Here is a 114,282-nt window from a genome sequence, read left to right as displayed (position 1 = left end):
TGGCAAGAAGGTCGGTGTCTTCGCGCTTCTTTTCCTGGTGATCGCAATTCTGGGCGTCGGTGCTTACGGCGCCACCTGGTACATGGACCGCAACAAGGCGGCCGAAGATTTTGCCGGGCCCGGTGGGGCTCCCGTGGTGATCCAGATCAATTCAGGTGAGACGGCTTCCGAGATCGGTGCGACGCTGGCCGCAAAGAACGTGGTTGCCAGTTCTGCAGCGTTCTACAACGCCGCCGTGAAGAACTCGGCCGAAATCCAGCAAGTTCAGCCGGGCTTCTATCAGGTGCCCGTGCAGAGCAAGGCTTCCGATGCGCTCAACTCGTTGGTTGCCCCGACCTCCCGCGTGGGCCTGGTTGTGGTTGCGGCCGGTCGTCAGCTTCACGACACCGCTGACGCGCAGACCGGTGCCCTCAAGAAGGGCATCTACAACCTCATTTCAGAGGCCAGTTGCGTTGGCAGTGCCACTGCCCAAAAATGTGTCTCTGCTGACGAATTGAACACTGCCGGAGCATCTTCGGACCTCGCTTCATTGGGTGTTCCGAGTTGGGCCATCACGTCGGTGAAGGGTGTTCCGGACAAGGATCGCCAACTCGAAGGTTTGATTGCTGCCAGCAGTTGGGATTTTGATCCGACAGCAACGCCGACGGAAATCCTGCGAACTCTCGTTCAAGGCAGTGCCGAAATGTACGAGGGGACAGGCATTCTGAAGGCCGGTGCCGGTGTCGGACTCTCTCCGTACGAATTGCTTGTCGCGGCGTCGCTGGTCGAGCGCGAAGCATTGACCGACGACATGTCGAAGGTTGCGCGAGTGATCGTCAACCGGTTGGCCGTCGATCAGCCACTGCAGTTCGACTCCACCGTCAACTACTCGCTCGATACCACCGAGGTTGCCACCACGGATGCCGATCGTGCTCGGGTCACACCGTGGAACACCTACGCCATGCCAGGCTTGCCGGCCACACCAATCGCATCGCCGAGTATTGACGCGCTCAAGGCAGTCGAATCTCCGGCACCCGGCGACTGGCTGTACTTCGTGACCATCAACAAGCAGGGCGAAACTCTCTTCACGAAGAGCTACGACGAGCACCTCGCCAATATCGTTCTAGCGCAGGAAAGCGGGATTCTCGACAGTGGTCGGTAGTGCGCGAAAGGCCGCAGTTCTCGGTAGCCCCATTGAGCATTCGAAGTCGCCGTTGCTGCACCGTGCGGCGTACGAAGCATTGGGGCTAGGGGACTGGAGCTACGAGCGGATCGAGTGCACCGGTGAGCAATTGCCGGCGCTTGTCGACGGATTGGGCCCCGAGTGGGTCGGTCTTTCGGTGACCATGCCTGGCAAGATCGCGGCACTCGAATACGCGTCGGAACGCACTGCCCGTGCTGTAGTCATCGGATCGGCAAACACGTTGGTCCGCATCGACGGTGGTTGGCGAGCTGACTGCACCGACGTCGACGGCGTCAGCGGTGCCTTGATCGCCGGTGGCGTCGGGGATCTCACCGGAGCATCCGCGATTGTTGTCGGCGCCGGCGGTACCGCGCGGCCCGCTTTGGTTGCTTTGGCGGACATGGGTGTTCGATCCGTGACTCTGGTCGCCCGCGATCGCGTCCGTGCGTCCGGTGCCATCGACTGTGGCATTGCTGTCGGATTGGATGTTGAATTTCTTTCCTTCGACGATGCCCGTCTTGGTTCGGTCTGCGCCGCGTCGGCGGTTCTTGTCAGCACAATTCCAGCGGATGCGGCGGCACCATTTGCCGCGGAACTCGGCAAGGCGCGTTTTGTTCTCGACGCGATTTACAACCCTTGGCCGACGCCCCTTGCCTCGGCCGTCGAGGCGGCGGGTGGCACCGTGATCGGTGGCCTTGCGATGTTGCTCAATCAAGCCTTCGGCCAGGTGGAGCAGTTCACCGGCAAGCCCGCACCGCGAGAAGCGATGGCTGCGGCGATCGCTTAGCTTTATCCACAGTGTTGGGGTAGTCCACAACACGATTTCCAGTTCTGCTGCGCCAGGCGTTGCGCTGCATGCTCGTTCCCATGTGGATGTTGGTTGTAGCCGGACTTGGCGCTGGCGTCGGTGCGCGCCTTTTTGCCGACGGTTGGTTGCGCCGAAACCTCTATGCAGGCTTTTCAGTTCGACGAGGCGTGCCGGAGTTGTGCGTCGCGGCTGGTTGGATCTTTGTCGGTGTAGCGAATTCTTCTGCGGTGCAGCTTGTTTCCGGCCTTGTGCTGGTGTGGTGGTGCGTCGCTGTCTCGTCCGTTGATGTCGCGGTTCGGCGGCTGCCCAACAGTTTCACTCTGCCCGCGTATCTCGTCGTTCTGGTTGGCGCCGCGTTTACAGGAACGCTGTGGGCGGCGGTGGTTGGTTCTTTCATGCTCGCGGGGATGCACCTCGTCACGCATGTCGTTTCATCGACTTCCCTGGGTGCGGGGGATGTGAAGCTAGCACTTCCACTGGGCGCAATCACCGGGTCGGCCGGCGCGCAGGTGTGGTTGTCTGCGGCGCTGTTGGCTCCGCTGTTCACGTTGGTGGTGGCCGGTGTGTTGGCGCGGCGATCGCGCCTCCCGCATGGGCCGTCGATGTGTGGTGCTGCGCTGCTGGCCTTGGCCTTCGGAGTGATGGCAGAGGGATGACGATTGGCCTGCACGCCGGGCCTGTTCCGTTTTTGGGGAGGTTGTCGATCTGCGCTCGGTTTTCGAGTCCGAGTCTGGGGGTACGTGTGGAGTACTCGGATTCGGAGCTGTCGACGTGAGAAGAGATGCGCATGATCAATCTGAATGTGACGGTCGAACACCTTCGTGACCTCTTGAACAGTACTGCTCATGCGGAACTCGTGGCGGTAGGCGGTGGAATCGAAATCTTGGATCCCAATGAGGAAGGTTTCCAGGTCGACGGTATCTCGGTGGTGACGCGGGAGCAGCTCTTCGACAAGCTGCCATCCGGCGGCGACCCTCCGAATGAGAGCGAATTGGCTTTGGCTGCTGCGTCATTGAGTCAGATGATCGCCGAACTGGGTGCATGACTGATTCCGATTGGATATACACATGGCCGCAGCCCGACATCAGTAAAGATGTCGGGCTGCGGTTCAGTGCGGGGAAAATCGCTACGCGAAGCCGTAGACCAAGGATCCGGCCAGGGTCATTCCCAGACTCCCCATAGCGAGAAATCCGAAGCCTTCCACCGACCCCAACGGCGAAGACGTAGATATTCTGACGAACTCGGCGCCGATTTGGGCATATGCACTTGCCACCGCGTTCAATCCGTCCACGGTCAATCCCGTGATCGCCGATAAAGCTTCGATTGAACCCATGAGCACACTCATTTCGCGTTGAAGTAGACAGACCGTCTGGTTTATCGCCTTTGGGGCATGAGTGTTACCAGCCCAGCCGCCTTTTCGGCTCTCGATCCCTAGGCTGTCGCCACCAGTGGCGCGACCTCGGTGCCGAGTAGCTCGATCCCGCGGAGCAGGTCACTATGGGCCAGCCGCGGGTTCGTCATCTGCAGCGACAGTCGGTCGACGCCGCCCAGCTGTTCGCCGACGCGCAGGATTTTGTCGGCTACCGTCTGCGGGTCACCCATGAAGAAGGCGCCGTCCGGCCCAGCGGTGGCGTCGAACTGCTGGCGAGTCGGCCGGGGGAACCCGCGCTCCCGGGAGACGTTGGTAAACATCTCGTTCCAGCCGGGATAGATGGTGTCCGCCGCCGCCTGGGTGGTCTCGGCGATGAAGCCGAACACGTGCAGTCCCACCTGCAGCACCTCCGGTGCGTGGCCGGCCTGGGCTCCCATTCGCCGATAGAGGTCGACGAGCGGCGCAAACTGGCGCGGCTCACCACCGATGATCGCGATCATCAGGGGCAGACCAAGGTGCCCGGCGCGGGCGAAGGACTCCGGGGTCCCACCGACGCCGACCCAGATCGGCAACGGGTCCTGCACCGGCCGCGGGTAGACGCTTTGGCGGACCAGAGGTGGCCGGTGTTGACCGGACCAGGTGACTTCGAGGTTGTCGCGGATCTGCAGAAGCAGTTCGAGCTTTTCGTTGAAAAGTGAGTCGTAGTCGGCGAGGTCCAGGCCGAACAGTGGGAACGCCTCGGTGAAGGAACCGCGGCCCACGACCAGGTCGATCCGTCCCTTCGAGATCAGGTCCAGGGTGGCGAATTGCTGGAAGACCCGCACCGGGTCGTCCGCGCTGAGCACCTTGACCGCACTGCCGAGCCGAATTCGTTCCGTCCGAGCGGCCGCCGCGGCCAGGATGATCTGCGGTGCCGAGTCGTAGTACTCGCTTCGGTGGTGCTCGCCGATACCGAACGAGTAGAGCCCGACTTGGTCGGCGAGGCTGATCTCTTCGAGCAGGTGCGCCATCCGCTCAGCCGGACCGATCACACGGTTGTCAGTCGGGTCGGTCACGGACGAGACGAAGCTGTCGATGCCCAGATGCATGAGTTGGCCTCTCGATTCGGGCGGGACGGGTGCACCCAGCCCCGGGGTGTCGATTCAACCACCTCGAAGTGGAGGTCCGGCAGAAGCAGGGCGGCAGAGACTGCGAGTTCTACGACCATCGCTTACTCGGCGACGGTCGGTTGGGCGGAGTGGCCCTCCTCGAACAAGTCCAGGCACAGAACCTGGTGGTCGTCGAGCATCCGGCGAAGCGTCGCATCGAGCGGCCAGGGAAAGGTGAGTTCGTGGCCGAATCGGTCGTCCACCGCTACCGCCGTCGACTCCGGCGGCAGGAGCGTCGTATCGGTAAGTTCGACGATCGACTCGAACAATGCTGGCGGCGCCGCGAGGTAGTACAGAGTGTGGCGAGTGCTCGACCCCGTCAATCCGGCGGTATATAGCAACCCGTGCGGTGTGATGATCAAGCGATCCGATGTGATCACAGCATTGCCACTGATTTTCTCGGTGTTGGCCCATTCCACCGCCGCGATCCGGGCCTCTGCCACGCGTCGTCGGGTGTCGTCGGAAAGCAATCTGTCGACATCTGCCCGACGCACCTGCGGATAGGACTCGGTCCCGAGATCGAAATGACGTTGCAGGACTTCGTCGAAGAAGTTGAACAACCGCTCGCTCATCGCTGCGCCTCCCACTGATAACCTACGCGCTCCGTGTCCCTTGATCACCGTCGAGCGGGTACCGATTCAGGTATTCCGCGCCGGGTTCCGGCTCGCTGGTTACGAGCGCGAGCCTGGGTCAATCAGTGCTCGTCGTAATGCTCACCGTGTGCGGCGTGTCTATGACCATCGTGGACGTAATCCGTGTGATCGCCGTGCGGAATGGCGACGTGGCCGCACCCTTCACCATGGGTGTGGTCGTGACCCTCATGCACGTGGTGCTCACCCGTTTCACATTCGTCGACATGATCGCCGTGGGCGCGGTGCAGGTGCCCGTCATGCACGTAGTCGACGTGGTCACCATGAGGAACGGAAACGTGGCCGCAACCTTCTCCATGAATGTGCTCGTGTTCGGTGTGTCGTTGATGTTCTATCGTCATCGGACGCTCCTACGTTCGTTGTCGGATTGCTGTTGTCGCCCAATGGGATCGGGGTCGTTTCAGGGGGAGGCGTCGGGTCCGACCGGCAGGTTCACTGCCAGCAGTTGAACCTGCCGCGATCCCTGCGGCGTCATGTAGGTGACGGTGTCGCCCGGTTGATGGCCGGCGAGGGCAATACCCAAGGGGCTGTCGGCGGTGAGTGTGACATCGTCGCCATCGCGCGGCGTCTCTTCGGTGATTGCCACGACGCGCAACTTTCTGATCCCGTCGTCGGGAAACTGCACGGTCACCTCCGCGCCGTCGGGAAGGGCGCCGGGTGTGCTGGGTGTAGCCCAGCCTCCGAGCAGAGCCTCGAGTTGGTCGATCCGATCATCGATCAGCGCCACGTCGTCCGCTCGTTCCAGATCGTCGGCTGCGTCGCCTCGATCCCCGACGGTGTCATGATCGCTGGTGAGTTCTGCGGCCATCTGATCCCGCTGTGTCCTCAGATCAGCCAATTCTGTGGCCAGGCGCGCCCGCGTCTGCTCCGACAGTGCTCCGGAATCGGAATTCTCAGTCATCGTCAGGCTCCCGTGCAGTTGGCGCGGATCGGACTCTCTCGGGGACGGTACCGAGGAGGCAGGCATTTGCCGCACCATCTCATGCAACGCTTCGTGGGCCAGGTTCGCAATCACCGATTCGAATTTACCGCTGTGAACGGTTGATCGTGGCAGTGCGGCGCGCATCGGGATAGGTTCGGGCCCGCGCACCCTACCCGTATTGATCGACGGGCTTGGCGCCCTTGCTCTCCTGCTGTGGGAACCTCACCTCGAGGGCAGAAACGCGCAAGCAACGCTCTTCGAGATCTACTTCAACGATCCCTTCTTGATTTGTGCGTACGCTGCGGCCATCCCCATCTTTGTGGCGCTTTATCAAGCAATAAAGGTCATCGGATATGCGGGAAAGAACATGATCTTCTCACCATCGACGGTGAAGGCTGTGCGAACCATCAAGCGCTGCGCGATCGCCGTTGTCGCGTTCGCCGTGGGATTCGAAATCTATATATTCGTGGCCAACAACTCTGACGATAGAGCCGGCGGAGTCGTCATCGGCGTGCTCATCGCCTTCGTTGCCATTGTGATTGCTACCGGAGCGGCCATGTTCGAACGGATTTTGCAAAACGCGGTGGACCTAAAATCCGAGAACGATTTGACGGTGTAACGAGACCATATGACAATCATTATCAATATTGACGTCATGCTGGCGAAGCGGAAGATGAGCGTTACCGGACTGGCTGACAAAGTCGGAATCACGATGGCCAACGTTTCCGTTTTGAAAAACGGCAAGGCAAGAGCGATCCGGTTTTCGACGTTGGAAGCGATCTGCGAAGCACTGGAGTGTCAGCCGGGAGACATCTTGGAATATAAGAAGGACTGAACTCCGATACCGACATCGAGACCGACCGACTCAGGCACCCGAACCACGCCGACGCCGGACGTCCCTGCATATCATGGAGAGATTCAAGCGAGTTTGAGGCCACCCTCGGCGGCGAAGACCAAGCGGCCGTCGTCGAGGGCGATCGCCCACCGCTGCACCGGCGCCCAATCACGGCCCAGGTCAGAGTTGTCGATGACGGACTCGGCGAAGTCCGCGACAACGACACCAATCCGAGGTTTGGTATCGCCGGACCGTGATCCGGAGGTCGGGATGACAGTGACCCGAGAACCGACCGCAATGACATCAGCAGGTTGAGCACCAGAATTGGGCATGAACCTGATTCTGGCAGAGATCTGCACAGTCCGGGAGGTGAGATCGACGGAGAACCCTCGTGGCAGCAGGAGTTACCGTTCACGAACCCAGACGGGGTCGGGGAAAGTGGTCCGAAGGGGCCGACACTGATATGGGTAGCTGCGCCGGTAACGGACGGCGGACTGCCGGGCGATATCCAGGTATGACACGAGTGCGGGTACTGACTGTAGTCGCCATGGTGGGTCTGGCACTGTTCCTCGGCGGTGGGTTCGCGGCCGCCTCACCGGGTGGGCCGGACCCGTACTGGTGGATGGGCCCACAGATTCGGCCATGGCTCGAGCCGATCTTCGTCGGCTTTGCCAATTGGTTCTTCAACCTGCCGCTGGTGCCGTACCTGTCGTAGTTGCGGTACCGGGGCGCAACACAATTGGCATCACCCGCGCGTCCATGCGTCCATGCGTCCATGCGTCCATGCGTTCACGGGTGTGAGGGTCCGAGGTAACGACAATTGCGGACGAGGCCGGGTCTATCGAAATTCGATGGACCCGGCCTCGTCAATATCGATCTGTCAGTTGGGGCGGAAACCGAAGTCTGTGCCCGCGACGCTGTCCCAGCGGGAGGTGACGTACTTCGGCCGTGTGTAGAAGCTCCACGACGCGTTGTTCAATCCGGTGTCGCCGTAGGCGGAGTCCTTCCAACCCTGCACTGCATACGCCGCGACAGGGACGGGAATTGCGACGTTGACGCCGATCATGCCGGCCGAGGCGCGGCGCTCGAATTCGTTGGCAGCGGCGCCGTCTCGGGTGAAGATCGACGCTCCGTTTCCGTAGCGGTGGTTCTTGATCAGTTCGAGGCCGTCGTTCAGGGAATCGACGCGCATCACCACGAGGATGGGGCCAAACAGTTCTTCCTGGTAGGCGGCGGAGGAAACTTCGACGTCGGTGAGCACGGTGGGTCCGATGAAGTAGCCGCTCTCGTAACCGGACACCACCTCAGAACTGCGATCGACCACAGCGCGGGCACCGCCGGCAATGGCTTCCTTCACTGCGGCCTGGATGCGTTCCTGGGACTGTCGGTTGATGACCGGGCCGACCTCGGTGCCGCCGTCGCCGCCAGCGCCCAATCGAACTTGCTCGGCCCGCGGCGTCAGCTTCGCCAGTAAGGGTTCGGTGGTTTCGCCGACGACAACTGCAACGGAGATTGCCATGCAGCGCTGGCCGGCAGCGCCGAAGCATGCGGAGGTCAGCTGGTCCGCGACCACGTCGAGGTCTGCGTCGGGCATGACGATCATGTGGTTCTTGGCGCCGCCGAAGGCCTGCACCCGCTTGCCTGCAGCTGCTGCGCGGGCGTAGACGATGTGTGCGACCTTGCTCGAGCCGACAAACGCAACGGCCTCGGTTTGGGGGTCGTCGATGAGATGCTCGACGGTGTCCTGGCGGCCGTGGACAACGTTGAGGACGCCGTCGGGCAGACCGGCTTCCTTGAAGAGTTCGGCAATGCGGATGCAGACGCCCGGATCCTGCTCGCTCGGCTTCCAGATGAAGGTGTTGCCCGAGGCCAGGGCGACGGAGACCATCATCATGCCCATCATGGCGGGGAAGTTGAACGGAGTGATGCCCACGCAGACACCGAGCGGGTGCAGTACCGACTTCGTGTCGATGTTGGGTCCGGTCTGCAGAGACGTTCCACCGCGGACGAGTGCCGGTCCTCCACATGCGAGTTCGATCGAGTCTGCAGCGCGGGAGATTTCGCCGGCGGCGTCGTCGAGGGTCTTGCCGTGTTCTTCGGTGATCAGTGCCGCCAGCTCGGACCGGTTCTCCTGCAACAGATCACGGAAGCGAAAGAGAACCTGGGCGCGGCGCGAAAGCGCAGTCTCGGACCAGCCGTCGAAGGCGTTTGCAGCGGCGGTAATTGCTGCTGCGACGGTTTCAGTGTCGGCCATCGGGACGGTGGCAATGGGCTGATCGGTGGCCGGGTTGGTCACGTCGATGAAGTCGCTGCCCAAAACCGGGGCGCCGTTGATCCAGTGGGGGATGGTACGCATGACTGAAATGCCTTTCGGTTCAAATGAATTCAAGATGTGACAGGAAGTCAGAGGGAGGTGCCGAAGCGTTCGCGGTGTTCGTCGTCCAGCGTGGAGAGCGAGGAGCCCTTGGTTTCCCGCATGAACAGAACCGCAACGATCGAGATCAGACCCGCTACGCCGACGTAGATGGCGATCGGGACCCAACTGCCATAAGTGCGCAGGAGCAGGGTGGCGATAACAGGGGCAAGTGAGCCGGCGAAGATCGCGGTGACCTGCGCACCCATCGAAACACCGATGTAGCGCATGTGGGTGGGAAACATCTCGGCCATCATCGCGGGCTGCGGGGCATACATGATTGCGTGGATGATCAAGCCGATCGTGATGGCGCACAAGATAAGTGCGTCGGACTTGGTATCCATCAGCGGGAAGGCAATGAAGCAGTAGCCCGAGGCGAGAATGGCGCCGACCAGGTACACCGGGCGTCGGCCGACCTTGTCCGACATCCAGCCGAAGAACAGGATCATGCCGGCGTGCACGATATGGGAGATCAACATCAAGCTGAGGATCGTGGAGGTATCGACCTTCAGATGCACACTCAGGTACGTCAGTGAGAACGTGACCACCATGTAGTACAAGATGTTCTCGATCACCCGAGCGCCCATCGCAGTCAGCACCTCACGTGGCCGAGCTCGGAACACGCGGCGGACTGCCTGCCAGGTGTTTTCGGCCTTCGGCTGTTCCTGGGCAGATTCCTGGAAGATCGGGGAGTCCTCGACCTTGGTGCGGATGAACCAGCCGATCAACACGATGAATGCAGAGAAGAAGAATGCAAGTCGCCAACCCCAGGACAAGAAGTCGTCCTCAGGTAGCACGAAGGAGAGGAACAGCAGCACCAGCGTCGCAACGATGTTGCCCAGCGGTGCACCGGCCTGCGGGAAGCTGGACCAGAAGCCGCGACGGTTGGCCGGACTCTGCTCCGCGACCAGCAGAACTGCGCCGCCCCATTCGCCGCCGATGGCGATACCCTGCGCGAAACGCAACAGGACCAAAATGACCGGAGCCAGGTAGCCGATCTGGTCGAAGCTCGGGATCGCGCCGATCAGGAATGTCGAGACGCCGATCATCAACAGCGAAACTTGCAGAAGCTTCTTGCGGCCGAACTTGTCGCCGTAGTGTCCGAAGATGATCCCGCCGATGGGGCGGGCAACGAATCCGATTGCGTAGGTGAGCATCGCTGCGATGACACCGTCGAGTGGGTTGCCGGTGGCTTTGAAGAAGACGTGGCCGAAGACAAGCGCGGCAGCCATGCCATAAAGGAAGAATTCGTACCATTCGGCGACGGTTCCGGCCATGGACGCTGCGACGATCCGGTGGAACCCGCGAGGTGTCCCGGAGTCGTTTTTTGTTGCGTCCGGCTCGGTCGGCCGTACCTGTGAGGCCGTCACCGGGTACTTCCCGCGGAAGAGGCTGTGCCGTCGATCAAATGGATCAGTGATGAGAAGTCGAGTGACCCACGGCCGTCGGCCACCAGGTTGTCGAGTCGCCGCGCGACCTCGGCAGTAGCAACCGTATCGACACCGTGGGCGGCGGCAGCATCCAAGGCGAGGTCGAGGTCTTTGCGCATCAACGCGACGGAGAATCCGCCGGTGAAGTTGCGGTTGGACGGTGCTGCGTCGACGGGCCCCGCGACAGGATAGTAGTTGCGCAGAGCCCAACTATCGCCGGTGGACACCCCGGCGATATCGATGACCGTCTGCGGAGTGATCCCCAGGCGCTGCGCGAGAACTGCTGCCTCACAGGTACTTTGCATGTTCATGGCAAGCATCATGTTGTTGACCATCTTGGCGCTCTGACCGGCTCCGACAGCGCCGGCGTGAAAGATCCTGGCGCCCATCGTCTCGAGTAGGGGTCGGGCCGCATCGAGGTCTGCAGACTCGCCGCCGACCATGAAAGTGAGCGTTCCGTTCTGAGCGCCGGCAGTGCCGCCGGAAACCGGAGCATCGAGGAAGCGTCGGCCGGTTGCGGTGACAGCATCTGCGATCTCGCGGGCCTGCTCAGCGCTGATCGTCGAGCAATCCAGAACCAAGGCGTCGACGGCGGAGGCGCGCAAGGCTTCGGCCTCGAAGAGTGCGGCCTTCACATGTTCGCCCTTGGGCAACATGGTCACAACCACGTCGGCGTTCTCGGCGGCTTCCGCTGCAGAGTGCGCGGTGCGGAGTCCTGCTGCGGTGGCAGCATCCCGTGCGTCGGCCGAGAGATCGAAGCCGACGACGTCGTGCCCTGCGGTGTGCAGGTGTGTAGCCATCGGCAGTCCCATGTTGCCGAGGCCGATCCAACAGATCTTCACGGTGTTGCCCTTCTGTCGAGTGCCGCAGAGGTGTAACCACCACGGCTTCTACCTAGAAGTGTGAGCTACGTTATATCTTCGGAAAAGGCCCGATTTGGTACACGTGCTGTGCAAAATTGCATAGCTGGGGGATACGTGAGGAGAAATGTGATGCGCGCGGATGACCTAGTGGTCCTGTTGGAGATCGCTCGCTGCGGTTCACTCGTCGGAGCGGCGTCGGCGCTGGGACTCAATCACGCAACGGTGTCGCGTCGAATGTCTGTGTTGGAAGCCGAAATACGGGCACCGCTGCTGGTTCGGGGAGTCAGCGGTTGCACACTCACCGACTTGGGGCACAGCCTGCTCAAGTCGTGTGAGCAGATCGAATCCGCACTGACCGAGGTGCGCGATCTGGCCAGTACTACGCCGCGGGAGCGTGAACTGTCCGGGCTGGTGCGGATATCCACCACCGATGCCTTCGGTACTGCGTTTGTGGCGCCGCTGATGGCAGAACTGCATCGGACCAACCCGGATCTGATGGTGGAGATCATTACGCAGACAAGGTTGGGCGCCTATGGAATTGGTGCTGATATCGAAATCGGGGTCGGTGAACCCGTCGTGGGAAGGCCCGGCGCAGAAAAGCTGACTGACTACCGGTTAGGTCTCTATGCCTCCGATGACTATCTGGCCGAACGGGGAGTACCTCAGACGCTGGCCGAACTCGCCGGCCATTCGCTGGTCTACTACATCGAAGGACTGCTTCGGGTGGAGGATCTCGACGTGCTGACGAGACTCACGGGGCATCGCCAAGTCACCTTCGGGTCGACCAACGTGCAGGTACAGACTGTGGCCACGGTCGCGGGTGCCGGGATCGGTTTGTTGCCCTCGTTCGTCGCCGAGCGCGAGCCCTCCCTGCGCCGGGTACTTCCGTCCGAAGTGGTGATCACGCTGGAATTCACGGCGTGCCTGGGCCCACGCCGGTTACGTAGGCCTGCCGCCGCGACTGTCATGCAGGCTATCCGGGAGATGGTGGCCGAGCGTCAGGATGAGCTCATGCCGCACTAGAAATGGTCCTCGTCGGTGGCGTTCACAGATGAAGGTCCGGCGGCGGCCTCTGGCGCGAGGCCGCCGCCAGCCAGCAGTCAGAACGGCTTGGTCGGCAGGTACTTGCCGTCGAGGGTGATCACTGCGCGCTCGCCGCCGTCCGGGTCGGCAACCTTCTTGATGTCGAGCTTGAAGTTGATCGCGCTGATGATGCCGTCGCCGAACTGCTCATGCACCAAGGCCTTGAGGGTGGTGCCGTAAACCTGCAGCATCTCGTAGAAGCGATAGATGGTCGGGTCGGTCGGCACGCCGCCGGGGATGGAACCGCGCAGCGGGATGCTCTGCAGCAGCCGTACAGCGTCCTCATCCAGGTCAAGCTTGGCTGCGACGGTCTTTGCAGCGTCTGCGGGCAGCGCATGCTGGCCGAGGAGGGCTGCGGTCACGAAGGCCACACTCAGCCCGGTGCCATCGGTCAGGTCTTGCCAGGACAGGTCTTTTCGGGCCTTGGCGTCGACAACGGTTGCGGCCAGTTCCTCGCGGGGTTCCGGGGTGAACTGCGACTGAATCATGATGATTTCCTTCTACTTTCGGGGTGGGGGATCAGGCGGGGACGCTGGGCATGGTTGCCGCGGCGCAGGTCTGGGGCTGTTCGACGAGTGACACGAACCGGCGTGTGCCGCCGTCGAGGGCTTCGATCGAGCCGGTTTCGATGTCGTATACCCAGCCGTGCAGGTTCAGTCGGCCCTGTTCGAGCGCAAGGGCGACCGAGGGATGTGTTGCGAGGTTGGTCAACTGGGCGATGACGTTCTCGTGGACCAGCGCGTTCAGCTTCGCGGCCGCCGAGCGGTGCGTACGGGCTGCATTGACGACCTTCGCGGAATTCGCGTGCTGGAGCCAGTTCGCAACGGCGGGCAGTTCGTCGAGGGACCTACCGTCGGAGATTGCGGTCATTGCGCCGCAGTCGGAGTGGCCGAGGATCACGATGTCGGTGACGCCGAGCACCGCGACTGCGTACTCGACGGTGGCCGAGACGCCACCTGGTTCGGGGCCGTACGACGGGACGATGTTTCCGGCGTTCCGGATGACGAACAGATCGCCAGGTTCGCGTTGGGTCACCAGTTCCGGGACCACCCGACTGTCCGAGCAGCTGACGAACAGGGCTTGTGGATTCTGAGCTGTCGCGAGCTCCTTGAAGAGCCGGGAGCGCTGCGGGAATGCCTCCTTCTGGAATGTCAGAAAGCCGTCGATGATGTTGTGCACGGTGCCTCCTTGCATCGGGTGATGACTCAAGGATGTCCTTGCCCGGCGATAGTGTCCAAGACTTGTTATTCATCAACTTGATAGACAGTGCCTATAGTTGTACTTATGGAGCTACGCCACATCCGATATCTGCTCGCGGTAGCCGAACACCAGAACTTCACCCGGGCGGCCGAGGCGCTGCACGTGTCGCAGCCGACGCTGTCCCAGCAGATCAAGCAGCTCGAAACTGCCCTGTGTGTGCAGTTGCTGGACCGGTCGGGGCGCGTAGTGCGGACCACCGACGCCGGCGAGGCCTTCCTTCACTACGCGCGCCGAGCCCTGCAGGATCTCGATGCCGCCGAGCGCGCGATCCATGACGTCCAAGACCTCAGCCGCGGCTCGCTGCGACTGGCGACGACGCCCACCTTCGCCGCCTACCTGGTGGGTCCATTAGTGGACCGCTTCACGACGCGACACCCCGGCATTACCGTGACCGTTCAGGAGATGACCCAGGACCGAATCGAGGCCGAGTTGGCGCGCGACGGGCTCGAGATCGGCATCGCGTTTGCGGATGTACGCTCGGACGAGATCGAAAGTGAGTCGCTGTTTGTCGAAACATTGAGTCTCGTTGTCGGTGAGGAGCATTCGCGTGCCGGGCGGAGGAAGCCCCTGCCCGCGAAGGAACTCGACGATCAGGCGCTGGTGTTGCTCAGCAGCGATTTCGCGACGAGGCTTCACATCGATCGGTACTTCAAGGATCAGGGGATCACACCCCGGACGGCCGTCGAGGTCAGCTCGATCGGTGCGATCGTGGAGATCGTGCGCCGCGGCAGGCTCGCGACTGTGTTACCCGACGCGATCGCGCTCGAACAGCAGGGACTGTTCTCGATTCCGTTGTCTCCGGCGCTGCCGCCACGCACCGTGGCCCTCCTCCGCCGGAAGGGTGCCTATCGCACTGCGGTCGGTCGGGCCTTCGCCGAGATGGCCTCGACCTGGGACCATCGGGACGGGTGGCCCGGGTGAGGATCACTTCCGAAGGTCATTTCAATGATGTCGACACGGTGCCCGCCTAATTTCCGAGTCCCGAAGAGCTGCAGCTTGATTCGGTGATGTCACTGGGAAGCGTTCGGCAGGATCGCTTTGCTCGTACCGAGGCTCGTCCATGGGGGAGGAAGCGCCGCGCCCTGTTGTAGAAGCCGGCGCGCTGCATGGCGTTGACGTGAGTGCGAATGGACGCTCGGGACCAACGTCCTTCGCCCCGGACCCATTTGGAATGTCGGCGAGCCTACTCAAGGGTAGTACCGGCCAGCCGGTACTGTCGCCCAACGTCGGAAATGTCCCATTTCTTGATTGAAAACAGGAGGTTGTTTTGTCTCGATATTCCGTGCGACGAATCGTGGTATCTCTGGCCGTCGCGGTGGCGGCGTCCGCTGGTGTATTGGCGGGAACGTCTACCGCGGGTGCGCAGCCCACCTTCTTCGAAATACTTGCGGATGCCTCCACCGGCAGCGCAGGTAGTACAGGCGATGCACCGGACGATACGAAAACGTACAGCGGCGATGCAACGTACTTTAATGCCGGACTCGGTAGTTGCGGTGGTATGTCCGCAAATACCGACTACGTGGTTGCGATATCCGCAAGTATCTGGACCCGAGCGTTGTGCGGAAAACGAATTATGGCTACGAGCGGGATGAGATCCGTAACTGTCACCATCGTTGATACCTGTCCAGGCTGCGCTGCTGGTGATCTTGATTTTTCACCAGCCGCTTTTAAGAAGTTGGGCAATCTGTCGGACGGAAGAATTCCTATCACATGGCACTTTATCGACTGATCTTGTCGGTGAGTCGGGCACCAACTGAGGAGCGGCATGTTTTGAACTCGACCTCGTTGCCGTCGGCATCGGTGTAGACGGCGGGCTGTATGCCCAGGTGAGTCTGCGTGAACGTGATGGGATCAGCTTCCTCCCGGCCTTTCAGCGGCCAGGATTCCGCTGATCGCTCAGCTGAAACTATGTGGCATCCTGCCGTTCCAACCAGTTCACGATCGCTTGGTTAGTTTCAATGGGCCTTTCTTGCTGAATCCAATGACCGCAGTCAAGGTTGATCACTTCCGCATTGGGAACGAACTGTGTCAGGTTGTCAGCCCTCGGGATTGCGTCGCGGTCGCCGCAGATCATGAGTGTGGGCTGGTGAATGATTGGGTTCACGTCGGCCAGCAGGCGCCAGTTGCGGTCAAGGTTTCTGTACCAGTTGATGCTGCCCGTGAACCCTGATGTTTCGAAAGCAGAGACAAAAACGGCCAGTTCGCGCTCGCTCATCAGAGGCTCACCGAGTGGGGTTTCCGTTCTCGCGAGATTCATGAACGCCATTCCTGGCTCAGGTTCTCGGAGGGGCTCGTTCGTGCGAAACATGTTGCGCAGGAACTGGACTGTGTTCTCTTCGAGTACAGCGTCTGCGACGCCTGGCTGTCGATTGAAATGGACAAAATAGTAGTCGCCGCCAAGCAACTCTTCCATGAATTCGATCCAGGGTTTCTCGCCGCGCTCCTGGTAGGGCAGGCTCAGGGCAATCACTTTGTTTACTCGGTCTGGATGCAACAGGGTCAGTCCCCACACGACAAAGGCACCCCAGTCATGGCCTGCAAAGGTGGCATCTTCGTAGCCGTAGTGATCGAGAAGTGCGATGAGATCACCCGACAAGTGCTCAATATCGTAGGAAGCTACGTCGGTCGGTCGGGATGAGTTTCCGTAGCCCCGCTGGTTCGGGACGATGACGTGGTAGCCCGCAGCGACAAGGGCGGGCACCTGATAGCGCCAAGAATAGGCATGCTCTGGCCATCCGTGACACAGCACGATGGGGTTTCCGGCATTGTGTCGACCTGCTTCAAAGACTTCGAGTTCCACGCCGTTGACGGGGATTCGGACCGGCTGGGGAAAATCGGATGGATTCACAAATACTCCTTGGGGTTGATTACCCGATCTTGTGTACGGATTGATCGGTTGCGCCGACGATAGGGAGCATTGCGGACACATGATGTCCTAGATCGTTGGCAGACTGAAGAAATGCGGAACGATCCCACAGGTAGAGCACTGGAGCTGCTGTCGCTCCTTCAGACACATCGTTTCTGGAACTGTGCCGAACTAGCCGCACGACTCGAGGTCACAGAGCGAACGGTGCGCCGTGACGTCGATCGACTACGCGACCTGGGCTATCCGGTCGATTCCACGTCGGGAAAGTATGGGGGTTACCGACTTGTGACGGGGGCACACGTGCCGCCCCTGATCCTCGGCGATGACGAGGCCGTCGCGGTAGCCGTCGGATTGCGCTACGCCGCTGAGGCGGCCATCGACGGCATCGAAGAGACGTCGCTGCGCGCGCTGACAAAAATCGAAACACTCCTACCGCATCGGCTACGCCGACGTGTGTCGGTGCTGCACTCGAGCGTGACTTCGATGCGGCGTGCGGCCGTCGACGACGACATCGTGGACCCCGAAGCGCTCAGTGTGCTCGCTGCGGCATGTCGCGACCATGAGCACGTGCGTTTCGACTACCGCCGAGGTGATGGCGAGAGCAGCCGACGGCTCGTCGAGCCGCACCAACTTGTCACTGCAGGACGTCGTTGGTATCTCGTAGCCTGGGACCAACATCGTTGTGACTGGCGAACGTTTCGACTGGACCGTCTCCGGGAGCCTTGGCTGGCGGGCAGTCATTTCACTCCCCGCGAGATTCCGGGCGGTGATGCGGCGAGCTTCGTCGCGAGCTCACTCGGCCCGACACCCCGTCACCTCGATGCGAAACTCACCATCCACGCTGCGTTCGCTGAACTCGAAGGTGTGCTCCGATGGATTGACCACACACCAATCGAGGTGGAAGCAGACCGCTGTCTGGTCCAGATCCGCAGTGAAGATCTTGGCCGGCTCGCCATGACGGTTGCTCGCATTGCGCTCACCGCTCCAGTGGTGGTGATCGAACCAGCCGAGCTCGCCGACACCGTCAGGAAGCTCGCCAGTCACCTCAGTGTCGCGCCATCATGACGAATAGTTGGCGATCGATCTGTCGAGAATCGTGTCCGTTTCGTTCTGAGCTTGGAGAATAAATGACCGCTTCAGAGTTATCACCACCGGTTTCCGCCCACCCACCAACGTGGAAGTTCGACTACCCGATCATCCACGCCGAGACACGGACCAAGTGGCGTACTTGGCTGATGGACAACACCACATCAGCCCGAGGGGTGTGGTTGTGCTCCTGGCGCAACACCACCAGCCGACCACGTTGCCCGTATCCCGACGCCGTCGAGGAAGCCATCTGCTTTGGTTGGATCGATTCCACCAACACCATCCTCGACGAAGAGCGCGGCTTGCAGCTATTCACGCCGCGTAGACGCAAGAGTTCTTGGACCCGGCTCAACCGCGTACGCGCAGCCGATATGGAGGCGCGCGGCCTCATGACCGACGCTGGTCGCCACGCTATTGCTGCCGCGAAAGCCAACGGCTGGTGGACGATTTCCGACCAAGTCGAAGACCTCGAGGAACCATCTGACTTGACGGCGGCGCTCGACCGAGACTCGCGGGCTCGAAGCAACTGGGACGGTTTTCCGCCCAGCGCCCGAAAAATGATGCTGTGGTGGATCGTCAGTGCCGCTCGAGATGCAACACGAGCTGGTCGAATCGCCCAGATCGTCAACGACGCCGCCATCGGTCAACGTGCTCACGGCTGATCCACAATTCGATCGCGCCCGGTACGTGGGTGGCACCTAAACGCAATCAGGCCAACCGTCGAAGTTGTATCAACTCGTGCCCTGTCTCTTCGTCTGGATGACGCCCGGTTTCTTGGAAACCGATGATCGCGTAGAAGCGTCGAGCAGATTCGTTGAGTTCGTAGACTTCGAGCGTCACCGTTCCATGCAGTGCAGTCGCATGCTCGACCAACAACCGCCCGATCCCCAGTCGTTGGGCGTGAGGAGAAACGAACAAGCCACCGATCTCTGCCCCGAGCAGTCCGAGTAACCCGACAACGCCCTCCGGAGTTTCAGCTATCCAGTTTTCTGCGTGGACGAGGTAGATCTCACGCATCTTTGCTTCACGGGCGCCTTCACCTTCTCCATCGAGGAAAGGATGTGCGAGTTTGGCTGCCTGAGACCATAATTCGATGACGGCTTCCTCATCGGACGGTCGATAGCGCCGAACATTCACGGTTGTTTCCACTGCTTCACCATAAATGATGACACGACCGAGTGCTCAGCCGTTTTCATAGCCGAAATCGGGACATCGGCTGTTGCGTCGCGCATCATGGATACGTGACCGGCGATCATCGCGCGAGATCGACAGCCAACCGCACGCTCGAGGTACTTCCTCCGGGCGCGGGGGCCGCCGCGATGTCCTCCGGGATCGTGTCGGTGGCCTTGCATCTCGTGGGCTTCGAAGTCTTTTCGCTGGTCTGGCTGGTAATCGGCGCAGCAATCTGGCTGGTTCTCGCCGGGGTGTTCGCATCGAGGTTGGTCGACAATCGCGCCCGGTGGATCGACGAGGCAGACACTCCGCCGGCGCTCACCGGCGTCGCCGCGACAACGGTGCTCGGTACCCGCGTCGTACTGCTCGATTGGGACTTGGTCGGTTATGCAGCGCTCGCGATCGCCCTCGCAGCCTGGATTGTGCTCATACCGGCGGTAATTCGGCACTGGACATCGCCAACCGTTGGCGTCCATTTTCTGCTCTGTGTTGCGACGCAGGGATTGGCCGTACTGGGTGGCACGCTCGCAGCGACGACCACTGCGCACTGGATCGCAATTCCATCGGCGGCGGCCTTCCTGCTCGGCTTGGGATTTTACGTGTTGGTACTGGTCAGGTTCTCATTCAATCAACTCCGAATCGGAGCCGGTGATCATTGGGTGTTCGGCGGCGCCCTGGCGATTTCAACGCTGGCTGCCGGAAAGCTGTCCGCAGCAGCGCCGGTGGTGGGCTGGCCAGCATCGCTGCACCTGTGGTTTCAACGATCGAGTGTCGTGCTCATCGTCGTTGTCCTCGGTTGTTACGCGGCGCTATTCGTCTGTGAATTGATCTGGCCACGACTGAAATACGACGTCAGGCGCTGGTCAACGGCCTTTCCGATGGGGATGACATCGGCGGCCTCGCTGACTATCGCAACAACATCGTCGGCTCCGTGGTTGAAGCCGGTGGGTGAGGTATTGGTGTGGCCGGCAGTGATTCTGTGCGTAATCTTGCTGATCGCATCGGCACGGCGACTGCGCGCCGTGAGTTCACCAGCCTCGGCGTTGGGGTCTTGAGCCGATTCGTGCGTCGTCGCGGCTCCGGTACACGATGTACGGCCGAAACAGGTACGCGATCGGCGCGCTGAATACGTGGACCAGACGCGTGAACGGCCACAGAACGAACAGCACCAAGGCGATCGTGACGTGGATGTGGAAGGCGAGCGAGGCCTGTGCCATGAGGTCGCCACGGGGTTGGAAGATCCAGATGGATCGGAACCACGGCGATACCGTCGTCCGGTAGTTGGATTCTTCGCCGAACGCTCCGGATCCCAGCACCGTGGTGGCGAGACCGGCGACGATTGCGGCGATCAGCACCACATACATCAGCTTGTCGTTCCAGGTAGTGGCCATGAACACCGGTCCGCGGGTCCGCCTTCGGTACACAAGAATTCCGGCACCAACCAGCGTCGCCACACCTGCGATCGACCCGAGGACGAGGGCCTGCAGGTGATAGACGTGCTCGCTCATCCCGATCGCGTCGGTCCAGGACTGCGGGATCACCAATCCGATGAAGTGTCCGATGATGACTACAAGGATTCCGAAATGGAACAGCGGACTACCGATCCGCAACAGGCGATGCTCGTACAGTTGGGACGAGCGCGTCGTCCAACCGAATTTGTCGTAGCGGTAACGCCACCATGTGCCGCTCACAAAGATGGCCAACACGACGTACGGAACTACGTCCCAATAGATTTCACCGGCAGACATCTCACGTCACTCCTTCACGGCGGGGCGGGACTGTCAGGGTGAAGAGTGGGAGTCCGACGGATTCGGCAGGTGGTCCCGATGCGGCGAGTTGCTGGGCGCGAAGCACGTCTTTGGCGGAGGCCGGCGGTAGGGAGTTGCACACGGCTTGGAGAACCGGCGCGTACGGCGAGTCCGAGTCGGTTAATGACGAGCTGATCAGGTCCAGCGGAACACGATGCGCTGAAAGAAGTTTCGCACCTGACTCGGCATCGACGAGGGCGGCGAACTCAAGGACGACGGTTAGATGGTCTGCCGATTCACTTTTCGGTGGCTCGACACCGGCCGCGCGGTAGGCGTCGGCGAAGGCCAGGATTTCGCGCCCGCGGTTACGCGTATCGCCGGCAGTCCAGTAAGTCAGGTAGAGAGTGCTGCGCCGCCTCAGATCGAATGTCTCGACATACTGCGCGGCCGCTGCAAATTCGTCGCAGTCGCGGAGAAAGCGGTGCGTGTGTGCGAGTTGATCTCGGGACGCCGGTGGGAGATGCCCGAGGATGTCTTCGACGATTCGGAGTCGTTCGCCTTGACCGCTGTCGGGGTAGGCCAACAATAAACCGGCAGCGTGCCACAACAAACGGTCTTGCCTGGCGTCACTTCGGCGTCGGCCGAATCTGATCATCGCGTTTCACCTCGATCAGGAAAGAGTCCGCTCGGAGTCCCTTTGCCGTCCCAGTTCAGGAGATTGACGCGGGACGGGTTAGTTGAGTTGGCGGACATTTCGCCGGTGGTTTGACGTTCGCGTAGTGCGTGAAAGGTTTCGACTGCAACCGGGACTGGACCGCCACTGGCCTCGCCGAACGGGCCGGACTCGTGCATGCCCGGTCCGCCGTCGAAATCGAGCGAACACTCGGTGGCTGTTTCTTCGAGCTTGTGTCCGTCGACGGCGTAGGCGGTGGGAATGATGTACCGCTCGTCGTATTTCGCCAAGGCCAGGAGTCGGTACATCTCGTACATGCTTTCCTCGGTCATTCCCACGGCAGCGGGTATGTGGGGTTGCGGTTCGCGTCCGAGATTGATGTCGCGCATGTACGCCCGCATGGCGGCGAGCCGCCGCAGAACCCCGTCGATCACATCGGTGTCGCCGGCGGAAAACAGGCCGGCGAGGTATTCGATCGGAATTCGCAACGATTCGAGAGCCCCGAAAAGATTTCCGACGTCTTCTCCGTCGTGGCCGTCGCGGCTCACGGCGTCGACGACGGGGGACAGGGGCGGGACATACCAAACCATCGGCATGGTGCGGAATTCCGGATGCAGCGGTAGTGCGACGCGGTAGTCCTTGATCAGTGCGTGGATGGGAGATTTTTGTGCTGCTTCGATCCACTCGTCCGAGATGCCCTCGGCGCGAGCGCCTTCGATGACCACGGGATCTTTCGGATCGAGTAGGACGTCGAGTTGAGCTTCGTACAGATCCTTCTCATCCGGTACCGATGCGGCCGCGAGAACCTTGTCGACGTCGTAGAAGATGAGGCCGATGTACCGCAGTCGGCCGACGCAGGTCTCCGCGCACACCGTCGGCAAACCTACTTCGACGCGTGGATAGCAGAACGTACATTTCTCGGCCTTGCCGGTTTTGTGGTTGAAATACACCTTCTTGTACGGGCATCCCGATACGCACATGCGCCAGCCGCGGCACTTGTCCTGATCGACGAGCACGATGCCGTCCTCGGATCGCTTGTACATCGCGCCCGACGGACAGGATGCGACACACGACGGATTGAGGCAGTGCTCGCAAATGCGTGGCAGGTAGAACATGAACGTGTCTTCGAGCTGGAGTTTGACCTCCAGGCTGATCTTATTCAGAACCGGATCGTCGGGAACGATTTCAGGTGACCCGGCCAGGTCGTCGTCCCAATTCGCGGACCATTCCACTTTCATTGGCTTGCCGCTGATGAGGCTTCGCGGCGCGGCCACCGGCATGTGCTCACCCGAGGGGGCCTGGGTGAGATTCTCGTAGTCGTAGGTCCAGGGCTCGTAATAGTCCTGGATCGAGGGCATCTTCGGGTTCGCGAAGATACGTGAGAGTTTCTTCAGGCGGCCACCGTCACGCAGTCGGAGGCGGCCCTTCTGATCGCGAATCCACCCGCCGTTCCACTTCTCCTGATCTTCGTAAGTGCGCGGATATCCTTGGCCCGGACGGGTTTCCACATTGTTGAACCACACGTACTCGGTGCCGGACCGGTTGGTCCACGCCTGTTTGCACGTCACCGAACAGGTGTGACAGCCGATGCACTTGTCGAGATTCATCACCATCGCCAGCTGCGCCATGACTCGCATCAGTACGTCACCTCCTGCGAGCGACGACGCACCACGGTCACTTCGTCGCGTTGGTTTCCGGTGGGCCCGAGGTAGTTGAAGGCGAACGACGTCTGCGCATACCCGCCGGCGAGGTGGGAAGGCTTGATCAACAGTCTGGTCAACGAATTGTGGATGCCACCGCGCTTTCCTGTCGTCTCCGTGAGCGGTACGTCGATTGTCCGCTCTTGCGCGTGATAGACGAAGACGACACCGTCCGGCATTCGATGCGACACGATTGCGCGACACACGATGACGCCGTTGCGGTTGACCGCCTCGACCCAATCGTTGTCGGATACCTCGATCTTGGCAGCGTCGCCGGGACTCATCCACATCGTCGGTCCGCCGCGCGAGAGCGAGAGCATGAACAGATTATCCTGGTACTCGGAATGGATCGACCACTTCGAATGAGGCGTCAGATATCGGACGCTCAACCCGATTCCGCCCGTCCGATCACCGAGTGCGGGTTCGCCGAACAGGCTTGCCATGTCGAGCGGGGGCCGGTAGATCGGCAGTTGTTCGCCAAGTTCTTCGATCCAGTCGTGATCGAGGAAGAAGTGCATTCGGCCGGTGAGGGTGTGGAACGGTTTGAGTTCCTCGATATTGACAGTGAAGGGTGCATAGCGTCGGCCACCGGTTTCGCTGCCCGACCACTCCGGGCTCGTGATAACCGGGACCGGGCCAGCCTGGGTGTCCGCGAACGTGATTCGGCGTTCCTCGCTGCCGGCAGCTAAATGCTTGAGCGATCTGCCCGTCCGCTTTTCCAGTTGAGCGAAACCTTCCACCGCGAGTCTTCCGTTGGAGGCTCCCGACAGTGCGAGGATTGCCTCCGCCATTTTCTCGGCGGTATCGAGCGCCGGGCGACCGGCTGCCGCCCCGGAATCGAAGACGCCGTGCTTAGCGGCGAGTTCTTCGACTTCCCGCTTCGGGTGCGTCGTGACGCCCTTGGTTGTGAGTCCGGCATTCTCGACCAACGGTCCTAGTGCAGCCCATTGCTCGGCGACGGCGGGATAGTCGCGTTCGACCACCACGAGCGGTCCCATAGTCTTCCCGGGGACGGGTTTTTCCCCTTGTGAATGCCAATCTTGTTCTCGCCCGGAGGGGTACGCCATTGCGCCGGGTGTGTCGTGTTGCAGCGTTCCCATCACGACGTCTCGACGCTTCCCGAGGTGCTTTTCCGCCAGCACACTGAATGCCTTGGCGATCGCACCGAATGCTTCGAAGTCCGAGCGGGTTTCCCAGGGCGGATCGATGGCAGGGGAGAAGGCGTGAAGGAACGGATGCATGTCCGTGCTGGACAAGTCGGATTTTTCGTACCACGTGGCCGCCGGCAGAACGACGTCGGAAAGCAACGTCGTAGACGTCATTCGAAAGTCGATCGACATCAACATGTCGAGTTTTCCCTCGGGGATATCGTCGGTCCACGTGATGTCATTGGGGCGCAGGTCTTCCGGCGTCGGCTCAGCCTGCAGGTTGGAGTCCGTGCCGAGTAGATGCCGAAGGAAGTATTCGTTGCCTTTGCTCGACGACCCCAGTAGGTTTGCACGCCACACACTCAGCACCCGCGGCCAGTTCTGCGGGTTATCAGGATCGGTGACTGCGAGTTTAAGTGCGCCCGAAGATAATTGGGCGGCGACGTGTTCAGCTACGTCACGTTCGTGGGCGTCGGCCTCGTCAGCCAGATCGAGACTCGAGCGATCGAACTGTGGGTAGAACGGAGTCCAGCCCATTGCCACCGCCGACGTCATGACGTCCATCGTGTGGCGGCCGCGGAAATTTCCGCGGCCGATGGGACTAGCAAGAGCATCGGCCTGATAGCCGTCGTATCGCCACTGATCGGTGTGGACGTACCAGTAGGAGGTGCCGGCCATCTGCCTCGGCGGACGGAGCCAATCTGTTCCCATAGCCAGAGTTGCCCAGCCAGTGACGGGTCGGCATTTTTCCTGGCCGACGTAGTGAGCCCATCCGCCGCCGTTGCGTCCCATCGACCCGGTGAGGAGCAGCAGGCTCAGGACAGCGCGATATGTCGCATCGCCGTGGAACCACTGGCAGATACCCGCACCCATGATGATCATCGAACGGCCACCCGATTCGACTGCGTTGGTGGCAAATTCACGTGCAATGCGAATGACCTGTGCGGCGCTGACGCCGGTAATCGATTCCTGCCAGGCTGGGGTGTACGGCGCGCTGGGGTCGTCCAATCCCGACGGCCATTGCCCGGGCATTCCGTCGCGCTGCACCCCGTACTGGGCGAGCATCAGATCGAAGACGGTGCACACCAGACGATCTCCCACACGGCGCACCGGCACTCCGCGGATCATGGTCTCGCCATGACCATCCGGGGTGTCGAAACGGGGGAAGTGGATTTCTGCGGTTTCGCCCCACTCAACGTCGACAGTCAGAGCGGGAACGATCTCGCCGAGATCGAGATTCCACTTTCCGACACCTTCGTCGCCGTAGCGGAAACCGAGAGAACCGTTCGGCACAACCACGGTGTCGGTGACGGTGTCGATCAGAACCGGTTTGAACGCAGAATTTTCGCTGGTCTCACCCAGGTCGGCAGCTGTCAGGTTTTTGCCCGCGACAAGGAGGCCGTCGCGTTCCTCGATGGTGACGAGAAACGGCAGGTCAGTGAACTGCCGCACGTAATCGTCGAAGAACGGTTCGCTTTTCTTCACGAAGAACTCCGACAGGATTACGTGGCCCATTGCCATAGCCATTGCTCCGTCGGTGCCCGCAGCACACGGCATCCACTCGTCGGCAAATTTGGTGTTGTCGGCGTAATCGGGGCTGATCGAGACGACCTTGGTTCCGCGATAACGAACCTCGGCCATCCAATGAGCGTCGGGGGTTCGGGTGACCGGGACGTTGGACCCCCACATCATCAAATACGACGCGTCCCACCAGTCCCCGGACTCTGGCACGTCTGTCTGATCACCGAATACTTGAGGCGACGCCACCGGGAGGTCCGCATACCAGTCGTAGAAGGACGTCATGACGCCGCCGATAAGTTCGATGAACCTCGACCCCGCCGCGAATGACACCATCGACATCGCCGGAATGGGGGAGAACCCCGCAACCCGGTCGGGGCCGTACTTCTTGATGGTGTGCACATGGGCGGCGGCAATCATCTCGGTGGCCTCGGCCCACGTGACGCGTACCAATCCGCCTTTTCCTCTGGCCTGCTGGTACTTTCGGCGGCGCTCCGGATCGGCCTGAATGTCGGCCCACGCATCCACCGGATCACCGAGTCGTGCTTTCGCTTCGCGGTACATTTCGATGAGAACACCACGCGCATACGGGTAGCGGACTCTCGTTGGGGAGTACGTGTACCAAGAGAACGCGGCTCCACGCGGACAGCCACGCGGCTCGTACTCGGGACTGTCCGGCCCCACCGACGGATAGTCGGTCTCCTGAGTTTCCCAGGTGATGATGCCGTCTTTGACGTAAATTTTCCACGAACACGATCCGGTGCAATTGACTCCGTGCGTGGAGCGGACCACTTTGTCGTGGCTCCAGCGATCGCGGTAGAAGATGTCGCCTTCACGGCCACCCTTGCGATTCACGGTGCGAAGGTCGTCCGAGAACTTCCCCGGGGTGAAGAAGCGCCCGCCGCGAAGCAAGAGATCCTCGACGCTGCTACCGATGTGTTCGACCACTCTGCACTTCCTTCACGTCTCCACAATCACCGCGGGTGATCGAGAATCTGACGAACGAGCATGCGTGTCCATAGAACCGCAAAATCGGACTCGTTGCGGCTGTTCGGGGGAAATGGGCAGTGAGGAGGGGTAGACCGATCGAGTCCCGGGATTGATCGGGTGTCCCTCGGATGTCTGCCGCACAGTGGCGTCGACACGATCGTTTCTTGGATGGCGTCGGCGGATACCAACCGGATTTTGCAAACTGCACCCTATTTCCCCGTCCTTGGGTACGGGTTCACCCACAACACCGCTATCGAAGGACGGGAAGAGACATGACCGGCGAGGAAACACGGTACGAGGTCACTGAGATCAAGGCGATCCGGGGCACCGAGTCGAAAACGATCACATGCAAGCAGCAGGAAGGCTGGGGCCAGCTGGATGCCCTGATGCCGGACCAGTGCGGTGAACTGCTTCGCTGTTGTCCGTGTCCGCCTCAAGCCCGAGCCAACTGGCCTACGAGACTCCGTTGTCGAGTAGCGCCTTCTTCATTGCGGCGATCACTGCCGCTGTGCGGTCGGATACGGCGAGTTTGCCGAAAACGCGGACGAGGTGTGTCTTGACGGTCAGTGGCGCTCGAATTGCCCCCTTACTACGTGATTGGTCCCGAACGGTGCGTTGACCCTGAGCGACCAAGTTTCGCTTTTCGTCTACGGGCGGCAGCGGTTGCACAAAGGTAGCGCTCGGCGGCGGTGTAGTCGGTGGTCGTGCCGTCCCGATCGGTACTTCGGGTGATCAGTGCGAGGTACCGACGGCGGATTGCTGCGGCGTCGGCTTGTCCACGGAGAAATTCCACTGCCGCGATGCTTTCCGGGCTGGGTGGCGTTCCCCTGCGATGCCGCGTTTCGGCGGGGACCGAGCCACCCGGACCCGTCCTGCTGCTGTCGCCGTTCACGGCTGCGTGGTTCGGGTATTGACGCGCGTGAGGTCGTGGTCGTAGTAGTCCAGGACACGGTGGTCCATGAGCCGCCTCCACAACGGCGGTATCCACGCGCACACGATCATCACCGCGTACCCCGCCGGCAGTTGCGGCGCAGTCGCGTTGCCACGTAGCGACTGGTACCGAAGGCGCGGGTTCGCGTGATGGTCACTGTGGCGTTGGAGTTGGTAGAGGAACAGATTGCTCACGAGGTGGTCACTGTTCCAACTGTCCTCGGGGCGCACTTTCACGAAGCTGCCATCGGGTCTGCGACCGCGCAGCAGTCCGTAGTGCTCGAGGTAGTTCGCGGCCTCGAGGAACGAGATCCCGGCGAAGGCTTGCAGCAGCAGCCACGGGGTGACCTGCCAGCCGAATGCTGCGATCAACGCGCCGAAGACGGCGATGCTCATCGCCGAGGTCTGCACAATGGCGTTCGCCGGACTCCAGGCCCGTTTTCCTCGCCGGCGTAGGCGCGCCGTTTCGATCTGCCAGCCCGACGTCAACCCGCCGATGACACTGCGAGGCAGGAACGCCCAGAACGATTCGCCGAACCGGGCGCTGGCCGGGTCCTGCGGGGTCGCTACCCGGATATGATGGCCGTGGTTGTGTTCGACGAAGAAATGGCCGTAGAGCGATTGAGCGAGAACGATTTTCGCCAACCAACGCTCGACGGTGTCATTCTTGTGTCCGAGTTCGTGGGCGGCGTTGATTCCGACGCCGGCGACGACACCCACGGTCATCGCGAGGGCGATCTTCTCTCCCGTGGCCATCGGGGCGTGTACCCAGCACCAGCAGGCGAAGACCAGTCCCGCGTACTGGAACGGCACGAAAAAGTAAGTACACCAACGATAGTAGCGGTCCTTCTGGAGTAGCGGGATCGCATCGTCGGGTGGGCTCTGGCCGTCTTCGCCGGCAATGAGATCGGCTATCGGAATGACCAAAACCAGGATCCAAGCGCCCGTGGCCCAGAACAAACCAAGGTGTAGGTGTTCGACGAGGAACCAGGACAGGAACGGGCTCAGGGGGATTAGTAGTCCCAACGGCCACCAGTAGCGTTTCCGGTCTCGCCAGCGGGGAGGGGTGACTGTCTCGGGTACAGCGGGTTGAGAGGTCATCAAGATAGTCCGATCAGGTGCAGCACTACGGTGAGGCTCCGGTCTTTAGGCGAACATGTAACCGATGTATCCCATTCCGCCGCAATAAGTTACATGTGCACCGAGTCGCAGGGTGATGATCGAACACCGAAATGGCCGTGAGCGTGCGTTCTCGGCGCCATGTCGGCCATCTGGCGACAGGGTGCCTCGGTTCTGTCGATGTCGTCGGGGAGACGTGAAAGCTGTCAATGATGTTGCAGCAGAGCCTCGATCGGAGATATGAGCTTTTGGGCCGAGTGGCGATCCGGCCCTATCGCGGTAGGTGTACGTCTGCTTTCCGCGGGCGTAGGTACATTCACGCGGGTGACCGACGTCATAACGTATTTTGTCGGGGGTCCTGTGAATCGCTGCTGCGGAAGGAGGCTCGAAGAACCGTCTCTGGCAGGTCCTGGCCGGGTTGCACTGCACCACCTGTCAACATGATGTGTCTGGTTTCGATCGTGGTGAAGGCCTGCTGTCGACGCCCACCCGTCGAACCCGGTGCGTCGAGGATGAAACAGCACGCAGAACGGGCTACGCAATGCGGCGATGGCAGGGCGCCGACGAGGAGTGCCCAATGGCGGGCCGGCTACAGGAAGCAGTCTGGCCTGTGCGGGACGGTCTCGACGGCCACACAAGGTAGGGGATCGACGAGGCCGGTAAGACGCCAGCGGCAACATCAACGCTTACACTTCGACCATACATGTAAACGTCCTGATGTCGTCGCGGGCTAGATCCGATCATCATCGGAGGTTCCGCGAGCCGAACGCGGCGGTATCGCAGCAAGATGCGGCCCGCCAGGGTCTTTCACCCGCCGGTGCCGAGTTGGACCGGGAGATTAATCGTGTCGCGGGTGCAACGCCTCGTTCATGCTCTCCACCCCACGCGCATGCGCCGACAGGTCCTCCCGAGCCGACCGCATCGCGGCACTGCGACTACGCGACCCCGACTCCGAGGCTTCCGAGTCCCCATCCGAGTTCGGCACGCCGCCGTCGCGGCGTCCTCGGGCGGTGCCGGACTCCTTCCGATCCGACTGCGCACGGAGCAAGGATTCTGATTTCGGGGTATTTCGCATCAGAGCATTATTCCAGAATCAGGCCCGCCGCCGGCGACCTGTCCGCCGCCGACGCCGGTTCCCGGCACCTACCTCGCGGTATCCGCCTGCGGGCGTAGCTCTCGAGTCCACTGGAAAAATTCTGTAGCGATGAGGGTAGACATTCGCATTTACCTGTTGTATCTTTTCTCTCGTACCGAAAAGAACAAATCAAGAGGTGCGGGAGAAATGAACTACCCGCAAGCAGTACCGCAGGGCAGGGCAGCGTCGAGGCCGAAAGTTTGAGTGTGTGTGGCCTCGGCAGCCCCTTGAGAGCGGCTACCGGACAGCTAGGTTTGAGTCCGGCAGCTCGAAAGAGTGCAGTTGTGTAAGGAAGTTCAACCCAGACCCCCGGCGGCCTCCACGGCGCCGGGGGTCCCGTCCGTTGACCGAAAGAAGACATCCCATTCAGGCAGAACCCCCCGGCAGTGCACTGTCCGGAAAATTCGACGACGAAGACTACCCGGCGTACAGCATGGGCCAGGCAGCTGAGCTTCTCGGTGTCCGGCAAGCATTCCTGCGCAGTCTCGACGCCGCGAAACTCCTCACCCCGCAGCGGTCCGCCGGCGATGCTTCTTGTGCCTGGTTTGCAGACCCGATGTATTCGGTGCCGATCTCGAAGCTGCGCCCGCAGGAAGCGCTCTCCACATACGCCGATACGACCGTCTTCGCTCCGACGTTGCATTCGAACACCTCACGGACGTCGAACTCGTAGAACCCGACCCGGTCCTCAATGCGTTTCGTCGTCACGGTTCCGGTGAAGGCCGACGCTGCATACGAAATCTGCTCCGAGATCTGGGGTCCGTCAGCCTCGTAGACGCATGAGCATGCGTGGGCAGGGGTCGGAGACTGTTGGCGAGGCAGGGCGCTGGGCCGGTGAGTGCGGAAGCGTCCGGTTCTCACTGACCTTGTCGGGTTGGGGGGGTGACGGATCGATGGTTACTCAACGGTTTTGTGAGCTTCTACGAGAGCGAGCCACCCCACTCCCTTAGCGTGATCGTCCATAACGGTGAGGAGCTCTCGGTTTCTTACATGTCTCTGAATCGGTCTTGGTCTCAACAGGTCAACGCATCAGCGACCATAGTTGAGTCAGTTTCACCAAGTTTGGCGAAACGCGTAGGGGATCACTTTTTCTGTCAACCAGAATGAGGCAGCAGTGCCTCAATTTCGGGTGCTCGTTAGGCTCATCTGGGGATCTACCAAGGGTGTTAACGTAGCTCGCCAGGAAAATGCCGCTTCAGAATCGAGGAGCATCCGTTGTTCACGTCTATCCTGAACCCGCGACAGTACGAGAAGTTGCATGGTGTCAACGGCATCTGAATTTTGACCCCTTTCCGGCACCTTGGGTTCTAGTCAACGTCGCAACACCGATGGATTCTGTGACTCTAGTAGAGCCGTGAACAACTCTGTCGGACAACGGTCTTGGAGGACGATCCTGGGACGGCTGTTGAGTTCGTTCTCGACGGCCAGCAGATGTTCCGGTGAATGGATGGTGAGGTCCGTTCCAACAGCTCGTTGGCGTTCTCCTTCGAACCTCGGAAGCATTGGCCGGCGGCGGTGATGGATCTGCCGGTGACGGCGGCGCAGGTTTGTCCGGTGATGGTGATGTCGACGTTGTCGGGGATGTGTCCGAGGTCGAGCCATTGGTCGGGGCCGGAGTCGATGATCAGTGCGGTGGCGCCGGCGTCGAGGTGGCGGGTGTATTCGCTGTAGCAAGTGGGCGATTGCGGGGCGTGTGCGCGCGGAATGGTGCCGCTCGGTGTCGTTTCGTGATAGACGCTACATCTGGTGGCCGACACGCGCGCCTGACACAACATCTTGTAATGACATCGAGGTAGTTCTCGAATTCCCAAGGCTCACGTCATCTCGGAGTTGATAACTCCATCTTTTGACAAGAAGCCGGCAATCCAAGAGTGCTCGTTCACTTCAGGAGCCACACGTTCTCTAGGCTGTGTAGCGGCAGCGCCTTTGGTCCGACTCCTCGGAATCGGACCAAACAAATTCACTTGGCAGGCGGAGCGATGTGTCGCTGCAGAGATTCGACCAGTTCCGTCAACTCGCCCCGAGTGGCGGCGAACACCACCTCCCGGTTCTCGTCAGTGCCGGTCTTAGCCGGATTCAGCGTGATCGTCACTCGGCGCGGAACGTTTCCGCTTGTCCGTCGAGCCCGGCTTCCAGTCCGTACGGACATAGCCTTTGTGAGGGCCCACTCGTCAAGTTGTGCGAGATCCGCGCTAATAAGAACCCTCGGTCCCGAGCCGTCGAAGTTGTCAACCATCCACTCCGTTTCCGGATCGTTGTGCTTCGTGTGGTGGAGAGCGCATACCGGCGCGTGACTTACTACGACGGTCGTCGAATTATCGGTTATGGGCGTGTCACCGCAGTGTTCGGACCTGCGCGGATGGCGGTACACAGGAAGTTTGGGGATGCCGGGTCAGAGGGCCGCGCCTCCGAGTGCGAAAGTGGCCTCCTCGGTTGTGCTGAGGAGGGCGGTGGCCCACTCGTGGCATTTGTCTGCAGTCACTTCGGTGCGTTCGGGCATCAGCGTGAGGGTGTACTTCTGTCTGCCGTGGCGGTCGAGAATCGGTGCGCTGATGTTGGCCACCGGGATGGTGGCGCCGGGTGGCGGCAGGGTTTGGCTGTATTCGGACCAGTCCACCGGAGGAAGGTGGCGGCGGAGCTCTTCGACAATGGGGGCCGGGAGGCCGGAGGCCAACAGGTTAGACAGGACCATGTTCGGGGTGGTGGCTGCGCTGGTGAGGCATTCGATGATGTAGCCGCGGTCGCGTGCGTGGTCGATCAAGGCGTGCAGGGCGGTATCGGTCGAGGGGAGCGGGGCGAGTGGGGTCCGGGACAGCCACGCGTCGACGATACTGTCGTGCTCCCACGCGACGTTGACCAGCCCGAGTGGCGGGGTGAACGGGTATCGCTCTCCGACGACGTCGCGTTGGTTTCCCGTACTGGCCGGTCCGAGCCGGTCGAGGACAACGATGTGGTCGCCGTGCACGGCGCTCAGTAGGCAGCTGATACCGAGTCGCTGGTGTAGCTCTTCGACGAGTGGTCGGACGAGATCGACTGCGGCCAAGCCGGATTCGGCTGACGAGCCGAGCCGCAGGAGTGCTGGACCCAGACGGTAGGCCTTCGCCTGATCTCGAGTGACGAAGTCGGCCTCGGTGAGTGCGGTGAGGATGCCGAGGCAGGTCGGCTTGTTGAGATCGAGACGAGCGGAGACCTGCGTGAGGGTCAACGCCTCGTGCGGTGCGTTCGCCAGAAGATTGAGGATCTGCACTACGCGATCGGTGGGCGGCGACTTGCGTTGTACGGGTGCGAGGTGGTCCTCGTTCTCCGCCGCTCTTGACGCCTGCTTCGGAATGTATCTAAAGTCACCCTCGTCATTGAAATTCCTCATTCATATTTTGTAACACATCCGGATTTGGTTCAGAAGAGGTTCGATTCCGCCCCGCCCAATAGCCAGGAGAGTGCAATGAATCTGCAGGAGCATCAGGAACTCGTCGAGGTTGCACTGGCGCACACGGTCGCCGAAGCTGCCGGCGACCTCGAGGCCACCCTGGCCACGCTCGACGACGATCCTGTCTACGAGCTGCAGCCCATCGGGCGAGCGATGCGGGGCAGCGACAAGGCTCGCCGCTTCTACGAGCACTTCTTCGCCAATTTCAAGCCCCTGGTCGAGGGCCGCGAGCTGCGCTCGCAGTGGGTGACCGACGACGGTGTCGGGCAGGAATACACGCTCTGGCTGCGACTTCCGGACGGCAGCACCGAACGCCACGACATCATCGGCGTGCTCACTTTCGGCGAGAACGCCAAGCTTTCGGGTGAGCGTGTCTACACCTCCGATCTGCTCCTGAGTCGGATGTTCGGCCCGTTGCTGGACGAGGCGGAACCGGTGGCGTCCGGCCAGGACTCCAGCCGCGTCTGACTGCTGACCGGCGTCGCCGCCCAGCGCGGGCACGCATCCTCGGTCGAGGAAATTATGCGAGGACCTCTCGGTAGCCGGGATGTGTGGCAACCACACCGACACCGGAGGTCCTCGCATAATTTCGTCACGTCACGCCATTCGCAACCTGCTGACAGAGCTTCGGGGGCGTGGCGATCGGGTCCGCCACCAAATCCGGCCGAAACAACCCGATAACCGGATCCACCACCAGTATTCGTCAGTTTCGAATAATGCCGTTCACCAGTATCAACGCCGGAGTATCCCTGCAAGCGCCGATGGCGTTACTCGGGCATGTTTCCGCCCAGACGAGTTTGCGTTACGCAGATCTCTTCGACAGCACAGTTCGTGCCGAATACGAACGCGCCCTTAATCTTCCGAAAAGCCAGATCGCTCCACTCTCTGTGGGCGCACCATGCTGCCGCTCGTCGACGTCACGAGAGGCGGCGACTGGAAAGAAGCACCGGCGATCAAGTCCCGACTCGCCGGCAGCTACTGCCTGCGCGCACCGGCGCAAGGCTCGTGCCCGTATGCCAACATTTACGAACACTGCCCGAGCTTTCACACCGATTCCACCCACCTCGGTATCCTTTCCGCGCCACGCATCGATGCACGCACGCTGACTGCTGATGCCGAATCTCGCCGGTGGATCGACGAAGCCGAGCGACATCACGCCTTGATCGCGCGTCTCGATGTGCTGATCAGTGAGGTGGACGGCGCATGAGCGACACCGCACTGGACCGCGAGGGCACCCCGACGCCGGCACACTACGTCGCCTGTCCGCCGACGGGGCGAGGCATCTGGGTGACTTTCGGGTACGAGCTGCCACGAGAACGCGGGCAACTTAGTCGAGCGACGGGCGCCATGGTGGCCGGTCCGTCGTGCGGGGGTGAATTGTCTCGACCTCCGGGGGTGGCCGGACGAGTCATCGAGGAACATCGGTAGCAGGCGGGTACCGCCCTGAACATTAAGTTTCCTGACCTTCTGAAGCCACGGTTCTAATCATCGTGATCGGAACTCACAAAAAGCGGTGTTGTCAAGTTGTTTGGTGTGCAACAGTTTTCAGGTGCGGTACGTCATCGCGCGGAGCGGTCGACAGAAGTAGCGGACGAACAGAGCAAGGTGACAGTGCCCGTCTGTGGCTGATCGATGCCACCCGTGGCGCTTTCGCATCCCTCGGCGAGATCGCAAGAACACGTCCTACTCCGAGTGCTACGTGCCGCTACAGTGCTACGGCCACGCACCTGACGGCTGGGACCACGTAACTACCAAGATGTTCAATTGGCAAATGTATGGGCGGACAATCTCGACCCTGCTCGGTAAACGTGTCATCCGCGCCGTATGGCCAAGCCCCACAACGTCTTCACAGAAAAGTGTGCCAAATTCACTTTTTCATGGCTACAAACGAATCGTTGGGCCCTTCAGCGGACGTGAACACGCGGCACGGACTTCCTGCTTACACGTTCGGAAGTCCGCGCCGCGAGTAGTCAGTGGGCGTCGGCGCCCCGGCAGACAAGACTCACGAGCTCGATCAGGTCGTTGATAAGCATGGTGGCCCCGGCCCTCTCGAGTACTGTGTCCGAGCTGTAACCGCCGCGCACTCCCACCGGCTGATATCCGGCTTCGATCGCGCACTGCATGTCGTAGGCGGTGTCACCGACATACACGGCGGTATCGGCGTGGTGACGAAGCGCGCGCAGGACGGTGACCTTGTCCGCGGCCGGTGCGAGGACCGCGTCCCACACCGGCGGGACATCGAGTGAAGTGAGGTCGTGGGTCACCGCCTCGGCGGCTGCGGCAGAGACGATTCCGAGCCACACGTCCTCGTCGGCCAATTGGATGAGCGCCTCCCGCACGCCGGAGCGTAGACGGGTCATGGTCGTCGCCATCCGCGTGTTCCACTCGGCCTCGGCCTCGGTGACTCCTGCGTCATCGATCCCGAGGTCGGTGAACATTTGAGCCATCGGTAGGCGGAAGGTGGTGGAGAACTCCGACTCGGGGACAGGGGCGATGCCGCGGCCGGTGAGGACATCGTTGAGTGCCGTCGCGGCGCGGTCGGCGTCGAGAACAACGGTGCCATTCCAGTCGAAGATCACCATGGATGACGCACGGCTGTAGCCCGCGTCCGCTCGCGCGCCGGCCCTCACGCAGCGGTCCCGACGTGATGCGGGCGGAGGATCCCAAGCGCGCGGGCGTCGCCGAGGCGCCCTCCCGTTTCGGTGGAGTAGATGTGCATACTCTCCGCATCCGCCCCGACCGTGACAGTGGTGCCGAGCGCCGGTGCATCACCGATAGCGCAGCGAAACGCGAAAGGTGTGCCGTCCGTGAGGAGAAGCTGGATGACGCGGTCCTGTCCGGTCGGTTCGATGAGAGCCGCCGAACCGGTAACCGTCCACGCATCCGGCGCGGGTCGCAGTCTCACGTGCTCCGGGCGGACACCGACAGTGATCGGCGGCGTCGAACCGAGACGCCCGAAGACGGACGTGCCGTTGGCCGCGACCGGGAGCAGATTCATCGGCGGACTGCCGATGAATCCGGCAACAAACACCGTTGCCGGCGCCGCGTACAACTGGTCGGGTGTACCGACCTGCTCAATTCGGCCATCGCGGATTACGGCGATCCGATCCGACATCGCCATCGCGTCGAGCTGATCATGCGTAACGTTGACGCCCGTCGCTCCGACTTCCCTGAGGAGCGAAGCTATTTCGAGTCGGAGCACGGCGTGCAGTTGAGCATCGAGACCGGACAGTGGCTCGTCGAGCAAGACGATGCCGCTGCGGCGGGCAAGTGCACGGGCCAGTGCGATGCGCTGACGCTGTCCTCCGGACATGGCCTTGGGCTTGCGCTGTAAGAGGTCCTCGACTCGCATCCGGGTTGCTATCGCGTGAGCGCGCTGCTCCGCATCCCTTTTGGCCAGGCCGAGTCCGTGACGCAGACCGAGAGTGATGTTTTCGAGTGCGGACAGATGCGGATAGAGAGCGAAGTGTTGAAAGACGATCGCGGCATCCCTTTTGTGGGGCGGTACGCCTTCCTGCGCGAAGCCGTCGAATCGAACGCTGCCCTCGCTCTGGTCCTCGAGACCGGCGATTACTCTCAACAGGGTTGACTTGCCGGACCCGGAGGGGCCGAGGATGGCAACCTGCTCGCCCCTGTCGATATCTAGGTCGATGCCGTCGAGTGCGGTGACATTTCCGTATGTCTTACGGATGCCACGCAGTTCTATGCGAGTCACGTTTATCCCTGTCCGACAATGGAATTGATGGTCTCCACGGTCTGCTTTACAGTGCTTGCGGTATCTGCTCCGGTCTGCAATGTCTGCCCCATCTGTGCGATGGTGTCCGTCACCTGGTTGGTGGTCTTACCGTCGAATCCGCCCCACGGGGTGAGTGGCTTGTCGTAGGTCCAGGCCCACTGCTGTTGCTTTGTCACGCCGGGCGCGGAAAGCAGTTCCTTCGCGGCATCGGTGTCAACCGGAATGTAGGAGAACGCTGCGCCGCTGGCGGCTAGCACTGCTTCTTTGGACAGCAGTGCGCTGACAAGTTCCTGAGAGAACCCGGCGCGACACGAGTCGTCACTGAGCACGATCCAGCCGTTGCCGCCGGCGGGCCGGGCACCGTCTTGGCCGTTGAACGTCGGAAGATCCACGGCTTCCCAATCGAACTTGTCGCCGATATTGGTACGGAAGTTTGCGATCTGTGAGGACGTGGACACCATCATCGCAGCCTTGCCGCTAAAGAAGTTGGCGGTGGCATCCTGCTCGTTGACGTTCGTTTCCAGACCGTCCTTGGCGAGCGTCGACCAGATTGAGAGCGCCTCGATGCCGGTGGCGTCACCGAATCCGGCACTGCCGTCCTCGTTGATGAAGGTACCGCCGGCTCCCTGGACGAAACCCTGTCCGAACCAGTCGGTCAGGGTATTGGTGGGGATACTGACCGATGGCGAACCGGTTGTGGCGGTGACCTTCTTTGCTGCGGCCACCATATCGTCGTAATTCTTTATATCAGAGGCTTTTCCGGCTCCGGCGCGGTCGAGAAGGGTCTGGTTCACCATGAGTGCTGGGGTGGAGATCTGGGCCGGTGCCAAGTACACCTTGCCGTCGACGGTACCGGCACCAAGGAACTGCTTCTGATACGTCGGGGAAAGCGAGTCTACGTCGATGGTGGCCGGCCCGTAGGTGTCCACCCAGAATCGAAGCTGTCCGAGACCGCTCATGATTACGTCGGGTCGCTTGCCGACGGCGATATCGCCGACGATGCCCTTTGACAATTCGGGGTAGTTGGTCGTGGTCTGAGGTTCGGCATTGATGGTGATGCCGGGGTACTTCTTCTCGAGCTGCGCGACTGCTACGGCCATCGCATCGGTGCCCTGCTTGGCGAAGGTGGCGTTGAGGACGGTTTCGGCGGCGTTGCACTGGGACAGGTCCCCGGCGGCGGCGGCCACCGACTGGTTGTCGGGTGATTCCGAGCAGCTGGTGAGCATCAGGGTGGCTGCGGTGGCTACGCCGGCAAGGGCGGTGACACGGGTCAAGCGCATGAGGTCTCCTAGACGAAAGTTATTGGGGGAAGGGAAGTGCGGGGCGGGAGAGGGGACTATCCCGGGATTTCGGCGCCGCTCATACCTTGGGCGAAGCGGCGTTGAGCGAGGAGGAACAGCAGAACGATGGGGACGGTCACAATCACCGCACCGGCGGTCAGTGCCGAGTAGTCGATCCCGGTGTCGGCTTGTTGGAAGGTGGCCAAGGCGAGCGGTGGCGTGATGGTGGCAGGGCTGCGGGAAACAAGCAGCGGCCACATGTAGTCGTTCCAATGGGTGAACACGGAAAACAGTGAGAACGCGATAATTCCCGGTGTGGCCATCGGCACGACGATCATGCGGAGAACGTGGAAGTGTCCGAGTCCGTCCGTGCGGGCAGCTTCAAGTAGTTGATCAGGGATGGACATCATCTGCTGCCGGATCAGGAAGATTCCGAATGCACTTGTGGTGAAAGGCAATACCAGGCCAGCGATGCTGTTGGCGAGACCGGCGAGGTTCATTCCCACGAACAGCGGGATCATGGTGACTTGAGATGGGACGAGCAGACAAGCGAGAACGACACCTAGTGCGATGGTGACGGTACGGGTGCGGACCTTGGCGAGAACGTATGCGGCGGGGACGCAGGTGATCAGCTGAAGAAGCAGAATTGAACATGTCACTACCAGCCCGGTGACGATGGACTGTCCGAGATTCCCTTCCTCCCACGCGCGTCCGAAATTAGACAGGTCGATGGCGGTCGGCAAGATGGAGAGGCCGTCGGCGAACACTTGGTCCGCAGGGGCCAGCGCAGTGCGGATCATCCAGTAGAACGGGAACAAGCTGATCGTTGCGGCGACGGCGAGTAGAACCCACTTAGATGATCGGACAACAACATTCATTTTGTACCTCCGGCCGAGCGACCATCGCTACCGGCAAGCACTCGACGTTGTGCGATGCCGATGCCGACGAGGACAACCAGCAGCAGGAACGAGAGCGCCGACGCCGAACCGAGATCGAAGTAGCTGAAGCCGAGCTTGTACGTCTCGGTCAGGACGGTCTCACTCGAGTACAACGGACCACCCTCAGTCATGACGTGGATGGTGTCGAATGCCTGTACCGAGCCGAGAATGGCAAGGACGCTTGCGAATACGACGGTTGGCTTCATCATCGGCAGTGTCAGCCTGAACAGTTTCGGCAAACCTCGGATACCTTCTGCACGGGCAGCTTCGTTCACCGTGGCGGGAATGGTCGCCAACCCGGCGGTGAAGATCATCATGCTGAACGATGCGCTGCGCCAGATGCCGACGAGAGCCACGGTGAGAAGTGAGGTGTTGGTGTCGCCGAGCCAATTGACCGGAGTGATCCCGACAAATCCGAGGGCTTCGTTCACAAATCCGCCGTGGTAGGCAAAAATCCAGCGAAACACCACTGCCATCGCCACTAGGTTCGCGGTCAACGGTAGGAACAATGCAGTTCGGATCAGCGGTCGACCTCGAGAGACCGACGTGGCGACTAGCGCTAGCAGCAGGCCGATCGCGAGGCTCGGAACGATGGTCATGGCGCAGTACAGCAGCGTGTTGACGAGCGCCTTTTGCACAATCGGATCACCGGCGACCCGAGAGAAGTTGGCGAACCCGACGAACCGCCAGGATCCGCCCGCCAGTGGAACGGAGAAGAAACTCGCGACCAAAGACAGCACCGCCGGAATGATGACGAATATGGCGATCGCCACGCCCGCGGGGGCCAGGAACCACAGCGGCGAAGCTACCCGCCAGCGGATAGCCCGGTTGCGGATCGGGCTTACTTGCTGGCGGTGTGGTTCACCAGCGATCAGCGGTGACTGTGCCGAATCGGCGACGGACGTGCCGGCGTCAACGGTTTCGGTACTCAACGCGCCACAGCTTCGGTGACTTTTTCCGGATGCGTCGCGGTGCCTGCTGGTGCCGCTACCCGTTGCGTGTCGAGCGCCAGGACGACGCCGTCCGTACCGACTGCGATGAGGCGGTCCCCGGCGAGGACGAGTTCGGCGGCGATCGGGGAGGCCAGTTGAGTGGTTCCGATCAGCTGGCCCTGCAGGTCGAAACGACGGATGACGCCGTCGAGGCCAGGCAGCAGCAGATGCGCCCCGACTATCGTCGGCGGCGCGATCACCGGGTGCGGCGCCTTGCTGTAGGAGGACATCGGGAAGGGTGCGTCACCGGTCACGGGGGTGTCCCAGATCGTGGCCCCTGTCGCGGGGTCGAGCATCCGTAGGCCGTACCCGGCGACCGTGACGAGATAGCCCGCGTCGGTGACAATGGGGCTGGCGGGACTGAACCCACCTGGATGGCGCTGCATCCAGAGGGTACGGCCGGACTCTCGGTCGAGTGCGATCGTGCTGCCGAATGCTGGAATGAGGATGACGTCACGGACGGCGTCGTATGTTGCGGTACCGAGCAGGAATAGCTGTTTGAGGGTGAAGAATTCCTCGCTTGCATTGAGTTCGCTTCTCTGCCAAACGCTTTCACCAGTTCGTGTATCGAGCCCGATCGGGTCTGCGGGTGTCGGGAAGAAGCCCATCACAAGCAGGTCGTCGATGATCAGCGGTGCCGCGTGGTTGACCAGATTGTGGTGCGGGGACAAGTCCGTTCGGTGCCAGATTTTCTCGCCCGTAAGCGCATCGACAGCGCGCAGGTCGGATGCATCACCCATGTACGCAATGTTGTTCGCGACAGTGGGTGTGCCCCACGCGAACCTGCGCAAAGGATCACTCGATCCCAGGCGCCACCGACCTGTCCCTGTTTCCGCATCAAGGCCGAGCAGATCACCCGACACCTCCGCCACGATGACGACGTCACCCGCGAGCGCTGGCGTTGTTTTGACCGACGATCCCGTCGCGGTCTGCCAGCGCAATTCACCTGTGTCGAGGTCTAAGGCCTCCACAGTGCCTGCGGCCCGGTCTTCGATCTGACCTCCGATGAATACCGTGTTGCCCGACACCGCGGCGCGCTGCCGGTGGCCGGCGCCAGCGGTCCCCGCCTGCCACAGGACCGCGTCGTCGGCGGAAGAGGTAAGCGCTGGCGCGAAGGTTGCTGCACGGATATCACCGAGTGTGGCGGGCGCTTCGCACTCGAGGATTTCCGTCCGGAGCGTGATGCTCTCGCCGTCCCAGGTGACGTGACGGAATGTCGGCGGGCTGTAGTCGAGTCCGGCGAACAGCGCGGCTGGGGTATTGACATGCAGGCTGCCTTTGACATCGACAACGCGACTGGCGTGCCAATGCCCGGAGAATGTGGCGATCGGCTGCCACGGCAATTCGTTGACAATTGAGGAACCTGGCTGATCGTGCGAGAGCAGAATGTAAGGAGCCCCCAGATCAAGCTGACTTAGGTCGGCGCTGAGCCAAGCATTTTGCTCTTCGTGATCGATCCCGAGCTCGTGGGAATGCCAATCGAGTGCAACCACGTGCAGGCCAGCCACGTCGAAGCTGTACCACCGCGGACCTATGTGCTTTTCGTAGTGGCTCGGGTCGCCTTGGTTGGTGAGATAGTTGTTGCGGGATACGAAGCTGTCGTGCGTGCCATTCATATGGTCGTGGTTGCCTGGGACCGCGTGTACCGAAAGGGGACTACCGGCGACGGCCGCGCGGTAGGCGTCGAATTCCGCAGCCAACCCGTGATCGGTCAGATCGCCAGTCAGCATGATGCAGCGCGCTTTTGGTGCAAGAACGGAAAGCCGACCAAGGAAACTTTCGACCTGAGCGGGCAGGCCACCTTCGGCGTAGTGGGCGAAATCGTAATCGCCGGACGCCACGACCTCGGGTGTAGTGAGGTGAGGGTCGGAAAGGTGGAGGAACTGGTACGGCAATGACTGTTCCTCCGGCACCAGTTCGAACCGCAGTTCGGTGGACTTTTCGTCTTCTAGAGGCGAGATGCGGTGCCACCATGGGGACGCGGTGTATCCGGTGGGCCGGGTGAGGACGACGAAGTTTCCCCACTCAGTTTGACAGTTGAGGGTGAACCGGCCGTCGGTGTCGGTGGTGGTGACCACGCCGCCGGTGGAGACGGTGATGTCAGCGGCCGGGCGGCCGTCAGTGTGGGTGACGATTCCCTGCATAAGTGTGCTCCTTGTTTCGGGTATCCGGGCACGCCTCGACGAGCACCATGCGCAGGCCGGTGCGGTCTCGGCTGAGATATCGCCAGTGATATTGAGTTCTGTTGCGGTCGAGTCAGATTCGGTGTTCGATGAGTACGTCTTCGGTGAGCGCGAGGGCCGTGTCACTGGTCGGGGCGAGACGGGACAGGCTGACGAACAGAGTGTCGAGTACGGCCAGATGCACAATGCGACTCGCCATCGCCTCGACCCGGTAGATGGTTTCGGCGCTACCCGCAACCAGACTCACGTCGACGATTTCCGTGAGTGGGGAACGTGAGAAGCTGGTCAGGGCAAGAGTGGTCGCACCGGCGGCTTTCGCGGCGGAGGTTGTTGCGAGGGTCTCGAAGGTCGACCCGGTATGGCTGATGGCGAAGAAGACATCGCTTTCCGTGAGCATCCGTGCGCTCACGTGCTGGGTGTGCACGTCGGGAGCGAAGGCAGCGTCGATACCGAGTGTGACAAATCGGTAGGCAGCGTCAAGTGCGAGCGGGGCGGAGGTTCCCACAGCGCCGAACACGACGCGCCGAGCACGCAGCAGGTGTCCGACCATAGCTTCGAGCGCGTGTGAATCGATGGCGTGCGCCGCGGCGGAGACAGCCCGCGCGGTGCCGCCCATGACCTTGTGCACGATGTCGCCAACGGTGTCGTCGGGCATGATGTCGCCGAGCACGCGCTGCTCACTCGGGATCGATTCGCTTGCGAGCGTGATTTTCAGTTCCTGGTAACCGCGAAGACCGACGTTCGCACACAGCCGTACGACTGTCGCGGGCGAACTTCCCGCGGTGGTGGCCAGCTCGGTCACGGACTGGTGGATCACTGAGGACGGATCACGCAGCACGGCGTCGGCTACACGCCGTTCCGCGGGACTGAAGGATGGAGATGCGGCTCGGATGCGTTCGAGGATGCCAGCGGTGGCACGATTGATCGGTTCTCCGGCCACCGCGAAATCGTTTTTCATCACGAGAGCAACGTAAGTGTGTGCAGTGAACGGAATAGGGTCGAAAGGTGAACGAAGGGAATATATTTCATTAATCAAATCGTTGTGAAAAAATGTTTCGCGAGTGTATGACTGTAAAACAGCAACTCTCCGCTGGGGGCATTTGCCGGACACAGTCATCCCTGAATGGGCGGGGGATTGTCAACTGCTGTTTTCCGTTTTCGGCCTCGTGCTGGCAGCGTCGGATAAGGGCCACCATCAAGACCATTCGTCCTCGCTACGCTGCGGGCGCTGTGTCTTGACCCCCGGCCCTCACTCAGCGCTGCCTGCATATCCTCTAGCGGACGAGGAATCTCCGGTAGGTGGGTTCGCAGCATCGGATATCTTTTCTCGCGAGTGGAGACATTCGGGGGTGTTGAGGGTGGAGCACGAGAAGGCGATGCGGGGCCTCTACTACGGTGTGGACGCGCCGTCGTTCGATGTGGTGCTCGATCGAGTGGATGAGCATCGCAGCTTACTTGACCTGGACGTTTCAGGGATGGGCTGAAGGATACTGCGGCGCAACAAAGTTGAGGATATGAAGCTTCTGGATGGTCCACGGACATGAAGGTGAGTGTCAGTCCGGTGAGCCGTGCGCGTCCGAGCCGGCAAAGGGGGACGCGCATCTGTGATGTTACGTCGCGAGATTCGTCTGGGCTTCTCGGCCCGGATGGATTTGGTTCCGTTCGTCGGTGTAGCGGGGCCGATCCTCGAGTGCCTGGAGTGTGTTGACGGCTGAGCGATCATCTCGGGATAATTTCGCATCCGTGTCTGTGCACTCCCGCGCTGACTGGATAAGCCGAATGTATTTCGGCCCGTGCTGTATTCGGTCCGCGTTGAGGGTGGGCGGTACCTGATTGATTGATGTGCCCCGATGGTCAGAGGTTCCACAGTTCGAGTAGTGCGGTCCGGATGGACATCGAGCGGACGTAGTGGTCGGTCTGTAGCTGTGGACCGGGGTGCCGGTAGTCGGCGAGATGTTTCTCGGCGATGTGGGGGTGGAGTGGGGGTAGGTCGGCGTGAAGCTTTGAGGTCAGTCCGTTGTGGTCCACGCTGCGAGCGCCGCCCGCTCGTCGGCCGATAGTCGACGTAGCGTGCCGGCTTCGGGGTCGGCGAACGCGAGTTGGGTGGTGGCGGTGACCGCAGGTTTCGAGTCTGGGGAGGCGTGTGCGGAGCGCACCTCGCTGCGGAGGGTGATGTCGACGGCGCGGAGCTTCTCGATCCACATCGTGACCGCGAGGGTGCTGTCGGAGTGTGTGAGCGAGGTGCGGTACCCGACTTCGATCCCGGCTAGCTTCCCGCCCATCGGCTCTGACCGCAGCGCCGACACATCTTAGGGGCGGCGGTAGGTTGCCCACTGACTTTCCACAAGTTCGGGCCCACCTGTGGCGCCGAGGGGTAGTGTCATTGTTCTGTCCGGGCACGAAGATGTGCGCGCTCACCTTGCTGGCCGAAGAGAATGATTAGCTCAGCAGATGCGTCATCTGCGGTCGAAAACCAGTGCGGGACATGGGTATCAAACTCGGCTGCCTCACCCGGGGTGAGGACCCGATCTTGGTCTCCGAGAACAAGTCGTACCCGCCCGTTGAGTATGTACAGCCATTCGTACCCTTCGTGCGACGCGAGGGTAGGCGTATCACCGAACCGCGCCGCCGGAATGATGAGCTTGTGGGCCTGTACTCCTCCGCCCCGGCTTCGTGTCCTTCGCAAGCAACGCGAGGCGTCGAGAACGTACGCCGTGAACACACCCGCATCACCCAGCCGACCCAGGCGCTAACCTGCCGCCCGCGCCGATATTGATACTCACATCGCCACTACCCGGAGCATCGGTAGCGCCGTCGATGCAGCACGCAACGAGCTTGCCGGCACCGGCCGCCTCGCCCGCGCCAAACGAGCCGAACTCGAGCAGAAGAGCCGCACTCGCTGCTGAGCGAGCCACCGCAACCTCGCAGGTCAAAGCCGCCCGCAATATCGCCGCGACCATCGCCCCAGCTGATCGATGGGACAAGATTGCAGCGGACGCCGCCGAAGCCGAACGCCGCCTACCCGCCGCGCTCCTCGACGCGGAAGAACGCGACCGCCAGGCGTTGACTTCCGCCGACAAGACCCTCGACCGCATCGACACCCAGCAAGGCCAGCTCACCCGCCGCGGCGCCGCGATCACCACCGAACAAGAACGTCGCCGCGACCTCACACCCGAGCAAGCAGCAACCGATGCTACTCAACGCAGCCGCGCCGACAGCGAAAAGGGTGCGGCCAGTCCGCAGGAACGCGAGCGGAACAACCGGGCCATGATGCTCGCCCGCCAACGCGAACAAACCGAGCAGCAGAAGCAACGCGACCGCGGAATGGAACGCTGACCGGGGAACACGGTGGCCACGAGAAACGAGAGCCCGTTTCGATCCACGGAGCGCATCCCGAAACTCTCCATCGCCGGTATCGCCATTCTCGTTCGAGAGATAGCGCAGCGTTCCCTGACACGGCCCGCATCGACAGAAAATGCCTGGTCACCCACAAAATTCGGTGTTCCGCGCCCGCTTATGTGCGTAGTGGCCGCTTCAGGTCATACATGCTTGTCGTCGACGGTGGCCCAAAGCGGCCAACAATCGAATTGGGTATTCGTGGCCTGTTGTCCGTTATGTTCCTTTGTGGTGGTTGCCTTTTGTGGCCACTGCGCACCCCCGACGGGGGTGCGGACTGCACCTTTCGAAGGGCACACCACCATCACCACCATCGAACGACCACACGCACCCAAGCGTTGGACCCGCACCGCCGCGGTACTCGGCGCCGGTGCTCTCGCCGCCGCCATGACCCTCGGGATCGGCAACGCATCCGCCGACACCGTCGACCCCACACCGATCCCAGCCGGCGCGGACCCGACCGGAGTGGCAATCACCCCCGACGGCGCCCGTGCTTACGTCACCAACTGGGGCGCCGGGGCAGTATCGGTCATCAACACCACCGACAACACCGTCACCGCCACCGTTGGGGTCGGCAGCCTTCCGCAGGAGGTGGCGATCGCCCCCAACGGCGCCCGTGCTTACGTCACCAACCGGGGCAGCAGCTCGGTGTCGGTGATCGACACCGGCGACAACACCGTCACCGCGACCATCGGGGTCGGCGATGGTCCGGTCGGGGTGGCGTTCACCCCGGACGGCGGACGCGCCTACGTCGCCAACTGGAATACAGGGACGGTGTCGGTGATCAACACCAGCGACAACACCGTCGACCCCGCACCTATCGCGGTGGGAGGGTCTCCCTGGGCAGTGGCGATCAGCCCCGACGGCGCCCGCGCCTACGTCTCCGATCGGAATGGCAACACCGTGTCGGTGATCAACACCAGCAACAACACCGTCAACCCCGCACCTATCACCGTCGGTCAAGGTCCGTCATCGATTGCGTTCACCCCTGACGGCACCCGCGCCTACGTCGTCAACCAGGAGAGCAACTCGGTGTCGGTGATCGACACCAGCGACAACACCGTCACCGCCACCATCCCGGTCGGCCAGCTCCCGTACCAGATAGCGATCACCCCTGACGGCACCCGCGCCTACGTCGCCAACCAGACGGACGACACGGTGTCGGTGATCAACACCAGCGACAACACCGTCACCGCCATCGACCTTCCTGTCGGTGGAAGGCCGTTCGGGGTGGCGATCACCCCCGACGGCCTTCGCGCCTACGTCACCAACTCTGACAACGCCACGGTGTCGGTGATCACCATCGAAATAGCTCCCACGCTGACCGGGGTACCGTCCGCCGGTGTCCTCGGCCAGCCCTACATTCACGCCTTCATCGTCACCGGACAACCGGCCCCCACGGTGACCGCAGTCGGTGCATTGCCCGCTGGTCTGACACTCACCGAATCCGGTGTTCTGTCCGGAACACCCACCGAGGCCGGGACGTTCGCAGTCACCTTCACTGCCTCGAACGGCATCGGAACTCCCGCTACCCTCGACGCCATCCTCACCGTCACCGCAGCTCCGGAACCGCCGGTGACAGGTTCACTCGGATCGCTCGGAAATTTCGGCTCCTGACCCGCTAAAGTCCCATCCGAAACAGATAGTGGCCGCTCGCCCCATTTCCGGGGTGGGCGGCCACTTTTTCTGTATTCGTACAGTTAGATCAGTGGCGGGCAGCGATGTCGCCGCTGACCCACTTCCTCAAACCGCCGGGGTCATCGACGATGTCCGGCGCCGTGAACGAGCACTTGCAATCGGTGCAGCGTTTGTATCCGGCCCGCTCTGCAAGATCACGCAACGTCGGCCAGAGCCACTGCACATGGAACGCCGACAACTCCGATCCCGGCTCGTCGAGCGTGTAGGTGCTTTGGTGTGAGACCATCAACGCCGTCAATTCCTCGACCGCGACGGGATGTCGGTACCAGCACGGCGGAATCATCGCATCCGAGCCGGTCACCGCGTAACGCCGTCGGAACCAGCTCACCCACGCGATGAGTTCGGCCCACAGCTCCGCCGTCTGTTCCCCGTCGAGATCCGCCCACCGATGGATGCGCGCAGGGACATCGTCTTCTCATTGCTCGTCGCCGTATTCGTCGAGTTCGTCGTTCATCGGGTGCACTCCTCATCGATAGTTTGTGCCAGAACCTTCTCCCGCGCCGCTCCGAAACTCTGGGCCTGCGCCGGAACGCCGCCGGTCAGGGCCAAGGCGCGGGTGTCGGCGCACAGCAGCTCGAACGTTGTTCCGGTACGAATTGCCGCTCGCCGAAACATGTCCAACCGTGTGATCTGCGGCGTCAGACCCCAGGTGGTGAGGTACTCGTCGACCTCGGTGGTCGGATCATCGAGCCAGGTGATGATCTTCTCGATGTCGTTGCCGTACACCACCGCCAGCACAGAGAGCAGATTGTTCGGCCGCGGCCAGAAAGGTGCTGTCAAGTTGTTTGGGGTACAGCAGCTTTCGGGCGCAGCAGGTCATCACACGGAGCAGTCGGTCAGGCAGTTAGGCGTAGTTCGGTGACCTGATCCCACACCTGGAAGCGTGCGCGGATTTCGGTGCGATGGTCGGTGGCGTTCATACCGTGTCTCGGTGGGCGGAAGTGCGGGGAGATGCGAATGAACGAGGCGAGAAATCGTTGCGCTGAGCCGACGGAGCGGAACCCTTTCATGGCGCGTTCTCGGCCTGGTTTTTTCAGTAGTTTCTTGACACTCCTATAGACATATGTTAAGCCTGTGAAGCTATTTCGCGGGTTGCAGAGGGACCAGGATGATCGGGTAGAGCTGGCGGACGATGTAACGCTTGATGCAGCGGATTGCCTCCAATTTCGTCTTGCCCTCGGCGAGGCACTGTCACGTTAATCGATTCGGCGCCTTCCTGAAATCCCACCAGCCTCATGAGCCACACACGAGCAGGAGGTTTCCGAGTACGGATCGACCACAATCAGCGCTTGATTGCTTAACGTGACAGTGCCACGGTTGGGGCGACAGGTACGAAGCGAGCGATTCCGGCCGGTGCCTAGGGAGACCATGGCTGCAGACCGCGATCTCCTGCATCAATTGAACAAGTTGGGTACGAAGGGCGCCGTCCCGCGCCGCCGACCTCAGCGATGCGCTGCGTTGACGGTCACGGAGGAAGGGAACATCATCGAGATAACGACGTGCATCATCGACGATGCCGCAGAATCGAAGTAACCGATGGTCGAAGACGATCCACTCCACACGCGTCGTGACCTGCTTCCGTTCATCAACGATGAGCTGGGAGCGGAGGGATTTGTCGACGCCCGGGAGATCGGGCGCGGCGGCTTCGGCGTAGTCTACCGCTGCACCCAGACCGGGCTGGATCGCACGGTAGCGGTGAAGGTTCTCACCGCCGACCTGGACGAGGAGAACCGGGCACGCTTCTTCCGGGAACAGCGGGCAATGGGGCGGCTGACCGGGCACCCGAACATTGTGGGCGTTCTGCAGGTCGGTGCTACCGACACCGGACGTCCCTACCTGGTGATGCCGTACCACCCGCAAGATTCCGTCGATGCGCGGGTTCGCCGGCACGGGCCGCTCGCGGTAGAGGAGGTGCTGCGGCTCGGGGTGAAGATGGCGGGGGCGCTCGAGACCGCACACCGGCTCGGCATTCTGCATCGCGATGTGAAGCCTGCGAACATTCTGCTTACCGACTACGGTGAACCGGCTCTGACAGACTTCGGGATCGCGCATATCGCCGACGGTTTCAAGACTGCGACCGGCACTGTCACGGGTTCGCCGGCATTCACCGCACCGGAAGTTCTCGGCGGCGAGCCCCCGAGTCCGGCCTCGGATGTGTATGGGTTGGGGGCCACATTGTTCAGTGCGCTCACCGGGCATGCGGCGTTCGAGCGTCGCAGTGATGAGCAGGTTGTGGCGCAGTTCCTGCGGATCACCGCGCAACCGGTACCGGATTGCGGGAGAACGGCTTCCCCGATGACGTGTGTGGGGTTGTTGAGAAGGCAATGTCCCGGGATCCGGGGGACCGTCCCTCTGCGACAGTGTATGGGTGAGGTTCTGCGGCAGTTGCAGTTCCGCCGCGGGTTGTCGGTTGATGAGATGGCGCTGCGCGCCGAACCGGGGGCGGAATCCGCCATCCCGACCGCGTTCGCGGAAGCATCCGTTGGAAGCGTTGCATCACAAGGGAACCGGGAAACGGGTACACCGGCAACAGGTACATCTTCGGTCTGGGGCCGAACCGGTGGACTTCCACTGGAGCTGACCAGTTTCGTCGGTCGACGCACCGAACTTGCCACAGCTAAGAACCTGCTGTCGACCGCGCGACTGGTGACCTTGACTGGAATCGGCGGTGTCGGGAAAACCCGTCTCGCACTACGGATCGCCGCCAAGTCGCAACGCAGCTTTTCTTGCGGCGTACGACTGGTGGAGTTGGCGGAATTGCGCGATGCAACGCTGTTACCGGGTGTGGTGGCCGGAGCCCTGGGGGTACAAGATCGGTCGACCATACCGGTGCGGGATGTGCTGGCAGAGTTCCTCGCTCAGCGGGAACTATTGTTGATGCTCGACAATTGCGAGCAGGTGATTGTTGCGGTGGCGCAGCTAGCCGAATTTCTATTGCGCGTGTGCCCTGACTTGCGAATTCTTGCGACGAGCCGCGAAGCGATCGGCATCGGAGGGGAAGTCATCCTTCTCGTTCCTCCGCTTTCCGTCCCTAACCCTGGTCGCCAACCGAAAGGCGCACCCAGCAATGACGCGGTGAAACTGTTTGTCGATCGCGGTGCAGCTGTTGTCCCCGGGTTCGAACTCGCCGAGGACAACAAGGTCGCCATCGGATCGATCTGTCGGCAACTGGACGGGCATCCGCTGTCGATCGAGTTGGCAGCGGCCCGGCTTCGGGCGATGTCTCCCGAACAAATCCTGCAGAGGCTGACCGAGCGCTACGACTTGTTGACTCGTGGCAGCAGAGACGCGCCGTCGAGGCAACAGACACTGCGGATGTGCATCGACTGGAGTTACGACTTGTGCACCCCCGCGGAGCAAGCGGCATGGGCTCAGCTGTCCGTGTTCTCCGGCGGTTTCGAACTCGACGCCGCAGAACAGGTGTGCGGCGGAGATCTGACATCGACCGAAATCCTTGACGCTGTGATGTCGCTGGTCGACAAGTCGATCCTGATCCGAGAGGAGTCGGGGGCAACGGTGCGTTTTCGGATGCTCGAAACCCTGCGTGACTACGGCCGGGAGAAGGCGCAGGAGTCAGGTGAGTACGAGTACACCGAACTTCGCCGCCGGCATCTTCATTGGTGCGAAGGTGTGGCGCTCGCCGCGGAAGCCGACTGGATCAGTCCCCGGCAGGTCGAGTTGATCACCACTATCACTCGAGAGCAGTCGAATCTGCGGGAGGCTTTGGAGTTCTGTGTGTCCGAGAGCCCTGACATCGCTACTCGAATCACCGCTGCCCTGTTTGCGTTCTGGATTTCCCAGGCGATTACCGAAGGTCGGCAGTGGCTTAGCCGTTTCCGTGAGTTCCGAACCGGCCCGCCAACCGTCGAGCGAGCCAAAGCGATTCACGCAGGAGCTCTCTTGGCGGCAGTGCAGGGCGATCTTCTGGCGTCGACAGCCCTGGTGGAGGAGGGCCGGGTCCTTGCGGACCAGACGACAGACCTTCTGCTGCACGCATATATCCATCACACGGAAGGATATCTGGCACTGTTCACCGAGGACCTCGCCGAATCGCGTTCACACCTCGAAAAGGCTGTTGCGTTGTTTACCGAACAAGGAAACCTGCCCTTCCAGGTCACCGCCATGTTGACCCTCGGTTTAACACTCGAACTGCTGAACGAGACGGGCCAGGCAATCGGATACTACGAGCGTGCGCTCGCCATTACCGAAGAGCACGGTGAAACGATATATCGGTCGTATGTGCTGTGGGCGCTTGCCATTGCGGAATGGAGGCAAGGTGATCACGATCGACCTGCTCGGCTGCTGAAGCAGGCGCTGCGACTGGGGCGGAAGGTCAATGACCGGTTGAACGCCAGCATGTGTCTGCAAGCTCTGTCCTGGGTCGCGGTCGACGACAAAGATGTCCGGCGCGCAGCTGTATTGATGGGCGCCGCGGACGAGGTGAGTCGATCGGTGGGAGGCACGAGCGTTGTTGTGCCCGGACTGGCCATCTTCCAAGACGCGTGTGAACGCGAGGTCCGAAACTCGCTGGGTGAGCGGGCCTTCGCTGCCGCCCACCGTGAGGGTGCCGCGCTCGGATTCCGCGCTGCCGTCGACTACGCACTGGGCGAGCAACAAACGCACGCTCGAACCCCTTCTGCCGGCCCATCGACCCACCCGACGAAGCGTGAACTCGAGGTCGCGGACCTGATTGCCGAGGGTCTGACGAACAGGGAGATCGCCGCTCGTTTGGTGATTTCTCCACGTACCGCGCAGGGGCATGTCGAACATCTGCTGGTCAAGCTGGGATTCACCTCGCGGTCGCAGGTCGCCGCGTGGGTGGTGGAATCGAGAACCGATCTCGCAGAACAATAGCGACCCTTGGCCGCCAGGAGTTTGAGAGCTGTCTCGACTTTCAGGCTGCTGTGGGCAACAGTCTGACGTTGTCGATGCATTGCATAGTGTGAATCTCGATGGTGCGCAGTTCCTTTCGTATCCATGGTGCAGTCGGCGGCTGGTCGGTAGCGAGTAGGGGGCCGCAGTGCCCGGTCGTGCACCTTGGCGATCCATTCCCGGACGTTTTTCTCGAGTGCCGGGACGCTCGTGCGGACACCGCCGCGTAGGAGTTGGCCGGTGAGGTATCAGAACCCCTGGTTATCAGGTCGGCACTGTCACGTTGTTGAAGTCGGCGAACTGGGAGAATCGGTGGGGTGAGCACTGCAATGCCGTCGTACAAAGGCCACCGCTACCTGGCCGAGATCATCAACCACTGCGTGTGGTTGTACTTCCGGTTCCCGCTCAGCTTCCGTGAAGTCGAGGAAATCATGCTCGAACGCGGTGTAGTGGTCAGTTACGAGACGATCCGCCGGTGGTGCGCGAAGTTCGGGCAGACCTACGCCAACCAACTGCGCCGACGGCGGGCACAACCCGGTGACAAGTGGCATCTCGACGAGGTGTTCATCCGTATCAATGGTCGGCAACACTATCTGTGGCGTGCGGTCGACCAGCACGGCACTGTGCTCGACGTGCTGGTCCAGTCCCGCCGAAACGGCAACGCCGCCAATCGATACTTCCGTAGGCTGCTCAAGGGCTTGCACTAGGTACCGCGGGTGATCGTTACCGACAAGCTGGGCAGATACCAGTTGGCGCACCGTGAGTTGTTGGCCTCGGTCGAGCATCGCCGATCCAAGTACTTTCAGCAACCGGGCCGAGAATTCCATCAGCCGACCCGGCAGCGGGAGCGGGCGATGAAACGCTTCACATCGGTCGCACACGCGCAACGATTCCTGTCCGCGTACAGCTCGATCTCACCGCATTTCATGCCCCGCCGGTATCGATTGACTGCGCCCGAGTGGCGCACCGAGATGGCCGATCGATTCGTGGTCTGGCGGGAAGTCACCGCGAGCGGAGTTGCCTCCTGAAACGTGAACAACCCCAAAGGGTTTACGTCACCGAAAACTCCAAAACAACTGCGCCGATATTTCTTTCAATTGACGTGACAGTGCCTTCTCAAGTGGTGTGGCGCTGACGCTGTGGGTTAGCGAGGACTGACCAGGAACCGAAGAGGGCCTGGATCCAGGTGCGATACCGGACCCAGGCCCTTGGGGTTCAGGCTCTTATGCGACCAGTTCAATGATCGGGAACTAGTTCAATTCTGTTGGTCCACAATCATATTGTTGGCCTCAGTAGACAGTTCTTCAGGATCCGAAGATGTTCCCCAGCGAACCGCCGATGTTGCCGCCGCCGGGGGTCTCGGTATCGGTAACTGTGACCGTGCGGATCTCGGAGGTCGAGATGACGTTACCTGCGGCGTCGCTATGGACCGCGGTGATATTGCTGGTGCCGGCGCTCGTGAAGGTGTGCTTGAGCGTCGCCTTGCCGTTGACCACTGTGACCGGAAGGCCGATCTTGTTGTCGCCGTCCATGAACTGGACGGTTCCACCGGCCGAGGTCGGGGAGACGTTCACGACCAGTTCTACTTCGACTCCCGTTGTTGCGGTGGCCGGAGCTGTCACTGTGGTTGTGGTGTCGACGTTGGCCGGCGTGACCGCAATGTTGTGTGCACCTGAGGTCGATGCCAGGTGTTCGTTGAATCCGGTGAACACTGCGGTGATGGCGTGGTTGCCGGCAGCGAGTGCCGCCGTAGTGGAGGCGTTGCCCTGGGCGTCGAGGTCGACCAGGCCGCCGATGTCGGCGCCACCGTCCTTGAACTGGACCTTGCCGCCGAGGGCCGGGGCGGGCGAAACCTGTACGCCGAGAATCACGTCCGTGCCCGCAACCGCGGTGGCCGGACCGGTCACCGACGTGGTGGTGGCGACGTCCGCCGGGGCGACCGGGACGTTCTGTGCTGCCGAGACCGACTCGTTGGCCTTCGTCGTGCCCAGGAACTTCGCGGTCAGGATGTGCGCGCCCAGCGCCGGCGTCCACGTCATCGTCGCTTTGCCGGCTGCCAACGAACCCTCCCCGATTTTGGTTGTACCGTCGTAGAACTCGACGATGTCTCCATCGGCGCCGCCCGTGACCGCGGCGCTCAGCGGCACCGTTTGGCCCACCTTCGTGCGCGCGGGGACCGCATCCAGTGTGGTGGTCGAGGTATTCTTGGCGACCCTGATCGACGGGCCTGGGTTGGTGTAGATGCCGGTGCCGCGTGAGCCGTTGTAGATCAGACCGGCGGTCAGGATGGTGCCGCGGTCGCAGTCGTAGCCGACCTTGTACTGGATGCTCAGGATCGGGGTGTCGACACCCCTCTTTGCGGTCGGCTGGTAGCCGAGGCTGGTGAAGTCGACGGCAGTGTAGTCGGCGGCAATCTCGACGTAGGGTTCGATGGTGTGGACGCCGGCGGCGTCGGTGACCTTCGCGGAACCCGAAACGTAGGTCAGGCAGGTCGAGTGGTAGTCCTTCACCCAATTGAGTTTTTCCCAGTTGGAGTCGATGCGGGCCCATTTGGTGGTGACGGTGACGGTGTCGTCGCCGGTGGGGGTGGCGTTGTCAATGGTGCGGGTGAAGGTGCTGTAATGGTCGGTCCAGGTGGTCGAACCCGGCGCCGCAGTTGCAATTCCGCCGCCGATCGCGACCGCGAATCCGGCGGCCACAGCGCATACGCTCAGGCCTCCGATTGCGCGAAGAGTTTTGCTCTGCTTCATGGTTCCCTTTCTTGAGACGTCGACGCAACGGATCTACACGAGCGCCTAGACGAGCGTCCAGCACTTTGATCGGGATCAAGGTATCGCAATTGATCAGCCACTACGGACGAATTGCGGTAACTGTGGCGAGATCGCGCAATGCAGTGGTGCTGCGTTTTGCTGGCATTGTCAAGTTGTTTGGAGTGCAGCAGTTTTCGGGCGTAGTAAGGCAACACACGGAACGATCGGTCAGGCAGCGACGGCCTGTTCGACGACCTGATCCCACACCTGAAATCGTGTGGCGACTTCGGTTCGGTGGTCGCTCGCAGTCATATGGTGGCGGGGTAGGCGGAAGTACGGGGAGATACGACTGAACGAGGCCAGAAACCGTTGAGCTGTACCGACGGAGCGTAATCCTGGTCCACCGCTCGCCACAGGTACTTCCGCACCCCGCCGACCTTGATGAACACTTCGTCGAGATGCCACTTATCGCCAGGTCGGGGTGCGCTCTGCCGTAGCCAGCGGGCGAACTCGGGCCCGAACCGAGTACACCAAGCACGGATCGTCTCGTACGACACTTCGACCCCTCGGGCCGCCGTCATCAACTCGATCTCGCGGAATGAGAGGGTGAACCGGTGACACAGCCACACGCAGTGCGCGATGATCTCCCGCGGAAACCGGAACCCTTTGTACGTCGACGACACCACCGCCTTATCCCAGATCAGGCGATGTCAACAACTTGACAGTGCCGATCGGTCTTCTCGCATCTGTCATCGCCGGCGGCGGGCACGTCGCCGTCATGGCAATGCCAGGTCTCGGACTTCTCGCACTGCACGAGGAAGGTGGAGATTTAGCGAAGGTCGCCCTCTTGCCCCGGCCCAAGGAGGCCGCAGTCGAGTGAGCGAAGATTATGTTTTTAAATTCACCTGCCACGCCGCGAGCGTCGGCAAGGCAAATTAGATGTGTCACTAGTGAAGTCTCATAGTCCTCATTGACTGCTTGTGCCAGAGTAACCAGTTCGGGCAGCGTTCGAGATTTGGTACGCCGTGAGATCTCTTACTGGCAAACGGCGCCTCCTCTGTCTCCGTCTGAGGCTCGAGGCCGAATCGGACGCATTCGTCTGCCAGGTCGTATGCGCTGATCGGGTACAGGGCCTCCACGATCGCGTCGTCCGGCATGCCGCAGCGCCGTGTTTTACTACAGATCTCACGGTCCGGCTCCCGGTCCTGCGCTGGCGATTGGTTGATACTGAATATCGAGTTCCACCACTCATTGGATAAGTGACGCTGGCAGAGCTGCCAGATGCGGCAGGTGTTCCCCGCGAATGCGGGGATGAGTCGCAGGCCCAAACTTGCTTGCGATGTCGCTGTCGGCCTGAAAGGTTTGCGCGCCAGGCCGACGGCGATTCGGGCAGCGGCAGGTGCAAGTCACCTCATGTTTGAGTGCGCCACCGCTACTCAGTTGATGTGACGCCGCGCAATCGGACGGCGGTCGCAGGACCACTGTCACAACCATTGCTTGGGACGTGGAAAGATAGGCGTCGTGCTGCGTTGGATAACTGCTGGAGAATCCCATGGTCCCGCCCTCGTCGCGATGCTCGAGGGCATGGTTGCGGGGGTCGAAGTGACCTCTGAGGCCATCTCGTCTGAACTTGCTCGCCGTCGACTCGGCTATGGCCGTGGCGCGCGGATGAAGTTCGAGGCCGACAAGGTCACCATCATTGGTGGTGTCCGCCACGGCTTTACGCTCGGTGGTCCCGTCGCCATTGAAATCGGCAACACCGAGTGGCCGAAGTGGGAAACCATCATGTCTGCCGATCCGGTGGATCCGGATCTACTTGCCGATCAGGCCCGCAATGCCCCGTTGACGCGCCCGCGTCCCGGCCACGCCGATTACAGCGGCATGCTCAAGTACGGCTTCAACGACGCCCGCCCGATCCTCGAGCGCGCGAGTGCTCGTGAGACCGCAGCTCGTGTTGCCGCCGGCACCGTTGCTCGTTCCTTCCTCCGTCAGGTCTTCGGCGTCGAGGTTGTCTCGCACGTCATCTCTATCGGTGCTTCCGATCCCTACGTCGGACCCGTGCCGGAAGGCAAAGACCTGGACGCGATTGACGCGAGCCCGGTTCGCGCCTTCGACAAGGCTGCCGAAGAGTCGATGATCGCCGAGATCGAAGCTGCCAAGAAGGACGGCGACACCCTGGGTGGTGTTGTCGAGGTTGTTATCCACGGACTGCCCGTCGGCCTGGGAACGTTTGTCAGTGGCGCCGAGCGTCTCGACGCTCGACTTGCCGCTGCGCTCATGGGAATTCAGGCCATCAAGGGTGTTGAGGTCGGTGACGGCTTCGAGACCGCGCGTCGACGCGGCAGCGAAGCTCACGACGAGATTCGCCCCGGCCCGGACGGCGTTGTTCGTTCCACCAACCGCGCCGGCGGTATCGAAGGCGGCATGACCAACGGTGAGGCTCTGAGGGTTCGCGCCGCAATGAAGCCCATCTCGACGGTTCCGCGGGCATTGGCAACTATCGACATGGAAACGGGTGAAGAGGCAGTTGCCATCCACCAGCGCAGTGACGTGTGTGCGGTTCCGGCTGCCGGTGTGGTTGCGGAATCCATGGTTGCACTCGTCGTCGCTCAGGTGGCACTCGAGAAGTTCGGCGGTGATTCCATTGCAGAAACCACAGCCAACTTCCGTAGTTACGCCGACGGCATCGCAGCCCGACCGCCTCGCTGAGAGATCCGAAATAGACGGTCCTGAGAGGTCCGACATGAAGCCGAAGGCTGTACTCATCGGGCCACCTGGCGCCGGTAAGTCGACCATCGGCCGTCGGGTTGCTCAGGCGCTGGGTCTGGCATTGATCGACACTGATGCCGAGATCGAGCGGACTACGGGTCGGACGATTCCCGATATCTTCGCTGTTGACGGTGAGCCGCGTTTTCGTGAGATTGAAGAAGACGTTGTCCGTGAGGCACTGTCCGGAACGGACGGCATTGTCTCCCTCGGAGGTGGTGCGATTCTCTCGGAGCGCACCCGGGATCTGCTGAAGGGCCACACGGTCATCTATCTCGAGATCAGTGTCGCCGAAGGTCTGCGGCGGACCGGTGCCAATAGTCATCGTCCGCTGCTGGCGGGTGGAGATCCGAAGGTGAAGTATCAAGAATTGATGCGACGCCGTCGACCGTTGTACCGCCGCGCTGCCACGATTCGGATTCGGACCGACAGCCGGAGTCCGTCGCGCGTCGTAGCGCAGCTGGTATCCAAACTTGAAGACAAATGATCAATCGGAGCGGAGCAGTGGAGCAGTGACCGAACCCGTAGTTGTAGAGGTGAAGACCGCAAATCCTTACTCGGTCGTGATCGGCCGCGGTCTGCTGGGCGATATCGTTGCCGAGCTCGAAGGCACGCGGACCGTCGCGATCTTCCACCAGCCGCCGCTGGCGGAGACGGCGGAAGCCGTGCGGGCTGCGTTGGCAGAGAAGGGAATCGATGCTCATCGCATCGAGATTCCGGACGCCGAGGATGGCAAGGATCTGGCTGTGGCCGGCTTCTGCTGGGACGTACTGGGCCGCATCGGCCTGACACGCAGCGACGCGATCATGAGCCTAGGCGGGGGAGCAGCAACAGACCTCACCGGTTTTGTTGCGGCAACCTGGATGCGCGGCGTGAAGGTTGTTCACGTCCCGACGACGCTGCTGGCAATGGTCGACGCAGCAGTGGGCGGCAAGACAGGCATCAACACCGAAGCCGGCAAGAACCTGGTCGGCTCGTTCCACGAGCCCGGTGCTGTGTTCATCGACCTCGCGACGCTGGAGACGGTGCCGCACAACGAGATCGTTGCCGGTTTGGCAGAGGTCATCAAGACCGGCTTCATTCAGGATCCGGTAATCCTGGACCTGATCGAGGCCGACCCGAAGGCTGCGCTGGATCCAGCGGGAACTGTTCTGCCCGAACTGATTCGGCGTTCCGTCGAGGTCAAGGCAAAGGTAGTGGCCGCGGATCTTCGCGAGTCGGATCTGCGCGAAATCCTCAACTACGGACACACTCTGGCGCACGCGATCGAGCGTCGCGAGCAGTACAAGTGGCGTCACGGCGCCGCAGTGGCCGTGGGCCTGGTCTTTGCTGCCGAACTGGGTCGTTTGGCCGGTCGCCTCGATGATGCGACGGCTGATCGCCACAAGTCGATCCTCGAATTGGTGGGGCTCCCGACGTCGTACGACGACGATGCCTTCTCTCAGCTGCTTGCCGGAATGCAGACCGACAAGAAGAACCGCGCCGGACTGCTCAGGTTCGTTGTTCTCGACGGCTTGGCCAAGCCCGGCCGCCTCGAAGGCCCGGATCCGTCACTGCTGGTCGCGGCGTACTCGGCAATTGCGCGTCCTCCGCGGTCATCCGGCGGTACGGTTCGACTGTGACAATCTCGCCGATGAGAATCAACGTGATCAACGGACCCAACCTCGGCCGTCTCGGTAAGCGTCAGCCCGAGGTCTACGGCTCGACCACGCACGACGATCTTGTCGAACTGTGTGTCGCAGCCGGTAAGGAATTGGGCGTCGAGGTAGTTGTACGTCAGAGCAATCACGAAGGCGAGTTGATCGGCTGGATTCACGACGCGGCTGACGCGGGTGAACCGGTGATTCTCAATGCCGGCGGACTGACTCACACGTCAGTCGTGCTGCGTGACGCGTGTGCGGAACTCACCGCTGGTCTGGTCGAGGTTCATATCTCGAACGTCCATGCGCGCGAAGAATTTCGGCATCATTCGTTCCTCAGTCCGATAGCGACAGGCGTCATCGTCGGGTTGGGTGTCGCCGGATACCCACTGGCGATCAGGTTCCTGGCCGAACGAGGCTGAACAAGCACACAAGTCGGGCCCCCGGGAAACTTCCTGGGGGCCCGACTTTGTTGGTAACAGCGTTACTGCTTGCCCAGATCGATGGGAGGAAAGACAGTGGTGTCGGCATCGGACTCTTCGACGGACATTGCCGCGCTGCCGCTGTAGGCGTGCTGGCCGGTGGGGGAGTCGTAGCCCTCGCTGACCGGAACCTGCTCGCGGTGACGCTCATGTGACGGCGTCTGAGGGGCGGTGCCGTTCTTGCGCTGTTCGCGGCCTGTGATGAACCGGCCGAGCGTGACGGCGATCATCGCGGGCACGAAGATGAGCAGGATGGTGAAGGCCGCGCCGGACGTGATTTCGAAGAACAGGCCCTGCTGTGTCAGTTCCAGGGCAGGGACGAGGCTGAGGGCCCAACTTGCGGCACCGGCGACAAATCCGCCGACCAGTGCAGCCTTGAGCCAGAGCATTGTGAGGTCTGCGCCGTCCTCGGCTTCCGGGAACTGACGGCGATCACGAATGCCGTCGATTCCGCCCCAAATTGCCGCCGCGACGATGACGATCAGCAGCGACAGCCATCGCAGGGTGGACCCCTGCAGTGGCCACTGCGAGATAGCCGCACCGAGCAATGCACGAAAGACAACATGTATCAGGGCCATGCCGAGGCCACGTACCAACCACGCGTTCATAGGTACAGCCTAACTAGAACAGATTCCATTATGTGGTCTAACCCACAACTATTGCTGTTACCGCGTGTTGTGGGGTGGGGAACACGCCGCCGCGAGCGGTAGGTTCGAGTCATGTCAGCTGATCACCGGTCCCGTCGTCAAGCGCTCCGCGAACTCTTGATCGCGCGGGAACTCGACGCGATTCTCGTCACAGATCTTGTGAACATTCGATACCTGACGGGATTCACGGGTTCCAATGCCGCGTTGCTGGTGAATGCCGCGGGTTCGGCGGCTGACGAGAAGGCTACGGTCATCTGCACCGACGGCCGCTACGTCACTCAGGTGGCGGAGCAGGTGCCGGACCTTCGGGCCGAAATCAATCGTTCGAGTGCTCGCCATCTGATTTCGACGTTCTCAAGCGAAGCGTTGGCTTTCGAGTCTCACATTGCGACATTCGCGGAACACCGATCCTGGACGGAGGCTGCCCCGTCCACCCGGTTCGAACCGGTGAGCGGACTCGTCGAAAAATTGCGGATGGTCAAGGATGAACACGAGATCGACTTGCTTCGCGCGGCGTGTACTGCCGCCGATGATGCGTTGGCGCAGTTGATCGCTCGCGGCGGACTGCGACCGGGGCGAACCGAACGCGAAGTGGGCCGGGAACTGGAAAACCTCATGTTCGACAACGGCGCCGACGGCATCTCCTTCGAGACCATCGTGGCTGCCGGCGCGAATTCGGCGATTCCGCATCACCGGCCGACGGGAGCAGTGTTGGCGTCGGGAGACTTCGTGAAACTGGACTTCGGTGCACAGATCGGTGGCTACCACTCGGACATGACACGAACGTACGTTTTGGAGACTGTTTCCGATTGGCAACGGGAGGTGTACGAGCTCGTCGCACAGTCTCAGGCAGCCGGACGTGCGGCACTGATCCCTGGCGCAGAATGTGCCGCGGTAGACGCCGCAGCACGCGCAGTGATCGACGATGCCGGGTACGGCGAGTTGTTTCTGCACGGCCTCGGACACGGCGTGGGGCTGGAAATCCATGAAGCACCGGGAATCGGCAAGCTCGGCACCGGTACACTTCTTTCCGGCGCGGCGGTGACCGTCGAGCCGGGCGTGTATTTCTCCGGGCGCGGAGGCGTACGGATCGAGGACACGCTCGTTGTTCGTGAGCAGGGGCCAGAGCTGCTCACACTGACCGCAAAAGACCTTACCGTCGTCTAAGACGGTTCCCGACCCCCTCTAGGAGACGCGAAGCAAGTGGCTTCCACCAGTGATTTCAAGAATGGTCTGGTTCTGCAGATCGAAGGCCAGCTGTGGACGATCATCGAGTTCCAGCACGTCAAGCCTGGCAAGGGCCCCGCTTTCGTTCGCACCAAGCTCAAGAATGTTCTCTCGGGCAAGGTAGTGGACAAGACCTTCAACGCCGGTGTGAAGGTCGAGACCGCCACGGTCGACCGTCGTAGCATGACCTACCTGTACCACGACGGTAGCGATTACATCTTCATGGATGGCGACACTTTCGACCAGGTTCCGGTCAGCGAAGCAGTCGTTGGCGACCAGTCGCGTTTCCTCCTCGAGAACATGCTCGTCCAGGTTGCGACCCACGAAGAGGTTCCCCTCTTCGTCGAGCTCCCGGTCACGGTCGAGCTTGTTGTTCAGCACACCGATCCGGGCCTGCAGGGTGACCGCTCCACTGGTGGCACCAAGCCGGCGACCCTCGAGACCGGCGCCGAGATCAGCGTTCCGCTGTTCATCAACACCGGTGACAAGCTCAAGGTCGATTCGCGTGACGGCAACTACCTCGGGCGTGTGAATTCCTAAAGTGTCCGGCACACATAAGAAACTCGGTGCGCGGCACAAGGCGCGGAAGCGTGCCGTCGACTTCCTCTTCGAAGCCGAAGCACGTGACCTCGATCCGGTTGCACTGACATCTGAGCGTTCCGATCTGTCCGTCAAGGACGATTCGGTGGCTCCGGTTGCTCAGTACACGGTCACCTTGGTGTCCGGCGTTGCAGAAAACCTGGATCGAATCGATCAGGTCATCTCCTCGCACCTGCAGGAGTGGACGCTCCAGCGTCTGCCGGCAGTTGACCGCGCGATCCTGCGTATCGCCGTGTGGGAGCTTTTCCACGCGACGGACGTTCCGCCCGTTGTGGCCGTCGACGAGGCCGTCGAATTGGCGAAGCAGCTGTCCACGGACGATTCACCGGGGTTTGTCAACGGCATCCTCGGCCAGGTCGTTCTCGTAGCGCCGCAGGTTCGTTCGGCTGCTGCCGCGACGTCCCAGCGCGCTCAGGAAACTGATTCGGAAACCGAGTAGTTTTCAGTTCCACCACCCGCCGTGCGAGTCGCACAAATGTCACCGTGCGAGTCGCACAAGTGTCACTGCGTGGGCGAAGTTGTGTGTCTGAACACAACCCGTCTGAGGACGCGTTCGCACGGCGGGATCAGGTCTGTCGGCTGATAGGGTGGGGACCGTCAGACATCCTTTAACGATCCGTCCAGTGAGGCGGAGAAGGAGGTCGCTGTATGAGCGTGCCCGAAGGGTCTCGCCCATCCGATCTTGCTGGTCCAGAAAGTTCCTCTGAGATTCGCGAATTGTTGTCCGCCCAAGATGTGGGCCGGACCGTCGCGCGTATCGCTCACGAAATTATCGAGAAAACCGCACTCGACGGACCCGAGGGAACTGCGCCCCGCGTAGTCCTGATCGGTATCCCGACTCGCGGAACCATTCTCGCGACGCGTCTTCGCGACAAGATCGAAGAATTTTCCGGTGTGCGCACTCCCATCGGATCTCTTGACATCACGCTCTACCGCGACGATCTCCGCACCAAGCCTCATCGCCCCCTCGAGCGGACATCTGTCCCCGACGGTGGAGTGGACAACGCTCTGGTCGTTCTGGTCGACGACGTCCTCTTCTCGGGCCGTACCGTCCGCTCCGCTCTGGATGCGCTGCGCGATCTGGGTCGCCCCCGTGCCGTGCAGCTCGCGGTTCTGGTTGACCGTGGTCACCGTGAACTCCCGTTGCGCGCCGATTACGTCGGCAAGAACGTCCCGACTGCGAGGTCCGAGGACGTCAAGGTTTTGCTCCAGGAGCACGACGGCCGGGATGCAGTCATCATTTCCGGAGGTAAGAGCGCGTGAAGCACCTTCTCTCCATCGCGGACCTCAATCGTGAGGCCGCGCTAGAACTTCTCGACGAGGCCGAACGCTTCGAGCAGGCACTTCTCGGACGTGAAGTTCGTAAGCTTCCGACGCTGCGTGGCCGCACGGTCATGACGGTGTTCTTCGAGAACTCCACCCGCACGCGCGTCTCCTTCGAGGTAGCCGGTAAGTGGATGAGCGCCGACGTCATCAACGTCAGTGCATCCAGTTCTTCGGTGTCCAAGGGTGAATCGCTGCGCGATACGGCTATGACGCTGCGCGCCGCGGGTGCCGACGCCCTCATTGTGCGTCACCCCGCGTCCGGCGCTGCTCATCAGATCGCGAAGTGGACCGGCGAAGCCGAAGACGGCGGCCCGGCGATCATCAATGCCGGCGACGGTACTCACGAGCATCCGACGCAGGCTTTGCTCGACGCGTTGACCTTGCGTCAGCGCCTCGGCGAGATCGAGGGCAAGCGCATCGCGATTGTCGGCGACATCCTGCACAGTCGCGTCGCACGTTCCAACGCGCTGCTGCTCTCGATGCTCGGCGCCGAGGTTGTCCTGGTTGCGCCCCCGACGTTGCTGCCGGTCGGCGCACACACGTGGCCGGTCACAGTCGCGCATTCGCTGGACGCCGAACTGCCCGGCCTCGACGCCGTGCTGATGCTCCGTGTTCAGGCCGAGCGCATGAACGGCGGATTCTTCCCGTCGCAGCGTGAGTACTCGATCAACTACGGCTTGTCCGAGAAGCGTCTGGGAATGCTGGCCGATCACGCGGTGGTCCTGCACCCCGGTCCCATGCTGCGCGGTATGGAAATTGCTTCCGCTGTCGCAGATTCTTCCAAAGCTGCTGTACTGCAACAGGTTACCAATGGCGTTCATATGCGCATGGCTGTCTTGTTCCGGCTTCTGGTCGGCTCTGAGGACGGTGCGCTGTGACCAAGAATCAGAACGGAGAATCACCCGTGAGTGTCCTGCTCAAGGATGTTTTGATCTACGGAGAAGGGGATGCCGTCGACGTACTGGTCGGCAACGGCACCATCCTCGAGATCGGCGCAAACCTGGATCCGGCCACTGCATCCGAGGTGATCGACGGCAGCGGGCAAATTCTTCTTCCCGGCTTCGTCGACCTGCACACGCACCTGCGTGAGCCCGGCCGTGAAGACACCGAGACCATCGAAACCGGTTCCGCTGCAGCCGCTCTCGGCGGTTACACCGCCGTGTTCGCAATGGCTAACACCAGTCCGGTTGCCGATTCGGTAGTCATCACCGATCACGTCTGGCGACGCGGACAGGAAGTCGGCCTCGTCGACGTCCACCCTGTCGGCGCTGTCACGGTGGGCTTGAAGGGCAAGCAGCTCGCCGAAATGGCGACCATGGCCGCCGGTATCGGCAAGGTCAAGATGTTCTCCGACGACGGCCACTGCGTCGACGATCCGTTGATCATGCGCCGCGCGCTCGAATACTCCAGCTCACTCGGTGTTCTGATCGCTCAGCACGCCGAAGAGCCACGTCTGACCGTCGGCGCAGTAGCGCACGAGGGTCCGACGGCCGCTCGCTTGGGCCTGGCCGGCTGGCCGCGCGCTGCTGAAGAGTCCATCGTTGCCCGCGACGCGCTTCTCGCTCGCGACGCCGGCGCTCGGGTTCACATCTGCCACGCCTCGACCGCTGGAACCGTCGAACTCGTGAAGTGGGCTCGCAGCCAGGGTATCTCGATTACCGCCGAGGTCACGCCGCACCACCTGCTGCTCGACGATTCGCGTCTCGAGACGTATGACGCCATCAACAAAGTCAACCCGCCGCTGCGCGAGGCCAGCGATGTTGCTGCCCTGCGCAAGGGTTTGGCCGAGGGCATCATCGACTGCGTCGCCACCGACCATGCTCCGCACGCCGAGCAGGACAAGTGCTGTGAGTTCGCCGCTGCCCGCCCGGGCATGCTCGGCCTCGAAACTGCCCTCTCGATCATCGTGCAAACGATGGTTCAGCCGGGCCTGCTCGATTGGCGCGGCGTTGCCCGCGTCATGAGCGAGCGTCCCGCATCGATCGTCGGACTCGACGATCAGGGTCGTCCCATCGCGGTGGGGGAGCCGGCCAACCTGACGCTGGTCGATCCTTCCGCCGAGTGGACAGTGCATGGACGCGAGCTGGCGAGTGTCGCGAATAACACTCCGTACGAGTCGATGACTTTGCCCGCCCGGGTCACGACCACACTGTTACGTGGCCGGATTACCGCACACGACGGGTCCGCCCGGCTGCTGAGCGAGGAGTAGGCGTCATGGAGATGGAAAGAGTTCTGTGGGTCGTAGGACTGGTGATCTTCTGGGTCGCCATGATCGGCCTCATGTTCATCGGGTGGCGCGGCCGTGCCCGACGTCAGAAAGACTCGATCGGCGAGTTGCCCACGGTACCGGCAACTTTGGGTGAACTGCTCGTCATGCCCACCACGGGCCTGTACGTCGGCAGCACCATCGCACCCAGTTGGCAGGACCGCATCGCCGTCGGCGACCTCGGGTTCCGGTCCACCTGCGAGATCAGCCGTTACTCCGGCGGAATCTTGCTGGAGCGCACCGGTGCGTCGGCCATCTGGATTCCCCAGAAGTCGATCCGCGCGATCCGCACCGAGAACGGTCTCGCCGGCAAGGTCATGAGCAAGGACGGCGTCCTGGTCATCCGCTGGGAGTTGCCGAGCGGCACCGAGATCGACACGGGTGTGCGCGGCGACGACAAGTTGGTCTACCCCGACTGGGTCAAGCCCTTAGATGTCTCGAATAAGACTAAAAACAACGAAGACGCAAGCTCTGGCGAGATCGAGCAGAACGGAAAGAACGCATGAGCGGCTTTGACAACAGCCCCGCAGTACTGGTCCTCGAAGACGGACGGGTGTTCCGCGGAACCACCTTCGGCGCGGTTGGCCAGACCCTGGGCGAAGCGGTGTTCAGCACCGGCATGACCGGCTACCAGGAAACGCTCACCGATCCCAGCTACCACCGCCAGATCGTGGTCTCCACCGCTCCCCAGATCGGCAACACCGGCTGGAACGACGAAGACGACGAGTCCGTCGGACCCACCGGAGATTCCGCCGGAGCCAAGATCTGGGTCGCCGGTTACGTTGTCCGCGACCCATCGCGGGTCACCTCGAGCTGGCGCGCGACGGGTTCGCTGCAGGCCAAGCTCGAAGAGCAGTCGATAGTCGGCATCGCCGGCATCGACACCCGCGCGCTGGTCCGCCACCTGCGTACCCGCGGCTCCATGAAGGCCGGCATCTTCTCCGGTGACGCGCTTGCAGCCGATGATGTTCTGGTCGAGCGGGTCAAGGATCAGCCGACCATGCTCGGTGCCGATCTCGCCAGCGAGGTCAGCACCACCAGTGGCTACATCGTCGAGCCCAAGGGTGGTGAGGCGCTGTACACCGTCGCCGCCATCGACCTCGGCATCAAGACCAACACCCCGCGCATGTTCGCCGAGCGCGGCATCCGCGTTCACGTCTTGCCGTCCAACGCGACGCTCGAGCAGATCCTCGATCTCAAGGCCGACGGAGTGTTCCTCTCCAACGGTCCGGGTGACCCGGCCACCGCCGACGGTGCTGTTCACCTCACCAAAGAGGTCATCGGACAGGGCTTGCCGCTGTTCGGTATCTGCTTCGGCAACCAGATCCTGGGCCGTGCGCTCGGAATGAGCACGTACAAGATGAAGTTCGGCCACCGCGGCATCAACGTCCCGGTCATCGAGCATCAGACCGGTCGCATCGCGATCACCGCTCAGAACCACGGCTTCGCGCTCGAAGGCGAAGCCGGCCAGGAATTCGACACACCGTTCGGCCGGGCCGTGGTCAGCCACACCTGCGCCAACGACGGAGCCGTCGAAGGCGTTCGCCTGCTCGACGATTCAGCCTTCTCGGTTCAGTACCACCCCGAAGCTGCTGCCGGCCCGCACGACGCCGCGTACCTCTTCGACCGCTTCACCAGCCTGCTCTCCGCACGGAAAGAAACCGGAGTCAAGAACTAATGCCACGCCGTACAGATCTCAAGCACATCCTGGTAATCGGCTCCGGTCCGATCGTTATCGGTCAGGCCTGCGAGTTCGACTACTCGGGCACCCAGGCCTGCCGCGTCCTGCAAGAGGAAGGCCTGCGCGTCAGCCTGGTCAACTCCAACCCGGCCACGATCATGACGGACCCCGAGTTCGCCGACGCCACCTACGTCGAGCCGATCACGGCCGAGTTCCTCGAGAAGGTCATCGCCAAGGAAGCCTTGCAGGGCCACAAGATCGATGCCGTCCTCGCGACGCTCGGTGGCCAGACCGCTCTCAATGCCGCAGTGGCACTGCATGAGCAGGGCATCCTCGAAAAGTACGACGTCGAGCTGATCGGTGCCGATTTCGACGCCATCCAGCGCGGCGAGGATCGCCAGAAGTTCAAGGACATCGTTGCCAAGGTCGGCGGCGAATCCGCGAAGTCGGCTGTTTGCTACACGATGGACGAAGTACACGCCACGGTTGCCGAACTTGGCTACCCGGTCGTCGTTCGCCCGTCCTTCACCATGGGTGGCCTCGGCTCCGGCATGGCGTACAACGTCGACGACCTCAACCGGATCGCCGGTGGCGGTCTCGCTGCGTCGCCGACGGCCAACGTCCTCATCGAGGAATCCATCCTCGGTTGGAAGGAATACGAGCTCGAGCTCATGCGTGACAGTCGCGACAACGTCGTGATCGTCTGCTCCATCGAGAACGTCGACCCGGTCGGTGTTCACACCGGCGACTCGGTCACCGTCGCACCCGCGATGACCCTGACCGACCGCGAGTACCAGGACATGCGCGACCTCTCCATCGACATCCTGCGTGAGGTGGGCGTCGACACCGGCGGCTGCAACATCCAGTTCGCGATGGACCCGGCTGACGGTCGCCTGGTTGTCATCGAGATGAACCCGCGCGTGTCCCGCTCGTCGGCTCTGGCATCGAAGGCGACGGGTTACCCGATCGCGAAGATGGCCGCCAAGCTGGCCATCGGGTACACGCTCGACGAAATTATCAACGACATCACCGGCGAGACCCCGGCTTGCTTCGAGCCGACGCTCGACTACGTCGTCGTCAAGGCTCCGCGGTTCGCTTTCGAGAAGTTCCCCGGCGCCGACGGCACCCTGACCACCACGATGAAGTCGGTGGGCGAGGCCATGAGCATCGGCCGCAACTTCACCGAGGCCTTCGGCAAGGTCATGCGTTCGCTCGAGACCAAGCGTGCGGGTTACTGGACTGGCCTCGAGGTCGAGGCCGAGAGCCTCGAAGCCTTGCTCGCCGACCTGAGCGTTCCGCAGGACGGCCGCATGTACGGCATCGAGAAGGCATTCGCGATGGGCGCCACCGTCGAGCAGCTTTTCGAAGCCACCAAGATCGATCCGTGGTTCCTCGACCAGTTCCTGCAGATCCACGAGCTCGGCAACAAGATCCGCGCAACCGAGTCGTTCGACGAGGCTGCGCTGCGTCAGGCCAAGTACCACGGCCTCTCCGATCGCCAGATCGCTGCTCTGCGTCCCGAATTGGGCGGCGACACTCACGCCGGTGAAGACGCAGTTCGTGCCCTCCGTGACGAGCTCGGTGTGCACCCGGTCTACAAGACCGTCGACACCTGCGCCGCAGAGTTCGAAGCCAAGACGCCGTACCACTACTCGACGTACGAGCTGGACCCCAACGCCGAGTCCGAAGTTGCGCCGCAGATCGAGCGTCCCAAGGTCCTGATCCTCGGATCGGGCCCCAACCGCATCGGTCAGGGCATCGAGTTCGACTACTCCTGTGTCCACGCAGCGCAGACACTGTCCGAGGCCGGCTACGAGACCGTCATGGTCAACTGCAACCCCGAGACCGTCTCCACCGACTACGACACCGCTGACCGCCTGTACTTCGAGCCGCTCACGTTCGAGGACGTGTTCGAGGTCTACCGCGCAGAAGCTCAGTCCGGCACCGTTGCGGGCGTCATCGTCCAGCTCGGTGGCCAGACCCCGCTCGGCCTGGCCAAGCGTCTCGAAGCTGCCGGCGTTCCGATCGTCGGAACCAGCCCGGCCGCAATCGATTTGGCCGAGGACCGTGGCGAATTCGGCCGCGTGCTGAACGAAGCCGGTCTGCCCGCACCGAAGTTCGGTACCGCCACCACGTTCGACGGCGCCCGTGAGATCGCAGCCGGAATCGGCTACCCGGTCCTCGTTCGTCCGTCGTACGTGCTCGGTGGACGCGGCATGGAGATCGTCTACGACGAGCCTTCCCTCGCCAACTACATCTCGCGCGCCACCGAGATTTCGGACGACCGCCCCGTGCTGGTCGACCGCTTCCTCGAAGACGCAGTCGAGATCGACGTCGACGCACTGTGCGACGGCACCGAGGTGTACCTGGGCGGCGTCATGGAGCACATCGAGGAAGCCGGAATTCACTCCGGTGACTCCGCGTGCGCGCTGCCTCCCATCACCCTGGGCCGCGCAGACCTCGAGAACGTCCGACGCTCCACCGAGGCACTTGCCAAGGGAATCGGCGTCAAGGGTCTGCTCAACGTGCAGTACGCACTCAAGGACGACATTCTCTACGTCCTCGAAGCGAACCCGCGTGCCAGCCGCACCGTCCCGTTCGTCTCCAAGGCGACGGCCGTTCAGTTGGCCAAGGCCTGTGCTCGCGTCATGCTCGGTGAGTCCATTGCAGACCTGCGTGCCAGCGGCATCCTGCCCGCGACGGGCGACGGCGGAAACACTCCCGCCGGTGCACCCATCGCGGTCAAGGAAGCAGTTCTGCCGTTCAACCGGTTCCGTCGCGCCGACGGCACCGGCGTCGACACCCTGCTGAGCCCGGAAATGAAGTCCACCGGTGAGGTCATGGGCATCGACTTCGACTTCGGCACCGCATTCGCCAAGTCGCAGACCGCTGCTTACGGTTCGCTGCCCACCGAAGGTGCCGTGTTCGTCTCGGTCGCCAACAAGGACAAGCGTTCGCTGATCTTCCCGGTCAAGCGTCTCGCAGACCTGGGCTTCACGATCCTTGCTACCGAAGGCACCGCAGATGTATTGCGTCGCAACGGTATCGAGTGCAAGAACGTGTACAAGCAGTCCGGCGAAGAGGTTCCCGAGGGTGCCGCCACCATCGTCGACCAGATCAAGAGCGGCGAGGTCGCCATGGTGATCAACACGCCGTACGGCAACTCCGGCCCGCGCGTCGACGGCTACGAGATCCGCAGCGCCGCAGTCGCGTCGAACATCCCGTGCATCACCACTGTGCAGGGCGCTTCGGCTGCCGTTCAGGGCATCGAAGCCGCAATTCGCGGCGACATCGGCGTTCATTCCTTGCAGGAACTGCACGCCGGTCTGCGTCAACCGTCCACCCAGTCGTGACACACAGCTGGGGTCACCGTCTCCGGTCCGCAATCGCGCACCGGGGGCGGCTGTGTGTGGGCATCGACCCACACCCGGCGCTACTCGACGCGTGGGGCCTGCCCCGCTCGGCTGAGGGTCTCGAAACTTTTGCCGAGATCTGCGTCGAGGCATTCACCGGCGAAGTTGCCATCGTGAAGCCTCAGGTCGCGTTCTTCGAGGCGTACGGCAGCGAAGGCTTTGCTGTCCTCGAGCGCACCATCTCGGTACTGCGCGACGCCGGGACACTGGTTGTCGCGGATGCCAAGCGCGGCGACATCGGTTCCACCATGGATGCGTACGCGCAGGCCTGGCTCGGAGAATCGCCGTTGACCTCGGATTCGGTGACGGTGTCGCCTTACCTCGGTTTCGGCGCCTTGGCTCCCGCCTTGGAGTTGGCCCGCGAGAATGCGCGCGGAATCTTCGTGCTTGCGCGCACCTCCAATCCCGAGGGTGGGGGACTGCAGCAGTCTTCGGCCGATGGTGTGTCGGTTGCCCAGTCGATAGTCGACGACGCGATCGCCGCAAATGCCGACGGCCACGACACCGTCGGACTGGTGGTGGGTGCCACCTGCGATCACGGACTGGACCTGAGCAACTTCAGCGGTCCGATCCTGGCTCCCGGATTGGGTGCACAGGGCGCGACGGCCGCGGACCTGGCGGAGATATTCGCCGGTTCCACGGAGCTGCTCCTGCCCAACTCTTCGCGTGGCATCCTCAAGCACGGCCCGTCGGTGACGGCTCTGCGTGAGGCGGCCATGCGTGATCGGGATGAGATCGAAGCAGCATTGGCGAACTGATCCGTGAGCGATAACGACGTTTCGAACGCTGTCAGATCCCGGTGGTACCGTCCGGCGGTGAACGGATCGGGTGGGGCGAAGCGTCGTTGGTGGCATGAGCGTCGTTGGTGGCAGGCCGCAGTGCTTGTTGTGCTGTGCGCCGTGCTGGCCACGGTATTTCAAGCTGTGACCGGAGTACACGGCGACGACCTCGCGGTGTATCGGACGGCCGGGCAAGCAGTTCTGGACGGCTCGAGTCTGTACGACTCCACGTTCAACGCCCGGCTTCCGTTCACCTACCCACCGTTCGCAGCGCTCGTTGCTGTTCCGATCGCGATCGGAACGTGGGGGTTCGTGCAGTGGGAGTGGACTTTTGTCAGTCTCCTGATGCTGGCGGTGATCATCGTCTTGAGTTATCGGGGCGTTCCGCTGACTCGTAAGCGACCGCTCGCGGTGTACGCGGGATTTCTGATCCTGTGGACGGTGGCCTCCCCGATTTCGGATCATCTCGGATACGGGCAGGTCGGGTTGTTTCTGACGATGCTGTGCCTGATCGACGTACTGGCGCGGCCCAAGTGGTTGCCCGAGGGCGTCCTGGTCGGCATTGCCGGTGCCATCAAACTGGTTCCGATCGTGTATCTCGGTTACTACCTGATTACCGGAAAGTGGAAGGCTCTCGGCGGCGGGCTGGCCGGTTTTGCCGGCGCGACGTTGTTGGGCTTCGCGGTACTGCCGCGCCAGACCATCGACTACTTCGGCGACATCGCGTCATTGTCGGGCAAGGTCGCGGTGGGTGACCCGGCGGTCTTCGGGAACCAATCTCTTCGCGGTATGGCGTTGCGTGAACTCCCGGATGCCTTGGTGGGTCCTGTATGGCTGGCTGCCTGCGCAGTGTTGGCCGTACTGGGGATTCTCGCTACCCGGCGCGCTGCGCGCTTACGGGGGGATCTGGCAGCCTTCACCGTCGTTGCACTGCTGGCTGCGGTGGTCACACCGATCGCGTGGACCCACCACTTCGTGTGGTTGGTGCCGGCCGTGGGTGTGCTGCTGACACCAGTCGTCGGTCGACGGGGGATTCCCGCGTGGTCCGCGGTGGCGGCAGCTCTCACTGCCGTCGTAGTGCTTTTCCGATTGCCACGAGTGGGCGCAGATCTGAACATCCCGATCCTGGGGTTTGTCTTGGAGAACTCTTTGCTTTGGGCGGTATTGGTGGTCGTTGTGGCCCTGGCCGTACCGGGTTCGACTCGAAAAGCCGATGCAGAATTCGGCGTCGACGACCCGAAATCCTCGCTTCCGGCCTGAAAATCGGCCGCGACACGCGCATACGCGCCGAATTGCACCGAAAAATTTGACTGTGTCGACAAGCACGTTTGTCGAACTGATGATCGAGGTTCCAAGTAGTTCGGAGCGGCGCACTGTCTTGAACTTGAAATCTGTTGTGCTACAGTAGATTTCGCAATCGTACCTACGTACGTGCCGTTTTGTTTCGGCCGCGATCGCGCTGTCGAAGGCGTCGATTCTCGGACTTGATTCAACACGCATAACCCACCGTGATCTGCACCGGACCGCGGGGGGCGGGTTAGCAATTCGCGCCAGGCGTGAGTACGGTCGCTATCGCTGCTGGTTATCCAGCGGAATAGACAAATTTGCACACGATGAGACGGAGGAACCGTGGCCCTTCCCCAGTTGACGGATGAGCAGCGCGCTGCTGCTTTAATGAAGGCAGCAGCTGCCCGCAAGGCCAGGGCTGAGCTCAAGGAGCGCTTGAAGCGCGGCGGCACCGACCTCAAAGAGGTCCTCAAGGATGCCGAAGACAACGAAATCTTGGGCAAGATGAAGGTTTCGGCTCTGCTCGAGGCTCTGCCGAAGGTGGGCAAGGTCAAGGCTCAGGAAATCATGACCGAGCTGGAGATCGCTCCGACCCGTCGCATCCGCGGCCTCGGTGATCGTCAGCGTCGGGCTCTCCTCACCAAGTTCGACTTCGAGGTCTGAGTCGAACCGTGATGAAAACTGGCGCAACAGTAATGATGAGTGCTGCACAAACAGTTTCTTATGAGTGCTGAGGCTGTGTCAGAGAGCAAGACTGCAGTGCGGAGGGGTCGGCTGGTTGTACTAGCCGGCCCCTCGGCTGTCGGCAAGTCGAGCGTGGTCCGCGAACTCAGAACTCGGTTGCCCGAGCTGATGTTCAGCGTGTCGGCAACGACCCGCGATCCTCGCCCCGGCGAGGTGGACGGTAAGGACTACCGCTTCACCACTCGAGACGAGTTTCAACGGATGATCGATTCCGGTGAACTCCTCGAATGGGCTGACATTCACGGCGGACTACAGCGATCAGGCACCCCAGCGGCACCCGTCGAAGAAGCTCTCGAAGCAGGACGGCCCGTGTTGGTCGAGGTCGATCTGGCCGGAGCCCGTGCGGTCCGCAAGGCAAAACCCGAAGCACTCCTGGTGTTCATGGCTCCGCCGAGTTGGGACGTTCTCGTCCAGCGGCTGACCGGCCGTGGCACCGAAACCGAAGACGTTGTCACGAGGCGGCTCGAGACCGCGCGAGTGGAATTGGCAGCCCAGGACGAGTTCGACACGGTCATCGTGAACGAAGATGTAAGCCGTGCTTGCGATGAGTTGGTATCCTTGTTGGTCGGGAACTGATTTTCATCCATTTCGATGCATACAGTCGATTCATGTAGGCCTTCATTGCACGATCTAATTCAGGAGACACAAGAGTGAGCAGCACTTCAGCCGCGTCCGCCGCAAGCCAGGGCGCTCTGCCTGCCTACGACACTCCGCTCGGCATCACCAACCCGCCGATCGACGAGTTGCTCGAACGCACCTCCTCGAAGTACGCCCTGGTCATCTACTCGGCCAAGCGTGCTCGCCAGATCAACGATTACTACAACCAGCTCGGTGACGGCATCCTCGAATACGTCGGCCCCCTCGTCGAGCCGGGTCTGCAGGAAAAGCCGCTGTCCATCGCGCTGCGCGAAATCCACGCTGATCTGCTCGAGCACACCGAAGGCGAGTGAGCACGTCGTCGGCCGCTCCCGAGTCAGTTTCGGGCACCGGGGGAACAGCGGAAACCCCCGGTTCGGCGCGTAAGCGCATCGTTGTCGGTGTCGGTGGTGGCATCGCGGCGTACAAAACATGCGCAATCATCCGTAGCTTCACCGAGAGTGGTCATTACGTCCGCGTGATTCCCACCGAGTCAGCACTGGAATTTGTCGGACGAGCCACTTTCGAGGCGCTCTCCGGCAATCCGGTGCATACCGGCGTTTTTACTGATGTTCCGCAGGTGCCGCATGTCCGGCTCGGTCAAGAGGCGGATCTTGTGGTCATCGCGCCGGCAACAGCCGATTTGATGGCGCGAGCCGTCATGGGCCGTGCCGACGACTTGCTGACCGCCACCTTGCTGACGGCTCGTTGCCCCGTTGTCTTCGCTCCGGCGATGCACACCGAAATGTGGGAACACCCCGCAACGGTGTCCAACGTGGCGACGCTCCGTTCGCGCGGAGTTCACGTCATCGAACCGGCGTCCGGACGCTTGACCGGAAAAGACACCGGTGCCGGCCGTCTACCCGAACCCGAAGAGATCGTCGGCCTCGCGTCGTTGCTCCTCGAGCGCGTCGACGCATTGCCCCGCGATCTCGAAGGTCGTCGGGTGCTCGTCACTGCCGGTGGCACACGTGAGCCCCTTGATCCTGTTCGTTTCCTCGGCAACCGCAGTTCCGGCAAACAGGGATATGCCCTCGCGCGCCTGGCCGCTCAGCGCGGTGCGCACGTCACCCTGATCGCGGGATACACGTCGGACCTCGCAGATCCCGCAGCAGTCGATGTGGTTCACGTCAAGACTGCCGAAGATCTTCGATTGGCCGTCGACAAGCACGCCCCCGGGCATGACGGCATCATCATGGCTGCGGCGGTCGCCGACTTCCGGCCCACCACGGTCGAAGGCAGCAAAATCAAGAAGGGCGCTAACGAGCCCGACTCGATCAGCCTGACTCGAAACGTGGATATCCTGGCCGGACTCGTCGAATCTCGTCGCGCCGGTGATCTCGATGAGCACACCGTCATCGTCGGATTTGCTGCGGAGACCGGCGACGCGCACGGCGATGTCCTGGATTACGCCCGCTCCAAGCTTGCTCGCAAGGGCTGCGATCTCCTCGTAGTCAATGCGGTAGGCGAGGGTAAAGCTTTCGAGGTCGACCACAATGATGGTTGGCTCCTGGGCTCCGACGGATCCGAATCAGCCCTCGAACACGGTTCCAAGGCTTTGATGGCCAGCCGAGTTCTGGACGCATTGGTGACCTTGTTTCCTTGAGTGGTGAGACCTATCACACCCAATTCGGGTGCGTATAAGGGTGTTGCGTTGATTGTGCGGCGACTATGGTCGGCGCAGCTATACATTAAGTACGGCAAAACGGCCACCGACGGTGGTTCGAGTATTTCCATAAGCTGTAGTCAAAAGAACTCAGGCGTCGAGAGGGAGATCTGTGAGCAAGTCCGGCAGTCGGCTATTCACCAGCGAGTCCGTGACCGAGGGGCATCCGGACAAGATCTGTGACGCGATCAGCGACTCCATTCTCGACGCGATCCTGACGCAGGATCCGCGTGCTCGCGTCGCCGTGGAAACTCTGGTCACCACCGGTCAGGTGCACGTAGCCGGCGAGGTCACGACCACCGCCTACGCCGACATCCCCAAGATTGTCCGCGACACGGTCCTCGAGATCGGTTACGACAGCTCAGCCAAGGGATTCGACGGCAACTCCTGCGGTGTCAACGTCGCGATCGGTGCGCAGTCCCCGGAAATCGCTCAGGGCGTTGACCATTCGCACGAGGCTCGTGTCGACGGAACGCTCGACGACGAGATCGATCGTCAGGGCGCCGGCGATCAGGGCTTGATGTTCGGTTACGCCACCACCGATACTCCGGAACTGATGCCGCTCCCTATCGCGATGGCGCATCGACTGGCACGTCGCCTCACCGAGGTTCGCAAGACCGGCATCCTGCCGTACCTGCGTCCCGACGGCAAGACCCAGGTGACCATCGAATACGACGGTGACAAGCCGGTTCGCCTCGATACTGTCGTCATCTCGACGCAGCACGCTGCCGACATCGATCTTGACAATCTGCTGACCCCGGATCTTCGCGAGAAGGTACTCAACTCGGTTCTCGCCGACGTGAACCTTGCCAACCTGGACACCACAGACGTGCGCCTGCTGGTCAACCCGACAGGCAAGTTCGTCCTCGGTGGACCGATGGGTGACGCCGGTCTGACCGGCCGCAAGATCATCGTCGACACCTATGGCGGAATGGCTCGCCACGGCGGCGGCGCATTCTCCGGCAAGGACCCGTCCAAGGTGGACCGCAGTGCCGCCTACGCCATGCGCTGGGTTGCCAAGAACGCAGTTGCTGCCGGCCTCGCCGACCGCATCGAAGTTCAGGTTGCCTACGCCATCGGCAAGGCAGCTCCGGTTGGTCTGTTCGTCGAGACGTTCGGCACCGAGAAGACCGATCCGGCTCGCATTCAGCAGGCCATCACCGAGGTCTTCGACCTGCGTCCGGGAGCGATCATTCGCGATCTCGATCTGCTGCGCCCGATCTACGCGAAGACCGCTGCGTACGGCCACTTCGGTCGCACCGATATCGATCTCCCGTGGGAGAGCACGGATCGTGCAGACAAGCTCCGTAGCGCAGCCGGTCTCTGATTGCTCAGTGACCTAGCGGGGTGGACATAGCGGGGTGGGCGCGGAAAGAGTAGCGGCAGAGGTTGATCCGGTTGCCCGGGTTCTACCGATGCTTCCCCTCGCTCACCTCGATCGGGAGTTCGATTATCTCGTTCCCCGTGAACTCGAAGCGGATGCGCAACCCGGTGTACGGGTGCGCATCCGCTTTGCTGGTCGTCTGGTCGACGGCTTCATCGTTTCCCGTGAGGCGACCAGCGATCATCAGGGCAAGTTCGGCTGGCTCGAGCGTGTCATCTCCGCCGAGCGCGTACTCACTGCCGAGGTAGCGCAGTTGGTCGACCGTGTCGCCGAGCGTTATGCCGGGACGCGTGCCGATGTCCTGCGATTGGCCGTGCCCCCTCGCCATGCAAAAGTTGAAGCTGAGCCATGGGAGCCGTGCGGTGACATCGCGGCGCCCACCCTGGACGAACGAGGCTGGCACCTCTATCAACACGGCGAAGCGTTTGTCACCGCCGTCCGTGAATTTCGCGCTCCGCGTGCGGTGTGGCAGGCATTGCCCGGTGAAGACTGGCCGATGCGTCTGGCCGAACTCGCGGGATCTGTTGCAGCCGTAGGGAAGAGCGCTGTAATCGTTGTACCCGATCAGCGCGATCTCGATCGTGTGCTTGCGGCCTGCGAGGCTGTGTCCGGCACTGAAGCGGTGGTGGGACTGTCAGCCGGCCTGGGTCCGGCAATGCGATATCGACGGTGGTTGGCGGCGCTCCGCGGAAGCGCGCGGATCGTGGTCGGCACTCGAAGCTCCGTTTTTGCTCCGACCCCGGATACCGGACTCGTAGTGGTGTGGGACGACGGCGACGACAACCTGGCGGAGCCGCGTTCGCCGTATCCGCATGCCCGCGAATCTGCAGTCTTGCGAGGCCATGTCGCTGGATGCGCCGTGGTGATCGGCGGTTTCTCACGGACCGCGGAATCCCAGGCACTCGTCGATTCCGGTTGGGCTCACGATTTGGTGGCAGCCCGCGACGTCGTCCGGCATTGCTCGCCCAAGATCACCGCATTGGCAGATAGTGATCAGGCCTTGGCCCGCGACCCCGGTGCCCGGGCGGCACGCTTGCCGGCCATTGCTTTTGCCGCTGCACGACGCGCATTGCGCGAAGGCCACGGCGTGTTGGTTCAAGTGCCGCGCCGCGGTTACGTGCCGACCCTTGCCTGCGGGAAATGCCGCGCACCGGCGCGCTGCCGACGATGCAACGGGCCCTTGGCATTACCGTCAGCTGCCGGTCCGGACGGTGCCGGAATTCCCGAGTGCCGGTGGTGCGGCGTCGCCGATGCGGCGTACCGGTGTCATGCCTGTGGTGCGAAGGCGTTGCGGGCGGTTGTCGTTGGCGCAGGTCGTACCGCCGAGGAACTCGGCCGGGCGTTCCCCGGGGTGAAGGTTGTGTTGTCCGGTGGCGGCGACGTGGTCAAGGAAGTTCCCCAAGGTCCAGCTTTGGTGGTCTCGACCGTCGGCGCAGAACCGGTGATGACCGGAGGTTATGGCGCCGCTCTGTTGCTCGACGGTTGGGCGTTGCTCGGCCGCGCTGATCTGCGAGCCGAAGAAGAGACGCTGAGGCGGTGGATGTCGGCCGCGGCCTTGGTGATTCCGCTGTCCGAAGGCGGCGAAGTGGTGGTGGTCGCGGATTCGGGAATCCCGACGGTCCAGGCGTTGGTGCGCTGGGATCCGATCGGTCACGCCCGCAATCAGTTCGACGAACGCGAAGAGGTCGGGTTTCCGCCGGCTGTACACCTGGCGGCCATTGACGGTGGCAGCGCCGCGATTGCGGAGTTGGTGGCGTCGGCGGAATTGCCGAGCAGTGCTGTACTGCTCGGTCCGGTGGAATTGCCGGCGGGGGAGCGCCTTCCGTATTCGGGTGAAGATGAAGCCGGAGTGGCTCCGGAGCGGATGCTCATTCGGGTGCCGCGCAAGGACGGGCGTGCGTTGGCTGATGCGCTCGCTCACGCACGTGCAGCTCGGAGTGCGCGGAAGTCCTCGGGTCCGGTGCGGATTCAGATTGATCCGCGCCGAATCGGTTGATTGCCAGGGCTCACTCGTCGAGGGTGCCGGTGAAGAAATCGACGAGTGAGAACGGTGCCCGGTCGCCGAGGCAGAGGTCCAGGATGACGTGTGCGTCTTCGGCTTCCGACGCGCTGCGCGCGAACATTGCCTCGTCGTAGGAGGTGAGTGCGGCTTCGACGTCGTCGGGGTGTGCGGCAATTGCCTTCCCTAACTCGGCGCCGTCGAACATCGCCAAGTTCGCGCCCTCGCCGGACGGCACCATCAGGTGAGCGGCATCGCCGAGGAGTGTCACACCGGGAACTCGATTCCAGCGGTGCTTGTCCGGAAGCGCGTAGATCCTGCGGGGAACTGGTGGGGTGTCGGCATCGGTGATCAGGGCCGTGAGTTCTGTTGCCCAGCCGTCGAACTCGGTTGCGACTCGAGCAGTCGCTGCGTCGGCGTCGCCGAAGTCGATGTCGGCAATCCACTCAGCGGAGCGGTTCAGTTGGACGTACGTATGAAGCACGCCCCCAGCTTCGCGGTGTGCGGTGATGCCTTTTCCCGGAGAGAGTGCGTACATCGCACCGTCGCCGACAGCTTTGGCTGCCGCGGCATGCCGTTGGTCCGCGTCGTGCAGGTAGGTTTCGATGAATACGGTGCCGACGTACTCGGGCTTGGCGCCGGAGAGCAGCGGGCGGATCTTCGACCAGGCACCGTCGGCACCGACAAGAATGTTTGTGGTCAGGGTCGAGCCGTCGGCGAAGGTCAGCTCGTGTCGTCCGTCGCCGAGGGGGCTGGCGCTCGTGACTTTGCGTCCCCATTGGATCGTCTCGTCGGGCAATGATTCGAGCAGGATCCGACGCAGGTCTCCGCGGAGCACCTCGGGGCGCGCGCCCGTGCCGTCGTCGGGTTCGTCGAGCAGCATCGTGCCGTGTTGGTCGAGTATTCGCGAAGCCGCGCCGCCCTCGTGAATGATCGCGTGGAATTCGTCGATGAGACCGGCAGCTTCGAGTGCCAGTTGTCCGTTGTGCTCGTGGATATCGAGTTGGCCGCCCTGGATGCGGGCTGCCGCAGAGGGCTCCGCCTCGTAGATTTTCGCGGGGATGCCGTGGACCTGGAGGACGCGTGCGAGGGTGAGGCCGCCGAGGCCGGCACCGATGATCGTGACTGGTGTTATCATAGCGTTTCCTTTCGAGGCTGGAACGTTGTTCCATTGACAATCTTGGAACGGCGTTCCAAATCTGTCAAGATGGAGCCCATGGATACCGAGTCACAGCGGACCGAACGGCGTACGGACGCGCTCTCGAAGGAGCGAATCGTCGAGGCAGCGATCGAGATCCTGGATGCCGAGGGTGAGAAGGCGCTCACATTCAGGGCGCTTTCGGCTCGTCTGTCGACGGGGAGCGGGGCGATCTACTGGCACGTCGCCAACAAGAACGAACTGCTCGCCGCGACGACCGACGACGTCATTGCTCGCGTCGTGACCGGGACGATCGAGGGGGTGGCGCCCCGGGAAGCGATCCGGGCAATTTCCCTCGGACTGTTCGACGCGATCGATGCACACCCTTGGGTGGGCACTCAACTCTCACGTGAGCCTTGGCAGTGGGCGGTGCTGCAGATATTCGAAAGCGTCGGCGGGCAACTTCAAGCACTCGGCGTTCCGGAAGATGCGCGGTTCGATTGCGCGTCCGCGCTCGTGAACTACGTCCTCGGTCTCGCCGGGCAGTATGCCGCGGGTGCCAGACTCCTTGCGCGCGAGACGGATCGAACGGCCTTCCTCGGAAACATCGCCGCGCGATGGGAACAACTCGACGCGGCGGAGTATCCGTTCCTGAGTAGTGCGGCGACCCAGTTGCGCGAGCATGACGACCGCGAACAATTTGTCGCGGGCATCGACCTCATCCTGTCCGGCATTGCGACCGTTCGATAGGCGGTGGTGATCCGTAGACAGAATTGCCCCGCCTCAGATAGCGATATATCGTCGAACTATCAACGATAGTGAGTGAGGGTGGACATGGACAGGCATTTCCCAGACGGCGATCGTGGACGAGGGCGCGGTCGGGGCCACTTCGGACCTGGCGGGCCAGGGTTTGGGCCGGGCGCGCATCTGGGTCGAGGACGTGGCCGCGGTGGTCGGGGTCGACGTGGTGACGTCCGGGCGGCAGTTCTGCTTCTCATCGCCGAAGAACCGATGCACGGGTATGAACTGATTCAGCAGATCGTCGAGCGCAGTGGCGGTGTGTGGAAGCCGAGTCCCGGCTCGATTTACCCCGCTCTGTCGCAACTCGAAGACGAAGGCCTCGTCATCATCGACAAGGTCGCCGGACGCAAGACCGCCCGGCTCACCGCGGAAGGTGTTGCCTACGTCGCGGAGCACAAAACCGATCTGGGTTCGCCGTGGGACGACGTTCGCGACAGCGTCGGTGCGCCGGAACAGGATTTGCGTGAGCTGATCGGACAACTCATGGGTGCTGCCGGTCAAGTTGCCGCCGTGGGAACGCCGGCACAGGTCAAGGCGGCGGCAGATGTTCTGATCGAAGCTCGCAAGTCTTTGTATCGGGTGCTGGCCGAAGATGGGTCCACCGACTCGGACAACTGAGTGCGGCCGGCCATGATTGCTGGCGAAGCATGAACTAGCTTGGGTAGCAAGATAATCACTTCGATAACCGGGAGAATTCATGACTGTCCACAACTTCGCCGTCAAGGCTGCCGACGGATCCACCGAGGATCTGAGCCAGTACAAAGGCAACCTACTGTTGATCGTCAACGTGGCGAGCAAGTGTGGATTCACACCGCAGTACGAAGGCCTCGACGCCTTGTACCGCGAGAACAAGGACCGCGGTCTCCGAGTCATCGGATTCCCGTGCAATCAGTTCGGCGACCAGGAACCCGGTCAGGACGCGGAAATCCAGGAATTCTGCAGCACCACCTACAACGTCACGTTCCCCGTTCACGCCAAGCTCGAGGTCAACGGTGACAACGCAGACCCGCTGTACACGCACCTCCGCAGCGAAGCGCCGGGTGAGTTCGGACCCGAAATCGGATTCCTTTTCGACCACGTCAGCAAGACTCGCCCCGAAGCGATCGGTACCGACGAGGTGAAGTGGAACTTCACCAAGTTCCTCGTCGATCAGGACGGAGCGGTGGTCCGCCGCTTCGAGTCGACGGTGACACCGGAGCAGATTGCCGCGGAGATTTCGGATCTGCTGTAAATCGTTGATACGGACATCCATTCCCGGGAGTATCTGTGCGCGTTCCCGGGAGTGGAGGTCTCAGGCGAGTGCCCGGCGGCTGCGATCAGGCAGTCGCGGCCGGGGTCGCTCCGGGTTCCGGCGTCGAAATTAGTTTGACGGTGACTCTCGAAATGGTCGATATTGTTGAATCAATAGATTTGTTTGTCGACTAAATTCAGAGAGTCCGTAGCAGCGCATGCATATTGAAGAGACAGAAGCTCAATCGGACGCGGTTCACGCGGACGATCTTGACCGCGGCAGCAAATTGTTGATCGGCGTGTTGGTGGTCGCCGCATTCGTCATGATCCTCAACGAGACGATCATGGGCGTTGCACTGCCGCGTCTGATGGTAGATCTCGACATCACTGCCAGTACGGCGCAGTGGCTGACCACCGGGTTTCTGCTGACCATGGCGGTCGTCATCCCCACAACGGGCTACCTGTTCCAGCGATTCACACTCCGACAAGTTTTTGCCGCAGCCATGACACTCTTCAGTGTCGGCACGTTCCTGGCGGCAATTGCACCCGGATTCGAACTGCTTCTGGTGGGTCGCGTTGTCCAAGCCGGCGGCACCGCCATCATGCTTCCACTGCTCATGACCACGGTCCTGCGTGTTGTCCCCGTACATAAACGCGGCGCCATGATGGGCGTCATCTCCATCGTGATTGCCGTCGCTCCGGCTGTCGGCCCCACCCTTTCCGGTGTGATTTTGCGCTCACTGGACTGGCGCTGGATGTTCTGGATCGTATTGCCGATCGGACTCGTCGCGTTTGCCATCGGCTCGGTATTGGTCAAGAACCTCACGACAACCGGCGCGGCTCCGTTCGACGGCCTGTCAGTTATCTTGTCCGTCTTTGCGTTCGGTGGCATCGTCTACGGACTCGGCAGCATCGGACACTCTGCCGAAGGATCGGGTGTGCCGGTGTGGATACCGCTGGTGGTCGGCGTCGTCGCTCTGGTCGTGTTCGTTTTGCGTCAGCTCTCTCGGCAGGAGAGTGGACGCGCACTGCTCGACTTGCGACCCTTCCTCACTCCCACGTTCAGCATCGGACTCGCCATGTTGGCGATCAGCATGATGGCACTGTTCGGTGCGCTGATCCTGTTGCCTTTGTACCTCCAGAATGTGCGCGGCCTCGACACCTTGAAGACCGGTTTGTTGCTACTTCCCGGGGGTCTACTCATGGGAGTTCTGGCGCCGTTCGTGGGACGCGTATTCGACCGTGTCGGTCCACGCCCGTTGGTCATCCCCGGTGTGGTCGTGGTCAGTGGCGCATTGTGGCTGATGACGCTCCTCGATACGGAGACCGCTCTTCCGGTGGTTGTCGGCATCCATTCGATGCTGATGGCGGGTCTCGCCTTGGTCATGACGCCGTTGATGACGTCGTCGCTGGGGTCGGTTCCGTCCGAGTTGTATTCGCACGGCAGCGCGATCTTCAATACCGGGCAGCAACTGGCCGGGGCAGCCGGCACAGCGCTGTTCGTCACGATCATGTCGAACACAGCGGCTTCACAACTTGCCGACGGTGCTTCCGATATTGCAGCGCAGCAGTCCGGCATCCACACCGCATTCTTGTGGGGTGGCGTCATTTCCCTACTTGCGGTGGCAGGTTCGGTATTTATCAAGAAACCGGCAATAGTAGGGTAACCGGTCGGTTGGCACCTTATGATCTGTTTCTGCACAGTGCTTTTCAAGGTGGGAGTATCGAGTTATGACGGTTGTGACCAGGTCCGCGGGACTGGTGTTTTCGATGGCGGCTGCAATTGCGATGGCAGTGCCCAGTGTCGCGGGTGCCGTCACTCCGACGGTGGTCGGGCCACCGCAGACTACCCGTCACGCGGCCACCGGATATGCCGAGGGACATCCGGATTTGGCCCCGGCGGGGTCCAACAATTTCGACTGCAAGCCCAGTGCGGCGCATCCGCGGCCAGTACTTCTCGCGCACGGAACCGATACTCAGGCCTACACCGATTGGGCGGCCGTTGCACCGGCACTCGCGGCTGACGGGTACTGCGTCTTCGCGCTCAACTACGGTAAAGATTCCGAAAAAGATACCTACGGCGTCGGCGATATCGTCTCTAGCGCCGGTGAATTCAGTGCATTCGTTGATCAAGTGCGATCAGCGACCGGGGCTGATCGCGTCGACGTCGTCGGGTATTCGCAAGGCGCAACCGTGACTCGGTACTACATCAACAAGCTCGGTGGATCAGAGTTCGTCGACCAGTGGGTCGGGCTGGCGTCGCCCTCGTATGGGGGCGTGATGTTCGGACTCGTGCCGATCGTTCGTGCGATCCCCGGCGCCGACGAGTTTGTCCGGGACACCTTTTCCGTCGCTGTCAGTGAACAGATGGAGGGATCCGATCTGCTGCGCAGCCTCAACGACGGCGGTGACACGGTGCCGGGGGTGCATTACACCACCATCGGTTCGCGGGTCGACGAGATGATTCAGCCGTCCAGCAACATCGCCTTACGGGGTCCCGGAGCGGAGAACATCGTCCTCCAGGACGTGTGCCCCCAGAACCTGACCGGCCACTTCCGGATGCCCTACGACCCGTACGTGATCGACATCATTCGTACGTCACTCGATCCGACTGCCGAGCGGCACGTATCCTGCACGGCCGTACCGCTCGGCGCGGATATTCTGCAGGTGGTCATCGACTCAAACTCCTGAGGTCGGCTCGACCACTGCGGTCAATCTCGACTACTCAGCGAGTTTGGCGGCAGCCTGCGCCCACAGGAAAAACTTGTTGGTACCCAGATCGCGGACCGTCTTGATATTGAATGCAGCCTTCAAATGCTCTGCATCCGAATCACTTACGCCGTTCAAGGCTGCCGCTGGCGCATCGGCCAAATCTTCGACGGACTTACCTGCATATGCCTTGTCGAACTTGCTGTCGATGCCTGCCATGAAGTACCTCCGTGTGGTCGGTGCATGTGCTTCTTGCTTCTCGACGCCAAGTGGTGGAGGCAGGGACAGTCAATACCGTCTACGGGTGAATCTGCAGCGTTCTCACCAAAGAACTTGCTGAGAATTGTGTTCGATGTGCCGTGCGGTACAAACCGGTGGCAGCACTCCTTAGACTGACAGTTCCATCCACACAAACATTCGGGAGCGCTTTCGTGAGTTGCAGTCCACCACGTTCGATAGGCCAGCGGGCTGATCACAGTCTGACCAGCCCTGAGAATCGGGAGGGCTGACATGCGCGTCGTCTTCGCCGGAACCCCGGAACCTGCCGTTCCCTCACTGCGTCGACTCATCGAGTCGGCCAACCATGAGGTTGTTGCCGTAGTGACGCGTCCCGACGCCGTCGCCGGTCGTGGCCGCAAGGTCACCCGCTCACCCATCGGACTGCTTGCCGACGAATACGGAATCCCCGTCTTGACGCCGGCCAAGGCGTCCGACCCCGAATTTGCGGCTGAACTCAAGAGTTTCGAACCGGATTGCGCACCTGTCGTGGCGTACGGAAACCTGCTGCCACAGAGCATTCTCGACATACCGAAATTCGGCTGGGTCAACCTGCACTTCTCATTGCTTCCCGCCTGGCGCGGCGCCGCGCCGGTGCAGGCAGCGATCAGTGCCGGCGACGAAGTGACCGGCGCGAGCGCGTTTCGCCTCGAAGCCGGTATGGATACCGGCCCGGTCTACGGAGTGATGACGGAACGTATCCGCGACACCGACACTGCGGGCGATCTGCTCGGGCGTCTGGCCGAAGGTGGAGCGGGCCTGCTCGAATCCGTTCTGGACGCTATCGAAGCCGGCGAGATCAACGCGGTTCCGCAATCCGTCGACGGCGTTTCCTACGCTCCGAAGGTAACTGTCGACGCGGCTCGCGTGCGCTGGAACTTTCCCGCCCTGACGGTGGACCGCCATATTCGGGCTGTCACGCCGGCTCCCGGTGCCTGGACGATGATCGGCGACCTCCGGGTCAAAGTCGGACCTGTCACGGTAACGGACGAGGTGTTGGACGTCGGCGAGATCGCAGTGCGCAAGGATGGTCTTTACATCGGTACCGCGACGACTGCGGTACGACTCGGGCAGATACAGCCCCCGGGCAAGAAATTGATGTCGGCAGGGGACTGGGCACGCGGTGCCCGACTCGACGCGGAGGTAAAGGCAGCATGACCGAATCACGACGACCAGCACGGCAGACGCAAGGCCCGGGCGGCAAGCGCAACGGGTCCCGGAACAACAAGCCCAAGCAGGTGGAGCGGCCCGATCCGACGGCTGGTCTCGACAAGCCGCGTTTGGCAGCACTCGACGTCCTGCGCGCAGTTCGCGAGCGCGACGCCTACGCCAACCTCGTTCTGCCCGGCCTCTTGCGTGACCGCAAGCTGGACTCGCGCGACGCTGCCCTTGCCACGGAATTGGCCTATGGCGCAGCCCGCGCTCAGGGCCTTCTCGACGCCGTGATCGTGCATGCGTCCGGGCGGCCCGTCGAGGAAATCGACGGCAACCTCCTCGATGTGCTTCGTCTGGGCTCGTACCAATTGCTGCGTACCCGCGTTGCCCCGCATGCCGCTGTAGCGACGTCCGTTGATCTCGCGCGGGCCGAATCAGGCCAGGGCCGAGCAGGATTCGTCAATGCTGTTCTGCGCCGCGTGTCCGAGCGTACGCAGGACGAGTGGGTGGAACTGCTGGCGCCGAAGGACCCGATCGGGCACCTCGCCTTCGAGCACGCGCACCCGATGTGGATCGCGCAGGTCTTCGCTGATTCGCTCGGCGCAGCCGCCGGCGAGCTCGAAGACGTACTGATCGCGGACGACGCTCGTCCGGCTGTGCACCTCGTTGCGCGTCCCGGTGAAATCTCGGCCGAAGAACTCGCACTGGTCACCGGCGGCGAGATCGGCGCCTACTCGCCGTACGCCGTCCACCTCGACGGGGGCGACCCCGGACAGCTCGACGCAGTCCGTCAGGGGCTGGCCGGCGTGCAGGACGAAGGCAGTCAGTTGGTCGCCCGCGCTCTCACGCTCGCCCCGCTCGAAGGTGACGACGCCGGCCGCTGGCTCGACCTCTGTGCCGGCCCCGGCGGTAAGGCCGCACTCCTCGGCGCCCTTGCCGGTATCGAAGGCGGACGCCTCGACGCCGTTGAACCGGTTCCGCATCGCGCTGAGCTGATCCGCAAGACCACCCGTGAGCTTCCCGTCGACGTGCACGTTGCCGACGGCCGCGAATCGGGACTCGAGCCCGGATACGACCGCATTCTCGTCGACGCACCCTGCACTGGCCTGGGCGCACTGCGTCGTCGCCCGGAATCTCGGTGGCGTCGTCAGCCGTCGGACGTGGCTCCGCTGGCGAAGCTGCAGCGCGAATTGCTCGCAGCAGCAATCGAATTGGTTCGTCCCGGCGGCGTGGTCCTGTACTCCACCTGCTCGCCGCACCTGACGGAGACCCTCGCAGTGGTCGCTGATGCCGTACGACGTCACGGCGTTGTCGAACTCGACACCAAGGAATTGGTTCCCGGAGTTCCGAACGTCGGCGACGGCAATTCCGTTCAGCTGTGGCCGCACCGCCACGGTACGGATGCGATGTTCATGGCGGCGTTGCGCAAGCCGCTGGCCTAGCTCGCTGTGCGCCTTTATCAGCCGCCGGCGGTTAATAAAGGCGCACAGGGGTTTGCTTCCCGGCACAAGAGTCGTAGGGTTCCCTCCATGGTTACGTGGGAACAGGTTGTTGTGCTCGGGTCGAAACTTCCTTCGGTGGAGGAATCGACCTCGTACAACACTCCAGCACTCAAGGTGGCAGGCAAGACGTTTGTGCGTCTGCGCGCCGAAGCCGAAGGCGCATTGGTAGTGATGTGTGGTCTGGACGAAAAAGAGGCGTTACTCGCCAGTGGTCAAGCACCGTTTTTCACCACCGACCACTATCACGGCCACGGTTCGATCCTCGTTCATCTCGAACTGATCGACGAGATTCAGCTGTCCGAGATGCTCGAGGACGCGTGGCGAATCAAGGCCCCGAGCAAGGTCCGTAAGCTCCGCGCAGCAGTCAATCACTGACAGTCGTCTCCGCCGCCGACGTGCGTGCACAGGGGGAGTGGCGTCACCGCTAAACTCGGGCACGTGGCTTCCCCGATGATCGCACCGTCCATTCTGTCCGCAGACTTTGCTCGCCTAGCCGATGAAGCGGCCGCTGTTGCCGGCTCCGACTGGCTTCACGTCGACGTGATGGACGCGCACTTTGTTCCGAACCTGACGCTGGGCCTCCCCGTCGTCGAGAGCCTGCTCAAGGCGACGGATATTCCGCTCGACTGCCACCTCATGATCGACAACCCGGAGCGCTGGGCGCCGCCGTACGCCGAGGCCGGCGCGTACAACGTCACGTTCCACGCCGAAGCTACCGACGATCCGCGTTCGGTCGCTCGCGATATCCGCGCCGCCGGCGCCAAGGCCGGATTGAGCATCAAGCCCGGTACCCCGATTGAGCCGTACCTCGAAATCCTCAAGGACTTCGACACACTCCTGATCATGAGCGTCGAGCCCGGTTTCGGCGGTCAGTCCTTCATGCCGCAGGTACTCGACAAGGCGCGGACAATCCGCAAGCTTGTCGATTCCGGTGAGCTCAAGTTGCTCGTCGAGATCGACGGTGGCATCAATGCGTCGACAATTGAGCAGGCAGCCGAGGCGGGTATCGACTGCTTCGTCGCCGGTTCCGCTGTGTATGGCGCCAGCGATCCGGGGGAAGCTGTGCGCAAGCTCCGCGCGCAGGCAGCTTTGGCGTCGCACCACCTGACCCTGTCGGTCTGAGAACATGGCAAAAGGCGCGCAGGCGTCGAGTGCTGACCTCGACGCCGCGATGCAGATCGCTCTGGCCGCAGCAGATTCCGCACGCGGTTTCACCAGTCCCAATCCGCCGGTAGGTGCCGTGATCCTGGCGGCCGACGGGACCATTGCGGGCGTCGGGATGACGCAGCCGCCCGGCGGTCCGCATGCCGAAATCGTGGCTTTGACCGAAGCCGGTACTGCCGCGCGCGGTGGTACCGCCGTTGTCACCCTCGAACCTTGCAACCATCAGGGGCGGACCGGGCCCTGCTCGCAGGCGTTGATCGACGCCGGTATCTCAGCTGTGGTCTATGCCGTCGGCGATCCCAATCCTGAGGCTTCCGGGGGAGCGGCGACGCTCATGCGTGCCGGAGTCTCCGTCACCTCAGGATTGCGCGAGGCCGAGGCCGAAGCCGGCCCGCTGCGGGCGTGGCTGCACAAACAGCGCACCGGGCGTCCGCACATCACCTGGAAGTACGCGGCCAGTCTCGACGGTCGCAGCGCCGCCGAGGATGGGACCAGTCAGTGGATCACCGGTCCGGCGGCACGCGCCCGGGTGCATGCGCAGCGCGCCCAGATCGATGCCATAATCGTCGGAACCGGCACAGTTCTTGCGGACGATCCATGGTTGACGGCGCGTCAACCGAACGGAGAGCTGGCTGCGCATCAGCCCGTGCGAGTGGTAGTCGGGAAGCGTGAAATCCCTTCGACAGCAGCCGTTCTCGACGAGGCTGCGCCCACCCTGTTGCTGAACACCGACAACATCGACGAGGTTGTCGAAGCGCTCGGCGAGTACACAGACGTATTGCTCGAAGGTGGCCCGCGGCTGGCCGGCGCGTTCCTCGCTGCCGGGTACGTCGACGTCATCGAGGCGTACATCGCACCGATCCTGCTGGGCGCCGGCGCTTCGGCACTGGTCGACGCCGGAGTACACACCATTGCCGACGCGCGTCGGTTCCGTCTGGAGTCCGCGGTAACGATCGGTCCCGATATTTTGTTGAGTCTGGTTCCGGAGAGTTCTGCTCCGGGGAACGAGGAGTAGAAAAGCGTGTTCACAGGAATTGTGGAAGAACTCGGCGAAGTTGTCGCAAAGGAAGACTTGGTGGATTCCGCACGCTTCACGGTGCGTGGACCATTGGTGACTTCCGATGCGGGTCACGGTGATTCGATCGCAGTCAACGGTGTGTGCCTCACTGTCGTGGACGTCCTGGCGGACGGTTCCTTCACTGCCGACGTGATGCAAGAGACGTTGAACCGCTCGAGTCTGTCGAAGCTGAGCGTCGGCAGTCGCGTCAATCTCGAACGCGCGGCAGCATTGAACAGTCGACTCGGCGGGCACCTCGTGCAGGGCCACGTCGACGGCACGGGTCACGTCATTTCGCGTTCGCCGTCCGAGAACTGGGAGATCGTGCGGATCTCGTTGCCCGACTCCCTCTCGCGCTATGTCGTGGAGAAGGGTTCGATCACGGTCGACGGTGTATCGCTCACCGTGTCGGCGTTGGGCGGCGACCGTGGTTTCGAGTACTTCGAAATCTCGCTGATTCCGACCACTTTGGAGTTGACGACGCTGGGCACTGCGACGGTCGGTACACCGGTCAATCTCGAGGTCGACGTGATCGCGAAGTACGTCGAGCGGTTGCACGCCGCCGGTCGGTAGGACCTCCCCTGATCGGACCCGTCCGATTGGTCGTAGGGTTGGGGTGCACCCGCTCGGGTGCACTCGTTGTATTCGATGATGTGAAAAGTCAAGACTTTGGAGTGCGAGCACGTGACAAGGTTCGACAGTATCGAGCGCGCAGTAGCTGACATCGCTGCAGGTAAAGCTGTTGTCGTTGTGGACGACGAGGATCGCGAGAACGAGGGCGACCTCATCTTCGCCGCCGAGAAAGCCACTCCGGAACTGGTGGCGTTCATGGTTCGCTACACGTCCGGTTACCTGTGTGTTCCGCTGGACGGCGAGGATTGCGACCGTCTGGGCCTGCCCCCGATGTACGCCACCAACCAGGACAAGCACGGCACCGCTTACACGGTGACCGTCGACGCTCGCGAAGGCATCGGTACCGGCATCTCGGCGTCCGATCGCGCAGCGACCATGCGTCTTCTGGCTGATCCGGAGTCCGGCGCCAACGATTTCACACGTCCCGGACACGTCGTTCCGCTTCGCGCCAAGGAAGGCGGAGTTCTCCGTCGCCCCGGGCACACCGAAGCTGCTGTCGACCTGGCACGCATGGCCGACCTCCGCCCCGCCGGCGTCATCTGCGAAATCGTCAGCCAGAAGGACGAAGGCGCCATGGCTCAGACGGATGAGCTGCGAGTCTTCGCCGACGAACACAATCTGGCGCTCATCTCGATCGCAGATCTCATTTCGTGGCGTCGTAAGCACGAGAAGCACGTCGTCCGGGTTGCCCAGGCTCGCATCCCCACGCGTCACGGTGAATTCACCGCTGTCGGCTACACCAGCATTTACGACGAGGTCGAGCACGTTGCGTTGGTGCGCGGCGATCTCGCGGGCCCCGACAGCGACGGCAGCGACGTACTGGTTCGCGTGCACTCCGAGTGCCTGACCGGCGACGTCTTCGGTTCGTTGCGCTGCGATTGTGGTCCTCAGCTCGACGCTGCGCTGGACATGGTGGCGCAGGAAGGCCGCGGCGTCGTTCTGTATATGCGTGGACACGAGGGACGCGGCATCGGTCTGATGCACAAGCTGCAGGCGTACCAGTTGCAGGACGCCGGATCCGACACCGTCGACGCCAACCTCGAACTCGGCCTACCGGCCGACGCTCGAGACTACGGAATCGGCGCGCAGATCCTCGTCGACCTGGGTATCTCCTCGATGCGTCTGCTCACCAACAACCCGGCCAAGCGAGTCGGCCTGGACGGCTACGGACTTCAGATCACGGACCGTGTGCCGATGCCGTTGCGTGCAAATGCGGAGAATCTCACGTATCTGCGTACAAAGCGTGACCGGATGGGTCACGACCTGATCGGTCTCGACGAGTACGAGGCGAGCCAGAAGGACGGTGCGGTGTGAGCGGCGAAGGACAGCCGACGCTCGCCATCTCCGAGGCCAAGGACCTCAAGCTGGCAATCGTCGCCGGCCAGTGGCATCCGGTCATCTCCGAGGCTTTGATCGCGGGTGCTCAGCGCGTGGCTGCGCAGGCTCAGATCAAGGACGTGACTCTGGTTCGTGTTGCCGGTGCCATCGAATTGCCCGTCGTAGCACAGGCTTTGGCGCGGACGCACGACGCCGTCGTTGCACTGGGTGTTGTTATTCGCGGTGGTACTCCGCACTTCGAATACGTCTGTGACGCCGTTACTGCCGGTTTGACGCGGGTATCGCTCGACGAGAGCACTCCCGTCGGCAACGGTGTTCTGACCACCGATACCGAACAGCAAGCCCTTGATCGGTCCGGTTTGCCCGGTAGTGTCGAGGACAAGGGTGCGCAGGCTTGCGCCGCCGCTCTCGACACAGCAGTCACACTGCGCCATCTCCGACAGCCATGGACCGAGGATTCGTTTCGATGAGTACACCTGACGACAACTGGGAACTTGTCGCAAAGTCGCACAAGTCGGCGCGGTACGCGATCGGAGTCGCAGTTCTCCTGGTCATCGTTCACGTCGGCCTGGCACTGTCGCTGCACCATGGAGAGACTGGCGTGTACTTCCGTGCCGCCGATCAGATCGCGATGGCCACCATCGGATGCGCGCTGGCCGGCGGTGTGTTGTTGCTCACCAGACCTCGTGTGCGAGTAGGCAAGCGTGGCGTCGCGGTGCGCAACATTCTGGGCGAGAAGATAGTCGACTGGGATCTGTTCGAAGGATTGTCCTTCCCCGACGGCGCGGCTTGGGCTCGCGTCGAATTGCCCGACGACGAGTACATGCCGGTGATGGCAATCCAGTCCAACGATGGTGAGCGCGCCGTCGACGCAGTGGTGAAGTTTCGCGAAATTGCCGAGCGATACGCGCCCGCTGCGAACCGGAAAAACTGACGTACGCCACGGCCGATTCGGGGCGCACAGCAGTGCGGTTTCCGAATCGGTCGGTGGCGACGGCTAACGTGGAACTGTGCCGGATCCTTCGACTTACCGCCCCGCTACCGGAACTATTCCGGCGGCGCCTGGAGTGTACAAATTTCGTGATCCGCATGGTCGGGTCATCTATGTGGGCAAGGCCAAGAGTCTCCGTTCGCGTCTGAACTCGTACTTCGCGGACGTCACCACACTTCATCCTCGGACCCGGCAGATGGTGACCACCGCCGGCAGCGTCGAGTGGACGGTTGTCAGTACCGAAGTCGAAGCGCTGCAACTCGAATACAACTGGATCAAGGAATTCGATCCGCGGTTCAACGTCCGCTATCGGGACGACAAAACGTATCCGGTTCTGGCCGTCACGCTCAATGAAGAGTTCCCGCGGTTGTTCGTCTACCGCGGTCCGCGGCGCAAAGGTGTCCGGTATTTCGGCCCGTATTCACATGCCTGGGCGATCCGGGAAACACTCGACCTGCTGCTACGCGTCTTTCCGGCCCGGACATGTTCCACCGGAGTGTTCAAGCGCCACAGCCAGATCGGCCGCCCCTGCTTGCTCGGATATATCGACAAATGCTCGGCGCCGTGCGTCGGACGGGTCAGTCCCGAGGAACACCGTCAGATCGTCGAGGACTTCTGCGATTTCTTGGCCGGCCGCACCGACAAGTTGGTCCGAGACCTCGAGAAGAAGATGCAGCAGGCATCCGAGGAACTCGATTTCGAGACTGCAGCTCGCTTGCGTGACGACATCGGGGCCTTGCGTAAGGCGCTCGAGAAGCAGGCTGTGGTGCTCGGCGACGGAACCGACGCCGACCTGGTCGCGTTTGCGACCGACGACCTCGAGGCTGCTGTTCAGGTGTTCCATGTGCGCGGCGGACGTGTGCGCGGTCAACGCGGCTGGGTCGTGGAGAAGGCCGGCGACGCTATCGACTGGGCGGCTCTCGATGCCGAGTCCGACCTCCCGATCCTGGTCGAGCAGTTCCTGACCCAGTTCTACGGCGAGCAGGCAGCACTCGAACCAGGTTCTGATCCCGAGGTCCGGCTCAGTGCGGTACCGAAAGAGGTACTCGTCCCGGTTCTTCCGCCCAACGCCGCCGAGCTCCAGACGTGGCTCAGTGGACTCCGGGGTTCGCAAGTGCAATTGCGGGTTCCCCAGCGCGGCGACAAGAAGGATCTTGCCGAGACCGTCCAGCGCAACGCGAAAGAGGCTCTGGCGCAACATAAACTCAAGCGTGCGGGCGACTTCACATCCCGGTCGGCAGCGTTGCAGGGAATCCAGGAAGCCCTCGATCTGGATTCCGCGCCCCTGCGCATCGAGTGTGTCGACATCAGCCACGTACAGGGAACGGACGTGGTCGCGTCGCTCGTCGTCTTCGAAGACGGCCTGCCGCGCAAATCCGACTACCGGCACTATGCGATCCGTGAGGCTGCCGGCGACGGACATTCCGACGACGTCGCCAGCATCGCCGAGATCACGCGTCGCCGCTTCCTGCGGCACAACCGCGACCTGGGGATTCTGGCGAACTCCGCCGCCGGTATGGATGCTGACGGCGGCGATTTTGCGCCCGAAGCGGCACTCGACCCACAAACAGGCCGGCCACGGCGCTTCGCCTATCCGCCCAACCTTTTTGTCGTTGACGGCGGCTCACCTCAGGTGAACGCAGCGTCGGCGGTCCTCGACGAACTCGGAGTCACCGACGTCGCAGTTGTCGGCCTGGCCAAGCGGCTCGAAGAAGTCTGGGTACCGGGCGAGGAAGATCCGGTGATCTTGCCGCGCACCAGTGAATCGCTGTACTTGCTGCAGCGGATCCGCGACGAAGCGCACCGCTTTGCCATCACTTTCCACCGGAGTAAGCGTTCACGGCGGATGACGGCGTCGGTGCTCGACGCTGTGAAGGGGCTGGGGGAGACACGGCGTACGGCCCTGGTGACACATTTCGGATCCGTCGCGAATCTGAAGACGGCCACAGTCGAGGAGATCATGGAGGTCCCCGGCATCGGCGCGACCACCGCACGCGCGGTCCGGGGCGCATTGGGTTCCGATTCCACGACCCCCGATTCCACACCGGCAGACTCTGAAGCCGTCGCACAGTCCGGCTCGGTAGGGGATGATAAACAGGCCGTAGAGTTCGTAATGTCGGATCAGTCGGTCCGGCACGTACCGGATTCTGCGTCGAGCGAATCATCCAGGCCGACGACAGGGCAGAGTGCCGAGTGATCACAGACAGCGCAAACGACAGTCGGACCATGGACGTTCTTCTGGTGACCGGGCTTTCGGGCGCCGGGCTCAGTACGGCGGCCAAGGTCCTCGAGGATCTCGGCTGGTATGTCGCGGACAACCTGCCGCCGGAATTGATTTCGCGGATGGTCGGACTGAGCCTCACTTCGGATCCGCCGGTCGATCGCCTCGCTGTGGTACTCGACGTGCGTAGCCGACTTTTCACCGGAGATCTGGGCTCGGTTCTCACCCAGTTGGAAGCCGAACCGATTCACACTCGCGTCCTGTATCTGGAGGCGTCGGACGACGTCTTGATCCGGAGGTTCGAGCACGTTCGTCGTAGTCATCCACTGCAGAACGAGAGCAGCGACGGCACATTGTCGGAGGGCATTGCTGCGGAGCGTCGGCAGTTGGCAGTGGTCAAGGCTGCTGCTGATCTGGTGATCGACACGTCATCGCTCAAAGCGCACCAGTTGAGGCAGAAGATCGAGACGGCTTTCGGTAACGCCGGCAATCGAACCATGCAGGTCACAGTTGAATCGTTCGGGTTCAAATACGGTTTACCGGTCGACGTGAATCTGGTGTGCGACGTTCGTTTTCTGCCGAATCCGCACTGGATTCCGGAACTTCGTGATCACACGGGCCAAGATGCCGACGTCCGCGACTACGTCCTCTCCCAGGACGGCGCCGAAGACTACCTCGATACCTACTTGCATCTGCTCGAGCTGACGATTGCCGGATATCGTCGAGAAGGAAAGCGCTACATGACAATTGCTGTGGGCTGCACCGGTGGAAAGCACCGAAGTGTGGCTATGACCGAAGCTCTTGCCCACAAGTTGGGGCGTGAGGACGACCTCGCGGTCAGCATCGTGCACCGAGATCTGGGCCGCGAATGACCGAATCTGTATCGCAGAGTCGCAGCGAACCGGCGGTAGTCGCCCTCGGCGGCGGGCATGGATTGTTCGCGACGCTTCAAGCTGTCCGCAGGCTTACCTCCGACGTGACAGCCGTGGTCACCGTCGCCGACGACGGCGGATCCTCGGGCCGATTACGAGCCGAATTGGGTGTGATTCCGCCGGGGGATCTCCGGATGGCGCTCGCAGCGTTGGCTGCCGACGAACCCGAGGTCAGAGACTGGACTCGTACCATTCAGCACCGCTTCGGCGGTGTCGGTGCGCTGGCCGGTCACTCGGTGGGCAACTTGATTCTCGCCGGTCTGACCGAGGTGCTCGGGGATCCTGTCCTCGCCCTCGACGAGATGGCGAGGCTGTTGCGTGTGCGCGGGCGCGTACTTCCGATGTCGCCGATCGCGCTCGAGATCGAAGCCGACGTCCAAGGTCTGGAAGAGGATCCGCGCGTCAGTCGGTGCATCCGGGGTCAGGTGGCCGTTGCGACTACGCCGGGCAAGGTACGACGCGTACGCCTGTTGCCGGCGAGTCCGCCTGCCAGCCCCGAAGCTGTGACCGCGATCGGGAAAGCCGACCTTGTGGTGCTCGGTCCCGGTTCGTGGTTTTCGAGTGTCATTCCCCACGTGCTTGTCCCCGAACTGGTGGAAGCCCTCTCGGCTACCGCAGCGCGGAAAGTGCTCGTGCTCAACCTCGCGCCGGAACCGGGGGAGACCGCCGGATTCTCCGCCGAGCGTCACCTGCACGTACTCTCCCAGCATGTGCCCGATTTCCGGGTCGACTACGTAGTTGTCGATTCTGCTTCGGTACCGGCGGGCCGCGAGCGTGAACATCTGGCTCGCGCAGCCAATCAATTCCGCGCCGAGGTCGTTTACGCCGAAGTCGCAGACCCCGCAGCCGGGTCAGCGCACGTACACGATCCGGTGCGGCTCGCGGAGGTCCTGGCCGAACTGGCCGGGTGCGTAGGCAAACTCGACTCCCCGAACGGGGAGTCCACAGACCATTCAGCAGCAGAACAGAGGGAGAACACTTCGTGGCAATGACAGCGGAGGTCAAGGACGAACTGAGCCGGTTAGTGGTGACTCAGGTCAGCTGCCGCAAGGCTGAGGTCTCCGCACTGCTCCGATTTGCCGGTGGGCTCCACATTGTCGGTGGGCGCGTCGTCGTCGAGGCGGAGGTCGATCTGGGTTCCACAGCGCGTCGGCTTCGCCGTGAGATTTTCGACCTGTTCACTTACAGCGCGGACGTTCACGTGCTCAGTGCCGGCGGTTTGCGGAAGTCCGCCCGCTACATCGTGCGCGTCGCCAAGGAAGGCGAGGCGCTCGCACGTCAGACGGGACTCCTCGATCTGCGGGGACGACCCGTTCGCGGACTGCCCGCGCAGGTTGTCGGCGGCAGCGTAGGCGACGCCGAAGCAGCGTGGCGCGGTGCGTTCCTCGCCCACGGCTCTCTGACCGAGCCCGGCCGTTCGTCGGCGCTCGAGGTCAGTTGCCCCGGACCCGAAGCTGCACTCGCCTTGGTCGGTGCAGCTCGTCGCCTCGGAATCTCCGCAAAGGCCCGCGAAGTACGCGGAACCGATCGCGTCGTCATCCGGGACGGCGAGGCCATCGGCGACCTCCTCACGAGGATGGGTGCTCAGGACACCCGACTGGTCTGGGAAGAGCGTCGGATGCGCCGCGAAGTGCGTGCCACAGCCAACCGCCTTGCCAACTTCGACGACGCAAACCTGCGACGCTCCGCCCGCGCGGCGGTAGCTGCTGCCGCACGCGTCGAGCGGGCCCTGGAAATCCTCGGTGCGGATGTTCCCGATCATCTGGCCGCTGCGGGCGCTCTGCGCGTCGAACATCGGCAGGCGTCACTCGAGGAGCTGGGTCAGCTGGCAGACCCCCCGATGACGAAGGATGCCGTCGCCGGACGGATCCGCAGGTTGCTGTCGATGGCAGACCGAAAGGCGAAGGAGACGGGTATCCCCGATACCGAATCCGCGGTCAATTCGGACCTGCTCGAAGAGGGCTGACCAGCCCGTCACCTGCCCCTCTTCAGGGTGGGCTGCGCGCGCTCGAGGCGCGCGCATTAGGGTAAGAGTCACATCGACCGATGAACCCCACGTCCGTGTCGTGCACACACGAGCTCGGATCATGCGTGGGTCAAGTTGCACACCAGAATCATCCTCTAAGGAGCGAATTGTGACTGTCCGGGTTGGCGTTAACGGTTTCGGCCGTATCGGACGTAACTTCTTCAGGGCGGTGGATGCGCAGAAGGCGCTGGGCACCACTGATATCGAGATCGTCGCGGTCAATGACCTCACCGACAATGCGACTCTCGCTCACCTGCTCAAGTACGACTCGATCCTCGGCCGTTTGCCGTACGACGTTTCGCTCGACGGCGACGACACCATTGTCGTCGGCGATCAGCGCATCAAGGCACTCGCGCACCGCGGCCCCTTGAACGAGCTTCCCTGGGGCGAGCTGGGCGTCGACGTCGTCGTCGAGTCCACGGGCATCTTCACCGACGCTGCAAAGGCCAAGGGTCACCTCGAAGCCGGCGCGAAGAAGGTCATCATCTCGGCTCCGGCCAAGGGTGAAGACATCACCATCGTCATGGGCGTCAACGACGACAAGTACGACGGCAGCCAGAACATCATCTCCAACGCCTCGTGCACCACCAACTGCCTCGGCCCCATCGCCAAGGTTCTCGATGACGAGTTCGGTATCGTCAAGGGTCTGATGACCACGATCCACGCGTACACGCAGGATCAGAACCTCCAGGATGCTCCGCACAGCGACCTCCGTCGCGCCCGTGCAGCTGCCCTGAACATCGTCCCCACGGGCACCGGTGCAGCCAAGGCAATCGGCCTGGTTCTCCCGCAGCTTCTGGGCAAGCTCGACGGCTACGCACTGCGCGTGCCGATCCCCACGGGTTCGGTCACCGACCTCACCGCACAGCTGCGCAAGCCGGCTACCGCCGACGAGATCAACGCTGCGATGAAGGCTGCAGCCGAGGGTCCCCTCAAGGGCATCCTCAAGTACACGGACGCTCCCATCGTCTCCTCGGACATCGTTACCGATCCGCATTCGTCGATCTTCGACTCGGGTCTGACGAAGGTCATCGACGACCAGGTCAAGATCGTTTCCTGGTACGACAACGAGTGGGGCTACTCCAACCGTCTGGCCGACCTCATCGGCCTCGTCGCCAAGTCACTCTGAGCGGAGTTTCGATTACAGTGGCAGTTCAGACGCTGAAGGATCTGCTGGATGCTGGGGTCGAGGGGCGCACCGTACTGGTGCGTTCCGACCTCAACGTCCCGTTGGATGGCGGAGAAATCACGGACCCGGGTCGCATCGTTGCATCCGCGCCCACCCTGCGGGCACTTGCCGAGGCCGGCGCGAAGGTCATCGTGACCGCGCACCTCGGACGGCCCGACGGTCAGCCCGATCCCAAGTTCTCGCTCGCACCCGTAGCCGCCAAGCTGGCCGAGATTCTCGGTCGCAATGTGCAGCTCGCCGGTGACGTTGTGGGACAGGACGCTTTGGCTCGTTCGGAGGGACTCACCGACGGTGACGTTCTGATGCTCGAGAACATTCGTTTCGATCCGCGTGAGACCAGCAAGGACGAGGCCGAGCGCGTCAAGCTCGCCAAGGCTTTGGTCGAGTTGGTCGGCGACGACGGCGCATTCGTGTCCGACGGCTTCGGTGTTGTTCACCGCAAGCAGGCTTCGGTCTTCGACGTCGCGAAGTTGCTTCCGCACTACGCGGGCTACCTGGTGGGTGCCGAGGTCGAGGTACTTGCCAAGCTCACGCAGGAAGCGGAGCGTCCGTACGCGGTCGTTCTGGGCGGATCCAAGGTTTCGGACAAGCTCGCTGTCATCGAGGCGCTCGCGCCCAAGGTCGACACGCTGGTGATCGGCGGCGGAATGTTCTACACGTTCCTCGCGGCTCAGGGTCTGTCCGTGGGTAATTCGCTCTGCGAAGAATCCATGATCGACACCTGCAAGGACCTCCTGGACCGGTACGCGGACGTCATCCACATCCCTCAGGATGTTGTTGTCGCAGACTCCTTCTCGGCTGATGCCGAGTCGAAGATCGTGCCGTTCAACGAGATTCCCGACGGTTGGATGGGTCTCGATATCGGACCCGAGTCGGTCAAGCGCTTCGCGGCGATCCTGACCGGAGCCAAGACGGTGTTCTGGAACGGTCCGATGGGCGTGTTCGAGTTCCCGAAGTTCGAGGCCGGCACCCGTGGTGTCGCCGAGGCCATCGTGGAAGCAACCAGCAAGGGTGCGTTCAGTGTTGTCGGCGGCGGCGATTCAGCTGCGGCTGTTCGTCAGCTCGGTATCCCGGACGAAGGCTTCTCGCACATTTCCACCGGCGGTGGCGCTTCCCTCGAATACCTCGAGGGCAAAGAGCTTCCCGGCATCGCAGTACTGGAAGGCTGATCCGACATGGCACGTAAGCCGTTGATCGCCGGCAACTGGAAGATGAATCTGAATCACCTCGAGGCTATCGCTCTGGTGCAGAAGATCGCTTTTGCCTTGCCTGCAAAGTATTTCGACAAGGTCGACGTGACGGTTATCCCGCCGTTCACCGACATCCGTAGCATCCAGACGCTGGTCGACGGTGACAAGCTTCTGCTCACCTACGGGGCGCAGGATGTCTCGGCGCAGGACAGTGGCGCATTCACCGGCGAGATCAGCGGTTCCATGCTGGCCAAGCTCGGGTGCACCTACGTCGTGGTCGGGCACTCGGAGCGTCGCACCCTGCATGGCGAGACCAACGAGTTGGTTCTCGCCAAGGCGAAGGCTGCGCTCAAGAACGGCATCACGCCGATCGTGTGCATCGGTGAAGGCCTCGAGATCCGCGAAGCCGGCGATCACGTCGCTTACAACGTGGAACAGCTCAAGGGGTCCTTGGCAGGTTTGAGCGCGGAGGAGATCTCCAAGATCGTCATCGCGTACGAGCCTGTCTGGGCCATCGGCACGGGTCGTGTCGCTTCGGCTGCGGACGCTCAGGAAGTGTGCGCGGCTGTTCGTGCAACGCTCGTCGAGCTTGCCGACGCCGAGGTCGCTGCCGGCGTTCGCGTCCTGTACGGCGGTAGCGTCAGCTCCAAGAACGTCGGAGAGATCGTCGGCCAAGCCGACGTCGACGGCGCTCTTGTCGGCGGTGCTTCGCTCAAGGCGGACGAGTTTGCCACGCTGTCTGCAATTGCAGCCGGTGGGCCACTGCCTAGCTGAGACACTGCCCAGCTGAGGTAACTCTAGCTAGTTGATTGTCAAAGACTGTGGGCGCGTAACCATTTCGGTTACGCGCCCACAGTCTTTTCCGTACTCGGTCGTTTGTGTACTCAGCCGACGAGCTTGGTCTCGAGGGCTCCGATGGTGTCGGCCGTGAGCCCCAGTCCGGAGTGCAGGTAATTCTCGATCGACGAGTAATCCGCTTCGACCTGCTCGAATGCCGCACCCAGGTAGCTTTCGTCGACAGTGAGCATGACGCGAACCACATCTGCCCGTCCCATCACGGCTGTCTTTGCGATGCGTTCTGCCGTTGCCTCGACATAGGCGCCGGAGTAGGTGTTGGTCAGGAGGTAGTCGTCGAAGATGGTTTCGCGCGGCACACCGGAGAGCGTTTGCAACAGTGCCGACGCCCAGCCGGTGCGATCCTTCCCGGCAGTGCAATGGAAGAGCTGAGGCCCCGGAGTTGTTGCGAGAGCGGTCAATAACTGACCGAACCCTGCCCGGGTGACGCCGTCGGTGATGAAACTCCGATTAAGGAGCCGCATGAAATCCTGTGCGGCATCGATGGTTCGGATGGAGATCGCGGAGTCTTGAATTGTTCCCGGCAGGATCGGAATATTGGTGTAGGTTGCGGCGGAGGGCACGGTATCCGGGGTTTCGGTGACCTCGGCTTCGGAGCGCACATCGTAGATTGCGGTCAATCCCAGTGACTCGACCACGGCCATGTCCGCCGGCGTTGGTGTGATGACGTTGGCGCGGTAGAAAACGCCACGCCGCAGTGTGCTTCCAGTCTCTGTCGAATACCCATGTCCGGCGACGTCACGGAAGTTGTGGATGGATTCGAGGCGAGGGGTGCTGTTGCCGCTCGCGGTTGCCGTCGGGGTACTGGTGTGGGGGAGCATCAAAACTAGCCTTTCGGAGGTAATGTCGCGTCAACTCGAAACTAGCGGGCGATAAGGTTCGTGATGTGTTCGGTACCACCGAACGAGATTTTCGATCGTGACGTGGGTGGACTTACGGTGTGGAAACATGCCCGAGACGGGTATGTGGTCGGGTTAGCTGCATGCGCCTGTATGGTGTTATCGGTTGTAGTTGTCCCTATTGGATTGGTGGACGTAGACAGACATGAAACTGTTCTTGGATATCCTGCTGGTCGTCACCAGCTTGCTCCTTATTCTGCTGGTGCTGCTGCATCGCGCTAAGGGTGGCGGTTTGTCGAGCCTGTTCGGTGGAGGTGTCCAATCCAGCCTGTCCGGATCGACGGTTGTCGAGAAGAACCTTGATCGGTTGACGGTCTTCACTGCCCTGATCTGGCTCATTTCGATCGTCGGCATCGGCCTGGAGATCAAGTTCGCCTGACCTCCTTTCCGAATCACGTTTTTGACGCAGAACCCCGCCATCGAGCGGGGTTCTGCGTTTCGGCCGATAATTGAACAATGACCGAATTTGCCGCTCAGAGCACAGACCATCCGCGTGAGACACCACGTGAAGCCACTGAGCCACTGCGCGAGGACATTCGGCTTCTCGGAGGAATTCTGGGGCAAATTGTTCGGGAGCAAGCCGGTGATGCCGTGTTCGATCTCGTCGAGCGTGCCCGGGTGGAATCGTTCCGGGTTCGTCGTAGTGAAATTGACCGCGCAGAATTGGTATCGCTGTTCGCCGGAATCGGCACCGAAGATGCCATCCCGGTCATTCGAGCGTTCAGCCACTTTGCGTTGCTCGCCAATCTCGCCGAAGACATCCACCGTGAGCGTCGCCGCGCTATTCATATCAACGCCGGTGAGCCACCGCGTGACAGCACTCTTGCCGCCACCTACACCAAGCTCGACGGCGCAGATATCGATTCGGCGACTGTCGAAAATGCATTGCGCGGCGCGTTGGTGTCACCCGTCATCACTGCTCATCCGACGGAGACCAGGCGCCGGACCGTGTTCGAGACCCAGTCCCGTATTACGGAACTCATGCGGTTTCGTGAACGCACAGCCTTGAGCGTCGACGAAACCGCCGACGTTGATCTGGATTTGCGTCGGCAGATTCTCACACTGTGGCAGACTGCGTTGATTCGACTCTCGCGCCTGCGTATTCAAGACGAAATTGAAGTGGGTTTGCGTTACTACGACGCGGCCCTGTTCGAGGTCATTCCCAAGATCAATGCCGAAGTGCGCAAAGCACTTCGAGGTCGCTGGCCTGACGCTGATCTGTTGCGTGAGCCGATCTTACGTCCCGGTTCTTGGATCGGCGGTGACAGAGACGGTAATCCGTATGTGACGGGGGAGATCGTCCAGCGCGCTACTACTCGGGCTGCGGCCACCGCGATCCAGCACCACTTGGCTGAACTCGAGCATCTCGAACGTGAACTGTCGATGTCGGCTCGGCTTGTCTCGGTGACTCCGGAATTGGATCTTCTGGCATCGAAGTCGGGTGACGATTCCGCCTTCCGCGCTGACGAGCCTTACCGCCGTGCAATTCGCGGTATTCGGGGACGGCTCAGTGCCACCGGCATTTCCGTGTTGGGGGAGTTGCCGGACCATGGGTCCGATGACGGACTCGAGGCTTACGCCGAACCCGCGCAACTCCAACGCGATCTCGCGATCATCGATATGTCGCTGCGCCGCAACGGGGATGCGACCATCGCCGATGATCGACTCGAACGTCTCCGAGAAGCAGTGGAAGTGTTCGGGTTTCACCTCTCCGGATTGGATATGCGTCAGAACTCCGACGTTCACGAGAGCGTTGTCGCCGAGCTGCTCGCATGGTCAGGCGTCCATCCGGACTACACGTCGCTCTCCGAAGCGGAGCGTGTGGAACTGCTGTCCGCCGAGCTCACCACGAGGCGACCGCTCACTTCTCCGGATGCGCAGTTCTCCGAACTGACCACCAAGGAATTGGCGATCATGGCGGCCGGAGCGAATGCTGTGCGAGTGCTCGGCGCCGGCGCGATTCCCAACTACATCATCAGCATGTGCACCTCCGTCAGCGACATGCTCGAGGCTGCAGTCCTGCTCAAAGAGGTGGGCGTGCTCGACCCCGGTGTCGGAGGCGCACCGTCATGCCCCGTCGGGATCGTTCCGCTGTTCGAGACGATCGAGGACTTGCAAGGCGGCGCCGCGACCTTGTTGGCCACGCTCGATATTCCGATCTACCGAGCCATCGTCACTTCGCGGGGCGAGAGTCAGGAAGTGATGCTCGGATATTCCGACTCGAACAAGGACGGCGGATATCTCGCTGCCAACTGGGCGTTATACCGCGCTGAACTCGATTTGGTCGAGGCCGCCCGAAAGAGCGGAATCCGGTTGCGGCTCTTCCACGGCCGCGGTGGAACCGTCGGCCGCGGCGGTGGACCAAGCTACGAAGCGATTCTCGCTCAGCCTCCCGGGGCTGTTGCCGGTTCGCTGCGCATCACCGAGCAGGGTGAGGTGATTGCAGCCAAGTATGCCGAACCTCGATTGGCGCATCGCAACCTCGAAACTCTGATCGCGGCCACTCTCGAATCAACCCTGCTCGATGTCGAAGGACTCGGCAGCGGCGCGGACGCCGCCTATGCGGTCCTCGACGAACTGGCGGCCTTGGCTCGTACCGCGTACAGCGAATTGGTCCACGACACACCAGGATTTGTTCAGTACTTCGAGGCGTCGACGCCGGTCGCCGAAATCGGTGCCCTCAATATCGGAAGCCGACCGGCTTCGCGTAAGCAGACCAAGGCGATCTCCGACCTACGTGCGATTCCGTGGGTGCTGTCCTGGAGCCAGTCACGCGTCATGCTCCCCGGTTGGTACGGCACGGGTGCGGCTTTCGAACGATGGATCGACGGCGATCCGAATCGCCTCGCGACGCTCACTCGTTTGTACGAGCAATGGCCGTTCTTCCGTACCGTGCTGTCCAACATGGCGATGGTGATGTCGAAATCCGATCTGGGACTAGCTGCTCGATACGCCGAGTTGGTTCCGGACGTCGAACTGCGTGAACGGGTTTTCGGAATGGTCACCGAGGAGCATGAACGCACCATTCGTATGTACAAGTCGATTACCGGATACGACGACCTGTTTGCCGACAATTCTGGTCTCGAACGTTCGGTTCACAACCGCTTCCCGTACCTGGAACCGCTCAATCACCTGCAGGTGGAGTTGATCAGGCGCTACCGATCGGGCGACGAGGGTGACCAGGTCCGGCGAGGTATTCAGTTGACGATGAACGGTTTGGCGACGGCGTTGCGTAACAGCGGGTAGGTCGGCACGCGGGTGTTCAACCCACCCACGATTACCGGCGCGCAGTGATGCGGATACGACGGACAGCTTTGTCGATCCACCGGGTAATTCCACCGCTACTCCACTGGGATCGATCGGGATAGTTTGTTCCATTACTCATTGGTCCATTTCACAGTTGGACACTCGTTCATGTGGTAGACATCACAACGCCTGGCGCAATCGGGCACGGCGGACGTTAGTGGCGAATGGGACATCAAGTTCGTTCACCGCAGCGGGTTCCGCACTCCGTAACGCGCCGAGCCGTTGGCCATCGCGCCACGCGACGTACATGTCTAGAGGAGGCCCGCCCGCAATGTCCCCTGCTCTGCTGAACACACCTGCGCTCTTGAACACCCCCGCTCTGCCGAAAGCCCTGGGGCCGCTCATGCTGGGAGGTAAACCAGCCTCCGCAGCTGTCCGAGACTTCGTCCCGCTGGCGGCGGAACTTGTGAATCACTTCTCCCGCGAGAATCCGATCTTCAAGTCCTTCCGCATGGAATCTGTGCAGGAGGACTTGGTCGCGGCGACCGCGCAGGGTCTGCAACTGACGATCCGGCTCATGGACCACAAGAAACTCCCGACCGACGACGAGTTGGACAGCATTTACACCCTGACTGTCCGGCAGGCGCGCAAAGGGGTCCCACTCAGTGCAATTCTCGCTCTGATGGATGAGGGGGTTACCGCTTTCCGCAACCTCATTCTGAGCCGGGCGGAGGAGGAGGATTCCGCAAATCTCGAGGAGCTCAACCACCTCCTGTTCGCGGCCGCGCAGCGACTTCACTCATTCGTCTCGGTTAGCTACCTGGCTGCTATGCCAGCCGGCGTGGAGCTCGAGGAGTACTCGGCCGGCGCTCTCGTCAAAGCGATGCTGGACGGAAACGATCCCACTCAGCTCGCGTTGCAGATGGGCATCGAGCTCACGCCTAGCTATCTCGTACTGCGGCTACTTGTGAGCCTGCCGCGGCCTCGTCCGGGAGTCAAGGACGGTGCGCACCATCGAATCCAGGCCTACCGCGGCCTGGCTGCAGTGCAAGCCAAGATTGCCGCCCACTTCGGGGCGGCACTGCTCGAGGCTCCCGCGCCGCAACGTGGTCTGGTGCTCATCGAGGGCACGCCCCACTGGGGATCGGTGTGTGAGGTAATCCGCCAGGCGAAGGAGGAGATCGGGGTGGAGATCACGGCTATCGGTGAGAACTCCGCGCTCGAGGACATCTCGGCCGCCGAGGCCACCACCCGAGAGTTGGCCAACCTCGTCCGACGGCTGAGACTGCCGGCCCGTCCATATCGGATGGAGGACCTCGCGCTGGAATATCAGCTGACTCGGGGCGGCCCAGGCCGCGACAGCCTGATCAACCTGCTCAAACCGCTCGACAACAACCCGGAGCTGCTCCAGACGCTGTCGGTGCACCTGGCGAACGACCAGCACAGACAGCGCACCGCATCGGCGCTGGGACTGCATACGAACACCGTCGACAACCGCATTAAGCGCATTGCTCACCTGACCGGATTGGACCCGACTCTGCCCTCTGAGCTGCTCAAACTGCGTGCTGCAATGATCTCTCTGGCCTTCGCCAGCACCGATGTGGACATTCGTCCAGTGAAACTGTGAAACCTCACATAACTCACTAGTAACTTTCCACTCTTGGTGCTTCCGTCACACTTTCCCACTCCCCAGCGGGCTATAAAAGTGTGGTGCGAATCACCGCACAAACCGGTAACAATAAAGGGGATCTACATGAACAACGGCCAGGGTAACGCAGTCTTCGGTGCCTTCCTGAACACCATCCTCCAGGCATTCAACGCTGGCAGCAGCAACACCGGCTCGGTCGACGGTGGCGGCGTAGCTTAAGTACTGCTCGCGGGGTCCTGTGCAGAATTCTTCGCACGGGACCCCGCTCTAGCCCCCCAACTTGGGGGGTGGCCTTGACAGGGCCCCCGCTGAGACCAGGAGCAAATACATGATTTCCTCACCAACCACAGGCGCATTGGCCGTCGTCGTGAACACTGTCTTGCAGTTGTTCAACGCGGGCAGCAGCTTCCTGTACACCGATAATACGGATCTCTTCGGCGGTGGCGGCACCACCACGCCGCCCACACCCTGATCGCTCTACCCGCTCGCATCACCCCGCCGCGGCGCAGACAGGAATTAACGTGAACTACGGTCAGTACCTCCAGGGAAGCCTGGCAATCGACTTCAGCTCTCTTTCCCAGGCACTCGGCCTCGGCAACGGCTCAGTGGTGTCGTTCGGCAGTGCCGGAAGTGTTCAATTCAGCAGTCTCGGCGGGTCTTGACACTCACCGCCGTTCCACACGCTCACATGCGATTTACTCGCGAAACAGAAAGCAGGTCACCCTGTGTTCATCAATCCGCTCACCGGCGACCCCGTTGTCATCAACGTAGTTTTCCAGCTCTTCAACGCGGGAAGCGCTAACGCACTCACTTTGGGCGGCGTCGGCAGCAGCGGTCTCGGTAGCACCGGGCTCGGCAGCTTCGACTCAGCGAGCCTGGGTAGCACTGCTTAGGAACCACACTCGAAAAGGGCCTGAATCCGGTGCTGCACCGGGCGCAGGCCCTTTCGTGATTCTGAAGGATATTGTTCGCTCACCGAGTGAGATCCTTCAGGATCAAAGCGGCTGACGACCTACCGGTTGATCGTGCGAACTTGCGTGGCAGAGAGCGCCTTCACCTGCAATGGCGTCGAAAAGGGTCCGTCGGCCACCGGCCGCATGCCGGCGAACACGATCTCCAGGTGACGCCGCCAGGCTTCGGGTGCAATGGAATGCGATGTCTCACTGATACCTCGCAGCGCCCAGAACAACATGCTGATATCGGTGGGAGTGATATCGCGTCGGATGCGACCACACTGTTGTGCGTTCTCGAGAAGCTCGGCGGTGCGGGTGCGAAACTCTTCGAGGGCATCCGGTTCTGCATTCGAGTGATCCCACAACTGCGGCAGACACGCCCACTGCACCGACTGGAGTTTTCCGGTTTCGAGCACCAGTGCTTCGAGTCCGGACCCGTCGTCTCGACTCGTCGCCTCGCGAGCTGCAGCAGCCAAACCCAGCCTCATCTCGCCGACCAATTCATCGATCAGGGCCTGCTTGCTGGGGAACCGTCGATACAATGTGCCGACGCCGACACCGGCAACGCGGGCAACTTCTTCAACAGCAGCGTCGAGGCCGGAGGCGAAGAACACCTGAGCCGCGGCATCCAGGATCCGTCGGCGGTTTTCTGCCGCGTCTTTGCGGAGCGGTTTGTCACTGCGGAGCGGTTTGTCCTTGCGGAGCGGTTTGTCACTGCGGAGCGGTTTGTCACTTGTAGTCTTCTGTGTCGCCATGTCAGTTCGAAATAGTAGCGGTGTTCGGTGTATCTGTGAGTTGTATGTCAGAGGGAATCGTGATGGGTGTGGGCTTGCTCGGGATGAGTAGTGCCGCGGCGGCGCCGATGGCACTGGCGATTGCGAGGATGGCAAACCCGGTGGTGTAGCCGGATTCAGTGGGAAGTCCGTCGGGAAGTAGGTGTGCGGTCACGATGCTGGCCATCATCGCCGAGCCGATCGCACCGCCGATCGTGCGAATGTTCGCGTTGGTGCCGCTGGCCGAACCCGTCTGGTGTGAGGGAACTGCGTGCACGATGATGCCTGACATCGAGGAGAAGGCGAGGCCGAAACCTGCTCCCATCAGGAGCATCGACAGCATCACCTGCCAGATCGCCGAGTGTGCGAATGCCAAGATCAGCAGAGATGCGCTTGCGACAACCGAACTGCCAACCAGGACTACCTTCGCTCCGAAACGATGCGCCAGGGGGCCGGAACCGATGCCGGCAAGAAGAAATGCCACGGACAGTGGTAACACGATCAAGCCGGATTCGGTGATCGACGAATTGAAACCGTAGCCGGCTTCCGGTGTTCCTTGCAGGAAGGCCGGTACAAAGGCGAAGATCGAGTACATTGCGATGCCGATCAGCAATGCCGCCAGGTTGGTCGTCCACACTGCGGGGATGCGCATCATTGCCATGTCGATCAGTGGACTGTCACTGCGTAGTTCACACCTCATCCACAGCGCTGCAAGAATGGCAGCTGCCACGAGCAAGCCGAGAACTGAACTCGACGCCCAACCCCACTTGGGGGCCTCACTGATTGCGACGAGCAGGGCAATCAACCAGGACGAGAGTAGTACGGCCGCAATCCAACTCACACGGCCGGAAGTTCGTGCCGGGGACTCGGGAACGATCAGGTGTGTCGCGATTGCGGCGACAGCGATGGCGATAGCGGGAATCCAGAACAGCCAGTGCGCGTTGAGCCTGTCGACGATCGGGCCGCCCAGTAACAAACCCAGACCGCCGCCGACGCCGATCAATGCAGAGATGACGCCCACCGCTCCGGTCACTTTGTCTCGCGGGAATTCGTCGCGGACGATCCCGAACGCCAAGGGGATGACGCCGCCCGCGATTCCTTGAATTGCTCGGGCCACGATCATGAGGGTGATCGACGATGCCAATGCCCCGAGAATCGACCCGATGCAGGCGATGGCCAGTACTGCGGTCAGCACCTTCTTCTTTCCGATCATGTCACCGATGCGACCGAGGATCGGGGTGGCGACGGCCGCGGCCAGCAAGTATGCCGTCAGGATCCAGGTCACGGTGTTTCGGTCGGTATGCAGGTCTTGCTCTAGCAGCGGCAGTACCGGTGCGACCAATGACTGCAACAACGAGTAGGCCGTGATGGCAAGCGCGAGTACCAGATACGTGAGTTGGTAGGGAACGGCTGCATTCTTTTGGGGCGGTGTCTCGTTCATGAAGTTGCTCCTCCAGCAAAGCGGAATCGAAGTTCCGCTTCAGGGAGAATAGCAGCCTAACCGGAATCTTGATTCCGGTATTCACTGCTGCGGCGCCGGCATGGCGGATCGGCGAGGCTTCCTTTCGGCAAGGTTTCCTCTGTCGATCGGGGGTGGGTGGCGCCGTAGCTAGGTTCGCCGTCAATATCTTGAATCAGTTGCAGCAGTTGGGATCCAGTACCAGGCGGAGCGCTTCCAAGGCGTCGGGGCGCGCTCGGTAGTAGACGTTCATTCCCCGCCTGTCGGCGATCACCATGCCCGCCTTTTTCAGCTGACCCAAATGATGACTGACTGTCGATTCGCTCAGTCCTACGCTTTCGGCGAGGTCGCAGGTACAGACTTCGCCGTCGGAATGTGTCAGCAATATCGACATCAGCTTGATGCGTGCTGGGTCTGCGAGTGCCTTGAGTCGGACGGCCACCTGCAATGCGGCGTCATCGGAGATCAGTCCGGCGGCTACGGGGGAGCAGCAGATCGGTGCGGTTGTGTCGATGACGGGCAGGGCCTTGGGCATGTGTCCCATCATGCTCCACCTCCTTGACATACGTCAAAAAGGTGGCGCATACTGAATGGGTAATTCGACATATGTCACACAGGTGGAGGTCCCCATGTCCCGCGTTCAACTTGCCCTCAATGTCGACGACCTTGATCAGGCCGTCACGTTCTACTCGAAACTTTTCAACACCCAACCGGCGAAACTTAAGCCGGGATACGCGAACTTCGTGATCGCCGAGCCGCCACTCAAGCTGGTACTTCTCGAGAACCCTGGAACCGGCGGGACCATCAACCATCTCGGAGTCGAGGTGGAATCCAGCGAAACTGTACACCGAGAGATCGCCCGGCTGACCGAGGAAGGTCTGTTCACCGACGAGGAAATCGGTACGACCTGCTGCTTCGCGACGCAGGACAAGGTGTGGGTCACGGGGCCGGCCGGGGAAAAGTGGGAGGTCTACACGGTTTTGGCTGACTCCGAGACCTTTGGTTCCAGCCCGGTACACCTCGACGTCGTGGCCTCCGGTGACGCATGCTGTGTTACCACCGAAAACGTCGCTACCGAAAACGATGCGAGTGCGCCCACCGGCTCGTCTTGCTGCTGATCGGTTAGTCGGTTGCCTGCGCTCGGATGAGTTGTGCAACAGTCGATGACGAGACGCACAGAACGATCGCCGAGGCGCCTACCAGCCAAAGTCCCCATCCAATTGACGGGACGACAGTCATTCCGGCGATGTCGATGCCCCGCTGAAGGATGGTCGCAGCGTTGGCCCCGGCGACGATCAATACAGCGATCCCAGCCACGGGGCCTACCCAGTGATTCTTCACTTCCGGAGTGATGCCGCGGAAAAGATGTGTAAGCAGAGCAATTGACGCACAGATGCCGAGGATGAGGGTGATCGAGCCACATTCGTCAACGCCGGTCCGGCTTGACGTGTGGCTCGTCATCCATGGCCCGACGCTTCCGAAGATGATGCCCGTACAGGCCCAAATCGAAACGATCAGATTCGGCCGGAAATTGTTGGGCATTGTCGAGGGGAGTTCCAGCGGACTTCTGACGGCATATTGTTCATTCGGTCGATTCGGTGAGTATGTCACTCGGTGGACCATCCATTTCTTACGCCGCTGTCGAGCTTCTCTCGAGCGTATTTCGGATTCTAAAGTCCGCCCCGCTGGTTTTGATCAAATTGGCAATATCCGCTGAGCCGCATCGATATTCACGCACTCCGAACCCGCGATTTTTGATTTGTCGAGTCCGGTGTCATCGAGCGAAGTTCAGTGCTTCTTGGATCCAAGCGTCGAACTCGTTACCGGAACTTGTGCCGGTTCGATCAACTTCCAGCCAACCTTTGCTCATCGGCTTTCCCCGCATTTCGGCCCAATGTGCGCCTTTGTGTGTCAGCAGTTCGTCCACGTGGTCCGGCTCGCATCGGACCATGAGGTTTCCGTGTGAATTTGCGCTGACCGCCAACTGCCCGTCGACCATGAAACTCAGGCCACCGAACATCTTGACCTCACTGACGCCGGTCTCGTGCTCGAGAGCGTCGCGGATGCGTTCTACGAGAGCTTTGTCGTATACCACGGGCTGCTCCTCGGTTGTGACGTAGTGCATAGCCTCATTGCGCTGAGTCCAGACTAGACCGCTAGTTGAAGGAACGGCTTCAGGCGACTATTGATTTTGTGCAGTTCGCAGCCAGTTTTTTGCCATTTTCTTCCAATTGTGGGCAATGATCTTCTTGCGCAACAATGATTCTCGGATCCTGCGGAGCAGAGGTCGTCGGCGACATCGTGCGAATTCTCGGCGACCTCGCAATAGTAGTTCAGGCTGAATACCTGGATCGGGGCTGCGAAGCCTAGAACAGATCCATCGCCGACCGCCACCGAGTGACCGTTCGGTCGCCGCGGTGCCTTCGGATTCACTCGATGAGGGACCTCGGCGGTATGGGTGGCGGTGCCGTCGCCAGTATTCGCCTCCGATGCGACGACAATCGCCACTGTGTCGTGCATTGTGGTGTAACCATCAGGGATGCAACGACTTTGAGAAGAATCGTGTGCTTGCCTGCGGCCCGCGGCAAGGTTAAGTCGGTGGCAATGCCGCCGAACCTGCCGTCGCGACTGGTACTGAGAACGTACGGGCAACCGCTGGGCGTAATTGGTGCTTGCGAATCCAGATCAGAGGGGAGTCGAAGTCGCCGCCGCCGGGTCGATCCGGGCCGTCCAATTGTGGCTATCAGTCGGCGTTTCAAGCAAGATTCACGAAAAGATGGACGGATGTCCAAAATGCAGTTATTGTCTAGCACCGTCGGGCAAAAAGGTCATTGTGCCTCAATCTGACAATTGTCGGAACTCTTGAAAGGCCCTACATGCGGACCCTGCTCACGCTGGTCAGTGCTGTACTAGTCGCTGTTAGCCTCAATCTTGCATGAGAGGCCGCTGCCGGCCTGAGCGGTTCGCCGATCATGTTTTCACGGCCCGAATCAGTATCCGAATATGACCGGTCGACCCGTGTGCAGTCGGGATGCTGCCGGATTCCACAT

At 61.8% G+C, this 114,282-nt stretch carries 115 protein-coding genes and 3 pseudogenes (1 of these 118 only partly in view); 72 read left to right on the top strand and 46 right to left on the bottom strand.

Annotated features, from left to right (window positions below; genetic code table 11):
• The 4 genes from mltG to MTX36_RS03370 form a co-directional block, all read left to right on the top strand.
• Positions 1–1,141, top strand: partial view of an endolytic transglycosylase MltG gene (gene mltG / locus MTX36_RS03385; RefSeq protein WP_243618347.1) — the 3' portion only. Its footprint begins 173 nt before the window's first position; only the last 1,141 of its 1,314 coding nucleotides appear in the window; its start codon lies off the left edge, out of view; it ends in the stop codon at positions 1,139–1,141.
• A complete protein-coding gene (locus MTX36_RS03380) occupies positions 1,131–1,949 on the top strand; it encodes a shikimate dehydrogenase (RefSeq protein ID WP_243618346.1) in 819 nt (272 codons plus the stop codon). The genes mltG and MTX36_RS03380 overlap by 11 nt, the downstream gene beginning before the upstream one ends.
• Positions 1,950–2,017: 68 nt before the next feature.
• A complete protein-coding gene (locus tag MTX36_RS03375) occupies positions 2,018–2,626 on the top strand; it encodes an A24 family peptidase (RefSeq protein ID WP_243618345.1) in 609 nt (202 codons plus the stop codon).
• A 131-nt stretch (positions 2,627–2,757) separates the two neighbouring features.
• On the top strand, positions 2,758–3,015 hold the full coding sequence (locus tag MTX36_RS03370; protein ID WP_243618344.1) for a hypothetical protein: 258 nt from the start codon (positions 2,758–2,760) through the stop codon (positions 3,013–3,015).
• Positions 3,016–3,096: 81 nt separating this feature from the next.
• On the opposite strand, the gene MTX36_RS03365 is transcribed toward MTX36_RS03370, so the two are convergent.
• The 5 genes from MTX36_RS03365 to MTX36_RS03345 form a co-directional block, all read right to left on the bottom strand.
• A complete protein-coding gene (locus tag MTX36_RS03365) occupies positions 3,097–3,303 on the bottom strand; it encodes a hypothetical protein (protein WP_243618343.1) in 207 nt (68 codons plus the stop codon).
• A 98-nt stretch (positions 3,304–3,401) separates the two neighbouring features.
• Positions 3,402–4,430, bottom strand: a complete 1,029-nt coding sequence (locus tag MTX36_RS03360; protein ID WP_243618342.1) for an LLM class flavin-dependent oxidoreductase — start codon at positions 4,428–4,430, stop codon at positions 3,402–3,404.
• Positions 4,431–4,552: 122 nt separating this feature from the next.
• Positions 4,553–5,062, bottom strand: a complete 510-nt coding sequence (locus MTX36_RS03355; RefSeq protein ID WP_243618341.1) for a glucose-6-phosphate dehydrogenase — start codon at positions 5,060–5,062, stop codon at positions 4,553–4,555.
• A 122-nt stretch (positions 5,063–5,184) separates the two neighbouring features.
• Positions 5,185–5,481, bottom strand: coding sequence for a hypothetical protein (locus tag MTX36_RS03350; RefSeq protein ID WP_243618340.1), 297 nt, complete (start codon positions 5,479–5,481; stop codon positions 5,185–5,187).
• A 59-nt stretch (positions 5,482–5,540) separates the two neighbouring features.
• A complete protein-coding gene (locus MTX36_RS03345; protein ID WP_243618339.1) occupies positions 5,541–6,041 on the bottom strand; it encodes a GreA/GreB family elongation factor in 501 nt (166 codons plus the stop codon).
• Positions 6,042–6,240: 199 nt separating this feature from the next.
• Here MTX36_RS03345 and MTX36_RS03340 point away from each other — a divergent pair, with 199 nt between their 5' ends.
• Together MTX36_RS03340 and MTX36_RS03335 are read left to right on the top strand one after the other, a co-directional pair.
• Positions 6,241–6,681, top strand: a complete 441-nt coding sequence (locus MTX36_RS03340; protein WP_243618338.1) for a DUF2975 domain-containing protein — start codon at positions 6,241–6,243, stop codon at positions 6,679–6,681.
• Positions 6,682–6,690: 9 nt separating this feature from the next.
• Positions 6,691–6,897 (top strand): helix-turn-helix transcriptional regulator, encoded by a 207-nt coding sequence (locus MTX36_RS03335; RefSeq protein WP_243618337.1) that lies wholly within the window; start codon positions 6,691–6,693, stop codon positions 6,895–6,897.
• Positions 6,898–6,980: 83 nt separating this feature from the next.
• On the opposite strand, the gene MTX36_RS03330 is transcribed toward MTX36_RS03335, so the two are convergent.
• The gene (locus MTX36_RS03330; protein ID WP_243618336.1) at positions 6,981–7,229 is read right to left on the bottom strand and encodes a hypothetical protein; all 249 of its coding nucleotides are present in this window, start codon (positions 7,227–7,229) and stop codon (positions 6,981–6,983) included.
• Between the two features lie 59 nt (positions 7,230–7,288).
• Between MTX36_RS03330 and MTX36_RS03325 the strand changes: the two genes are divergently transcribed.
• Complete coding sequence (locus tag MTX36_RS03325) at positions 7,289–7,612, top strand: hypothetical protein (protein WP_243618335.1); 324 nt, start codon at positions 7,289–7,291, stop codon at positions 7,610–7,612.
• 165 nt (positions 7,613–7,777) lie between these two features.
• Here the strand turns inward: MTX36_RS03325 and MTX36_RS03320 are convergent, their stop codons facing one another.
• From MTX36_RS03320 to mmsB, 3 genes and pseudogenes are all read right to left on the bottom strand, one after another.
• The gene (locus MTX36_RS03320; protein ID WP_243618334.1) at positions 7,778–9,253 is read right to left on the bottom strand and encodes a CoA-acylating methylmalonate-semialdehyde dehydrogenase; all 1,476 of its coding nucleotides are present in this window, start codon (positions 9,251–9,253) and stop codon (positions 7,778–7,780) included.
• 47 nt (positions 9,254–9,300) lie between these two features.
• Entirely contained in the window at positions 9,301–10,587 is a 1,287-nt protein-coding gene (locus tag MTX36_RS03315; RefSeq protein ID WP_243618632.1) for an MFS transporter, read from the bottom strand.
• A gap of 89 nt (positions 10,588–10,676) precedes the next feature.
• Positions 10,677–11,588: pseudogene (mmsB, locus tag MTX36_RS03310) on the bottom strand (3-hydroxyisobutyrate dehydrogenase); the annotation flags it as partial.
• 144 nt (positions 11,589–11,732) lie between these two features.
• On the opposite strand from mmsB, the gene MTX36_RS03305 reads away from it, so the two are divergent.
• The gene (locus MTX36_RS03305; protein ID WP_243618332.1) at positions 11,733–12,626 is read left to right on the top strand and encodes a LysR family transcriptional regulator; all 894 of its coding nucleotides are present in this window, start codon (positions 11,733–11,735) and stop codon (positions 12,624–12,626) included.
• Positions 12,627–12,703: 77 nt separating this feature from the next.
• Here MTX36_RS03305 and cynS read toward each other — a convergent pair whose 3' ends face one another.
• Both cynS and MTX36_RS03295 read right to left on the bottom strand, forming a co-directional pair.
• Positions 12,704–13,174, bottom strand: coding sequence for a cyanase (gene cynS / locus MTX36_RS03300; RefSeq protein ID WP_243618331.1), 471 nt, complete (start codon positions 13,172–13,174; stop codon positions 12,704–12,706).
• A gap of 31 nt (positions 13,175–13,205) precedes the next feature.
• Positions 13,206–13,865 carry a carbonic anhydrase gene (locus MTX36_RS03295; protein ID WP_243618330.1) on the bottom strand — a complete coding sequence of 220 codons (660 nt, stop codon included), beginning with the start codon at positions 13,863–13,865 and terminating at the stop codon, positions 13,206–13,208.
• A gap of 105 nt (positions 13,866–13,970) precedes the next feature.
• On the opposite strand from MTX36_RS03295, the gene cynR reads away from it, so the two are divergent.
• Together cynR and MTX36_RS30475 are read left to right on the top strand one after the other, a co-directional pair.
• A complete protein-coding gene (gene cynR, locus MTX36_RS03290; protein WP_243618329.1) occupies positions 13,971–14,867 on the top strand; it encodes a transcriptional regulator CynR in 897 nt (298 codons plus the stop codon).
• 361 nt (positions 14,868–15,228) lie between these two features.
• Positions 15,229–15,675, top strand: a complete 447-nt coding sequence (locus MTX36_RS30475) for an RlpA-like double-psi beta-barrel domain-containing protein (protein ID WP_374230425.1) — start codon at positions 15,229–15,231, stop codon at positions 15,673–15,675.
• 177 nt (positions 15,676–15,852) lie between these two features.
• Here MTX36_RS30475 and MTX36_RS03285 read toward each other — a convergent pair whose 3' ends face one another.
• Positions 15,853–16,794 carry an alpha/beta fold hydrolase gene (locus tag MTX36_RS03285; RefSeq protein WP_243618328.1) on the bottom strand — a complete coding sequence of 314 codons (942 nt, stop codon included), beginning with the start codon at positions 16,792–16,794 and terminating at the stop codon, positions 15,853–15,855.
• Positions 16,795–16,905: 111 nt separating this feature from the next.
• Here MTX36_RS03285 and MTX36_RS03280 point away from each other — a divergent pair, with 111 nt between their 5' ends.
• Positions 16,906–17,877, top strand: coding sequence for a YafY family protein (locus MTX36_RS03280; protein ID WP_243618327.1), 972 nt, complete (start codon positions 16,906–16,908; stop codon positions 17,875–17,877).
• A 62-nt stretch (positions 17,878–17,939) separates the two neighbouring features.
• Positions 17,940–18,560: a YdeI family protein gene (locus MTX36_RS03275; protein WP_243618326.1), complete on the top strand. Its 621-nt coding sequence runs from the start codon at positions 17,940–17,942 to the stop codon at positions 18,558–18,560.
• A 46-nt stretch (positions 18,561–18,606) separates the two neighbouring features.
• On the opposite strand, the gene MTX36_RS03270 is transcribed toward MTX36_RS03275, so the two are convergent.
• On the bottom strand, positions 18,607–19,047 hold the full coding sequence (locus MTX36_RS03270; protein ID WP_243618325.1) for a GNAT family N-acetyltransferase: 441 nt from the start codon (positions 19,045–19,047) through the stop codon (positions 18,607–18,609).
• Between the two features lie 92 nt (positions 19,048–19,139).
• Between MTX36_RS03270 and MTX36_RS03265 the strand changes: the two genes are divergently transcribed.
• The gene (locus MTX36_RS03265; protein ID WP_243618324.1) at positions 19,140–20,126 is read left to right on the top strand and encodes a tellurite resistance/C4-dicarboxylate transporter family protein; all 987 of its coding nucleotides are present in this window, start codon (positions 19,140–19,142) and stop codon (positions 20,124–20,126) included.
• Here MTX36_RS03265 and narI read toward each other — a convergent pair.
• The 6 genes from narI to MTX36_RS03235 all read right to left on the bottom strand — a co-directional run bounded on the left by narI (position 20,100) and on the right by MTX36_RS03235 (position 28,879).
• On the bottom strand, positions 20,100–20,819 hold the full coding sequence (gene narI / locus MTX36_RS03260; RefSeq protein WP_243618323.1) for a respiratory nitrate reductase subunit gamma: 720 nt from the start codon (positions 20,817–20,819) through the stop codon (positions 20,100–20,102). The genes MTX36_RS03265 and narI overlap by 27 nt on opposite strands.
• 1 nt (position 20,820) lies before the next feature.
• A complete protein-coding gene (gene narJ / locus MTX36_RS03255) occupies positions 20,821–21,474 on the bottom strand; it encodes a nitrate reductase molybdenum cofactor assembly chaperone (RefSeq protein WP_243618322.1) in 654 nt (217 codons plus the stop codon).
• A complete protein-coding gene (gene narH, locus MTX36_RS03250; protein ID WP_243618321.1) occupies positions 21,471–23,129 on the bottom strand; it encodes a nitrate reductase subunit beta in 1,659 nt (552 codons plus the stop codon). The genes narJ and narH overlap by 4 nt, the downstream gene beginning before the upstream one ends.
• Positions 23,129–26,806: a nitrate reductase subunit alpha gene (locus MTX36_RS03245; protein WP_243618320.1), complete on the bottom strand. Its 3,678-nt coding sequence runs from the start codon at positions 26,804–26,806 to the stop codon at positions 23,129–23,131. The genes narH and MTX36_RS03245 overlap by 1 nt, the downstream gene beginning before the upstream one ends.
• Before the next feature lie 495 nt (positions 26,807–27,301).
• On the bottom strand, positions 27,302–27,517 hold the full coding sequence (locus MTX36_RS30470; protein ID WP_374230416.1) for a hypothetical protein: 216 nt from the start codon (positions 27,515–27,517) through the stop codon (positions 27,302–27,304).
• 219 nt (positions 27,518–27,736) lie between these two features.
• Entirely contained in the window at positions 27,737–28,879 is a 1,143-nt protein-coding gene (locus MTX36_RS03235) for an alkane 1-monooxygenase (protein WP_243618319.1), read from the bottom strand.
• A gap of 1,586 nt (positions 28,880–30,465) precedes the next feature.
• Between MTX36_RS03235 and MTX36_RS03230 the strand changes: the two genes are divergently transcribed.
• The gene (locus MTX36_RS03230) at positions 30,466–30,705 is read left to right on the top strand and encodes a hypothetical protein (protein ID WP_308198191.1); all 240 of its coding nucleotides are present in this window, start codon (positions 30,466–30,468) and stop codon (positions 30,703–30,705) included.
• A gap of 670 nt (positions 30,706–31,375) precedes the next feature.
• On the opposite strand, the gene MTX36_RS03225 is transcribed toward MTX36_RS03230, so the two are convergent.
• From MTX36_RS03225 to MTX36_RS03220, 3 genes are all read right to left on the bottom strand, one after another.
• On the bottom strand, positions 31,376–31,789 hold the full coding sequence (locus MTX36_RS03225; protein WP_243618317.1) for a hypothetical protein: 414 nt from the start codon (positions 31,787–31,789) through the stop codon (positions 31,376–31,378).
• A gap of 203 nt (positions 31,790–31,992) precedes the next feature.
• Positions 31,993–32,124, bottom strand: coding sequence for a hypothetical protein (locus tag MTX36_RS29745; protein ID WP_279394162.1), 132 nt, complete (start codon positions 32,122–32,124; stop codon positions 31,993–31,995).
• A 300-nt stretch (positions 32,125–32,424) separates the two neighbouring features.
• Positions 32,425–33,399 carry an IclR family transcriptional regulator gene (locus tag MTX36_RS03220; protein WP_243618316.1) on the bottom strand — a complete coding sequence of 325 codons (975 nt, stop codon included), beginning with the start codon at positions 33,397–33,399 and terminating at the stop codon, positions 32,425–32,427.
• A 75-nt stretch (positions 33,400–33,474) separates the two neighbouring features.
• On the opposite strand from MTX36_RS03220, the gene MTX36_RS03215 reads away from it, so the two are divergent.
• The 3 genes from MTX36_RS03215 (at position 33,475) to MTX36_RS03205 (ending at position 34,887) form a co-directional block, all read left to right on the top strand.
• Positions 33,475–33,927 (top strand): nuclear transport factor 2 family protein, encoded by a 453-nt coding sequence (locus MTX36_RS03215; protein ID WP_243618315.1) that lies wholly within the window; start codon positions 33,475–33,477, stop codon positions 33,925–33,927.
• Positions 33,928–34,357: 430 nt separating this feature from the next.
• Positions 34,358–34,666: a transposase gene (locus MTX36_RS03210; RefSeq protein WP_243618314.1), complete on the top strand. Its 309-nt coding sequence runs from the start codon at positions 34,358–34,360 to the stop codon at positions 34,664–34,666.
• Positions 34,663–34,887 (top strand): hypothetical protein, encoded by a 225-nt coding sequence (locus MTX36_RS03205; RefSeq protein ID WP_243618313.1) that lies wholly within the window; start codon positions 34,663–34,665, stop codon positions 34,885–34,887. Before MTX36_RS03210 ends, MTX36_RS03205 begins: the two co-directional genes overlap by 4 nt.
• Before the next feature lie 542 nt (positions 34,888–35,429).
• On the opposite strand, the gene MTX36_RS03200 is transcribed toward MTX36_RS03205, so the two are convergent.
• From MTX36_RS03200 to MTX36_RS03155, 10 genes are all read right to left on the bottom strand, one after another.
• Positions 35,430–36,089 (bottom strand): HAD family hydrolase, encoded by a 660-nt coding sequence (locus MTX36_RS03200; RefSeq protein ID WP_243618312.1) that lies wholly within the window; start codon positions 36,087–36,089, stop codon positions 35,430–35,432.
• On the bottom strand, positions 36,086–37,174 hold the full coding sequence (locus MTX36_RS03195) for an ABC transporter ATP-binding protein (protein ID WP_243618311.1): 1,089 nt from the start codon (positions 37,172–37,174) through the stop codon (positions 36,086–36,088). The genes MTX36_RS03200 and MTX36_RS03195 overlap by 4 nt, the downstream gene beginning before the upstream one ends.
• Positions 37,175–37,176: 2 nt before the next feature.
• A complete protein-coding gene (locus tag MTX36_RS03190; protein WP_243618310.1) occupies positions 37,177–38,475 on the bottom strand; it encodes an extracellular solute-binding protein in 1,299 nt (432 codons plus the stop codon).
• A 56-nt stretch (positions 38,476–38,531) separates the two neighbouring features.
• On the bottom strand, positions 38,532–39,353 hold the full coding sequence (locus MTX36_RS03185; RefSeq protein ID WP_243618309.1) for a carbohydrate ABC transporter permease: 822 nt from the start codon (positions 39,351–39,353) through the stop codon (positions 38,532–38,534).
• On the bottom strand, positions 39,350–40,345 hold the full coding sequence (locus MTX36_RS03180; protein WP_243618308.1) for a carbohydrate ABC transporter permease: 996 nt from the start codon (positions 40,343–40,345) through the stop codon (positions 39,350–39,352). Before MTX36_RS03180 ends, MTX36_RS03185 begins: the two co-directional genes overlap by 4 nt.
• Positions 40,342–42,549, bottom strand: coding sequence for a PQQ-binding-like beta-propeller repeat protein (locus MTX36_RS03175; protein ID WP_243618307.1), 2,208 nt, complete (start codon positions 42,547–42,549; stop codon positions 40,342–40,344). The genes MTX36_RS03180 and MTX36_RS03175 overlap by 4 nt, the downstream gene beginning before the upstream one ends.
• A 112-nt stretch (positions 42,550–42,661) precedes the next feature.
• Positions 42,662–43,546 (bottom strand): MurR/RpiR family transcriptional regulator, encoded by an 885-nt coding sequence (locus tag MTX36_RS03170; RefSeq protein ID WP_243618631.1) that lies wholly within the window; start codon positions 43,544–43,546, stop codon positions 42,662–42,664.
• An 896-nt stretch (positions 43,547–44,442) separates the two neighbouring features.
• Complete coding sequence (locus MTX36_RS03165; RefSeq protein ID WP_243618306.1) at positions 44,443–44,616, bottom strand: hypothetical protein; 174 nt, start codon at positions 44,614–44,616, stop codon at positions 44,443–44,445.
• Positions 44,598–44,870 carry a thioesterase family protein gene (locus MTX36_RS03160; protein WP_243618305.1) on the bottom strand — a complete coding sequence of 91 codons (273 nt, stop codon included), beginning with the start codon at positions 44,868–44,870 and terminating at the stop codon, positions 44,598–44,600. Before MTX36_RS03160 ends, MTX36_RS03165 begins: the two co-directional genes overlap by 19 nt.
• Before the next feature lie 98 nt (positions 44,871–44,968).
• Positions 44,969–45,310: a cupin domain-containing protein gene (locus MTX36_RS03155; protein ID WP_374230415.1), complete on the bottom strand. Its 342-nt coding sequence runs from the start codon at positions 45,308–45,310 to the stop codon at positions 44,969–44,971.
• A gap of 95 nt (positions 45,311–45,405) precedes the next feature.
• Between MTX36_RS03155 and MTX36_RS03150 the strand changes: the two genes are divergently transcribed.
• Positions 45,406–45,924: a hypothetical protein gene (locus MTX36_RS03150; protein WP_243618304.1), complete on the top strand. Its 519-nt coding sequence runs from the start codon at positions 45,406–45,408 to the stop codon at positions 45,922–45,924.
• A gap of 330 nt (positions 45,925–46,254) precedes the next feature.
• Positions 46,255–47,601, top strand: coding sequence for a beta-propeller fold lactonase family protein (locus MTX36_RS03145; protein WP_243618303.1), 1,347 nt, complete (start codon positions 46,255–46,257; stop codon positions 47,599–47,601).
• A gap of 88 nt (positions 47,602–47,689) precedes the next feature.
• Here the strand turns inward: MTX36_RS03145 and MTX36_RS03140 are convergent, their stop codons facing one another.
• The 3 genes from MTX36_RS03140 to MTX36_RS03130 all read right to left on the bottom strand — a co-directional run bounded on the left by MTX36_RS03140 (position 47,690) and on the right by MTX36_RS03130 (position 48,692).
• Positions 47,690–48,010, bottom strand: coding sequence for a DUF4913 domain-containing protein (locus MTX36_RS03140; protein WP_308198181.1), 321 nt, complete (start codon positions 48,008–48,010; stop codon positions 47,690–47,692).
• 122 nt (positions 48,011–48,132) lie between these two features.
• On the bottom strand, positions 48,133–48,462 hold the full coding sequence (locus MTX36_RS03135) for a hypothetical protein (protein WP_243618301.1): 330 nt from the start codon (positions 48,460–48,462) through the stop codon (positions 48,133–48,135).
• Positions 48,463–48,518: 56 nt separating this feature from the next.
• On the bottom strand, positions 48,519–48,692 hold the full coding sequence (locus tag MTX36_RS03130; protein WP_308198180.1) for a hypothetical protein: 174 nt from the start codon (positions 48,690–48,692) through the stop codon (positions 48,519–48,521).
• 358 nt (positions 48,693–49,050) lie between these two features.
• Between MTX36_RS03130 and MTX36_RS03125 the strand changes: the two genes are divergently transcribed.
• From MTX36_RS03125 to MTX36_RS03115, 3 genes and pseudogenes are all read left to right on the top strand, one after another.
• On the top strand, positions 49,051–49,215 hold the full coding sequence (locus MTX36_RS03125) for a hypothetical protein (RefSeq protein WP_243618300.1): 165 nt from the start codon (positions 49,051–49,053) through the stop codon (positions 49,213–49,215).
• Positions 49,216–49,218: 3 nt separating this feature from the next.
• Positions 49,219–52,536, top strand: a pseudogene (locus MTX36_RS03120) (protein kinase).
• Positions 52,537–52,883: 347 nt separating this feature from the next.
• Positions 52,884–53,582: pseudogene (locus MTX36_RS03115) on the top strand (IS6 family transposase).
• 276 nt (positions 53,583–53,858) lie between these two features.
• Here the strand turns inward: MTX36_RS03115 and MTX36_RS03110 are convergent.
• The gene (locus MTX36_RS03110) at positions 53,859–55,304 is read right to left on the bottom strand and encodes an Ig-like domain-containing protein (protein WP_243618299.1); all 1,446 of its coding nucleotides are present in this window, start codon (positions 55,302–55,304) and stop codon (positions 53,859–53,861) included.
• 308 nt (positions 55,305–55,612) lie between these two features.
• On the bottom strand, positions 55,613–55,885 hold the full coding sequence (locus tag MTX36_RS30165) for a DDE-type integrase/transposase/recombinase (RefSeq protein ID WP_308198190.1): 273 nt from the start codon (positions 55,883–55,885) through the stop codon (positions 55,613–55,615).
• A 143-nt stretch (positions 55,886–56,028) separates the two neighbouring features.
• Between MTX36_RS30165 and MTX36_RS03100 the strand changes: the two genes are divergently transcribed.
• The 5 genes from MTX36_RS03100 (at position 56,029) to aroQ (ending at position 60,132) form a co-directional block, all read left to right on the top strand.
• Entirely contained in the window at positions 56,029–56,184 is a 156-nt protein-coding gene (locus tag MTX36_RS03100) for a hypothetical protein (protein ID WP_243618298.1), read from the top strand.
• 641 nt (positions 56,185–56,825) lie between these two features.
• Positions 56,826–58,013, top strand: a complete 1,188-nt coding sequence (aroC, locus tag MTX36_RS03095; protein ID WP_243618297.1) for a chorismate synthase — start codon at positions 56,826–56,828, stop codon at positions 58,011–58,013.
• Positions 58,014–58,047: 34 nt separating this feature from the next.
• Positions 58,048–58,557 carry a shikimate kinase gene (locus MTX36_RS03090; RefSeq protein WP_243618296.1) on the top strand — a complete coding sequence of 170 codons (510 nt, stop codon included), beginning with the start codon at positions 58,048–58,050 and terminating at the stop codon, positions 58,555–58,557.
• A 25-nt stretch (positions 58,558–58,582) separates the two neighbouring features.
• Positions 58,583–59,692 carry a 3-dehydroquinate synthase gene (aroB, locus tag MTX36_RS03085; protein WP_243618295.1) on the top strand — a complete coding sequence of 370 codons (1,110 nt, stop codon included), beginning with the start codon at positions 58,583–58,585 and terminating at the stop codon, positions 59,690–59,692.
• 11 nt (positions 59,693–59,703) lie between these two features.
• Positions 59,704–60,132 carry a type II 3-dehydroquinate dehydratase gene (aroQ, locus tag MTX36_RS03080; RefSeq protein WP_243618294.1) on the top strand — a complete coding sequence of 143 codons (429 nt, stop codon included), beginning with the start codon at positions 59,704–59,706 and terminating at the stop codon, positions 60,130–60,132.
• 62 nt (positions 60,133–60,194) lie between these two features.
• Here aroQ and MTX36_RS03075 read toward each other — a convergent pair whose 3' ends face one another.
• Positions 60,195–60,800, bottom strand: coding sequence for a B-4DMT family transporter (locus MTX36_RS03075; protein WP_243618293.1), 606 nt, complete (start codon positions 60,798–60,800; stop codon positions 60,195–60,197).
• Positions 60,801–60,911: 111 nt separating this feature from the next.
• Between MTX36_RS03075 and MTX36_RS03070 the strand changes: the two genes are divergently transcribed.
• From MTX36_RS03070 to MTX36_RS02990, 17 genes are all read left to right on the top strand, one after another.
• A complete protein-coding gene (locus MTX36_RS03070) occupies positions 60,912–62,006 on the top strand; it encodes a Xaa-Pro peptidase family protein (RefSeq protein ID WP_243618292.1) in 1,095 nt (364 codons plus the stop codon).
• Positions 62,007–62,042: 36 nt separating this feature from the next.
• Entirely contained in the window at positions 62,043–62,606 is a 564-nt protein-coding gene (gene efp, locus MTX36_RS03065) for an elongation factor P (protein WP_094272766.1), read from the top strand.
• 1 nt (position 62,607) lies between these two features.
• Entirely contained in the window at positions 62,608–63,105 is a 498-nt protein-coding gene (gene nusB / locus MTX36_RS03060; RefSeq protein WP_094272767.1) for a transcription antitermination factor NusB, read from the top strand.
• A 209-nt stretch (positions 63,106–63,314) separates the two neighbouring features.
• Positions 63,315–63,929 carry a bifunctional pyr operon transcriptional regulator/uracil phosphoribosyltransferase PyrR gene (pyrR, locus tag MTX36_RS03055; protein ID WP_243618291.1) on the top strand — a complete coding sequence of 205 codons (615 nt, stop codon included), beginning with the start codon at positions 63,315–63,317 and terminating at the stop codon, positions 63,927–63,929.
• Entirely contained in the window at positions 63,926–64,870 is a 945-nt protein-coding gene (locus MTX36_RS03050) for an aspartate carbamoyltransferase catalytic subunit (RefSeq protein WP_243618290.1), read from the top strand. Before pyrR ends, MTX36_RS03050 begins: the two co-directional genes overlap by 4 nt.
• Positions 64,867–66,201, top strand: coding sequence for a dihydroorotase (locus MTX36_RS03045; RefSeq protein WP_243618289.1), 1,335 nt, complete (start codon positions 64,867–64,869; stop codon positions 66,199–66,201). The genes MTX36_RS03050 and MTX36_RS03045 overlap by 4 nt, the downstream gene beginning before the upstream one ends.
• 11 nt (positions 66,202–66,212) lie before the next feature.
• Positions 66,213–66,764, top strand: coding sequence for a transporter (locus MTX36_RS03040; RefSeq protein WP_243618630.1), 552 nt, complete (start codon positions 66,213–66,215; stop codon positions 66,762–66,764).
• Positions 66,761–67,936, top strand: coding sequence for a glutamine-hydrolyzing carbamoyl-phosphate synthase small subunit (gene carA, locus MTX36_RS03035; RefSeq protein WP_243618288.1), 1,176 nt, complete (start codon positions 66,761–66,763; stop codon positions 67,934–67,936). The genes MTX36_RS03040 and carA overlap by 4 nt, the downstream gene beginning before the upstream one ends.
• Complete coding sequence (carB, locus tag MTX36_RS03030) at positions 67,936–71,292, top strand: carbamoyl-phosphate synthase large subunit (protein ID WP_243618287.1); 3,357 nt, start codon at positions 67,936–67,938, stop codon at positions 71,290–71,292. The genes carA and carB overlap by 1 nt, the downstream gene beginning before the upstream one ends.
• A complete protein-coding gene (gene pyrF / locus MTX36_RS03025) occupies positions 71,289–72,110 on the top strand; it encodes an orotidine-5'-phosphate decarboxylase (RefSeq protein WP_243618286.1) in 822 nt (273 codons plus the stop codon). The genes carB and pyrF overlap by 4 nt, the downstream gene beginning before the upstream one ends.
• Positions 72,111–72,167: 57 nt before the next feature.
• Positions 72,168–73,391 (top strand): glycosyltransferase 87 family protein, encoded by a 1,224-nt coding sequence (locus tag MTX36_RS03020; protein WP_243618285.1) that lies wholly within the window; start codon positions 72,168–72,170, stop codon positions 73,389–73,391.
• A 369-nt stretch (positions 73,392–73,760) separates the two neighbouring features.
• Entirely contained in the window at positions 73,761–74,081 is a 321-nt protein-coding gene (gene mihF / locus MTX36_RS03015; protein ID WP_094272774.1) for an integration host factor, actinobacterial type, read from the top strand.
• 60 nt (positions 74,082–74,141) lie between these two features.
• The gene (gene gmk, locus MTX36_RS03010; protein WP_243618284.1) at positions 74,142–74,738 is read left to right on the top strand and encodes a guanylate kinase; all 597 of its coding nucleotides are present in this window, start codon (positions 74,142–74,144) and stop codon (positions 74,736–74,738) included.
• A 74-nt stretch (positions 74,739–74,812) separates the two neighbouring features.
• On the top strand, positions 74,813–75,112 hold the full coding sequence (rpoZ, locus tag MTX36_RS03005; protein ID WP_033232151.1) for a DNA-directed RNA polymerase subunit omega: 300 nt from the start codon (positions 74,813–74,815) through the stop codon (positions 75,110–75,112).
• Positions 75,109–76,404, top strand: coding sequence for a bifunctional phosphopantothenoylcysteine decarboxylase/phosphopantothenate--cysteine ligase CoaBC (coaBC, locus tag MTX36_RS03000; protein ID WP_243618283.1), 1,296 nt, complete (start codon positions 75,109–75,111; stop codon positions 76,402–76,404). The genes rpoZ and coaBC overlap by 4 nt, the downstream gene beginning before the upstream one ends.
• Before the next feature lie 172 nt (positions 76,405–76,576).
• Positions 76,577–77,791, top strand: coding sequence for a methionine adenosyltransferase (gene metK / locus MTX36_RS02995; protein ID WP_094272776.1), 1,215 nt, complete (start codon positions 76,577–76,579; stop codon positions 77,789–77,791).
• Positions 77,792–77,825: 34 nt separating this feature from the next.
• The gene (locus MTX36_RS02990) at positions 77,826–79,844 is read left to right on the top strand and encodes a primosomal protein N' (RefSeq protein WP_243618282.1); all 2,019 of its coding nucleotides are present in this window, start codon (positions 77,826–77,828) and stop codon (positions 79,842–79,844) included.
• Positions 79,845–79,854: 10 nt separating this feature from the next.
• Here MTX36_RS02990 and MTX36_RS02985 read toward each other — a convergent pair whose 3' ends face one another.
• Positions 79,855–80,985, bottom strand: a complete 1,131-nt coding sequence (locus MTX36_RS02985) for an NAD(P)/FAD-dependent oxidoreductase (protein WP_243618281.1) — start codon at positions 80,983–80,985, stop codon at positions 79,855–79,857.
• A gap of 78 nt (positions 80,986–81,063) precedes the next feature.
• Here MTX36_RS02985 and MTX36_RS02980 point away from each other — a divergent pair, with 78 nt between their 5' ends.
• The 5 genes from MTX36_RS02980 to MTX36_RS02960 all read left to right on the top strand — a co-directional run bounded on the left by MTX36_RS02980 (position 81,064) and on the right by MTX36_RS02960 (position 85,707).
• Entirely contained in the window at positions 81,064–81,735 is a 672-nt protein-coding gene (locus MTX36_RS02980) for a TetR/AcrR family transcriptional regulator (protein ID WP_243618280.1), read from the top strand.
• A gap of 84 nt (positions 81,736–81,819) precedes the next feature.
• Positions 81,820–82,404, top strand: a complete 585-nt coding sequence (locus MTX36_RS02975; RefSeq protein ID WP_243618279.1) for a PadR family transcriptional regulator — start codon at positions 81,820–81,822, stop codon at positions 82,402–82,404.
• 79 nt (positions 82,405–82,483) lie between these two features.
• Positions 82,484–83,017, top strand: a complete 534-nt coding sequence (locus MTX36_RS02970) for a glutathione peroxidase (protein WP_243618278.1) — start codon at positions 82,484–82,486, stop codon at positions 83,015–83,017.
• 217 nt (positions 83,018–83,234) lie between these two features.
• Positions 83,235–84,683 (top strand): DHA2 family efflux MFS transporter permease subunit, encoded by a 1,449-nt coding sequence (locus MTX36_RS02965; protein ID WP_094272782.1) that lies wholly within the window; start codon positions 83,235–83,237, stop codon positions 84,681–84,683.
• A 64-nt stretch (positions 84,684–84,747) separates the two neighbouring features.
• Complete coding sequence (locus MTX36_RS02960) at positions 84,748–85,707, top strand: triacylglycerol lipase (protein ID WP_243618277.1); 960 nt, start codon at positions 84,748–84,750, stop codon at positions 85,705–85,707.
• A 30-nt stretch (positions 85,708–85,737) separates the two neighbouring features.
• Here the strand turns inward: MTX36_RS02960 and MTX36_RS02955 are convergent, their stop codons facing one another.
• Positions 85,738–85,944 carry a hypothetical protein gene (locus MTX36_RS02955; protein WP_243618276.1) on the bottom strand — a complete coding sequence of 69 codons (207 nt, stop codon included), beginning with the start codon at positions 85,942–85,944 and terminating at the stop codon, positions 85,738–85,740.
• 291 nt (positions 85,945–86,235) lie between these two features.
• Here MTX36_RS02955 and fmt point away from each other — a divergent pair, with 291 nt between their 5' ends.
• The 16 genes from fmt (at position 86,236) to tpiA (ending at position 102,173) form a co-directional block, all read left to right on the top strand.
• Positions 86,236–87,159, top strand: a complete 924-nt coding sequence (gene fmt, locus MTX36_RS02950) for a methionyl-tRNA formyltransferase (protein ID WP_243618275.1) — start codon at positions 86,236–86,238, stop codon at positions 87,157–87,159.
• Positions 87,156–88,598: an RsmB/NOP family class I SAM-dependent RNA methyltransferase gene (locus tag MTX36_RS02945; RefSeq protein ID WP_243618274.1), complete on the top strand. Its 1,443-nt coding sequence runs from the start codon at positions 87,156–87,158 to the stop codon at positions 88,596–88,598. The genes fmt and MTX36_RS02945 overlap by 4 nt, the downstream gene beginning before the upstream one ends.
• 87 nt (positions 88,599–88,685) lie before the next feature.
• Positions 88,686–89,033, top strand: coding sequence for an MmcQ/YjbR family DNA-binding protein (locus tag MTX36_RS02940; protein WP_243618273.1), 348 nt, complete (start codon positions 88,686–88,688; stop codon positions 89,031–89,033).
• Positions 89,034–89,096: 63 nt separating this feature from the next.
• Complete coding sequence (rpe, locus tag MTX36_RS02935; protein WP_243618272.1) at positions 89,097–89,780, top strand: ribulose-phosphate 3-epimerase; 684 nt, start codon at positions 89,097–89,099, stop codon at positions 89,778–89,780.
• A 4-nt stretch (positions 89,781–89,784) separates the two neighbouring features.
• Positions 89,785–90,837: a bifunctional diaminohydroxyphosphoribosylaminopyrimidine deaminase/5-amino-6-(5-phosphoribosylamino)uracil reductase RibD gene (ribD, locus tag MTX36_RS02930; RefSeq protein ID WP_243618271.1), complete on the top strand. Its 1,053-nt coding sequence runs from the start codon at positions 89,785–89,787 to the stop codon at positions 90,835–90,837.
• Between the two features lie 6 nt (positions 90,838–90,843).
• Positions 90,844–91,452, top strand: a complete 609-nt coding sequence (locus MTX36_RS02925; RefSeq protein WP_243618270.1) for a riboflavin synthase — start codon at positions 90,844–90,846, stop codon at positions 91,450–91,452.
• A gap of 111 nt (positions 91,453–91,563) precedes the next feature.
• Positions 91,564–92,826 carry a bifunctional 3,4-dihydroxy-2-butanone-4-phosphate synthase/GTP cyclohydrolase II gene (locus tag MTX36_RS02920; RefSeq protein WP_243618269.1) on the top strand — a complete coding sequence of 421 codons (1,263 nt, stop codon included), beginning with the start codon at positions 91,564–91,566 and terminating at the stop codon, positions 92,824–92,826.
• Positions 92,823–93,320 carry a 6,7-dimethyl-8-ribityllumazine synthase gene (gene ribH / locus MTX36_RS02915; protein WP_243618268.1) on the top strand — a complete coding sequence of 166 codons (498 nt, stop codon included), beginning with the start codon at positions 92,823–92,825 and terminating at the stop codon, positions 93,318–93,320. Before MTX36_RS02920 ends, ribH begins: the two co-directional genes overlap by 4 nt.
• The gene (locus tag MTX36_RS02910; protein WP_243618267.1) at positions 93,317–93,784 is read left to right on the top strand and encodes a PH domain-containing protein; all 468 of its coding nucleotides are present in this window, start codon (positions 93,317–93,319) and stop codon (positions 93,782–93,784) included. The genes ribH and MTX36_RS02910 overlap by 4 nt, the downstream gene beginning before the upstream one ends.
• 76 nt (positions 93,785–93,860) lie before the next feature.
• Positions 93,861–96,038, top strand: coding sequence for an excinuclease ABC subunit UvrC (gene uvrC, locus MTX36_RS02905; RefSeq protein ID WP_243618266.1), 2,178 nt, complete (start codon positions 93,861–93,863; stop codon positions 96,036–96,038).
• Positions 96,035–96,934: an RNase adapter RapZ gene (rapZ, locus tag MTX36_RS02900; protein ID WP_243618265.1), complete on the top strand. Its 900-nt coding sequence runs from the start codon at positions 96,035–96,037 to the stop codon at positions 96,932–96,934. Before uvrC ends, rapZ begins: the two co-directional genes overlap by 4 nt.
• Positions 96,931–97,986, top strand: coding sequence for a uridine diphosphate-N-acetylglucosamine-binding protein YvcK (gene yvcK / locus MTX36_RS02895; protein ID WP_243618264.1), 1,056 nt, complete (start codon positions 96,931–96,933; stop codon positions 97,984–97,986). The genes rapZ and yvcK overlap by 4 nt, the downstream gene beginning before the upstream one ends.
• Positions 97,977–98,960 carry a DNA-binding protein WhiA gene (gene whiA, locus MTX36_RS02890; RefSeq protein WP_243618263.1) on the top strand — a complete coding sequence of 328 codons (984 nt, stop codon included), beginning with the start codon at positions 97,977–97,979 and terminating at the stop codon, positions 98,958–98,960. Before yvcK ends, whiA begins: the two co-directional genes overlap by 10 nt.
• 169 nt (positions 98,961–99,129) lie before the next feature.
• Positions 99,130–100,149 (top strand): type I glyceraldehyde-3-phosphate dehydrogenase, encoded by a 1,020-nt coding sequence (gene gap / locus MTX36_RS02885; RefSeq protein WP_094272793.1) that lies wholly within the window; start codon positions 99,130–99,132, stop codon positions 100,147–100,149.
• A gap of 17 nt (positions 100,150–100,166) precedes the next feature.
• A complete protein-coding gene (gene pgk, locus MTX36_RS02880; protein WP_243618262.1) occupies positions 100,167–101,378 on the top strand; it encodes a phosphoglycerate kinase in 1,212 nt (403 codons plus the stop codon).
• Positions 101,379–101,384: 6 nt separating this feature from the next.
• Entirely contained in the window at positions 101,385–102,173 is a 789-nt protein-coding gene (tpiA, locus tag MTX36_RS02875; RefSeq protein WP_094272795.1) for a triose-phosphate isomerase, read from the top strand.
• 110 nt (positions 102,174–102,283) lie between these two features.
• Here the strand turns inward: tpiA and MTX36_RS02870 are convergent, their stop codons facing one another.
• A complete protein-coding gene (locus tag MTX36_RS02870) occupies positions 102,284–103,075 on the bottom strand; it encodes a tyrosine-protein phosphatase (protein WP_243618261.1) in 792 nt (263 codons plus the stop codon).
• 223 nt (positions 103,076–103,298) lie between these two features.
• Here MTX36_RS02870 and secG point away from each other — a divergent pair, with 223 nt between their 5' ends.
• The 6 genes from secG to MTX36_RS02840 all read left to right on the top strand — a co-directional run bounded on the left by secG (position 103,299) and on the right by MTX36_RS02840 (position 108,940).
• Positions 103,299–103,532, top strand: a complete 234-nt coding sequence (gene secG, locus MTX36_RS02865; RefSeq protein ID WP_243618260.1) for a preprotein translocase subunit SecG — start codon at positions 103,299–103,301, stop codon at positions 103,530–103,532.
• Between the two features lie 77 nt (positions 103,533–103,609).
• Positions 103,610–106,399 carry a phosphoenolpyruvate carboxylase gene (gene ppc, locus MTX36_RS02860; RefSeq protein WP_243618259.1) on the top strand — a complete coding sequence of 930 codons (2,790 nt, stop codon included), beginning with the start codon at positions 103,610–103,612 and terminating at the stop codon, positions 106,397–106,399.
• Positions 106,400–106,730: 331 nt separating this feature from the next.
• Complete coding sequence (locus MTX36_RS02855) at positions 106,731–108,026, top strand: CdaR family transcriptional regulator (protein WP_243618258.1); 1,296 nt, start codon at positions 106,731–106,733, stop codon at positions 108,024–108,026.
• Between the two features lie 349 nt (positions 108,027–108,375).
• The gene (locus MTX36_RS02850; RefSeq protein WP_243618257.1) at positions 108,376–108,519 is read left to right on the top strand and encodes a hypothetical protein; all 144 of its coding nucleotides are present in this window, start codon (positions 108,376–108,378) and stop codon (positions 108,517–108,519) included.
• 49 nt (positions 108,520–108,568) lie between these two features.
• Positions 108,569–108,709, top strand: coding sequence for a hypothetical protein (locus MTX36_RS02845; RefSeq protein WP_243618256.1), 141 nt, complete (start codon positions 108,569–108,571; stop codon positions 108,707–108,709).
• A gap of 63 nt (positions 108,710–108,772) precedes the next feature.
• The gene (locus MTX36_RS02840; protein ID WP_243618255.1) at positions 108,773–108,940 is read left to right on the top strand and encodes a hypothetical protein; all 168 of its coding nucleotides are present in this window, start codon (positions 108,773–108,775) and stop codon (positions 108,938–108,940) included.
• Positions 108,941–109,059: 119 nt separating this feature from the next.
• On the opposite strand, the gene MTX36_RS02835 is transcribed toward MTX36_RS02840, so the two are convergent.
• The 3 genes from MTX36_RS02835 to MTX36_RS02825 all read right to left on the bottom strand — a co-directional run bounded on the left by MTX36_RS02835 (position 109,060) and on the right by MTX36_RS02825 (position 111,767).
• A complete protein-coding gene (locus MTX36_RS02835) occupies positions 109,060–109,755 on the bottom strand; it encodes a TetR/AcrR family transcriptional regulator (RefSeq protein ID WP_243618254.1) in 696 nt (231 codons plus the stop codon).
• A 1-nt stretch (position 109,756) separates the two neighbouring features.
• Positions 109,757–111,214 carry an MFS transporter gene (locus MTX36_RS02830; RefSeq protein ID WP_243618253.1) on the bottom strand — a complete coding sequence of 486 codons (1,458 nt, stop codon included), beginning with the start codon at positions 111,212–111,214 and terminating at the stop codon, positions 109,757–109,759.
• A gap of 193 nt (positions 111,215–111,407) precedes the next feature.
• A complete protein-coding gene (locus MTX36_RS02825; RefSeq protein WP_243618629.1) occupies positions 111,408–111,767 on the bottom strand; it encodes an Rv2640c family ArsR-like transcriptional regulator in 360 nt (119 codons plus the stop codon).
• Between the two features lie 94 nt (positions 111,768–111,861).
• Here MTX36_RS02825 and MTX36_RS02820 point away from each other — a divergent pair, with 94 nt between their 5' ends.
• On the top strand, positions 111,862–112,350 hold the full coding sequence (locus tag MTX36_RS02820; protein WP_243618252.1) for an ArsI/CadI family heavy metal resistance metalloenzyme: 489 nt from the start codon (positions 111,862–111,864) through the stop codon (positions 112,348–112,350).
• 4 nt (positions 112,351–112,354) lie between these two features.
• Here the strand turns inward: MTX36_RS02820 and MTX36_RS02815 are convergent, their stop codons facing one another.
• Entirely contained in the window at positions 112,355–112,774 is a 420-nt protein-coding gene (locus MTX36_RS02815; RefSeq protein ID WP_243618251.1) for a hypothetical protein, read from the bottom strand.
• A 232-nt stretch (positions 112,775–113,006) separates the two neighbouring features.
• Positions 113,007–113,327: a TfoX/Sxy family protein gene (locus MTX36_RS02810; RefSeq protein WP_243618250.1), complete on the bottom strand. Its 321-nt coding sequence runs from the start codon at positions 113,325–113,327 to the stop codon at positions 113,007–113,009.
• Positions 113,328–114,282 lie beyond the last annotated feature (955 nt).

Source organism: Rhodococcus sp. ARC_M6 (assembly GCF_022810305.1).
Classification (GTDB): Bacteria; Actinomycetota; Actinomycetes; order Mycobacteriales; family Mycobacteriaceae; genus Rhodococcus_F.
The sequence above is the reverse complement of the archived record's forward strand: the minus strand, read 5'-3'. Positions and strand labels throughout refer to the sequence as shown.

What these genes read in the sequence shown, in the direction of transcription:
- MTX36_RS03375 (WP_243618345.1), top strand. Translation starts at nt 2,018, where the DNA reads ATGCTCGTTCCCATGTGGATGTTGGTTGTAGCCGGACTTGGCGCTGGC.
- MTX36_RS03370 (WP_243618344.1), top strand. Translation starts at nt 2,758, where the DNA reads ATGATCAATCTGAATGTGACGGTCGAACACCTTCGTGACCTCTTGAAC.
- MTX36_RS03365 (WP_243618343.1), bottom strand. Translation starts at nt 3,303, where the DNA reads ATGGGTTCAATCGAAGCTTTATCGGCGATCACGGGATTGACCGTGGAC.
- MTX36_RS03360 (WP_243618342.1), bottom strand. Translation starts at nt 4,430, where the DNA reads ATGCATCTGGGCATCGACAGCTTCGTCTCGTCCGTGACCGACCCGACT.
- MTX36_RS03355 (WP_243618341.1), bottom strand. Translation starts at nt 5,062, where the DNA reads ATGAGCGAGCGGTTGTTCAACTTCTTCGACGAAGTCCTGCAACGTCAT.
- MTX36_RS03350 (WP_243618340.1), bottom strand. Translation starts at nt 5,481, where the DNA reads ATGACGATAGAACATCAACGACACACCGAACACGAGCACATTCATGGA.
- MTX36_RS03345 (WP_243618339.1), bottom strand. Translation starts at nt 6,041, where the DNA reads ATGACTGAGAATTCCGATTCCGGAGCACTGTCGGAGCAGACGCGGGCG.
- MTX36_RS03335 (WP_243618337.1), top strand. Translation starts at nt 6,691, where the DNA reads ATGACAATCATTATCAATATTGACGTCATGCTGGCGAAGCGGAAGATG.
- MTX36_RS03330 (WP_243618336.1), bottom strand. Translation starts at nt 7,229, where the DNA reads ATGCCCAATTCTGGTGCTCAACCTGCTGATGTCATTGCGGTCGGTTCT.
- MTX36_RS03320 (WP_243618334.1), bottom strand. Translation starts at nt 9,253, where the DNA reads ATGCGTACCATCCCCCACTGGATCAACGGCGCCCCGGTTTTGGGCAGC.
- MTX36_RS03315 (WP_243618632.1), bottom strand. Translation starts at nt 10,587, where the DNA reads ATGGCCGGAACCGTCGCCGAATGGTACGAATTCTTCCTTTATGGCATG.
- MTX36_RS03305 (WP_243618332.1), top strand. Translation starts at nt 11,733, where the DNA reads ATGCGCGCGGATGACCTAGTGGTCCTGTTGGAGATCGCTCGCTGCGGT.
- cynS (WP_243618331.1), bottom strand. Translation starts at nt 13,174, where the DNA reads ATGATTCAGTCGCAGTTCACCCCGGAACCCCGCGAGGAACTGGCCGCA.
- cynR (WP_243618329.1), top strand. Translation starts at nt 13,971, where the DNA reads ATGGAGCTACGCCACATCCGATATCTGCTCGCGGTAGCCGAACACCAG.
- MTX36_RS03280 (WP_243618327.1), top strand. Translation starts at nt 16,906, where the DNA reads ATGCGGAACGATCCCACAGGTAGAGCACTGGAGCTGCTGTCGCTCCTT.
- MTX36_RS03275 (WP_243618326.1), top strand. Translation starts at nt 17,940, where the DNA reads ATGACCGCTTCAGAGTTATCACCACCGGTTTCCGCCCACCCACCAACG.
- narI (WP_243618323.1), bottom strand. Translation starts at nt 20,819, where the DNA reads ATGTCTGCCGGTGAAATCTATTGGGACGTAGTTCCGTACGTCGTGTTG.
- narJ (WP_243618322.1), bottom strand. Translation starts at nt 21,474, where the DNA reads ATGATCAGATTCGGCCGACGCCGAAGTGACGCCAGGCAAGACCGTTTG.
- narH (WP_243618321.1), bottom strand. Translation starts at nt 23,129, where the DNA reads ATGCGAGTCATGGCGCAGCTGGCGATGGTGATGAATCTCGACAAGTGC.
- MTX36_RS03235 (WP_243618319.1), bottom strand. Translation starts at nt 28,879, where the DNA reads ATGACCTCTCAACCCGCTGTACCCGAGACAGTCACCCCTCCCCGCTGG.
- MTX36_RS03230 (WP_308198191.1), top strand. Translation starts at nt 30,466, where the DNA reads ATGGGCCAGGCAGCTGAGCTTCTCGGTGTCCGGCAAGCATTCCTGCGC.
- MTX36_RS03220 (WP_243618316.1), bottom strand. Translation starts at nt 33,399, where the DNA reads ATGAGGAATTTCAATGACGAGGGTGACTTTAGATACATTCCGAAGCAG.
- MTX36_RS03215 (WP_243618315.1), top strand. Translation starts at nt 33,475, where the DNA reads ATGAATCTGCAGGAGCATCAGGAACTCGTCGAGGTTGCACTGGCGCAC.
- MTX36_RS03210 (WP_243618314.1), top strand. Translation starts at nt 34,358, where the DNA reads ATGCTGCCGCTCGTCGACGTCACGAGAGGCGGCGACTGGAAAGAAGCA.
- MTX36_RS03205 (WP_243618313.1), top strand. Translation starts at nt 34,663, where the DNA reads ATGAGCGACACCGCACTGGACCGCGAGGGCACCCCGACGCCGGCACAC.
- MTX36_RS03190 (WP_243618310.1), bottom strand. Translation starts at nt 38,475, where the DNA reads ATGCGCTTGACCCGTGTCACCGCCCTTGCCGGCGTAGCCACCGCAGCC.
- MTX36_RS03185 (WP_243618309.1), bottom strand. Translation starts at nt 39,353, where the DNA reads ATGAATGTTGTTGTCCGATCATCTAAGTGGGTTCTACTCGCCGTCGCC.
- MTX36_RS03175 (WP_243618307.1), bottom strand. Translation starts at nt 42,549, where the DNA reads ATGCAGGGAATCGTCACCCACACTGACGGCCGCCCGGCCGCTGACATC.
- MTX36_RS03170 (WP_243618631.1), bottom strand. Translation starts at nt 43,546, where the DNA reads ATGAAAAACGATTTCGCGGTGGCCGGAGAACCGATCAATCGTGCCACC.
- MTX36_RS03160 (WP_243618305.1), bottom strand. Translation starts at nt 44,870, where the DNA reads ATGGGCGGGAAGCTAGCCGGGATCGAAGTCGGGTACCGCACCTCGCTC.
- MTX36_RS03150 (WP_243618304.1), top strand. Translation starts at nt 45,406, where the DNA reads ATGCAGCACGCAACGAGCTTGCCGGCACCGGCCGCCTCGCCCGCGCCA.
- MTX36_RS03130 (WP_308198180.1), bottom strand. Translation starts at nt 48,692, where the DNA reads ATGAAAGGGTTCCGCTCCGTCGGCTCAGCGCAACGATTTCTCGCCTCG.
- MTX36_RS03125 (WP_243618300.1), top strand. Translation starts at nt 49,051, where the DNA reads ATGGCTGCAGACCGCGATCTCCTGCATCAATTGAACAAGTTGGGTACG.
- MTX36_RS03110 (WP_243618299.1), bottom strand. Translation starts at nt 55,304, where the DNA reads ATGAAGCAGAGCAAAACTCTTCGCGCAATCGGAGGCCTGAGCGTATGC.
- MTX36_RS30165 (WP_308198190.1), bottom strand. Translation starts at nt 55,885, where the DNA reads ATGACGGCGGCCCGAGGGGTCGAAGTGTCGTACGAGACGATCCGTGCT.
- MTX36_RS03090 (WP_243618296.1), top strand. Translation starts at nt 58,048, where the DNA reads ATGAAGCCGAAGGCTGTACTCATCGGGCCACCTGGCGCCGGTAAGTCG.
- aroQ (WP_243618294.1), top strand. Translation starts at nt 59,704, where the DNA reads ATGAGAATCAACGTGATCAACGGACCCAACCTCGGCCGTCTCGGTAAG.
- MTX36_RS03075 (WP_243618293.1), bottom strand. Translation starts at nt 60,800, where the DNA reads ATGAACGCGTGGTTGGTACGTGGCCTCGGCATGGCCCTGATACATGTT.
- MTX36_RS03070 (WP_243618292.1), top strand. Translation starts at nt 60,912, where the DNA reads ATGTCAGCTGATCACCGGTCCCGTCGTCAAGCGCTCCGCGAACTCTTG.
- pyrR (WP_243618291.1), top strand. Translation starts at nt 63,315, where the DNA reads ATGAGCGTGCCCGAAGGGTCTCGCCCATCCGATCTTGCTGGTCCAGAA.
- MTX36_RS03040 (WP_243618630.1), top strand. Translation starts at nt 66,213, where the DNA reads ATGGAAAGAGTTCTGTGGGTCGTAGGACTGGTGATCTTCTGGGTCGCC.
- carA (WP_243618288.1), top strand. Translation starts at nt 66,761, where the DNA reads ATGAGCGGCTTTGACAACAGCCCCGCAGTACTGGTCCTCGAAGACGGA.
- carB (WP_243618287.1), top strand. Translation starts at nt 67,936, where the DNA reads ATGCCACGCCGTACAGATCTCAAGCACATCCTGGTAATCGGCTCCGGT.
- gmk (WP_243618284.1), top strand. Translation starts at nt 74,142, where the DNA reads ATGAGTGCTGAGGCTGTGTCAGAGAGCAAGACTGCAGTGCGGAGGGGT.
- MTX36_RS02985 (WP_243618281.1), bottom strand. Translation starts at nt 80,985, where the DNA reads ATGATAACACCAGTCACGATCATCGGTGCCGGCCTCGGCGGCCTCACC.
- MTX36_RS02980 (WP_243618280.1), top strand. Translation starts at nt 81,064, where the DNA reads ATGGATACCGAGTCACAGCGGACCGAACGGCGTACGGACGCGCTCTCG.
- MTX36_RS02975 (WP_243618279.1), top strand. Translation starts at nt 81,820, where the DNA reads ATGGACAGGCATTTCCCAGACGGCGATCGTGGACGAGGGCGCGGTCGG.
- MTX36_RS02970 (WP_243618278.1), top strand. Translation starts at nt 82,484, where the DNA reads ATGACTGTCCACAACTTCGCCGTCAAGGCTGCCGACGGATCCACCGAG.
- MTX36_RS02965 (WP_094272782.1), top strand. Translation starts at nt 83,235, where the DNA reads ATGCATATTGAAGAGACAGAAGCTCAATCGGACGCGGTTCACGCGGAC.
- MTX36_RS02960 (WP_243618277.1), top strand. Translation starts at nt 84,748, where the DNA reads ATGACGGTTGTGACCAGGTCCGCGGGACTGGTGTTTTCGATGGCGGCT.
- MTX36_RS02955 (WP_243618276.1), bottom strand. Translation starts at nt 85,944, where the DNA reads ATGGCAGGCATCGACAGCAAGTTCGACAAGGCATATGCAGGTAAGTCC.
- fmt (WP_243618275.1), top strand. Translation starts at nt 86,236, where the DNA reads ATGCGCGTCGTCTTCGCCGGAACCCCGGAACCTGCCGTTCCCTCACTG.
- MTX36_RS02945 (WP_243618274.1), top strand. Translation starts at nt 87,156, where the DNA reads ATGACCGAATCACGACGACCAGCACGGCAGACGCAAGGCCCGGGCGGC.
- MTX36_RS02940 (WP_243618273.1), top strand. Translation starts at nt 88,686, where the DNA reads ATGGTTACGTGGGAACAGGTTGTTGTGCTCGGGTCGAAACTTCCTTCG.
- ribD (WP_243618271.1), top strand. Translation starts at nt 89,785, where the DNA reads ATGGCAAAAGGCGCGCAGGCGTCGAGTGCTGACCTCGACGCCGCGATG.
- MTX36_RS02910 (WP_243618267.1), top strand. Translation starts at nt 93,317, where the DNA reads ATGAGTACACCTGACGACAACTGGGAACTTGTCGCAAAGTCGCACAAG.
- yvcK (WP_243618264.1), top strand. Translation starts at nt 96,931, where the DNA reads ATGACCGAATCTGTATCGCAGAGTCGCAGCGAACCGGCGGTAGTCGCC.
- tpiA (WP_094272795.1), top strand. Translation starts at nt 101,385, where the DNA reads ATGGCACGTAAGCCGTTGATCGCCGGCAACTGGAAGATGAATCTGAAT.
- MTX36_RS02870 (WP_243618261.1), bottom strand. Translation starts at nt 103,075, where the DNA reads ATGCTCCCCCACACCAGTACCCCGACGGCAACCGCGAGCGGCAACAGC.
- secG (WP_243618260.1), top strand. Translation starts at nt 103,299, where the DNA reads ATGAAACTGTTCTTGGATATCCTGCTGGTCGTCACCAGCTTGCTCCTT.
- ppc (WP_243618259.1), top strand. Translation starts at nt 103,610, where the DNA reads ATGACCGAATTTGCCGCTCAGAGCACAGACCATCCGCGTGAGACACCA.
- MTX36_RS02855 (WP_243618258.1), top strand. Translation starts at nt 106,731, where the DNA reads ATGTCCCCTGCTCTGCTGAACACACCTGCGCTCTTGAACACCCCCGCT.
- MTX36_RS02850 (WP_243618257.1), top strand. Translation starts at nt 108,376, where the DNA reads ATGATTTCCTCACCAACCACAGGCGCATTGGCCGTCGTCGTGAACACT.
- MTX36_RS02835 (WP_243618254.1), bottom strand. Translation starts at nt 109,755, where the DNA reads ATGGCGACACAGAAGACTACAAGTGACAAACCGCTCCGCAGTGACAAA.
- MTX36_RS02830 (WP_243618253.1), bottom strand. Translation starts at nt 111,214, where the DNA reads ATGAACGAGACACCGCCCCAAAAGAATGCAGCCGTTCCCTACCAACTC.
- MTX36_RS02825 (WP_243618629.1), bottom strand. Translation starts at nt 111,767, where the DNA reads ATGCCCAAGGCCCTGCCCGTCATCGACACAACCGCACCGATCTGCTGC.
- MTX36_RS02820 (WP_243618252.1), top strand. Translation starts at nt 111,862, where the DNA reads ATGTCCCGCGTTCAACTTGCCCTCAATGTCGACGACCTTGATCAGGCC.
- MTX36_RS02815 (WP_243618251.1), bottom strand. Translation starts at nt 112,774, where the DNA reads ATGCCCAACAATTTCCGGCCGAATCTGATCGTTTCGATTTGGGCCTGT.